This window comes from Stenotrophomonas sp. T8 (genome assembly GCF_051853085.1).
Lineage (GTDB): Bacteria > Pseudomonadota > Gammaproteobacteria > Xanthomonadales > Xanthomonadaceae > Stenotrophomonas > Stenotrophomonas sepilia.
Genome location: NZ_CP195329.1, coordinates 3790880 through 3906222 on the forward strand (window position 1 = coordinate 3790880; position 115343 = coordinate 3906222).

General features: G+C 66.6%; 92 protein-coding genes, 1 tRNA gene and 2 pseudogenes (2 of these 95 running past the window's edge). 37 read left to right on the top strand and 58 right to left on the bottom strand.

Annotation, left to right across the window (positions count from 1 at the left end):
* A protein-coding gene (locus ACSDHM_RS17640; protein ID WP_188240544.1) for a YifB family Mg chelatase-like AAA ATPase crosses the window boundary here: on the top strand, nucleotides 1-1218 show its 3' portion. The gene continues 282 nt to the left of window position 1, outside the view; 1218 of the gene's 1500 nt are visible here — the last part of the coding sequence; its start codon lies off the left edge, out of view; it ends in the stop codon at nucleotides 1216-1218.
* A 124-nt stretch (nucleotides 1219-1342) separates the two neighbouring features.
* On the opposite strand, the gene ACSDHM_RS17645 is transcribed toward ACSDHM_RS17640, so the two are convergent.
* From ACSDHM_RS17645 to yidA, 4 genes are all read right to left on the bottom strand, one after another.
* Nucleotides 1343-1729, bottom strand: a complete 387-nt coding sequence (locus tag ACSDHM_RS17645; protein ID WP_088497376.1) for a hypothetical protein — start codon at nucleotides 1727-1729, stop codon at nucleotides 1343-1345.
* Nucleotides 1730-1802: 73 nt separating this feature from the next.
* Nucleotides 1803-4121 (bottom strand): TonB-dependent receptor, encoded by a 2319-nt coding sequence (locus tag ACSDHM_RS17650; RefSeq protein WP_088497377.1) that lies wholly within the window; start codon nucleotides 4119-4121, stop codon nucleotides 1803-1805.
* Nucleotides 4122-4402: 281 nt separating this feature from the next.
* Nucleotides 4403-4690, bottom strand: coding sequence for a colicin immunity domain-containing protein (locus tag ACSDHM_RS17655; protein ID WP_065197195.1), 288 nt, complete (start codon nucleotides 4688-4690; stop codon nucleotides 4403-4405).
* A 13-nt stretch (nucleotides 4691-4703) separates the two neighbouring features.
* Nucleotides 4704-5537 (bottom strand): sugar-phosphatase, encoded by an 834-nt coding sequence (yidA, locus tag ACSDHM_RS17660; RefSeq protein ID WP_088497378.1) that lies wholly within the window; start codon nucleotides 5535-5537, stop codon nucleotides 4704-4706.
* Between the two features lie 149 nt (nucleotides 5538-5686).
* Between yidA and ACSDHM_RS17665 the strand changes: the two genes are divergently transcribed.
* Nucleotides 5687-6349, top strand: coding sequence for an exopolysaccharide biosynthesis protein (locus tag ACSDHM_RS17665; protein WP_439426456.1), 663 nt, complete (start codon nucleotides 5687-5689; stop codon nucleotides 6347-6349).
* A gap of 89 nt (nucleotides 6350-6438) precedes the next feature.
* Here the strand turns inward: ACSDHM_RS17665 and ACSDHM_RS17670 are convergent, their stop codons facing one another.
* The 3 genes from ACSDHM_RS17670 to ACSDHM_RS17680 form a co-directional block, all read right to left on the bottom strand.
* Entirely contained in the window at nucleotides 6439-7749 is a 1311-nt protein-coding gene (locus ACSDHM_RS17670; RefSeq protein WP_439426457.1) for a PQQ-dependent sugar dehydrogenase, read from the bottom strand.
* Nucleotides 7742-8182, bottom strand: a complete 441-nt coding sequence (locus ACSDHM_RS17675) for a DUF2231 domain-containing protein (RefSeq protein ID WP_439426458.1) — start codon at nucleotides 8180-8182, stop codon at nucleotides 7742-7744. Before ACSDHM_RS17675 ends, ACSDHM_RS17670 begins: the two co-directional genes overlap by 8 nt.
* Before the next feature lie 108 nt (nucleotides 8183-8290).
* Entirely contained in the window at nucleotides 8291-8701 is a 411-nt protein-coding gene (locus ACSDHM_RS17680) for a hypothetical protein (protein ID WP_227836799.1), read from the bottom strand.
* Nucleotides 8702-8952: 251 nt separating this feature from the next.
* Here ACSDHM_RS17680 and ACSDHM_RS17685 point away from each other — a divergent pair, with 251 nt between their 5' ends.
* Both ACSDHM_RS17685 and ACSDHM_RS17690 read left to right on the top strand, forming a co-directional pair.
* The gene (locus tag ACSDHM_RS17685; RefSeq protein ID WP_088497381.1) at nucleotides 8953-10719 is read left to right on the top strand and encodes a S8 family serine peptidase; all 1767 of its coding nucleotides are present in this window, start codon (nucleotides 8953-8955) and stop codon (nucleotides 10717-10719) included.
* The gene (locus ACSDHM_RS17690; RefSeq protein WP_439426985.1) at nucleotides 10716-11294 is read left to right on the top strand and encodes a DNA breaking-rejoining protein; all 579 of its coding nucleotides are present in this window, start codon (nucleotides 10716-10718) and stop codon (nucleotides 11292-11294) included. Before ACSDHM_RS17685 ends, ACSDHM_RS17690 begins: the two co-directional genes overlap by 4 nt.
* Before the next feature lie 351 nt (nucleotides 11295-11645).
* On the opposite strand, the gene ACSDHM_RS17695 is transcribed toward ACSDHM_RS17690, so the two are convergent.
* The 3 genes from ACSDHM_RS17695 to ACSDHM_RS17705 all read right to left on the bottom strand — a co-directional run bounded on the left by ACSDHM_RS17695 (nucleotide 11646) and on the right by ACSDHM_RS17705 (nucleotide 15967).
* On the bottom strand, nucleotides 11646-12947 hold the full coding sequence (locus ACSDHM_RS17695; protein WP_151354625.1) for an aminotransferase class V-fold PLP-dependent enzyme: 1302 nt from the start codon (nucleotides 12945-12947) through the stop codon (nucleotides 11646-11648).
* A complete protein-coding gene (locus ACSDHM_RS17700) occupies nucleotides 12947-15349 on the bottom strand; it encodes a TonB-dependent receptor plug domain-containing protein (protein WP_151354626.1) in 2403 nt (800 codons plus the stop codon). Before ACSDHM_RS17700 ends, ACSDHM_RS17695 begins: the two co-directional genes overlap by 1 nt.
* A gap of 216 nt (nucleotides 15350-15565) precedes the next feature.
* Complete coding sequence (locus ACSDHM_RS17705) at nucleotides 15566-15967, bottom strand: hypothetical protein (protein WP_014648738.1); 402 nt, start codon at nucleotides 15965-15967, stop codon at nucleotides 15566-15568.
* A gap of 186 nt (nucleotides 15968-16153) precedes the next feature.
* Between ACSDHM_RS17705 and ACSDHM_RS17710 the strand changes: the two genes are divergently transcribed.
* The 3 genes from ACSDHM_RS17710 to ACSDHM_RS17720 are packed head-to-tail and all read left to right on the top strand — an operon-like array spanning nucleotide 16154 to nucleotide 18800.
* Nucleotides 16154-16981, top strand: coding sequence for an AraC family transcriptional regulator (locus tag ACSDHM_RS17710; RefSeq protein WP_072167982.1), 828 nt, complete (start codon nucleotides 16154-16156; stop codon nucleotides 16979-16981).
* 13 nt (nucleotides 16982-16994) lie between these two features.
* Nucleotides 16995-18074, top strand: coding sequence for an alpha/beta hydrolase family protein (locus ACSDHM_RS17715; RefSeq protein ID WP_088497385.1), 1080 nt, complete (start codon nucleotides 16995-16997; stop codon nucleotides 18072-18074).
* 54 nt (nucleotides 18075-18128) lie between these two features.
* Nucleotides 18129-18800, top strand: a complete 672-nt coding sequence (locus ACSDHM_RS17720; protein ID WP_088497386.1) for a VOC family protein — start codon at nucleotides 18129-18131, stop codon at nucleotides 18798-18800.
* Nucleotide 18801: 1 nt separating this feature from the next.
* On the opposite strand, the gene ACSDHM_RS17725 is transcribed toward ACSDHM_RS17720, so the two are convergent.
* The 4 genes from ACSDHM_RS17725 to ACSDHM_RS17740 form a co-directional block, all read right to left on the bottom strand.
* Entirely contained in the window at nucleotides 18802-20214 is a 1413-nt protein-coding gene (locus ACSDHM_RS17725) for a TPM domain-containing protein (protein WP_088497390.1), read from the bottom strand.
* A 139-nt stretch (nucleotides 20215-20353) separates the two neighbouring features.
* Nucleotides 20354-22078 (bottom strand): peptidoglycan-binding protein, encoded by a 1725-nt coding sequence (locus tag ACSDHM_RS17730; protein ID WP_252744827.1) that lies wholly within the window; start codon nucleotides 22076-22078, stop codon nucleotides 20354-20356.
* A 122-nt stretch (nucleotides 22079-22200) separates the two neighbouring features.
* Nucleotides 22201-22773, bottom strand: a complete 573-nt coding sequence (locus ACSDHM_RS17735; RefSeq protein WP_253247552.1) for a hypothetical protein — start codon at nucleotides 22771-22773, stop codon at nucleotides 22201-22203.
* 52 nt (nucleotides 22774-22825) lie between these two features.
* The gene (locus ACSDHM_RS17740; protein ID WP_072167986.1) at nucleotides 22826-23350 is read right to left on the bottom strand and encodes a hypothetical protein; all 525 of its coding nucleotides are present in this window, start codon (nucleotides 23348-23350) and stop codon (nucleotides 22826-22828) included.
* A 205-nt stretch (nucleotides 23351-23555) separates the two neighbouring features.
* Here ACSDHM_RS17740 and ACSDHM_RS17745 point away from each other — a divergent pair, with 205 nt between their 5' ends.
* A complete protein-coding gene (locus ACSDHM_RS17745) occupies nucleotides 23556-24182 on the top strand; it encodes a YiiX/YebB-like N1pC/P60 family cysteine hydrolase (protein WP_088497389.1) in 627 nt (208 codons plus the stop codon).
* A 54-nt stretch (nucleotides 24183-24236) separates the two neighbouring features.
* On the opposite strand, the gene ACSDHM_RS17750 is transcribed toward ACSDHM_RS17745, so the two are convergent.
* The 3 genes from ACSDHM_RS17750 to ubiA form a co-directional block, all read right to left on the bottom strand.
* Nucleotides 24237-24401 (bottom strand): hypothetical protein, encoded by a 165-nt coding sequence (locus ACSDHM_RS17750; protein WP_188240534.1) that lies wholly within the window; start codon nucleotides 24399-24401, stop codon nucleotides 24237-24239.
* Between the two features lie 272 nt (nucleotides 24402-24673).
* Entirely contained in the window at nucleotides 24674-26098 is a 1425-nt protein-coding gene (locus ACSDHM_RS17755; RefSeq protein WP_170944951.1) for a short-chain fatty acid transporter, read from the bottom strand.
* A gap of 176 nt (nucleotides 26099-26274) precedes the next feature.
* Complete coding sequence (gene ubiA / locus ACSDHM_RS17760; protein ID WP_005411493.1) at nucleotides 26275-27168, bottom strand: 4-hydroxybenzoate octaprenyltransferase; 894 nt, start codon at nucleotides 27166-27168, stop codon at nucleotides 26275-26277.
* Nucleotides 27169-27317: 149 nt separating this feature from the next.
* Between ubiA and ACSDHM_RS17765 the strand changes: the two genes are divergently transcribed.
* Nucleotides 27318-27394, top strand: a tRNA-Arg gene (locus ACSDHM_RS17765).
* A 39-nt stretch (nucleotides 27395-27433) separates the two neighbouring features.
* Here the strand turns inward: ACSDHM_RS17765 and ACSDHM_RS17770 are convergent.
* From ACSDHM_RS17770 to ACSDHM_RS17800, 7 genes are all read right to left on the bottom strand, one after another.
* Entirely contained in the window at nucleotides 27434-27883 is a 450-nt protein-coding gene (locus ACSDHM_RS17770) for an adhesin (protein WP_188238981.1), read from the bottom strand.
* Nucleotides 27880-28314, bottom strand: a complete 435-nt coding sequence (locus ACSDHM_RS17775) for a hypothetical protein (RefSeq protein ID WP_438914890.1) — start codon at nucleotides 28312-28314, stop codon at nucleotides 27880-27882. The genes ACSDHM_RS17770 and ACSDHM_RS17775 overlap by 4 nt, the downstream gene beginning before the upstream one ends.
* A gap of 302 nt (nucleotides 28315-28616) precedes the next feature.
* Entirely contained in the window at nucleotides 28617-29036 is a 420-nt protein-coding gene (locus ACSDHM_RS17780) for a hypothetical protein (RefSeq protein WP_134955282.1), read from the bottom strand.
* A gap of 3 nt (nucleotides 29037-29039) precedes the next feature.
* On the bottom strand, nucleotides 29040-33749 hold the full coding sequence (locus ACSDHM_RS17785; RefSeq protein WP_438914889.1) for an RHS repeat-associated core domain-containing protein: 4710 nt from the start codon (nucleotides 33747-33749) through the stop codon (nucleotides 29040-29042).
* 318 nt (nucleotides 33750-34067) lie between these two features.
* The gene (locus ACSDHM_RS17790; RefSeq protein ID WP_438914888.1) at nucleotides 34068-35423 is read right to left on the bottom strand and encodes a Gfo/Idh/MocA family protein; all 1356 of its coding nucleotides are present in this window, start codon (nucleotides 35421-35423) and stop codon (nucleotides 34068-34070) included.
* Between the two features lie 65 nt (nucleotides 35424-35488).
* Nucleotides 35489-38464 carry a TonB-dependent receptor gene (locus ACSDHM_RS17795; RefSeq protein WP_439426459.1) on the bottom strand — a complete coding sequence of 992 codons (2976 nt, stop codon included), beginning with the start codon at nucleotides 38462-38464 and terminating at the stop codon, nucleotides 35489-35491.
* Nucleotides 38465-38598: 134 nt separating this feature from the next.
* Nucleotides 38599-41958, bottom strand: coding sequence for a TIM-barrel domain-containing protein (locus ACSDHM_RS17800; RefSeq protein ID WP_439426986.1), 3360 nt, complete (start codon nucleotides 41956-41958; stop codon nucleotides 38599-38601).
* A gap of 322 nt (nucleotides 41959-42280) precedes the next feature.
* On the opposite strand from ACSDHM_RS17800, the gene ACSDHM_RS17805 reads away from it, so the two are divergent.
* The 6 genes and pseudogenes from ACSDHM_RS17805 to ACSDHM_RS17830 all read left to right on the top strand — a co-directional run bounded on the left by ACSDHM_RS17805 (nucleotide 42281) and on the right by ACSDHM_RS17830 (nucleotide 49623).
* Nucleotides 42281-43435, top strand: coding sequence for an SIS domain-containing protein (locus tag ACSDHM_RS17805; protein WP_439426460.1), 1155 nt, complete (start codon nucleotides 42281-42283; stop codon nucleotides 43433-43435).
* Nucleotides 43428-44363 (top strand): annotated as a pseudogene (locus ACSDHM_RS17810) (ROK family protein); the annotation flags it as partial. The gene ACSDHM_RS17805 and the pseudogene ACSDHM_RS17810, both read left to right, overlap by 8 nt.
* Before the next feature lie 19 nt (nucleotides 44364-44382).
* Complete coding sequence (locus ACSDHM_RS17815) at nucleotides 44383-45717, top strand: D-tagatose-bisphosphate aldolase, class II, non-catalytic subunit (protein WP_439426461.1); 1335 nt, start codon at nucleotides 44383-44385, stop codon at nucleotides 45715-45717.
* Nucleotides 45718-45750: 33 nt separating this feature from the next.
* Nucleotides 45751-46527, top strand: a complete 777-nt coding sequence (locus ACSDHM_RS17820; protein WP_049417055.1) for a DeoR family transcriptional regulator — start codon at nucleotides 45751-45753, stop codon at nucleotides 46525-46527.
* Nucleotides 46524-47651 (top strand): N-acetylglucosamine-6-phosphate deacetylase, encoded by a 1128-nt coding sequence (nagA, locus tag ACSDHM_RS17825; protein WP_439426462.1) that lies wholly within the window; start codon nucleotides 46524-46526, stop codon nucleotides 47649-47651. The genes ACSDHM_RS17820 and nagA overlap by 4 nt, the downstream gene beginning before the upstream one ends.
* A 169-nt stretch (nucleotides 47652-47820) precedes the next feature.
* The gene (locus ACSDHM_RS17830; protein WP_439426463.1) at nucleotides 47821-49623 is read left to right on the top strand and encodes an MFS transporter; all 1803 of its coding nucleotides are present in this window, start codon (nucleotides 47821-47823) and stop codon (nucleotides 49621-49623) included.
* A 52-nt stretch (nucleotides 49624-49675) separates the two neighbouring features.
* Here ACSDHM_RS17830 and ACSDHM_RS17835 read toward each other — a convergent pair whose 3' ends face one another.
* From ACSDHM_RS17835 to ACSDHM_RS17910, 16 genes and pseudogenes are all read right to left on the bottom strand, one after another.
* Nucleotides 49676-50146, bottom strand: a complete 471-nt coding sequence (locus ACSDHM_RS17835; RefSeq protein ID WP_227837143.1) for a SecDF P1 head subdomain-containing protein — start codon at nucleotides 50144-50146, stop codon at nucleotides 49676-49678.
* Entirely contained in the window at nucleotides 50143-50694 is a 552-nt protein-coding gene (locus ACSDHM_RS17840) for an HdeD family acid-resistance protein (protein ID WP_049431885.1), read from the bottom strand. The genes ACSDHM_RS17835 and ACSDHM_RS17840 overlap by 4 nt, the downstream gene beginning before the upstream one ends.
* Nucleotides 50695-50948: 254 nt before the next feature.
* Complete coding sequence (locus ACSDHM_RS17845) at nucleotides 50949-51146, bottom strand: DUF4926 domain-containing protein (protein WP_081280504.1); 198 nt, start codon at nucleotides 51144-51146, stop codon at nucleotides 50949-50951.
* A gap of 142 nt (nucleotides 51147-51288) precedes the next feature.
* Nucleotides 51289-51630 carry a hypothetical protein gene (locus ACSDHM_RS17850; protein ID WP_143592513.1) on the bottom strand — a complete coding sequence of 114 codons (342 nt, stop codon included), beginning with the start codon at nucleotides 51628-51630 and terminating at the stop codon, nucleotides 51289-51291.
* A 256-nt stretch (nucleotides 51631-51886) separates the two neighbouring features.
* The gene (locus ACSDHM_RS17855; protein WP_227837140.1) at nucleotides 51887-52585 is read right to left on the bottom strand and encodes a hypothetical protein; all 699 of its coding nucleotides are present in this window, start codon (nucleotides 52583-52585) and stop codon (nucleotides 51887-51889) included.
* Nucleotides 52503-53174 (bottom strand): hypothetical protein, encoded by a 672-nt coding sequence (locus ACSDHM_RS17860; protein WP_227837138.1) that lies wholly within the window; start codon nucleotides 53172-53174, stop codon nucleotides 52503-52505. The genes ACSDHM_RS17855 and ACSDHM_RS17860 overlap by 83 nt, the downstream gene beginning before the upstream one ends.
* An 86-nt stretch (nucleotides 53175-53260) precedes the next feature.
* Entirely contained in the window at nucleotides 53261-53503 is a 243-nt protein-coding gene (locus tag ACSDHM_RS17865) for a DUF4926 domain-containing protein (protein WP_198422618.1), read from the bottom strand.
* A 298-nt stretch (nucleotides 53504-53801) separates the two neighbouring features.
* Complete coding sequence (locus ACSDHM_RS17870; RefSeq protein ID WP_439426464.1) at nucleotides 53802-54098, bottom strand: hypothetical protein; 297 nt, start codon at nucleotides 54096-54098, stop codon at nucleotides 53802-53804.
* Between the two features lie 717 nt (nucleotides 54099-54815).
* Nucleotides 54816-56627: a hypothetical protein gene (locus ACSDHM_RS17875; RefSeq protein WP_439426465.1), complete on the bottom strand. Its 1812-nt coding sequence runs from the start codon at nucleotides 56625-56627 to the stop codon at nucleotides 54816-54818.
* 217 nt (nucleotides 56628-56844) lie between these two features.
* The gene (locus tag ACSDHM_RS17880; protein ID WP_143592555.1) at nucleotides 56845-57237 is read right to left on the bottom strand and encodes a hypothetical protein; all 393 of its coding nucleotides are present in this window, start codon (nucleotides 57235-57237) and stop codon (nucleotides 56845-56847) included.
* Nucleotides 57238-57240: 3 nt separating this feature from the next.
* Nucleotides 57241-63699 carry a hemagglutinin repeat-containing protein gene (locus tag ACSDHM_RS17885; RefSeq protein ID WP_439426466.1) on the bottom strand — a complete coding sequence of 2153 codons (6459 nt, stop codon included), beginning with the start codon at nucleotides 63697-63699 and terminating at the stop codon, nucleotides 57241-57243.
* A 127-nt stretch (nucleotides 63700-63826) separates the two neighbouring features.
* Nucleotides 63827-67546, bottom strand: a pseudogene (locus ACSDHM_RS17890) (two-partner secretion domain-containing protein); the annotation flags it as partial.
* A 71-nt stretch (nucleotides 67547-67617) separates the two neighbouring features.
* The gene (locus ACSDHM_RS17895; RefSeq protein ID WP_253247544.1) at nucleotides 67618-69300 is read right to left on the bottom strand and encodes a ShlB/FhaC/HecB family hemolysin secretion/activation protein; all 1683 of its coding nucleotides are present in this window, start codon (nucleotides 69298-69300) and stop codon (nucleotides 67618-67620) included.
* 256 nt (nucleotides 69301-69556) lie between these two features.
* Nucleotides 69557-70246, bottom strand: coding sequence for a ComF family protein (locus ACSDHM_RS17900; protein WP_088497034.1), 690 nt, complete (start codon nucleotides 70244-70246; stop codon nucleotides 69557-69559).
* Between the two features lie 88 nt (nucleotides 70247-70334).
* On the bottom strand, nucleotides 70335-71504 hold the full coding sequence (locus ACSDHM_RS17905) for an L-dopachrome tautomerase-related protein (RefSeq protein ID WP_439426467.1): 1170 nt from the start codon (nucleotides 71502-71504) through the stop codon (nucleotides 70335-70337).
* 146 nt (nucleotides 71505-71650) lie between these two features.
* Complete coding sequence (locus ACSDHM_RS17910) at nucleotides 71651-72976, bottom strand: chloride channel protein (RefSeq protein ID WP_438914879.1); 1326 nt, start codon at nucleotides 72974-72976, stop codon at nucleotides 71651-71653.
* Between ACSDHM_RS17910 and ACSDHM_RS17915 the strand changes: the two genes are divergently transcribed.
* Nucleotides 72962-73330 carry a hypothetical protein gene (locus ACSDHM_RS17915; protein WP_146260264.1) on the top strand — a complete coding sequence of 123 codons (369 nt, stop codon included), beginning with the start codon at nucleotides 72962-72964 and terminating at the stop codon, nucleotides 73328-73330. The two genes, ACSDHM_RS17910 and ACSDHM_RS17915, sit on opposite strands and share 15 nt — an antisense overlap.
* Here ACSDHM_RS17915 and ACSDHM_RS17920 read toward each other — a convergent pair.
* On the bottom strand, nucleotides 73317-73625 hold the full coding sequence (locus ACSDHM_RS17920; protein WP_072168001.1) for a hypothetical protein: 309 nt from the start codon (nucleotides 73623-73625) through the stop codon (nucleotides 73317-73319). The two genes, ACSDHM_RS17915 and ACSDHM_RS17920, sit on opposite strands and share 14 nt — an antisense overlap.
* A 159-nt stretch (nucleotides 73626-73784) precedes the next feature.
* On the opposite strand from ACSDHM_RS17920, the gene bioB reads away from it, so the two are divergent.
* From bioB to bioC, 5 genes are all read left to right on the top strand, one after another.
* Complete coding sequence (bioB, locus tag ACSDHM_RS17925; RefSeq protein ID WP_072168002.1) at nucleotides 73785-74828, top strand: biotin synthase BioB; 1044 nt, start codon at nucleotides 73785-73787, stop codon at nucleotides 74826-74828.
* A gap of 67 nt (nucleotides 74829-74895) precedes the next feature.
* Nucleotides 74896-76119: an 8-amino-7-oxononanoate synthase gene (bioF, locus tag ACSDHM_RS17930; protein WP_088497033.1), complete on the top strand. Its 1224-nt coding sequence runs from the start codon at nucleotides 74896-74898 to the stop codon at nucleotides 76117-76119.
* Between the two features lie 18 nt (nucleotides 76120-76137).
* On the top strand, nucleotides 76138-76917 hold the full coding sequence (gene bioH, locus ACSDHM_RS17935) for a pimeloyl-ACP methyl ester esterase BioH (RefSeq protein ID WP_072168004.1): 780 nt from the start codon (nucleotides 76138-76140) through the stop codon (nucleotides 76915-76917).
* 30 nt (nucleotides 76918-76947) lie between these two features.
* Nucleotides 76948-77727 (top strand): SDR family oxidoreductase, encoded by a 780-nt coding sequence (locus ACSDHM_RS17940; RefSeq protein ID WP_088497031.1) that lies wholly within the window; start codon nucleotides 76948-76950, stop codon nucleotides 77725-77727.
* A 12-nt stretch (nucleotides 77728-77739) separates the two neighbouring features.
* A complete protein-coding gene (bioC, locus tag ACSDHM_RS17945; RefSeq protein WP_088497030.1) occupies nucleotides 77740-78624 on the top strand; it encodes a malonyl-ACP O-methyltransferase BioC in 885 nt (294 codons plus the stop codon).
* 110 nt (nucleotides 78625-78734) lie between these two features.
* On the opposite strand, the gene ACSDHM_RS17950 is transcribed toward bioC, so the two are convergent.
* Together ACSDHM_RS17950 and ACSDHM_RS17955 are read right to left on the bottom strand one after the other, a co-directional pair.
* Nucleotides 78735-79379 (bottom strand): YdcF family protein, encoded by a 645-nt coding sequence (locus tag ACSDHM_RS17950; RefSeq protein WP_072168071.1) that lies wholly within the window; start codon nucleotides 79377-79379, stop codon nucleotides 78735-78737.
* Nucleotides 79364-80326 carry a pyridoxal-phosphate dependent enzyme gene (locus tag ACSDHM_RS17955; protein WP_088497029.1) on the bottom strand — a complete coding sequence of 321 codons (963 nt, stop codon included), beginning with the start codon at nucleotides 80324-80326 and terminating at the stop codon, nucleotides 79364-79366. Before ACSDHM_RS17955 ends, ACSDHM_RS17950 begins: the two co-directional genes overlap by 16 nt.
* A gap of 161 nt (nucleotides 80327-80487) precedes the next feature.
* Between ACSDHM_RS17955 and ACSDHM_RS17960 the strand changes: the two genes are divergently transcribed.
* Both ACSDHM_RS17960 and mnmG read left to right on the top strand, forming a co-directional pair.
* Nucleotides 80488-80982, top strand: a complete 495-nt coding sequence (locus ACSDHM_RS17960; RefSeq protein ID WP_151355206.1) for a hypothetical protein — start codon at nucleotides 80488-80490, stop codon at nucleotides 80980-80982.
* Nucleotides 80983-81567: 585 nt separating this feature from the next.
* The gene (mnmG, locus tag ACSDHM_RS17965; protein ID WP_049439460.1) at nucleotides 81568-83457 is read left to right on the top strand and encodes a tRNA uridine-5-carboxymethylaminomethyl(34) synthesis enzyme MnmG; all 1890 of its coding nucleotides are present in this window, start codon (nucleotides 81568-81570) and stop codon (nucleotides 83455-83457) included.
* Between the two features lie 133 nt (nucleotides 83458-83590).
* On the opposite strand, the gene smeC is transcribed toward mnmG, so the two are convergent.
* The 3 genes from smeC to smeA are packed head-to-tail and all read right to left on the bottom strand — an operon-like array spanning nucleotide 83591 to nucleotide 89361.
* Complete coding sequence (gene smeC, locus ACSDHM_RS17970; protein ID WP_334271115.1) at nucleotides 83591-85006, bottom strand: multidrug efflux transporter outer membrane subunit SmeC; 1416 nt, start codon at nucleotides 85004-85006, stop codon at nucleotides 83591-83593.
* On the bottom strand, nucleotides 85003-88152 hold the full coding sequence (smeB, locus tag ACSDHM_RS17975; RefSeq protein ID WP_439426468.1) for a multidrug efflux RND transporter permease subunit SmeB: 3150 nt from the start codon (nucleotides 88150-88152) through the stop codon (nucleotides 85003-85005). The genes smeC and smeB overlap by 4 nt, the downstream gene beginning before the upstream one ends.
* 12 nt (nucleotides 88153-88164) lie before the next feature.
* Complete coding sequence (gene smeA, locus ACSDHM_RS17980) at nucleotides 88165-89361, bottom strand: multidrug efflux RND transporter periplasmic adaptor subunit SmeA (protein ID WP_439426469.1); 1197 nt, start codon at nucleotides 89359-89361, stop codon at nucleotides 88165-88167.
* A gap of 128 nt (nucleotides 89362-89489) precedes the next feature.
* Here smeA and baeS point away from each other — a divergent pair, with 128 nt between their 5' ends.
* The 10 genes from baeS to ACSDHM_RS18030 all read left to right on the top strand — a co-directional run bounded on the left by baeS (nucleotide 89490) and on the right by ACSDHM_RS18030 (nucleotide 100058).
* Nucleotides 89490-90881 carry a sensor histidine kinase efflux regulator BaeS gene (gene baeS, locus ACSDHM_RS17985; protein ID WP_438914872.1) on the top strand — a complete coding sequence of 464 codons (1392 nt, stop codon included), beginning with the start codon at nucleotides 89490-89492 and terminating at the stop codon, nucleotides 90879-90881.
* Nucleotides 90878-91567 (top strand): response regulator, encoded by a 690-nt coding sequence (locus ACSDHM_RS17990; protein ID WP_072168014.1) that lies wholly within the window; start codon nucleotides 90878-90880, stop codon nucleotides 91565-91567. Before baeS ends, ACSDHM_RS17990 begins: the two co-directional genes overlap by 4 nt.
* Before the next feature lie 131 nt (nucleotides 91568-91698).
* Entirely contained in the window at nucleotides 91699-92520 is an 822-nt protein-coding gene (locus ACSDHM_RS17995) for a nucleotidyltransferase domain-containing protein (RefSeq protein WP_072168015.1), read from the top strand.
* Nucleotides 92521-92660: 140 nt separating this feature from the next.
* The gene (locus ACSDHM_RS18000; RefSeq protein WP_061479018.1) at nucleotides 92661-93191 is read left to right on the top strand and encodes a gamma carbonic anhydrase family protein; all 531 of its coding nucleotides are present in this window, start codon (nucleotides 92661-92663) and stop codon (nucleotides 93189-93191) included.
* A 123-nt stretch (nucleotides 93192-93314) separates the two neighbouring features.
* The gene (locus ACSDHM_RS18005) at nucleotides 93315-94004 is read left to right on the top strand and encodes an RDD family protein (protein ID WP_072168016.1); all 690 of its coding nucleotides are present in this window, start codon (nucleotides 93315-93317) and stop codon (nucleotides 94002-94004) included.
* Nucleotides 94001-94993 carry a stage II sporulation protein M gene (locus ACSDHM_RS18010; RefSeq protein WP_439426470.1) on the top strand — a complete coding sequence of 331 codons (993 nt, stop codon included), beginning with the start codon at nucleotides 94001-94003 and terminating at the stop codon, nucleotides 94991-94993. The genes ACSDHM_RS18005 and ACSDHM_RS18010 overlap by 4 nt, the downstream gene beginning before the upstream one ends.
* On the top strand, nucleotides 94983-96599 hold the full coding sequence (locus ACSDHM_RS18015; RefSeq protein WP_439426471.1) for a DUF4129 domain-containing protein: 1617 nt from the start codon (nucleotides 94983-94985) through the stop codon (nucleotides 96597-96599). The genes ACSDHM_RS18010 and ACSDHM_RS18015 overlap by 11 nt, the downstream gene beginning before the upstream one ends.
* The gene (locus ACSDHM_RS18020) at nucleotides 96596-97780 is read left to right on the top strand and encodes a DUF4350 domain-containing protein (protein WP_072168019.1); all 1185 of its coding nucleotides are present in this window, start codon (nucleotides 96596-96598) and stop codon (nucleotides 97778-97780) included. Before ACSDHM_RS18015 ends, ACSDHM_RS18020 begins: the two co-directional genes overlap by 4 nt.
* Nucleotides 97777-98763 carry an AAA family ATPase gene (locus ACSDHM_RS18025; RefSeq protein ID WP_072168020.1) on the top strand — a complete coding sequence of 329 codons (987 nt, stop codon included), beginning with the start codon at nucleotides 97777-97779 and terminating at the stop codon, nucleotides 98761-98763. Before ACSDHM_RS18020 ends, ACSDHM_RS18025 begins: the two co-directional genes overlap by 4 nt.
* A complete protein-coding gene (locus tag ACSDHM_RS18030; RefSeq protein ID WP_072168021.1) occupies nucleotides 98760-100058 on the top strand; it encodes a DUF58 domain-containing protein in 1299 nt (432 codons plus the stop codon). The genes ACSDHM_RS18025 and ACSDHM_RS18030 overlap by 4 nt, the downstream gene beginning before the upstream one ends.
* Nucleotides 100059-100143: 85 nt before the next feature.
* Here the strand turns inward: ACSDHM_RS18030 and ACSDHM_RS18035 are convergent, their stop codons facing one another.
* Genes ACSDHM_RS18035 through ACSDHM_RS18045 form a run of 3 tightly spaced genes read right to left on the bottom strand, consistent with a single transcriptional unit; the run spans nucleotide 100144 to nucleotide 102549 of the window.
* Nucleotides 100144-100791, bottom strand: a complete 648-nt coding sequence (locus ACSDHM_RS18035) for a hypothetical protein (protein ID WP_111201605.1) — start codon at nucleotides 100789-100791, stop codon at nucleotides 100144-100146.
* Complete coding sequence (locus ACSDHM_RS18040; protein WP_439426472.1) at nucleotides 100791-101969, bottom strand: glutathionylspermidine synthase family protein; 1179 nt, start codon at nucleotides 101967-101969, stop codon at nucleotides 100791-100793. Before ACSDHM_RS18040 ends, ACSDHM_RS18035 begins: the two co-directional genes overlap by 1 nt.
* 7 nt (nucleotides 101970-101976) lie before the next feature.
* Entirely contained in the window at nucleotides 101977-102549 is a 573-nt protein-coding gene (locus ACSDHM_RS18045) for a DUF1190 domain-containing protein (protein WP_005420172.1), read from the bottom strand.
* 462 nt (nucleotides 102550-103011) lie between these two features.
* On the opposite strand from ACSDHM_RS18045, the gene ilvD reads away from it, so the two are divergent.
* On the top strand, nucleotides 103012-104850 hold the full coding sequence (ilvD, locus tag ACSDHM_RS18050; protein WP_188241441.1) for a dihydroxy-acid dehydratase: 1839 nt from the start codon (nucleotides 103012-103014) through the stop codon (nucleotides 104848-104850).
* A 139-nt stretch (nucleotides 104851-104989) separates the two neighbouring features.
* Entirely contained in the window at nucleotides 104990-105598 is a 609-nt protein-coding gene (locus ACSDHM_RS18055; RefSeq protein ID WP_058979311.1) for a hypothetical protein, read from the top strand.
* A 57-nt stretch (nucleotides 105599-105655) separates the two neighbouring features.
* Here the strand turns inward: ACSDHM_RS18055 and dinG are convergent, their stop codons facing one another.
* The 3 genes from dinG to aroE all read right to left on the bottom strand — a co-directional run bounded on the left by dinG (nucleotide 105656) and on the right by aroE (nucleotide 109116).
* The gene (dinG, locus tag ACSDHM_RS18060; RefSeq protein WP_353080473.1) at nucleotides 105656-107758 is read right to left on the bottom strand and encodes an ATP-dependent DNA helicase DinG; all 2103 of its coding nucleotides are present in this window, start codon (nucleotides 107756-107758) and stop codon (nucleotides 105656-105658) included.
* Nucleotides 107759-107913: 155 nt separating this feature from the next.
* Nucleotides 107914-108267, bottom strand: a complete 354-nt coding sequence (locus tag ACSDHM_RS18065; RefSeq protein WP_049439388.1) for a hypothetical protein — start codon at nucleotides 108265-108267, stop codon at nucleotides 107914-107916.
* A 3-nt stretch (nucleotides 108268-108270) separates the two neighbouring features.
* Complete coding sequence (aroE, locus tag ACSDHM_RS18070) at nucleotides 108271-109116, bottom strand: shikimate dehydrogenase (RefSeq protein ID WP_088497020.1); 846 nt, start codon at nucleotides 109114-109116, stop codon at nucleotides 108271-108273.
* Between the two features lie 49 nt (nucleotides 109117-109165).
* Here aroE and ACSDHM_RS18075 point away from each other — a divergent pair, with 49 nt between their 5' ends.
* Nucleotides 109166-110029, top strand: a complete 864-nt coding sequence (locus ACSDHM_RS18075) for a TolB family protein (RefSeq protein WP_111008345.1) — start codon at nucleotides 109166-109168, stop codon at nucleotides 110027-110029.
* Between the two features lie 82 nt (nucleotides 110030-110111).
* Here ACSDHM_RS18075 and ACSDHM_RS18080 read toward each other — a convergent pair whose 3' ends face one another.
* The 4 genes from ACSDHM_RS18080 to ACSDHM_RS18095 form a co-directional block, all read right to left on the bottom strand.
* A complete protein-coding gene (locus tag ACSDHM_RS18080; protein ID WP_005420179.1) occupies nucleotides 110112-110381 on the bottom strand; it encodes a hypothetical protein in 270 nt (89 codons plus the stop codon).
* A 32-nt stretch (nucleotides 110382-110413) separates the two neighbouring features.
* Nucleotides 110414-111403, bottom strand: coding sequence for a porphobilinogen synthase (hemB, locus tag ACSDHM_RS18085; RefSeq protein WP_005420181.1), 990 nt, complete (start codon nucleotides 111401-111403; stop codon nucleotides 110414-110416).
* 19 nt (nucleotides 111404-111422) lie between these two features.
* Entirely contained in the window at nucleotides 111423-112340 is a 918-nt protein-coding gene (locus ACSDHM_RS18090) for a bestrophin family protein (RefSeq protein ID WP_252744798.1), read from the bottom strand.
* Between the two features lie 123 nt (nucleotides 112341-112463).
* Entirely contained in the window at nucleotides 112464-112712 is a 249-nt protein-coding gene (locus tag ACSDHM_RS18095) for a hypothetical protein (RefSeq protein ID WP_005420185.1), read from the bottom strand.
* Between the two features lie 186 nt (nucleotides 112713-112898).
* Between ACSDHM_RS18095 and ACSDHM_RS18100 the strand changes: the two genes are divergently transcribed.
* Nucleotides 112899-113363: a hypothetical protein gene (locus ACSDHM_RS18100; protein WP_049439393.1), complete on the top strand. Its 465-nt coding sequence runs from the start codon at nucleotides 112899-112901 to the stop codon at nucleotides 113361-113363.
* 104 nt (nucleotides 113364-113467) lie between these two features.
* Here ACSDHM_RS18100 and ACSDHM_RS18105 read toward each other — a convergent pair whose 3' ends face one another.
* Nucleotides 113468-115267, bottom strand: a complete 1800-nt coding sequence (locus tag ACSDHM_RS18105; protein ID WP_088497018.1) for a DUF885 domain-containing protein — start codon at nucleotides 115265-115267, stop codon at nucleotides 113468-113470.
* 67 nt (nucleotides 115268-115334) lie between these two features.
* A protein-coding gene (locus ACSDHM_RS18110; RefSeq protein WP_049414402.1) for a cytochrome c oxidase assembly factor Coa1 family protein crosses the window boundary here: on the bottom strand, nucleotides 115335-115343 show its end. The gene runs 507 nt beyond the window's last position; only the last 9 of its 516 coding nucleotides appear in the window; its start codon lies beyond the right edge, outside the window — the gene reads right to left on this strand; the stop codon is at nucleotides 115335-115337.

Here is a 115343-nt window from a genome sequence, read left to right on the forward strand (position 1 = left end):
CAGGTCGATCCGCAATCGCTGCTGCAGTACGAGTTCCTGGGCGAGCTGGGCCTGACCGGCGAGCTGAGGCCGGTGGCCGGCGCGCTGCCGGCGGCGATTGCGGCGGCTGATGCCGGGCGCATCCTGGTGGTGCCGCCGGGCAATGCCGCCGAGGCGGCCCTGGCCGAGCACGCCGATGTACGTGTGGCGCGCACGCTGCTGGAGTGCTGCGCCGGGTTGGGCAATCCGCGCCTGTTGCCGTCCGTGGAGCGCGTAAACACGACGCCGTTGCCACTGCCCGATCTGGCCGACGTGCGCGGGCAGGCGCATGCACGGCGCGCGTTGGAAGTGGCCGCTGCCGGTGGGCACCATCTGTTGTTGATCGGCAGCCCTGGCTGCGGCAAGACATTGCTGGCGTCACGCCTGCCCAGCTTGTTGCCGGACACCGAGGAAGCCGAGGCGTTGCAGCTGGCCGCGATTGCCTCGGTAAGCGGTGAGGGGCTGGACCCGCGGCGCTGGCGACAGCGTCCGTTCCGGGCGCCGCACCACAGCGCGAGTGCGGCGGCGCTGGTGGGTGGGGGCAATCCGCCCTGCCCCGGCGAGATCTCGCTGGCCCATCACGGCGTGCTGTTCCTGGATGAGCTACCAGAGTGGAACCGCAGTGCGTTGGAAACCCTGCGAGAGCCGCTGGAATCCGGCCACATCCGCATCGCCCGCGCGGCACGCAGCGTGCAGTACCCGGCGCGCTTCCAGCTGGTGGCTGCGATGAATCCTTGCCCCTGTGGCTGGGCCGGCGACCGCAGTAACCGCTGCCTGTGCAGTGATGAGCGCATCAACCGCTACCGTGCGCGGGTTTCTGGCCCGCTGCTGGACCGCATCGACCTGCATATCAGTGTGGCGCGTATGGACGCCGTGGAGTTGCGGGAGAGCACGCCACTGGGTGAGCCCAGTGCTGCGGTACGTGCACGGGTGGAAGCCGCCCATGCCCGGCAGCAGGCGCGTGGCGGGCTCAATGCGCATCTCCCGCCAGCGGCGCTGCGGGCGTGTACCCGACTGAGCGAGGGCGATCAGGACATGCTGGAGCAGGCCATCGAGCGTCTGCAGCTTTCCGCACGTGCGATGCACCGCATTCTGCGGGTGGCGCGCACGATTGCGGATCTGGCGGGTTGCGAGGTGATCCAGACGGCGCATCTGGCTGAAGCGATCGGCTATCGGCAGTTGGACCGGGGAAAGCCTTAGAAATGCCGGTCGGGTTGGCTATTGGTAGAGTCGACCGTTGGTCGACTCTCGCGCGAAGCGCGGCCTTCTGAGAGGTAGATGCGAAGAGCGGTCGACTAACAGTCGACCCCACCAAGGGCAGGCATCAGGCTGCCGAATGCACCCGTCCCCGCCTCGCCAGCGACGCCACCCGACGGCTGACCAGCGCGTGCAGCTCCGCCAGCTCCGATGCCCGGCCAGCCGTCATGTTCCCGCCGAACAACACCCGCGACAACGCCGCCTCGTCGCTGTCGTGCGGGTGCTGCCACCGGTCCCGGTACACCTTCTGGCACACAAGCCAGGCCCGGCGCAGCCCACCGCCGGGCAGCGGGCGGACCACGCGTTCGTAGACGTGCCAGAACTGGTACTCGGCCTGCAGGTCGATCACAGGTGCCACGGACGGCGCCTGCCGGGGCCGTCCTGGGCCTCGGATGCCGAACAACCGGGTTGGCGGGGTCTGCTGTGCCATGCGCACAGGATGACCCAGCAACATTGTGGGAACCTTGCGTCGCCGCCAGAAAATCCCTGTTGATTGCGCAAGGCGGGGTTTGGGCGTTTCTAGGGGGTCAGAACGCCATCGAGGTACTGAACATCAGCTGCCGTGGCGCGCTGCGCTGCAGAGTCTGGTAGTCCCCCGAGAACGACGAGCCGGCGATGGTGGCGGTGCCGATGTTGTGGCGATTGAACAGGTTGCTCACGTCCAGCCGCAGCTCCAGCCCGGGCACTGGGCTGTCCGCACCGAATCGATACGCAGCATAGGTGTTGACCTGCCAGAACGTGGGCACGCGGATGTCGTTCTCGTAGGTGAAGGGCTGGCGCAGGTACGAGGTGCTGGTGGCACCGAAACGCCAGTCACCGAAGTGGGCGGACAGGTCGCTGACCAGCGAGATCTGTGGGTAGCCCGGCTGGGCGTTGCCCTTGATCGGGTACACCGTGTCACCCACCGCGAAATCGCTGTCGTAGTACGAACGGGCCACGGCCACGCCCTGGTAGAACTGCAGGTGGTCGGTGAGGTCGGCGGTGGTGCCAAGGTCGGCACCGATCACGTGCATCTTCGGCATCAACCGCACGGTGTTGATCTGTGCGAACTGGGTGCCGATGGCGGCCGACAGCAGGCGGTTGCGGATGTCGTTGTAGAACACGTCGCCGGTGATCGTCAGCCGGTCGAAGCGATGCGATGCACCCACGGTGAGGTTCCAGTTCTTTTCCGGACGCAGGGTACCCGCTACGCGGTCGAACTCTTCCTGGTCGGTGATGGTCCACGCCGAGGCGGTGTAACCGATGTTGCCGCGCTGAGCGACGCGATAGCCGTTCATGGTATTGGCCAGGTCGATGAAGGCATCGGTGGATTCGGTCGGGCTCCAGAACAGCGAGACGTGCGGCAGGAAGTTGCTCTTCGCGCGCAGCGTGCCGTTCACCGGCCGGTCCTTGGCATCACCCAGGCCGCCACCGCGGGTGCGGAAGTCCACGGCCTTGAAGCCGACACCCAGCTTCAGCGTGTCGTTCAACACGATGTCGTCCTGCAGGTAGAACTGGCGCGAGCGGGTCACCCAGCTCGATGCGTTGTCGGTCTTGAACGCGGGACCGTACACATCGAACGGACCGGTGGCCTTCAGCGGCGGGCCCTCGCCCAGCAGTGGCTGCTGGTACCACTCGGTCTTGGCCGCAGCCTTGCTCTTCTCCTGCCAGAAGCCGGCGGTGAAGGTGTGCGCGCCGGTCTCGAACTGCAGGTTGACCATGCTGCCCAGGCGGTTGAGGCCCGGCGTCTGTACCTGTTCGGAGAACGGTGCGCCGTTGGGCGACGGTACGGTCGGGTCGGTCAGCGTGGCCTGGGTGTGGCTGTTGGCGTTGTACAGCTGCACGTTGCCACTCAGCGCCGGGGTGATCTGGAAGCGATGGTTGATCGATGACACGCGGTCGCGGGTGGTCTGGCCGGTGTCGTACGGAATCAGTTCGGACAGCTCACCGCAGGTGTAGGCGCCGCAGGATTTGTCCGCGTTTTCCGGCGAGGCCACGTACCACGCCCACGCATAATCGGGATAGAAGATGTCGGCCTTCCAGCCCAGCTTGCGGATCATGTCGAAGGAGATGTTGTTGTAGCCCCAGACCTTGGCCTTGCTGTCGGACAGGAACACGGTGACATCGCCCCAGGCGACGTCCTGCTGCAGCTTCAGGTCACCGCGCAGGAAATTCTGCGTGCCCTCGCCCTGATACTTGTCGGCGGACACGCGCTGCAGGTCGACCAGCACTTTCGGGCCCTGCTCGCCGAGCTGGCCGGTCTGCCCCGATACGGTGGTGACCAACGTGTTGTTGCTGCCCACACCCTGCTTCACGCGCAGGCTGGGCGTGTCCTGCAGGTCGCGCAGGCGGTATTCCAGGCTGCCGCCGTTGACGCTGCTGGAGAACACGCCGACCGGTGCGCCGCCAGGGCTGACCGTGATCGCGCCGATGCCATCGGGCACGCCCACGTTCACCACGCTGGTGCCGGTAAGCGAGAGGAAGCCGTTGTCGTTCAGCGGCACGCCCTCGAAGGTGATGCCCATTTCATTCATGCGGAAGCCGCGCACGAACAGGCTGGTGGCCGAGATATCCAGGCCCAGCCCGTCGGTGGCGGTGTAGCTGGCGCCCGGCACCTGCTTGAGCATGGCCAGGCCGTTGTTGCCGGTGACCATCGCGTCGAGGTCTTCGGCCTTGATGATGTAGCGGTTGGGACCAACCACCTGGGTCGGTGCCACGGCCGCACCGCGCGGTGTGGCGATGACCTGCAGGGCGTTGAGCGTGGTGGGCGTGTCGAGCGCGGCGTCGTGCGTTTCTGCGGCGTACGCAGGTGTGGTGATGGCCGCGATGATGGCCAGGGCAAGGCGCGTCGTGGGTGGGGTGTTCATGGGCAGATCCAGGTGCAGGGAGAGAGCGGCGCAGGCGCACGCCCAGCGCGTTGCAGCACCGGTGTCGGTACCCTGGCTGGCGGTGCGATTGCGTTGAGGGAGTGACGGCGCGGTGCGCGACGGTCAGCAGAGGAAGACGATCCTCTGCCTCAAAATTCGATGGAGTGATTTCGACGTGCGAAATTCTTGCATCGCACTGCCGCATCCGCCATTGCACCGTGGTACAGCGCAGATGGTGATGGGGATGTATGGGCTATACGCAGGTATACATCCAAGCCAGGCTAGCGAGCAGTCGTGGACTGCTTCCACTCATCGATCAGAGCCACAACGGCAGCATGCAGCTGGGCGGCATCAAGCTCATACGCATGGCGATCTACATCTTCGTCGCAATACATGTCAGCAGCACAGAAGATGCTGGACAGGCACGTTGAAAGCGCTACGTCATCCAAAGCCGGCAAGTCGAGATCCCGCTCGATCTTCCATAGCTCGATGTAGGACTCGGAGAAAACTTGCGCCGACAACCGCTCGTTGGCGAAGGACTGAGCAAACATCATCAAAGTCCAGCTCATGATGTGCGTCCGATCATTGCAGGACGAAGCGCTCAATGGCACGTGCCACGCCTTCGTCGGCATTGCTGGTGGTCCCGAACCGCGCCACCGCCTTCACCGCGTCGATGGCATTGCCCATCGCCACGCTGGTGCCGGCGTACTGCAGCATGGTCAGGTCGTTCTCCTGGTCGCCGATGGCCATCACGTTGGCACGGTCGATGCCCAGGTGCTCGGCCAGCTTCTGCAGGCTCGGGCCCTTGCCGGCGCGGTGGTCGAACACTTCCAGGAAGAACGGCGCGCTCTTCAGTACCGCGAAGCGCTCGGTCAGTTCGCTCGGCAGGCGCGCGATGGCGGCATCCAGCACGTCCGGCGCGTCGATCATCATCAGCTTGATGAAGGACATCGATGGATCCATGTCCTCCACGCGGCGGTACGACAGCGGCATCCGCGAGAGATGCGAGTCGGCCACGGTGTAGTAGCTGATGTCCTGGTTGGGCGTGTACATGCGCCGGCTGTCCAGCGCCTGGAAGTGCACGCCCAGGTCGCGGGCGACCTGCTCGCAGAACAGGAAGTCGTCGAAGCTGAGCGGATACTCGACCACGGTTTCGCGCGTGCCGATGCGCTGCACCAGGCCGCCATTGCAGGCGATGCAGTAGTCGTCGTTGCCGTTGATGCCGAGCTCGTGCAGGTACGGCGCCAGGCCGGGGACCGGGCGGCCACTGGTCAGCACGATGTGCACGCCCAGTGCGCGCGCCTGCGCGATGGCCTGCCGAGCGCGTGCGGTGAGCTGGTGCGACGTGTCCAGCAGCGTGCCATCCATGTCGATGGCGACCAGTTCGATGGTCGATTGCCGGCGGCCCATGTCCATTGCGTTCAACTCGTGCGGGGCACGCCAGTTTACCCCCTCATGCCCGGTTCACCTCTTTGCCCACGTTGGCCGGGATACTGCGGGAGCCTGTGCGTCCCCCACCGCAGGACGGCCCGTTGACCGCCCTTCCCTGGAGAACCTTGCGACGCATGACCTACCGTGCCCCCGAAACCAATGACAGCGCGCCCCTGGCCCAGCAGATCGAACAGATGATCGACGAGCTGCCCGGCGACCAGGTGAGCGTCGGCACCCTGCTCAGCGCGCTGGGCGATGAGGGCCTGCTGCTGATCGTGATCCTGCTCTCGGCCATCTTCATCATTCCGGTGTCGATTCCCGGGCTGAGTACGGTGTTTGGCGCCTCGATCCTGCTGATCGGCCTGAGCCGGGTGCGCAACCGCCCGCTGTGGGTGCCACAGAAGCTGGCCCGCCGCGAGATCGCCACCGACAAGCTGAAGACCAACCTCAGCCGTGCGCTGAAATGGGTGCACCGCATGGAGCGGCTGTCGCGGCCGATGCGGCTTGCGGTGATGGTGCGCTCGAAGAAGATGATGCGCCTGAACAACCTGATGCTGGTGTTCGCGACCCTGCTGTTGATGGCGCCGGCCGGGCCGATACCCTTCAGCAACACGCTGCCGGCGCTGGCGCTGATGTCCTTCGCCATCGGTTTCATCCAGCGCGATGGCGCGGCGGTGGCGGCCGGTTATGGCTTCGTGGTGGCCACAGTGGTGTATTTCGGCGTGCTGCTGGGCGGCGTGGGGTTTGCTGCGGAATCGGTGTTCAGCGGGTTCCGCAGCAGTACCGCGGAACTGTAGAGCCGAGCCCACGCTCGGCTGCTCTTCAACCTGCACGCGGAAACCCCGCGCTGCGCGCGCAAGCCGAGCATGGGCTCGGCTCTACAGAATTACTTGGCCGACACCCGCCACACCACGTCGCCCACGTCGTCGGCGACCAGCAGCGCGCCCTCGGCGTCCATGGCCATGCCCACCGGTGCGCCCATCAGGGTCTTCTCGTCCTTTGAGGCGAAGCCGCTCACCACGGTCTGCGGGCGCCCGGTCGGCTTGCCGTCCTTGAACGGTACATACACCACTTCGTAGCCGCTCAGCGGTGAACGGTCCCAGCTGCCGTGCTCGCCGATGAAGGCACCGCCGTGGTACTGCGCCGGCAGTGCCTGTCCGGTGTAGAACAACAGGCCCAGGGGTGCCACGTGCGAGCCGATGGCATAGTCCGGCACGATCGCCTTGGCCACCAGGTCCGGCCGCTGCGGCTGCACGCGTTCGTCCACGTGCTGCCCGTAGTAGCTGTAGGGCCAGCCGTAGAAGCCATCTTCCTTCACCGAGGTTAGGTAGTCCGGCACCAGGTCGGCACCGATCTCATCGCGCTCGTTTGCCACGGCCCACAGCTGGCCAGTGCTCGGCTCCCAGTCCAGCCCGGTCGGGTTGCGGATGCCCGACGCAAAGATGCGGCTGCCACGGGTGGCCACGTCCACTTCCAGTACCACCGCCCGGCGGTATTCGACGGCCAGGCCATTCTCGGTAATGTTGCTGTTGGAGCCCACGCCCACATACAGCTTGCGGCCATCGCGGCTGGCCAGCAGTTCCTTGGTCCAGTGGTGGTTGATGGTGCTGGGCAGGTCGGTGAACTCGCGGCCCTTGTCCGACATGCGGGTTTCGCCGGGCACGTAGTGGTACTGCATGATGTTGCCGGTGTTGGCCAGGTACAGCGTGTCGCCGATCAGCTGGATGCCGAACGGCGAATGCAGGCCCTCGATGTAGACATGCTGGGTCCACGTGTTCGTTCCCGGCGTGCGGCGCAGCAGGGTGACCCGGTTCCCGCCCTTGCCGGCCTTGCCCGAGCGCGCTTTGACCTTGCCGGCAATCCACTGCTTGGGCGTGGTGACCGGTTCTTCGCCGGGGCCGTTGCCTTCCACCACCAGTACATCGCCATTGGGCAGGGTCAGCAGGCGCCGCGGATGCTGCAGGTTGGCGGCGATGCGCTCGATCTTCAGGCCCTCGGCCACCGTGGGGGTCTGCCCATCAGCCCAGCCGACGCCCTTGGGCACCTGCATCGGCGGCATCAGGAAGTTGGCCGGCTTGGGCAGCGGCGGCTGCGGGCCCGACTGATCGGCGGGATGGTATTCAGCCTTGCCGGCGCAGGCCGACAGCATCACGGCCAGCGCCAGGGCGCCCACGGTGGGCAGGATGTGCTTAGCCATGACGACCTCCCTGCAGCACCGGCGGCTGCAGTGACAGCAGGATCAGGCCCAGGGCGATCAGGGCCACGGTCAACGCCGACAGGATCGTGCCCGGCACCGCAACGGCGTACGCATCGCGGCTGTGCACGAAGGCGTTCCAGATGGCCAGCACCACCGCGACCAGGTTGAGGAAGAAGTCGATGCGGTCCATGCGGGTGGCGGTACCGTTGCGGCGCCAGACCGCGAAGAGGTTGATCAGGCGCGGCACGATGGCGATCAGCAGGCCGAAGGTGATCAGCCAGGCAGCGGCCTTGCCCCACATCACCTCGGCGCTGTTGAGATAGATCGCGTCGAAGATCAGTGCGCCGACGAAGAAGCCGAAAGGTATCGGGTTCAATAGGCTGAACAGCGTGGTGCCGAAGCCGCGATGGGCCTGGGCGAGCGGATTGACCATCGTCGTGCTCCGTGCGGAAGGGTGCACGGGCTGTAGTAGCACAGCCGGGTGTGAGGGGGCGCGATGATGCCCCGGCAGGACTGCCGCACCCGCCGGGCAGGCACCTCACTACGCGGGCTCGTCCTCGCGCACCTCGTGGAAGGGCAGCATCGTCTCGAATCCGAATTCGTGTTCCATGCTGGTGCGGACCAGGCCGCCGATGGCGTAGCGGCTGGTGTTGGCATGCACGTCTATGCCACCAGGCCGCCACTCGGTGCGCAGATGCAGCGTCTCTGCGCGTCGCATGACGATCCGTTCCTCCTGCAGCAGTGCGCGACGGTATTTCTTCATCAGCAGGCGCAGCGGTTTCACCGTGGTGATGCCGAATGCTGCCAGTTCGGGCAGCAACTCGGCGATATCGGCATCGTCGCCATAGTCGTGGCTGCGCGTATGCACGGACAGCACCACCTTGCGGATGACGGCAACCGAGAGCGGAGTCTGGTCCGCGCGTGCACGGGCACGCTGGCGTGCCTTCTTCATGTGTGACTTCACCTGCATGCGATTACCCAGGTTTCCCGTACCTCGAAGCAAGCACGCGATGATGGCGTGAAGGCATTCGAGTGCCCCGTCATAACTTGACGTACTAAGCGTTTGTGACGCAATTGGCACATTCGCACATTGCGGGTGTGAAGAGGTAGGGGGTTGTTCGTTGTGTCGCGTTTGGCTCGTTGCGATGGGGCAGTTCCGCCCCGCCGTCCTGCCATGCCGATTCACAACAGAAGGATTCGTGTATGAAGCGACACACGCAACGCTCCGCGCCACCGCGCTCTGCGCGCCTGGCCCTCGCCACTGCCCTGGTACTGGGCAGCCTGGCCGTCACCGCCCAGGCCCAACAGGCCGATCCACTGGCGGGGATACAGTGGCACCTGCTCAACACCGGGCAGACGGTCCCGGCTGACACACTGCCGGTGGCAGGCAACGACCTGAACGTGGATGGCCTGTTCCGCAATGGCATCCGTGGCCAGGGCGTCACCATCGCCATCGTCGACGACGGCCTGCAGATCGCGCATCCGGACCTGGCGGCCAACGTGGCCGCTGTAGCCGGCAAGAACTTCACCAATGGCTCGAACAACCCCACCCCGACCAATCCCGATGTCGACAACCACGGCACCATGGTCGGTGGCATCGCCGGTGCGGTGGGCGCCAACAACCTGGGCGTGCGCGGTGTAGCCCCGGCGGCGACGTTGAAGGGCTTCAACCCGATTTCGCGCTCGGCCCTGGGCAACCAGCAGAGCAACATCGAGTACGCCTGGTGGGACGGCGCGGAATCGGCCGACGTGCAGGTGTTCAACAACAGCTGGGGCGCCGGCCCGGGCAATCCGAACCTGCCGCTGGCGTACAGCGAAAACACGATACGGTCGTACGAGCAGGCACTGTCGGGTACGCGCGGTGGCCGCGGCGGCATCTACGTGAAGTCGGCCGGCAACAACTTCAACAATGCCTCCATCAGCCAGACCCAGGATGTCTGCACCACCGACACCAAGAACCGCAACACCGGCTGCGTGCCGGCCGGCCGTGATCCGCGCAACAACCTGTTCAACGTGATCACGGTAGGCGCGGTGCGCGCCGATGGCGTGCGCTCGTCTTACTCCTCCACCGGCTCGGCCTTGTGGGTGTCGGCCTTTGGTGGTGAGTACGGCCTGCAGGCACAGTTTGCGCCCGGCCTGGTGGCGCGCGCGTACGACCCGGCGATCGTCACCACCGACGTGACCGGGTGCGCGCAGGGCAGCAACAAGAACACCAACCGCCAGAACACCCTGGACAGCAACCTGTCGGCCATCGACAGCACCTGCAACTACACCGCCAAGATGAACGGCACCTCGGCGTCGGCGCCGATGGTATCGGGCGTGGCGGCACTGGTGCTGGAAGCCAATCCGAACCTGTCCTATCGCGATGTGAAGTACATCCTGGCCACCACCGCCACCCGCAACCACCCGAACCAGCCGGCGGTGACGCTGGCCGACGGGCGCACGCTGGTGCCGGGCTGGACGGTGAATGCTGCCGGCCGTGCCTACAGCAACTGGTATGGCTTCGGCGTGGTCAACGCTGCGCGTGCAGTGCAGGTGGCCGAGAACTTCCAGTCGCTGGGCCCGCTGGTCGACAGCGGCTGGCGCAACACGACGCGTACCGTGGCCATCGGCAACACCTCGGCTGCCGCCGCACGCCTGACCTTCCAGTTGGCCAACGGCGCGCGCAACATCGAAAGCGTGCAGCTGGGCTTCCGGGTCAACCACCGCAACACGCGCCAGCTGCAGTTCGTGCTGGTGTCGCCCAGCGGCACCCGCAGCGTGGTGCAACCGGCGTTCACCGCGATCGGTTCGGGCACGGGTGGCGCGCAGAGCAACTTCACCAGCTGGGACCTGCTGTCCAGCAATGCCTTCCTGGATGAGAATGCCAGCGGCACCTGGACGCTGGAAGTCACCGACATGGGGCAGGCCGCGACCGCAGCATCGCGCGGCAACCTCGAATTCTTCAAGATCCGCGTTCTGGGGCACTGATGATGAAGACCATTCTGTTGAGCACGCTCGCCTTCGCGGCGATGACCTCCCCTGCCTGGGCGCAGAGCTCGGGGCAGACCCCTCCAGCCAGGACCCTGTCGACCGTGGATGCGCAGGAACTGAAGGCGTCCGCTACCGGCCGCACGTTCGATGTGGGCGGCACGCGATTCCAACTGTCCCCCTCGGCCACCGTGAAGCAGGCCAGCGGCGGCCAGTTCACGATCACCCCGCAGGCGGCGGCGACCACCAGTTCGCGCACCAAGCGCTCGCTGGATGGCGCAACGGCGGCACCTGCCGATGCCGGCGCCGGCAAGTTCGCCGCAGCGGTCTCCCGTGACGGCGCGCCGGTAGTGGCGACGTCGCGGGTCAAGGTGTTCTTCACCGATGCAGCCTCGGCCCAGCGCGCGGCTACGGCCACCGGTGGCACCGTGGTGAAGGTGTCGAAGGCTTCGGGCCAGGCCATCGTGGAGTACCCGTCGGTAAACGCTGCGCTGGATGCGACCACCAGGCTGCTGTCCACCGCCGGTATCCGCGCCACCGAGCCGGACGTGGTGCAGTGGGAAGAGACCAAGTAAGGCGTTGAGTGGTGCCCCTGGCCGGTTGGCTCTCCTGGCCGGCCGGGGGATTGGTGTGCGTTGCGACTGTAGAGCTCAGACGATGTTCGGCACTACAGTTCTGCATCAACGGAAGGATTGACCGGTTGCTGTCGAACGCGCTGCCGGCGATCGAGCGGTAACCGCTGCCCGGCGGACGATTCCCCGGTGCGGTTGGAATGTGCCAACCAAGGTTGGCACCTACCAAAGCAGGGTGATGTGCCGTCCCACGGTCGGCCCCTACCCGGTCGGTAGTGCCGGCCGCTGGCCGGCGGAAGGTTTCACCGCACAGTGGGAATGTGCCAACCAAGGTTGGCACCTACCAAAGCAGGGTCAGACCAGGGCCGCGAGAGCCTGCACCAGCGCATCCATCTGCGCCGGCCGGGTGAACACCGACGGTGTCACCCGCACGCAGGCGCCCGACTCCAGGCCATCGCGATGGGTGGTGAAGATCCGATGCTCATCCAGCAAGCGCTTCTGCAGTGCCTGATTCTGTTCTACCGAGGTGTGGCCGCGCAGGCGGAAGCTGGCCAATGCGCTGGCCAGCGCCGGATCAGGCGACGACAGCACTTCGATATGCGCCATCTGCCGCGCAGGCACGGTCCAGCGCTCGCGCAGGTAGCGCAGGCGCGCCTGCTTGTTGGCCGCGCCGATGCGCTGGTGCAGCGCGATCGCTTCCGGCAGCGCCAGGTAAGCGGCGAAGTTGACCGTACCGGTGTGCACACGGCTGCCCACGCGGCCATCGTCGGTCTCGCCCATGTACGGCTCCAGGTCCGCAACGCGGCCCTTGCGCACATACATCGCGCCGACGCCGACCGGTGCACCGATCCACTTGTGCAGGTTGATGCCAACGAAGTCGGCCTTGAGCTGCGGCACCGCGTAGTCGATCTGGCCAAACCCGTGTGCTGCATCAACGATCACGTCGATGCCGCGTGCGCGCGCACGTTCGGCGATTTCGGCCACCGGCAGCACCAGTCCATGGCGATGGCTGACCTGGGTCAGCAGCATCAGTTTCAGGCGTGGCAGCCGCGCGAACGCGGCCTCGTAGGCCTGCAGGATCTGCGCATGGTCGGGCACGGCCGGCAGCGCGATGCGCTCGACCTGCACGCCGCGGCGCTGCTGCAGCCAGCGCATCGCGCCGATCATGCTGTCGTAGTCGATGTCGGCGTACAGCACCTGGTCGCCAGGCTGCAGGCGGTTGTAGCCGCCGATCAGCGCCAGCATCGCCTCGGTGGCACCGCGGGTGAGTGCGATCTCGTCGGCGCCCACGCCCAGCAGTTCGGCCACCTGCCGCTGCGCCGCCATGTACTGCGCCGGGAACTCACGGCGGCCATACCAGGCATTGCCTCGGTTCACTTCCGCGGTGTGGCGCTGGTAGCTGGCCAGCGTCTCGCGGCCCATCGCGCCCCAGTAGCCGTTCTCCAGATGGTTCACTTCGTCGGTGACATCGAAGTGGCTGGCCACGGCGGCCCAGTAGTTTTCATCGCGGGCCAGCACGTCCGGCGCCGCGGTCGTTGCGGGAATCTGCATGGACGCAGCGTAACGCGTGGCAGCCATGGCCGGCAGTGAAGAAAGTGCGGCTGCGGCCGGCAGCAAGGTGCCGGCACGCAACAGGGAGCGGCGGGCCGGGTCCATCAGAAGCTCAGCCGGTACTGTGCGTACAGGTTGGCACCGTCGGTGTCGTATGGCGCGTTGCGCGAGTAGACCAGGCCGCGACTGGCCTGGAAGGTGGCTTCGTCCGGATAGCGGTCGAATACGTTGTCGGCACCGACGCGCAGGCTGTGATGTTCGTTGATGCGATAGCCGACGGCCAGGTCGAGGAAGCTCATCGCGCCGAAGCGCTGGTAGATATCGCCCACTGCATTGCCGCTGGAATCGGTCCAGGCGCCGTAGTAGCGCATGCGTGCCATCAGCGACCAGGCGCCGATGTCCCAGCTGCCGGTCAGGCTGCCCTTGTGCTCGGGCAGGCGATCCTCGAACAGCACGCGCTGGGTCTCGTTGGTGGCCACCGAGGTGCTGCCGTTGTCCACGCGGGTGCGGTTGTAGTTGTAGGCCAGGGTCAGCGTCATGCGGCCGGCGCCGAGGTCGCGCAGGTAGTTGCCGACCACGTCCACGCCGGTGGTGGTGGTATCGAAGTCGTTGGTGAAATAGTTCACCGAGGTATAGCCCAGCGGATTGGCAGTACCGGCCGGAATGGCGAAACTGGCCGACTGGCTGAAGCGGTCGCTGAGCTTGATCTGGTAGACATCCACCGAGCCGGACAGGCCCAGGTCGGTGCGCCAGGTCAGGCCCAGCGACGCGGTACGCGACTCTTCCGGCTTCAGCGGCCTGGCGCCGAGCAGCTGCGCCAGCGGATCGTTCGGCGACAGACGGCCACTGGTGAAGATCTGCAGCGTGCGCGTATCCAACCCCTGGGTGGTGCTGGTGGTGTTGAGCTGCGCCGGCGTCGGCGCGCGGAAGCCGGTGGACACGGTGCCGCGCAGGGCGACGTCCGGGGTGATCGCGAAGCGCGCCGACAGTTTGCCGTCCAGTGTGCTGCCGAAGCTGGAGAAGTCCTCGTAGCGGCTGGCTGCACCGATGCTCCAGCGCTCGCCCAGCGGCACTTCCATGTCCACGTAGGCGGCCTTGCTGCGCTGGCTCCACTGCCCGGCCTGGCTGGCCGAGAAGCCCGGCGCGCCATTGGAGTTGGCCTCCAGGCCCGCGGCCGCGCCCGGACCCACCGCGTACGAGGCCGGATCACCGGCGCGCACCTGGTAGGTCTCCTGGCGGAACTCGCCACCGAAGGCGACGTTGATCGGCTGGGACAGCGCGGCCACGTCCCACTCGTAGTTGAAGTCGGCGTTGGCGTTCTTCTCGGTCTGGGTCAGGCGGCCGAGATCGAAGTCGGTCGGGCTGGCCGGGCCGAGCGAGGCATTGATCGAGTTCTTCAGGCGATAGTCGATGGCGTTGCGGCCATACGAGGCGCTGACATCCCAGCGCAGCTTCGGCGTGATCTCGCCGCGCAGGCCACCGACCAGCTGCAGGTCGTTCTGCACGTTGCCGTACTGCGGGCTGAAGCCGACTGGATACAGCGAGCGCAGGTTCCAGCCCGGGAAGATGGCGGTGGTGCGATAGGCGCCGGTGGTGGTGTCCGGGTTGCGCCAGTTGAAATCGCTGACGCCATCGCTGTGGCTGTACAGGCCGAACGCATACAGCTCCAGCGTGTCGTTGGCATGGGCCTTCACGTTGAAGCCGACGCGGTGGCTTTCCAGTTCCGGCTGGCCCCAGCGCTGTACCGGATTGGGCACGTCCAGCTCCGGATGTGCAGCCTGGAAGGCGATCGCGTCCGGGCGCTGGCGCGTGCGCGAGGTAGCGTCGGAGTTGGACGATTCGGCGAACAGCACCAGGCTGCCATAGTCGCCTAGCGACCAACCGGTGCGCGCACTGAAATCGCGCGAGGCACCGTCGCCCTGCGCGTACTGCGAATAGCCGGCGGTGATCTCGCTACCCGGGCCATCCTCGAGGATGACGTTGATGACACCGGCGATGGCGTCCGAGCCGTACTGCGCCGACGCGCCATCACGCAGCACCTCGATGCGCTTGATCGCGCTGGTGGGAATCTGTGCCAGATCAGCGGCCTGCGCACCGCGGTTGCCGAGCAGCGCGCTGCGATGGAAGCGGCGACCGTTGACCAGCACCAGGGTCTGATCCGGCGACAGGCCACGCAGCGTCGCCGGGCGCACGAACACCTGGCCGTCCGCCATCGGCAGGCGCTGCACCACGAACGATGGCACCAGCTGCGCCAGCACGTCCTTCAGGTCGGTGGATTCAACGGACCTGATGTCTTCCTTGGTGAACACGTCCACCGGCGCCAGCGTTTCGAACTGGGTGCGGTTGGACGCGCGGGTACCGGTGACCAGCATCGCATCGAGCTGGGTGGGCACGGCGCGGCTGCCGCCGGCGGCATCGACCGCATCGGCCTCCGCTGCAATCGCGCCTCCTGCGCTGGCCATGCAAAGGGCAAGGAGGATGGAACGCGAAAGCTTCGAACGATGCACGGCAGGGCTCCGGGAGGGCGCGACAGGGCCAGCACCTGTGCGCACACAACAGGCCTGGACAAGGCGCGCAGTCTCGGCGCGATGTGTGAAGGAGGCATGACGTCAGTACGACAGCTTGATGCGCCAACCAAGGTTGGCCCCTGCCAGGACTCATCCGTAGATCCACGCCATGCATGGGTGGCAATGCAGACCCACGCCCCACCCCGCACACAGCGGCTAGCCGTTGGCGTCGTCGCCAAAGCCGAATCGGGCCGGCCGTGCCGTTCGCAGCGGAACGAACATCATGGCGGCGAACACCACCAAGGCGGGGGTGGACATGATCCAGATGCCCCTGTTGCGAATCCCGATCCCCATGAAGTCGACCTGCAGATCGCCGATCCATTGCAGCTGCGTCAGTATCATCACCAGCCCGCCGATAGTCGCGCACGGCAACCCACCGTGACCGGCCCCCAACAACGTCGGTGTCAGAAACCCACCCAGCAACGCGAAGCCGACACGGTACACCCAGGGGTTGCCGCGCCACCGTGGCGCGCCGAACAACATCAGCAGCATCAGCGCCAGGGTCAACAGACTGGGAAGTACCCAGAGGGCAAGCAGCATTTCGATCATCTCGATCATCGGCCGGGCTCCGCTGGCCTGGCATCCCCCGTCGTCGATCGCATCTCCCTGCCCCCCATCACGTCCATGAAGCACGCATTGTTGCCGGTACGCAGGCAGACGCAAAGCCCCGGCAGCGCAAGAACTGCTAAACGCCGCGCCTGCCGATCCGCTACTGTGCCGGCATTGGATGCGGGGAACGGCAGGATGAGCGCGGCAGGCAAGGCGTTGTGGTACATCGAAACCCATGCGGACCAGCCATTGGCGCTGGCCGACATCGCCGCTGCGGCCGGCCTGTCGCCGTTTCATCTGTCACGCCTGTTCCAGGCCCGCACCGGCACCTCGGTGGTGCGCTACCTTCGCGGGCGCCGCCTGACCGCTGCCGCGCAGCGGTTGGCCAACGGCGCGGGCGACATCCTGCAGGTGGCGCTGGGGGCCGGCTACACCACCCATGCTGCCTTCACCCGTGCCTTCAGCGAACAGTTCGGGCAGACACCGGAACGGGTACGCGAACAGGGCACCGATGGGCTGACGCTGGTGCAGGCGATCCGCCTGGACGAGGCCCCGTCAGCCTGCATTGAAGCCCCCCGGCTGCTCGATACGCCCGCGTTCCAGCTGGCAGGCGTCGGCATGCGGCATACCCGCGACAGCAGCGGCGCGATTCCGGGCCAATGGGCCCAGCTCAACCGCGAGTGGCCGACGCCGGCACCGGTCAGCTTCGGCGTGTGCTGCAACAGTGATGACGATGGTGGCTTCGACTACATTGCGGCACTACCGGCAAGCACGGTGCCGAGCGTGCCTGCGCACTGGCGACGCGTGGACATCCCGGCGCGCCGCTACCTGGTGGCTTGGCACGGCGGACACATCTCGGCCATCCGCTCGACCTGGTTCTGGTTGCTGGATCATTATCTCCCTGCGTCCAACCTGAGCCTTGCCGATGCGCCGGACCTGGAGCGCTACGACGCCCGGTTCGACGAGCACAGCGGCAACGGCGGCGTGGAGATCTGGCTGCCGGTGGAAGAACGTCACCACTGACAAGGAGTTGAAGATGCGCATGACCGCTGCTGTGCTGGGAGCGATGCTGATGGCGTTTACAATCACCGGCGCCGCCCGCGAAAGCGGCGTCGCCGGCGAGCGCCACGGCACGACGACGCTGGCCAGCGCCGCCGTGCGCGACGCAGGGCACCGCGACGCGCTGCGCTACACGGTCTGGTATCCGGCACAGGCCGGCAGCCGCGAAAGCGCGCTGACCATCGGTCCACCCGACGCGCCGCTGTTCCACGTCGGCCGGTCGGCCAAGGATGCGCCGGTCGCGGGAGATCGCCTGCCGACCCTGCTGCTCTCCCATGGCAACGGCGGCAGCGCGCGCATGATGGGCTGGCTGGGCACCGCGCTGGCGCGGGCCGGATATCTGGTGATTGCGGTGGATCATCCAGGCAACAACGGCGTTGACACCATGACCCTGCCCGGCAGCCTTCTGACCTGGTTGCGCGCCGATGACCTGCGTGCCGCACTGGCGGCCGTGCAAGCTGATCCGGTGCTGGGCCCGCATGTCGATCCTGAGCGCCTGGGGGTCGCCGGCTTCTCGGCCGGTGGCTACACCGCGCTGCTGGCAGCCGGTGCGCGACCGGACCTGCAGCGATTGCGGGACTTCTGTACCGCACATCCGGATGACGGCGTCTGCCGGCCCCAACAGGAGGCGGCAACGCACACGATGGAGGCGCGCGTTGCCGCTGCGGCGTCGCCCGAGCTATCGCCATGGATGTCCCACGCCAACGACGCACGCGCCATTCCCGGCGTGCGCGCGGTGTTCCTGCTGGCGCCGGCAATCGTGCAGGCCTTTGCGCCCGAGCAGCTCTCCTCGCTGAAACAGCCGGTGTCGGTCGTGCTGGGCCAAGCGGACACGGTCGCGCCACCACAGACCAATGGCGAGGCTGCGCGTGCGGCGATTGCGGGCGCTGCACTGCAGGTGCTGCCCGGTGTCGGCCATTACGATTTCCTCGCCGCATGCACCCCGACCGGACAACAGCGGCTGCAGGACCTGTGCAGCACATCGGTGCCGAAGGCGCAGACCCACGCGCAGGCAGTGGACGCCGCAATACGATTCTTCAACCAGTCACTGCGCTAGTGGCCGCCGGGCAGGCCCCAGCGCTACAGTGAGCGCGTCCATGGAGAATCGGTCATGCGCCTGCTTCACCTCACCCTGCCGGTGTCCGACGTCGCCACCGTCGCCGCGTATTTCCACGATGTGCTGCAGCAGCGCGTGGTCGGCAACCATGTGCACATCGGCTGGAGCACGATCGAACTGCAGGCGGCGGGTGATCACCCCGTCGGTGGCGTGCACCTGGCCTTCAACGTACCGGACAACCGCTTCGGCGAGGCGATGGCCTGGTTGCGCGAACGTACCCCGCTGCAACGTAATCCTGAGGGCCTGGATTACTTCGCGCTGGAGAGCAGCTGGCAGTCGCAGTCGGTGTACTTCACCGGCCCGGACGGCCTGATCCTTGAACTGATCGGCCGCCGTCGCTTGCCGGCCAGCGCGCGCGAAGGCGTGTTCCATGGCAGCGAGCTGACCTGCCTGAGCGAGGTTGGCCTGCCCAGCCACGATGTCGATGCGGTGCGCGAACAGTCCAGCCAGCGCTTCGGCCTGCAGCCGATCAGCCCGCCGTCGCCGCAGTTCGCGCCGATGGGCGACGACGAGGGCCTGCTGATCATCGTCGCCGCCGACCGTCGTTGGTTCCCCGAGCAGAAGGACCTGCCCAGTGCGCAGGGCGTGCAGCTGCAGGTGGGTGATGTGAGCGGCAGCGGCGAACTGCGCGATGCCGCGCTGGGCTGGCGGGTGTGGGCGGCCTGAGCTACCAGCTGCCCGAAGCGCCGCCGCCGCCGCTGCGGCCACCGCCACCGGACCAGCCGCCGGAACTGCTTGAGGACGAACTCGACGACGAGGTGCTGGACGAGGAACGGTAGCCTTGGGACGACCTTCGTCCGCTGCGTGCTTTTTCGCCGGGCAGCAGGGTGAACACCCAGATGAAGTACAGGAACAGCGAGCCTACGCTGGACACGATCGTCGCCAACACGCGTGCGTTCTCATCGTTGGCCCGGTCGATGGCCAGCAGCGCGCCCAGCGCATAGCCGCCGGTCAACAGCACCAGCACCACCAGGCGCACGGCGAAGCTGTTGCGGTTCTTCCGCCAGCGCGCGCGGCCGGCCTGCACCAGGAAGAACACCAGCATGGCGGCAATGGCGACCGCCAGGTTCAGCAACGTGTGCAGGGCAAGGCTGGGCGGCAACTGACCACGGACCAGCATCACCACAAAGAATCCGATACTGACGGCCAACATGCCGCACAGCACGATGCGCACACCACGGCTGCGACGCCAGCACCACCCCAGCAGCGCCGCCACCGGTACGGCGGGTAACAGCACGAAGAACAGCGCAGGCAGCACATGCCGCGGCAGCAGCAGCGTCGCCGAAACCAACCCAGCGACCATCACCGCCGTTACCAGCAACGGCCTGACCCAGGCAGGCAATGTCGGCCGTTTCGGCCTGGGCATTGCCGCATTGGCTGCCAGTGCCTTGCGCCGCCGCTCACGGCGTTTACCGCTGGACTCGGCCTCGGTCCTGGTGGCCAGCAGGCGCGGCGGTGATCGCCACAGACCGGCCAGGAACCCCACCAGCAACGTCAGGGCAACGACCGAATCCCCTGTGCGCCAATCCGCTGGCAACAGGTTGCGTGCGGATGAATCCTCCTGGGCCGGCAGCGGCTCGCCATCGATCAGCGCCACCAGCACCTTGCTGCCATCCAGCATGCCCTGGTCCAGGTCTCCTTCGCGCAGGCGCGGCACGATCGCTTTGTCGATGATGCGCGCGGCATAGGCATCGGGAATGGTGCCTTCCAGGCCATAGCCGGTCTGGATGCGTACGCGCCTGTCCTGCACCGCCACCAGCAGCAACACCCCGTCATCGACACCGGCGCGGCCCAGCTGCCACTGGTCGAAGACACGCTGTGCAAAGGCTTCGATGCCGTCATCGCCAACACTGGGCACCACCAGCACCTGCAGTTGCGCGCCTTTGCGTGCCTGCAGCTGCAATGCCTGCTCGCGCAGCGTTGCGCGGGTGCTGGCGGACAGCGCGTTGGCGGTGTCCACCACCGGGTCGTCCAGTGCCGGAATCGGGACCGCCGCCAGCACTGGCAGTGGCAACAGCCAGAGCAGCAGTGCCAGCCCTCCCCACTGCCATGCGTTGCGCCACCGCAACACCCGGCTCATGTGGACGCCGTGCCTTGCAATGGCGGTGCTGTGCATCATGCGAAACGGCATCCGTGTATGTCCTTGCCCCATGAACGGAAAAGCCGGCCGGATTACTCCGGCCGGCCTCCTTTACCACACACTTCTTCACACGCAGTGGTCAACGGCCCATGGCCACCCGCTGCTGCTCGTCCTGCACGTGTTGCTGCGAAGGCTCGTGCTTGGCCAGCATTGCAGCGCTGGTCTCCTGCAGGCTCGGTGCCGTCTGGGTCATGTCCACCGCAGTACGGAAGCCGGGAACGGTGCCCACGACGAAGGCCTTGCCATCCTGCACGGTGACGCCCTGCAGCTTTTCCGGCGAATCGATGCCGGCGGCCTTGGCCTGGGCGGTCACATGCGCGCTCATCTCGTTGCAGATCATGCCCGGCATGTGGCCGCGGATCGCATTGTGCAGCGGCGTATCCGGATGCGCCTTGTCGCCCAGTTGCGGCCCCTTCGGCGCCGCCTCGGCATGGCTGCGGCCTTCGGCCAGCTTGCCCAGCGTCGCCGGACCCGCCACGCCATCGGCGGAGAGCCCGTGCTGCTTCTGGTAGGCGATCAGTGCGTCCCTGGTATTGGCACCGAACTTGCCGTCCTCGCTCAGCGGGTTGCCTTGGCCGTCGCGCACGCCCAGGCGGTTGAGTTCCTTCTGCAGCGCAGTCACTTCCTCGCCCTTGGCCCCCTGGCGCAGCACACCGTTGTGGTCGGCGTCATGCGAATGGCCACCCTTGCCGGTTTCCTTCAGCTTGCCGTGGTCCCAGAAGTCCTGCGGGCTGATCAGCTTGCCGTGCGGATCCTTCAACTGGTAATGCACGTGCTGGGCATACTGACCCGCACCGCCCGGGCCACGGCCGCCCATGGTACCGATCGGCTCACCCGCCTTGATCGGCTGGCCTTCCTTCACCTGGGTCGACTGCAGGTGCAGGATCTCGTGCGAGTTGCCCTGTGCATCCCTGATCTTCACCGTACCGTAGTCGCCACCGACGAACGTCACCGTTCCGGAGATCGGCGCGTTGACGGTCGGGTGCTGCAGATTACGGCCGTGCTGGCCGCCGACATAGTTGAAGTCGGTGCCACCGTGCGGCTTGTGCGCGCGGTGTTCGCCGAACTCACCGGTAATGTGCGGCTTGACCCCGTTTTGCGGGGGCAGCATCACCTGCATCGTCTGCTCGAAGGTGCGGGTCTGGCCTTCGGCATGCACCGCTGCCGGCTTGGCCTGCGCGTGCGTGGCCGCAGCTACGGCGGGGGCCGCGTGGCTGCCCTGGGACTGGCCGTGGGTCAGTCCCAGGCGCTGCTCCACGAACCGCTCGTACTTGTCCACGTACGGCATCACTTTCTTTTCAGACAGGGCGAGGCCGCCGTAATCACGGGTCGGGCCGTCGTGATGGTACTTGTAGATGTACTCCTCACCCTGGCCGCGCTTGTGCGCCAGCGTGCGGTTATCGATGTAATGGTCAACCAGTGCATCGGACTGTGCGCCGACGTCGAAGCGGTTGCGGTTGTTGAGGTGGTAGTGGTTGCCGGTCTTGTCAATGAACTGGCCCAGGCCCGAGGCCGAGGTGGTGCCAGCGGCGGCATCGGGGTTGAAGCCCGATTCAACGCGGGCGATGGCCAGTACGTGCGCCGTTTCGCGCGGGGTCAGGCCCTTCTCGCGCGCCGACTCGATGATCGTGTCGATCACCCGTGACTGTACTTCCGGGGTCGCATCGCCCCACCGGCGGGAGTTGCCATGCAGGCGGCCGTCGCTCTGGTCGATCGGCTCGCGGTAGTGGCTCCACGGTTTGATGCGGTCACTGCTGTAGGCCGCCCCGCGGGGCTGGACCATGTCCTGGTAGATATCTGCCATGTCTGTGCTATCCATTCTATGAAAAGGGGGATTTCCTTAAGGGGTACTGCTCCTGGTACTTCTGGTACTGCGGTACTGCGGTGCTGCGTTCACAGCGCGCGTGCGACGTCCTGCCGCTGCGCTCAGTCTTCGATGTAGCTCACCTCCGGGTGCGTGATGCCGAGCGAGTCGATCAACTTCTCGTACTCGTCGTTGTTGGGCTCCTGCTCCTCGCCTTCCGCGCCGCGCAGCGGCGGTGTGCTGTGGGTCAACTGGCGGCCACTGGCGTCGTACAGGTAGTACCACTCGCAGAAGCTGCAGCCGAACGGCAGTTCACCGTACTGCACGACGAAGTACGGCGTACCGCTGCGGTCCTGCACGCAGGCCAGGCCAACGGCGGTATAGCCGTCCATCTCCTTGGGCGCAGCAATGGCCTGGCGTGCGCCGTCCTTTTCAATTTCCAGCGTGGTCAGCCGGGAAGCGTCCGTGTCTTGGGTGGGCTGGGCCGCCAGGTGCAGGCGGGTGCCTTGGCAATCGATATGCATGCCGGTCTCGTCGCGCGTAAGAGAGGTGGAATGGTCCGCAACGGCAGCCGCAGGTGCGGCCGGCGTCGCTGCCGGGTCAGTGGAAGCAGGGGCCGCCGGTGCAGCCGCCTCAGGGCCGCTGCAGGCAGCAAGCATCAGGGCCAGTACGGGGGCAACGGGAGACAGACGCATGCGGGGCTCCTTGGGTAAATCACACGACCGCCCGCAGGCGGTTGCTCAGGGGTCAGATCGATTCGTCCTCACGCTTGACCAGTTGCCAGCACGGCTTCTGGGCAAAGGTGTAGATCTGCTGGTCGCTGGTATCGGGAGTGCGCATCTGCACCTGTACCTGGCCATCGGGCAGGCGGGTGACCTGCATCTCGCGGCCCTGGCGCTGCAGCGTGGCCGGGTCCGGCATCACCGGCCATTCGACCTTGGCAAGCGGCACCTTCTCCTCCACCTTGCGTGGCTCCGGCTCGGCTTCGCTGTCGATGTGGCTGTCCAGCAGCGGATCGGCAGTGGACGTTTCCTGCAGCGCGATCTCGTTGCCGAAATGCTTGAGGAAGTCGTCGAAGACCGGATGGGGGCAACTGGCAGACGCGTCTGCCGGGACTGCGGCAACCGGCGTGGCCGGCGCCGTGGCGGCGGCTGTGCTGGTCGGAGCCGGTACGGCGGCGTCAGCGGGGGCTGCCTGGGGCGCAGGCTTGCAGCCGGACAGCGCAAGCCCCAGGGCAAGCGCAAGCAGGGCAACGGGGCGGAGCTGGTTCACGGGATCCTCCTGATTCCGGGCGGTCGCGCGCGGTTCCGGCGCGGTAGGGAGGCAAGGATAGCCATGCCTCGGTCAATTCAGTTTCAACATCCGCTGTCAGGAATATCCCGACATGCTGAATTGAGACTAATATCACACTAATACTGAAATCAACGTCATCGCAGCAGCCGTTAGACTACGCCGCACACGCTTCGACCCTGGCCCCATGCGCGCATTCCTGCTTGCCCTCTCCCTGCTGCTGCCAACGCTGTGGCCTGGTGGTGCGGCCGCGCTGGAGGTCCGGGAAGGCGATCTGCTGTTCGTCACCGCCGGCCATGCCGGCCTGAGCGCGGCCATCGACGATGCCACCGGCAAGCAGGGCGCACCCAGCTTCGATCACGTGGCCCTGGTCGCTGCGGCGCCAGACGGCTGGGAGGTACTGCATGCGGACGAGAAAGGCTCGCGCCGGCAGGCGCTGGATCAGTTCCGCGAGGACGCCCGAGGCAAGCAGCGGCAGATCGTGGTCTATCGCCTGCACGCATCGCAGCAGGCTGCCATCAAGGATGCGGTCGCGACCGCACGCACGATGCTGGGCAAACCCTACAACACGTCATACGTGTTGAACGAGGACAGCTACTACTGCTCGGACTTCATCGAGCGCGCGTTCCGTGCGCACCATGTGTTCGCACTGCAGCCGATGAACTTCCGCAACCCGAAGACCGGGCAGATCGCACAGCACTGGGTCGATCTCTACCGCGGCATGGGCATGGAGGTGCCGCAGGATCAGCCGGGCACCAATCCGAACGACATGTCAGCAGCGCCGGTGCTGCAACGCATTGGCGTGCTGGAATAAGCGAAGCCCCGCACGGGGCGGGGCTTCGCGCATCACAGGAAGTGGGTACCGAAGTCACTCCTCCTCGTCCTGCCCACCCTGTTGCTGGTTGCGCTGGCTGCGCTGCTGCTGTTCCTGCTGCTGTTGCTGCTGCTGGTCGCGGCCACGCCCCTGCTGCTGATCCTGCTGGTTCTGCTGGCCCTGCTGCTTCTGGTTCGGGTTCTGGTTCTGCTGTGCCATGTCCGATCTCCAAAGCCACACGCGGAATGCGGTGGACGGGACCATCGTCTGCAGCGAAGAGTTAATCGCGCGTTGGTGGGCGGCTACATTGGTGTGTACGCGCGTGAATGAACGGGCAAAGCCCCTTGCGGCACAAGCCGATGAAGGATTCATATGGGTTCGGCATGTGCTCATGCCGTCAGCCCGACTGCGCGCATTCATGGCGTGCTCTGCTGGAAACACGCGCTGAACGGAGCTGGCGTCCTGCTCGCGCACGGACGCCAGCCCTGCACTCACGGCATCACCGGCGGCACATACGCCAGGGTCATGCCCAGCAGCCACAACAGGCCCAGCACCAGCGGGATGTGCACCAGCAACTGGATGAAGGTGAAGCCCACGATGTCGCGTGCCTTCAGCCCCAGCACGCCCAGCAATGGCAGCATCCAGAACGGGTTGATCAGGTTCGGCAGCGCTTCGGCCGCGTTGTAGACCTGCACTGCCCAGCCCAGGTGCGCCTTCAGCTCGTTGGCGGCCTGCATCACGTACGGCGCCTCGATGATCCACTTGCCGCCACCGGACGGCACGAAGAAGCCCAGCACCGCCGAGTAGATGCCCATCACCAGCGCGAAGCTATCGGTGCTGGCCACGTGCACGAACAGGCTCGACAGCCGGTGCGCCAGGGTCTGCCCGTCACCACCGGCGGCGTGGGTGAGGATCATCGCGATACCGCCGTACAGCGGGAACTGGATCAGCACGCCGGTGGTGCTCGGCACCGCCTTGGCCACAGCGTTGAGGAAGCTGCGCGGGCGCCAGTGCAGCAGCAGGCCCAGCGAAATGAAAAGGAAGTTGTAGGTGTTGAGGTTGGCGATGGCAGTGACCACCGGCTTGTTGGCGAACTCGTTGAACAGCCAGCCGAACGCCAGCAGCGAGAGCAGCACGGTCAGCAACGGGCTGTATTCCAGCCATTCGCCCGGGCGCGTGCGTCGCTGCAGCGGTTCCGGCTCGGCCTGCGCAGCGCCGGGAAATTCCTCGGCAGTACGCGCACTGCCGGCCGCAGGCGCGGTCAGCCAGGCGATCAGCAGCGAGACCAGGATCAGCACCGCGGTCAGGGCGATCGACTGCCACAGAAAGATGGTTTCGGTGAACGGCAATACGCCGGTGATCTCCACCAGGCCCGGCGGCATGCTGGCCGGGTTGGCCTGCAACTGTGCGGCCGACGAGCTCAGCCCCATCGCCCACACTGCGCCCAGGCCGAGATAGGCCGACGCACCGGCGGCGCGGTAGTCCATGCGCAGTTCGGTGCGACGGGCCAGCGCGCGGACCAGCAGGCCACCGAACACCAGCGAGAAGCCCCAGCTGAGCAGCGAGGCGAGCATGCTGACCAGGCCCACGTACACCACCGCACCGCGACCGGTGCGCGGCACCCGGGCCAGGAAGTCGATGAAGCGTGCGACCACCGGCGCGGTCGCCACGGCGTAGCCACCGATGACCACGAAGGCCATCTGCATGGTGAAGGGGATCAGGCTCCAGAAGCCGTCACCAAAGGCGCTGGCGGTGGCCTGAGGGGTCGAACCGAAGCCCATCGCGGCCAGCGCGACAATGACCACGCCCAGCACCGCGAACACATACGCATCGGGGAACCACTTTTCCGCCCAGGCGGCCGAGCGCAGCGCTGCGCGCGCCATCCAGCCGTCCTGTACTGCTGCCGTCGAGGCCATCGCCTACCCTCCCAGGTTCGATGGACCGATTCTGGGCGGTGGGGTGTGGGCTGTCTGCCACCTATTGGTCGTAGGTGGCGGAAGGCCCGGCGCTGTGCGCCGCCGCCCGAGCATGGGCTCGGGCGCTACAGAAGCACTGTCAGCTGTAGAGCCGAGCCCACGCTCGGCTGCGCTTCTCAACGCAGCGCCAGGTCCACGGCGATACCGGCAAACAGCGCGGCGCCGACCCAGTTGTTGTGCAGGAACGCCTTGAAACACGGGCCGCGCTCGCGGTTGCGGCAGATCCAGAATTCGTACACCACCAGCGCGGTGGCCACGGCCACGCCGGCCAGGTAGTAGCCACCCAGCCCGCCGCGCACGCCAACCAGCGCCATGGTGGCCAGGAACAGCGCGTACAGCACGCCCTGGATGACCAGATCGAGATCACCGAACAGGATCGCGGTGGAGTGCGAGCCCATCTTCAGGTCGTCCTCGCGGTCGACCATGGCATACCAGGTGTCGTAGGCGGTGGACCACAGGATGTTGCCGGCATACAGCAGCCAGCCCAGCATCGGCACCTCGCCCTGCACGGCGGCGAACGCCATCGGGATGCCCCAGCCGAACGACATGCCCAGGTAGACCTGCGGCAGATGGGTGTAGCGCTTCAGGTACGGATAGCTGGCGGCCAGGAACACGCCGATGAAGCTCAGGCCGATGGTCAGCCCGTTCAGGGTCAGCACCAGGCCGAACGCCACCAGCATCAGCACGGCGAACAACGCCAGCGCGGCACGGCCGCTGATCGCGCCGGTGGCCAGCGGCCGCGCCTTGGTGCGCTCCACATGCGGGTCGAGCCAGCGGTCAGCGTAGTCGTTGATGACGCAACCGGCCGAGCGGGTCAGCCACACGCCGGCGGTGAACACGAACAGCGTCCACAGCGGCGGCAGGCCACCGGCAGCCAGCCATAACGCCCACCACGTGGGCCACAGCAGCAGCAACGTGCCGATCGGGCGATCAGCGCGCATCAGACTCCAGTAATGCCGCCAACGCGGCGTCGCCGGCGACTGCGGCGAAGTGAGGGGGGTATCAGCCATGGCGATAGGATACTCCTGCCCTTCTGGCAGGGCTTTGCCGGTGGGGGGAGATTTGTTCGGCGAAACTGGATAGAATGCCCGTCCCGCACCGCTTCATGGCGGTGCGATGCCCGCCCCGGCACTGGCCGACGGCGCGGCGGTTCTACAACGCGCCCGTAGCTCAGCCGGATAGAGTAGTGGCTTCCGAAGCCATTGGTCGGGGGTTCGAATCCCTCCGGGCGCGCCATTTTTCCTTCGTTGCCTGGCCGGCGCGCCGCCAGAAATGTCAGGGAATGAACGTTGCCGAGCGATGCTCGCAACCGGCAGCGTCCTGTACCACGATGGAGTAATTCGCGCCCGCGCTGGATGCGCCGGGCAGGAACAGGCCATCACCATCGAACAGAACGCTCTGCTGTTCATCCTGCCCGATCGACAGCCCGATCGCTCCCGGTGTGATTTCCTCAAGGATCACGTTGTAAGGCCGCCAGGCATCCTCGCCTGTGCGCCTCATCTCTGCGCGAGCGGTCCTTGGGTTCAACCTGCGTCTCTCATCCACCCACAGCTGAAGCGGCTGATCAGCATTGTGGGTGACCTGGAAGCGCCCGTAGGTCAGTCCGTCGACGCTCTCGGTGCCGACGTAGGTGAAATGGGCCGGCGGACACTTCGTGGTGCGGCTCGGATGCGCCGCACAGGATGTCAGTGCAACCACGAGGCAAAAGGCGTTCAGGTGCTTCATGGCTTCGAGGCCTGACGTGGGTGGTTGTCGCGGCGGTGTTCGGCAGTGAGGGCAACCAGCACTACGCCCCAGAGCGGCGTGAGCAGCACGACGCTCATCACCGTCAGCGAAACCAGTACCTGCCAGAGCAGCGATCGGCTGAATCCGCTGAATCTATAGGCTTCCAGTACAAGCACCACGACCTGGGCCAGAAGGCCCGCGAGCAGCCCCAAGCCAGCCCCCTGGGCAAGCCGCCTGATCGTAAGGCGGCCCGCGGCGGGAACCCGTGCGCAGATTCCCAGCAACAAAAGGCTGACGGCATACAACCAGAAGAAAACCTGATGTGAGTCGAAGGCGTAAAGCGCCCTGCCCACAAAGTGCAGGAACAGCCAGAGTGCTCCACACGACACCGCGTAGGCCAGCCCGTACCGAAGAATCTGCCTGGCTTTCATCTTGTACCTCTCCGAGGGCGTGCAGCTCGATCGCGTTCTTTTGTGGAGGAGTGCGGGAGCTCATGCACCTTGCCTCCCGCTTGGCGCCCTACTCGCGCAAGGCATCGCGCAGCGCTCGAGAGTACCTGCCTGCCTCCAGCGTTCGCAGCTGGGCCAGTGGAATCCGATACCTCCTGAACAGTGCGGCCAGTTCCAAGACCTCCCCCTCCAGAACCGCATCTGGATCCAGGGGGAGATAGATGACATCCCCTCTGCCGACCGCATTCCCGATGCAGCCGATTCGACCGCGCACCCGAGGCGCTCTACGTCTCGTCGCCCGAAGGCGGGTAAATTTCCACCGCCAAACCGAGGCCCAAAGTTGTGACTCTGGTGAGAACTGCACGATCCAGTTCAAATCCGCCAAGTCCGCCCACAAAGATGCTGATATAGAATTCTGCCCTCCCTCCCGTATCTGTGATGTGGCCAATGAACTCACGCTTGTTTATCAGAAAATCGCACCAACGGGAGATCTCCTCATCCAACTCGACATTCACCTTCCTCGCGAGAGGAATAGATAGATAGGTAAATTCATAGAGCTGCTGATCCTCACCCTGCCGAGCTGGTCTAGGCTCACCTGCACTGCGGGCAAAGCGGGACTCCAAACCAATTTCCTCCCTAATGGATTCAGCAGAAACAGAGGGATGGAAAAACCTAAGTGAAATATTCACCAAAAGACCACTCACGCATCACCTCCCAAAACCATAATCACTAATATTCCCCTCCATTCTACCTTTGCCGTCCTGCGTCCCAACCCAAATATCGCCATTTGGGGCTATACCAGTCCAGTGCGTCGGGCTAGCAGCGGAACCTTCCTTAATGGTTTCAACGGCACCATGATCAAGCCCGAAGGATTTTTTGGCCGTGTCTATAGGGAGTGTTCCTACTGGACAGTTCGTAGGCTTGGATCGCGCACCGTCCTTTTTCTTGCTGAAGTAGAGGTTGGCGAGAGCATCCACGATTACTGGCAAACTTACCGTCGCACCAATGAAAGCATCGATTGGCGAGTGGATCGGACTCATATCAATGTATGGCGCAGGAGCTTGCCCTTCCCCATAGCCCGGGAGGTCAGGATTCCACTGCTGGTAACCACTTCCAGGCCGATACGCTGGAGGTGGCAATCGCATAGCCCGAGCTGCACCGGACTGTAAGCCAAGACGATCCAAAGCAGACGCAGGGTTCCCACTCACATATGAATAAGTACTGATGCCTCCAACCAAACCAATCGGATCACTCTGCGAGTACCGCCCCACCATTGGTTCATACTCACGCTGGTAGTTGTAGAACAACCCACTCGCATCCGTGGCCTGCTGGCCCGGGAAGCGCAGTGCCAGCTCGAATGCCACACCATCGCCATCCGGGTCGGCACTCGGAATCTGGTTGCCGAACACTTCGCTCTTGTTGCTCCACTCCCAGATCGCGACATCGCGCACCGGATCGATCACCACGCGCGGCGTACCCAGATGATCCGGCTGCACGTAGGTCAGTTCAGGCACGCCGGTAGCCGGCACATTGATCAGCGCTACCGGATAGTTGTCCAGCCAGATGGCCTGCTGCTGCGCCTGCCCGGTCGCCGAGTAGTTGCCAACCCACTGCCCGGCTTCGTCATAGATCGTGACCTGCGCATCGCCACCAGCCGGGGTGCGCAGCACGCGCTCGCCGCGATGGTTGTAACCGTAGCTCTCCAGTGTGGCGTTACCCTGCTTCACCGCGTTCATGCGGTTGGCATCGTTGTAGGTGAACGCCTTGCTGCCAATGCTGGTGGTATTGCCCGCTGCGTCATGGCTGCGTGCCTCGCCATCCACAGCAGTCAGGCGATGGCTGGTTGCGGGATAAGTGTAGCTGGCAGTGCCTGCCGAGGTGGTCAGCGCGGTGCGATTGCCGGTGGCGTCATACGCATAGGTTTCAATCGGCGTGCCGGTCGCGCCGTCCTGGGTCTGGGTCAGGCGACCCAGCGCGTCGTAGGCGTACTTGGCCAGCACCGTCGAGCCTGTGCCGTTCTTCAACTCGGTGATCGAACCGACGGGATCATAGCCATAGCCCAGCGACAGGCCGCCTGCCGCCGGGTCATGCACCGCCTGCGGGCGATAGTCCAGATCCAGCGGACGCTGCAGCTGGCGGCCGTTGCCATAGGTCCAGCCGGTCGCCGGGCCGAAGGCCGCGTAGGTCACGTTGTTCACCACGATCTGGCGGGCTTGGCCGGGCCGGGTCAGGCCGATCTGGCTGATGCGCCCCTGAGTATCGCGCACGTAGTCGGCGACGCTGCCATCGGGATACGTCAATGCCGTCAGGCGACCCGACTTGCTGTACGCATAGCGCAGCGTACTGGCAACGCCGTTGACGGTCTGCACCTTGCGGGTGACCTGGCCGAAACGGTCATGGCAGTACTGGGTGCTGCCATTGGCGTGCAGCACCTGCCCCAGGCGCCCCTTGGCGAAGCGCTCGTCGGCGGCACAGGCGGCCGGCGCAACGTCATAGCTGTAGCCCACGTCCAGATTGGGGTCCGGATAGGCGATGCCGATCAGGCGGTTGAGTGCATCGTAGTGATAGGTGGCGGTGACGCCGCGTGCATCGGTGGCCGTCTTGCGATTGCCAGCCGCGTCCACGGTGTAGCTGCTGGCGCCGCTATCTGGGCTGACTTGCCCGGTCAGGTCACCGAACCCGTTGTAGGCATAGGTCGTATGCAGACCTTTCGGGTCGGTGACCTGGGTGACCTGGTCCAGTGCGTTGTACTGGCTGCGGATCTCCGCCGCCACGCCACCCACGTCCTGCAGGGTCTGGGCCAGGCGGTTCAGCGGGTCGTACTGCTGGCTGGTCACGCGCTGCAGGGCGTCGGTGACCGTCTGCGGGTTGCCGTTGGCATCGTAGGCAAAGCCGGTGGCGTGGTTGCCCGCATCCTTCAGCGCGGTCAACTGGCCGAGCGTGTTGAACGTCCGTGCCAGGGTACGGCGCAGGGTTCCGCCAGTATCCAGCGTGTCTTCCTTGAGGCGGTTGCCGGCGTTGTCCAGCGCATAGTGAATGGTGTTACCCGCACTGTCCGCGATGTCCGTCAGCCGCTGGGCGGCGTCATAGACATAGGTAACGCTGCTGCCGTCAGGCTCGGTGATCTGTTGCACCTGGCCGGTCGGCCAGTAGCTGATCTGGGTCACCCGATCCTCGGCTGTGGTGGCACCGCGCACGGTGACCGAGGTCGGCCAGCCGCGCGCATGGTAGGTGTAGTCGGTGACCACGCCGTTGGCATCCTTGACCGACAACGGCCGTCCGAACGCGTCGTAGGCCAGAGTCTCGACCGTCTGGCCCAGCGCATTGGTCACGCTGCGCAGGTCGCCCTTGCGATAACTGCAGGCACCATTGGCCGCGCATCCCGCGTCGTCCGCAGTGTAGTAGGCATAGGTGGACACATCCGCCACATCACTGCGTGGGCCATCCACGCTACGCAGCAGTCCCACCAGCGGGCACTCCGGCCCTTCGGCCTCACAGTAGGTCTGCGTGGTGATGCGGGTATCACCGGTCACCCTGTCGCGCACGGTGATGGTGGTTGGCTGGAGGCGCGCATTGCGTGCGATGCGCATCTCACGGTTACCGATGGCCTGCTGCACCAGCCGATTGCTGTCCATGGCCACGCGCGTTTCGCTGACGCGCTGATCCGGAGTACCGGCCGCTTCGGTGGTGGTGGTCACACTGACAGCACCTGCGGCAGCGTCGCTGGCCTCCGCATAGGCGTAGTTGGTAACAACGCCACGGCGATCGGTCACCGACTGCAGCCGACGCCGGAAATCGGTGCCCTCGGGCAGATAGGTGCGACTGATGCTGCCGTTGCTCTCGGTGATGCCATTGACCTTGCGCGGAAGGCCACTGGTGCCGCTGGCGGTCAATGCGTACGTACTCTGCTTGCCTAGTGCGTCGGTGACGATGGTGGTGCCTGCCGGGGTGTACTCCAGGCGCACGCCATCAATGCCCACGTCGGCTTGGCTGCAATCGCCGGAATGGCGGCTGCAGGTGACTCGCCCTTGCGTGTCATAGCCGTACCAGCTGTAGCGCTGGCTGTCTTCGGCGGTCACGCCGGTCAGGTAGCCCGGGAAGCGGGCGTCCTCATAGTGATACGTACGGCTGGCACCGTCGGCATAGGTCGCGGTGATCAGTTCCCCGGCCGGAGAATAGGCGTAGCTCACCACAGGCTGGCCGGCGATTACCAGGGCCGAGATCAGTGAATCGTCGCCCGGCGCGAGGTACTGGACATCCACGCGCCGACCGGTTGAATGGGTGATGCTGAGCAGGCGACCGCGGCTGTCGTGTGCATAGGTCAGCGAAGTACCGTCTTCGAAATCACGGCGCTGCATCAAGCCATCAGCATCAAAATAGATGCGCTCTCCGGCACGTGAAAGTTGCCAGTTGGTGCCCTGCTGGACCGCGCGATCGCCGCTTCCGTCCATGGCTTCGTAGCTTGCCCCCACTTTCTGGAATGCGGTCTGCCCGCCATCGGCGCCGATCAGCCCAACTTTCAGTTCGGAGCTGGGAGGGAAGGTGGAATCGTCTACGCCTGCGGTAAGCCGCAGATTGTGGGAATGGGTCCAGCCCGTGCCCAACGCGCCGCCCGCCGTGCTTGTCAGGGAGTGATAGTGGCGTTGGAAGCTCACCCATCCTAGATTGAAATCCGGCTCAGGCTGGGATTTATCGCCAGTGGTCGGATCACACGGGTTACCAACAGGACACTGCTGCGGCGGCAGCGGCCCGCTTGTGTAGGAGAGCATGGGCGACATGTGCGGCTCGTCCTGCTGGACCAGAGAGCACATCTGCAGGGCCTCATTCCACGTCAGGGACGGTCGATTCGGACAAAGCGCCGTTCTGGCCCGGCGCACATGCTCCCACCCCACTATCGACGAGCATTCTTGAGTGCTCTGATGATAGAAGTTCAAGGTGTAATGGAAATTCTTCTCCTCGTTGGTGACGCTACCGTCGTCGCCCCTGCCAAGTCCAAGGAGCTCCACCCAAGGATCCTCCGTGAGTGAAGTCGCCGGGCACTGCGGGTCGCTGACGCGGGTAGCGAGGATCACGCTACGAATCTGATCTTCGGATGAGTACTCCTGCCCTGAGTGGATGTAGACCCAGTCGGTAGTAACGATCTTCTCGGGTCTCACCCGGTAATCGTAGATGACCTTCTTTCCAAGGACGCGTTGGCGTTTGACATGCCAATTGAAGGGTTTGTCCTTTTCGTACTGGGAAAAGAGCGACTTGATGTCCTTCTGCACCGCCGCTTCGGTAGCTCGCGGCTGGCCCATCGACAGGTAGCTCTCCCATTTCTTCTGCACCTCCTGCGCCTGCGCAGCCCAAGGAGCCAAGCTCCCCAGCGCGATCATCGCCAGTGCGGCACACGAAATGGTCTTCAGTCGTTCCAACATCCCTGTTCTCCTTCCTGGACAAACACAGCACCGGCAGGAACGAGAACGTGGGGCGGTTGCCTCACCACGTCATGCTTCGGATCGTCCCTGGTCCGGAATGCGGTCTGACCGCATGGGGGACGTTATCTCCGATGTCGTTTACACATTCAAGTCAGAAAGTGTGGAGTGGGTCGGATTTCAGAGTTTTCTGATGCAGGGGGGGGAGCGTGTCGGAAATTCAGCCGAGCGTGGGCTCGGCTCTACAAGGCGAATGCCTCCAGAAACAGAAACACCGGGCAGTGCCCGGCGTCTCCGTCACAGCGTGGAAGGGTGTAAACCTCAATACTTACCGTCGAACGCGAAGATCGGCTTGCGCGTCTTCCACGCACCAGCAGTAAAGTCCGGGAACTCCAGCGTCTGGAAGCTGTTGGCGATCGACTGCTCGCTCAACGGGGTGATCGCACTCCAGGTCACTGCGTCGTAGATGTCGATCGGCATCGGTGCCTTGGCCTTCAGCGCTTCAACAAATGCATGGATGACGAACCAGTCCATGCCGCCGTGGCCGGCGCTGGCGGCGGTGTCGGCATTCTGCTTCCACAGCGGGTGCTCGTACTCGTCCTGGTACTTCTTGAACTCTTCCCACTGGTGCGGCGGGCTGCGGCCTTCGATGTGGATCGAATGGTTCACATCCATCCACAGGCCCTTGGTGCCCTGCACACGGAAACCCATTGAATACGGGCGCGGCAGCGAGGTGTCGTGCTGCAGCAGGATGGTCTCGCCGTTCTCGCAGGCCAGCGTGGTGGTGACGATATCGCCGAGCTTGAACTTCACCTGGGTGCTGGGGTGGGTGGTGCCACCACTCTTGGCCACGGTGTATTCGTGCAGGCCGCGTGCCTTGGTCGCGAAGGCGTTGATGTGGGTGAAGCGGTTGCCACGGTTGATGCCGGTGTACATCGCACAGGGGCCGATGCCGTGGCTGGGGTACAGCTCACCATTGCGTTCCACCGAATGCTCGGTGCGCCAGCGAGCTTCGCTCCAGCCCTTCGGACCGAACTCCACGCCGCTGTCGTAGGGCTGGTTGGGGTCGCCGGAATTGAACTTCACGCCGCGCAGGTCGTGCTGGTAGCCGGCCTGCAGATGCACCAGTTCGCCGAACAGGCCCTGGCGCACCATCTGCAGCGCGGCCATCACGTCGCGGCGGTAGCAGACGTTCTCCAGCAGCATGTACGGGGTGCCGGTGCTCAGCTGGGTCTTCAGCACGTCCCAGTGGTCCTGCAGCGTGATGCCGGCCACCACTTCACAGCCCACGGCCACGCCGGCCTGCATGGCGGCAATCGCCATCGGTGCGTGGTACTCCCACGGCGTGGCGATGATCACGCCATCGATGCCCTTCTGTTCCAGCAGGCGCTTCCACGCGTTGGTATCACGATCCTGGCCATAGGTCTTCGGCGCGGGCTTGCCGGCCTTCGCCACCATCTCTGTGGCACGGCCCAGCATGATCGGCTCGACGTCGCACAGGGCAACCACTTCGACGTCGTCGCGGCGCACCAGCTCCTTCAGCAGCACCAGCCCGCGCATGCCGGTACCGATCATGGCCAGGCGCACCTTGCGCCCGCGTGCCCATGCCGGGGTCTGCGGCAGCAGGCTGCTGGCGGCGACAGCGGCACTGGCCGCGATGAATTCCCTACGCTTCATGGCAGACATCTCTCCTCTTGGCAGCGTGCCGGCCGCAGCCGGCACGCCAGGTCACGCAAACGGAATTACTTGAACCGGTAGCCGATGGTCACACTGTAACCACGGCCGAAGATGGTGGCGTAGTCACTGGAGTCACCCAGGAAGCTGTTCGGATCGTAGAACGGCAGGCGGTTGAACAGGTTCTTGACGGTGAAGCTCAGGTTCCACGCATCGTCCGGGCGCCAGGTGACGCTCATGTTGGCGGTCCACCACGACGGTGCACCATCGCACTTGCTCTTCTGCAGGGCCAGGTAGCCGCCGGTGCAGGTTTCCTTGTTGTTGCTCTCTTCGTCGATCTGGTCGGTAGCCCACTTGGTGCCACCCACGTAGTTGACGAACATGCTGGTGGTCACCTGCTTGTAGGTCCAGTCTGCATTGAGCGTGGCACGCAGGCGCGGATTGTTGTAGTAGCCCACCACGTCGCCGTAGTACCAGCCGTTCTCGGCGTCCATGTAGAAGCGGTTGCGGTTGGCGATGGTGGCGGCCAGGCCGATGTTCAGGTTGCCCCAGTCGCCCAGCGAGAAGCGGCTGCGCGCGTCGATGTCGAAGCCGTCGATCAGCGTCTTGCCGCGGTTCTTGTACTGGCCGACCACGCTGGCCACGTTACCGGCGGAGTAGCCCGGCAGGGTGGCCGGGCAGCTCACGCCGCTGGCCGGATCGGCGCACATTGCCGCCAGCTGCGCCAGGTTGGCGCGGTCGCTGTCGGTGATCGGCGAGCGCGACATCGAGATGATGTCTTCCATGCGGCGATAGTCCGGCGCGACGATTTCGTTGTCACGGTAGATGAACCAGTAGTCGGCCGACACCGACAGCCAGGTTGCCGGCTCGTAGACGAAGCCGAGGGTAGCGATCTTGGCCTTTTCCGGCTTCAGGTCCTTGTTCGGCTGGGTCATGCGCGCCACGGTGCGGCTGCAGTCGACGTTCAGCAGGGTCTTGCCGAGGTCGACGTCACCCGGCCGCTGCGACTTCAGCAGCAGGTTGGCGATGGCGTTGGTCTCGCCGCAGCGCAGTTCGTCACGGAAGCCACCGAGCTGGGCGAACACGCCGCCGTTGCCGGACTCGGCCAGGCTCGGTGCGCGGAAGCCAGTGGAATAGGTGCCGCGCAGCATCAGCTGATCGAACGCCTGGTACTTGAAGCCGATCTTCGGCGCGATGTTGGCGCTGAAGTTCGGGTACTTGTCCACGCGCACCGCCGCATCCAGTTCCAGCTTGTCGGTGATCGGCGCCACGGTCTCGGCGAACAGCGCGTAGGTGTTGCGCTTGCCGTCGAACCACGAGCCGCCCTGCTGGGTGATCAGGCCATTGGCCGCATCGGCGTTGCCCGGGGTGTAGAAGGTCTCACGGCTGGCGTTGAAGCCGAACGCGGCGCGCATCTCGCCCGCCGGCAGCTGGAACAGCGGTCCTTCGATCTTGCCGTCCAGGGTATGCAGGCGGGTCCACGACTGGATGTCGAAGGTCGGGAACGCTTCACGGATCAACGCGGCGTTGGCTTCGCTGATCTCGCCGAACTTGTACGTCGGGTGGTCGGAGATGATCACCCGACCGGTACCAGGATCGATCGTGTACGGCCCGAACGCCTTCTCGAAGCCCTTGGTGTTGACGTTGATCGTCTGGTAGGTGGTGGAGTGGGTACCGGCGCTGGCGAATGCGGTTTCCCAGTTCCAGTCGCCCCGGTTGCCACGCGCACCGGCCAGCACGCGGTAGCTCTTGTCGGTATTGCGCTGGCCGAAGTAGTTCGGGCCGGCATCCTGCAGCAGGTAGTTCAGGCCGACCACGCCGCCCATCATGGCCTTTAACTGCGGGCTGGCGTGGTTGTACTCGTTGTTCGGGCCCAGGAACGGGTACAGGAACTGGTTGACGGTGTTGCCGGTGTTGCGCGAGAACCAGCTGGTCGGGTTGCCGGTCGTGGTGCCATAGGTGCGCGGCGTGCCGCCGTTGGCGCGCAGGTCGATGTCGGTATAGGTCGCCTCGGCGAAGATCTCGGTGTTGTCACCGACCAGGAAGGTGCCGTTGAGGTAGGCGGTGTTGCGCTCGGACTTGGCGCCGGCATCGATCTCGTTGTTCATCCAGGTTTCCCAGACGCAACGCGGGCCGGCCGCTTCACTGGTCAGCACGTTCTTGCAACCCGGCGCGGCTTCCTGCACGCGGCGGCCGGTGACCGGATCGAAGGCGAAGTAGGTGCCCGGGTTGAACTCGCCCGGCTTGCTGCCCACGCCCAGGCGCAGGTTGTTGAGGTAGTTCGGGTTGTTGACGTAGTACTGGTCCGGACGCTTGTCGTAGAAATCGCTCAGCGGAATCGCGTCGCGACGGTACATGTTGACCGCGCCATAGATATTGAAGCGGTTCTCGGCCAGGTCACCGAAGCCGGCGGTGATGCTGGCCTGGCGCTCACCGTAGGAATCGATGCGCGAGGAGGTGTCGTTGGTGAAGCTGATCTCGGCACCCTGGAAGTTGCGCTTGGTGATCACGTTGATCACGCCGGCCACCGCGTCGGTACCGTACACGGCCGACGCGCCGTCGGTCAGCACTTCCATGCGCTCGATGGCCGCCGCCGGGATCGCATCGATGTTGACGAACTGGGTCTGGAAGCCGGCCGGCGCACCGTAGTACGACAGGCGGCGACCGTTCAGCAGCACCAGCGTGCCCTGTGCGCCGAGCCCGCGCAGGTTGGCCTGCGAGGCACCATCGGAACCGGTGAACAGCGAGCGCGCATCCTGCTGCGCAGGGCGTGCGGCCGGCAGGTTGTCGAGCACCTGCAGCAGCGTGCGCGCACCCATGTTCTGGATGTCCTGCTTGCTGATCACCTGCACCGGCGAGGCGGTTTCAACGTCGGTGCGGCGGATGTTGGAGCCGGTGACCTCGATGCGGGCCAGGTCGGTGGCGTTGTCCTTGCTCTCCTGGGCGAAGGCAGGAGCGGCAAGCGAGAACAGCGCGCCGGCAATGGCCAGCGTCAGCGGAGCGATCGGGCGGCAGGGGGGGCGGTGGTGGCGGGCGGGCAACATCGGGGTTCTCTCCTGGCAAGGGTGCGGCGCAACTGAGTGAGCGCGTGGGCGTTCGGCGGGCAAAACGCTCCCGGGCCACGGCCATGAGGGCCGTAGTCGGGATGGGGCGGGGGAGGAGCGGTGTTACGTGGGGGTCATGGGGCGACGATGCTGGCGGAGTCGCCCTCCTGGCCGATCAGTACGGCGTTGGCCCAGTTGGCACAGACCTGGGCGGGTTGGCTGCCCTGCGCACCCAGCGTGCGCAGGCTCAGGGTGGAAAGGCCACGGATGTCCAGCTCCGGCTTGACCACGCCGGGCGCCTTCACCAGGCCGCTGTCGTACAGCAGGCGGTTGTCGCCCCATACCTGGAACTGCAGGCCGCCGGCGTTGCGGCAGGCGTCGTCGATGCCGAGGTCGGCACGCAGCAGGTGCCAGCCGCCCTGCAGGCGCAGATCGATGCGGCTGTTGGCGCCGACCCCCAGGCCACGGCGGAACTGCAGGCCGTTCATGCGCATGCCGGCGTCGCCACGGAAGGACTGGTCGGTACGCAGCTGGCTGGCCAGCGCGGCCGGCACCGGCAGCTCGGAGAGATAGCGCTGCCGGGCCGGTCGCTCCGGTTCCTGGTGTTCGAGAATGTGGAAGGTGGACAGTGCGATCGGGCCGACGTCGCGCGGCTGCAGCGCATCGAAGGCGCGGCCACTGCCCTGTGCGGCCGTAACCATCGGATCGGTGCTGCTGGCGCCATCGCCTTCCGGGTTCTGCACGCTCAGGACGCGGAAGCGCAGCAGGCGGCCGGCATGGGCCGGGAAGTCGATGCGTTGCACGCCTTCCTTCAGCTGCAGGCGGCCACGGGCGATCGGCTCGCCCCACTCACCATTGCTGTCGCCCAGGTACACCTCGTAATCGCGCACCTGGCCGTGCTTCCAGTTCTTGTCGTTGCGCGGCGCGATGTCGATGCCGTCGATCATCCTGCGCTCGCCGAAGCCGATCACCCACTCGTGCGCGCCGGTGCGCACGGCCTGGTTGCGCACGCTGCGGAACCAGGTGTTGGGATCGTCATCGAAGGCGTTCTCCAGCGCATGGCCGGGCTCCTCGGCCGGGCGGTTGACCACCAGCAGGCTGTCTGCAGGCAGTTCGCGGCCGAGTACCGGCGCGGCCGGATAGGCATCGTCGGCGGCCGCAGCGGCCACCGCGAAGTCCAGCTGCAGCTGCAGCGGCTGGCGGATGTCCTGAGTAGCGGTACGCACGTGCAGCGTGCCACGGCGCTCCTTGGCATCGAAGTACCAGCCTTCAGCCGCACCGTTGAACGCCGCCGCATCGGCCAGCGCCGGCAAGGCGCGGCCATCGGCCTGCACTGCACGCGGCGCCTGCCGGCTGAGCACGCGCAGGCCATAACGACGCTGCGCCAGCTGGCCGTTGTACTGGCCCTGCACCGCGTCGATCTGCACCTGCACCGGGCCACTGCCCAGTGCAGGCGCCTGCACGCGGATCTGCTGCGTGCTCGACTCGCCCTGCTGGTAACGGCGCGTGTTGCCATCGTCTTCGTACAACGTGTACTGCGAATCGCCCTGCGGGTACAGGTCGAAGGTCACTTCATCGAGCGGCTTTTCACCATCGAACAGCATCGACGGGTACATCGGCAGGATCGCACCGGCACGCACGAACACCGGCAGCGTGGCCAGGTCCACCTGGCGGTCCAGCTGGCGGCCGTCGGCACCGGCCTGCACGCGGCGGCCGTCCCAGTAGTCGATCCACCCCCCGGCCGGCAGGTGGATGTCGCGGCGCCAGCCACGGCTGGCGGCCTGGCTGCGGTACACCGGCGCCACCAGCAGATCGCGGCCAAGCAGGAACTGGTACTTGTAGGTTTCATCCTGCGCGTGCGGGTCGCGCGGGTTGTCCCACATCAGGCCACGCACCGGTGGTGCGCCGGTCTGCGCGGCCTCGTGCACCAGGCCGTACATGTACGGGGTCAGGCGCATCTTCAACTTCAGGTAATCGCGGTTGATGCTGCGGTAGGGCTCGTCGTACCACCACGGATGCTTGCGTGCGTTCGACGACCAGCCGCTCATGCCCATCAGTACCGGCGTGAACGCCTTCCACTGCAGGTCGCGGGTGAAGGTCTCGGCGCTGCCGCCGAAGATCGCATCGACGTCGCCGCTGGCATAGGCCATGCCGGACAGGCCGGAACCGACCAGGGTCGGCACGTGCCAGCGGATGTAGTCCCAGCTGCTGCTCTGGTCGCCGGTCCAGGCCACGGCATAGCGCTGGATGCCGGCCCAGCCCATCACCGTCCACAGGAACGGGCGCGAATCGGAATTGTCGAGGATGCCGTTGAACGCCTGGCGGTTGGCGTCCATCGCGAACTGGTAGCCCTTGCCGGTCCAGGCCACGTCCAGCTTCTGCACGCGGCTGCCGGCCTTGCCCACTTCCCAGGCGATCTTGTCGACGCCGTTCTCGGTCCACAGGCCGGTGCGGAAGCCGTAGCCGGCGAGCCCCTTCACCGTTTCCGGCAACTGCTTGTAGCCGCAGCCGTAGCCATCATTGGGCAGGATCCAGCCACCGGGCATGTCGTGGGCGCGGTACTGCTTGGCCACGCTGTCGATCACATCCGGCGTGGTGCCGGTCGGGCCGTCGCTCCAGCCTTCGGGCACGGTGCCGGGCTTCTTGCTGTTGTCGCTGTCGTTGTAGCAGTCGGCATCGCCGTAGGACAGCGCCCAGCGCGCCACCATGTTCGGGCGGCCGGTCAGCTGGGTGTAGCGCTCGATCAGCTTGGGCAGGTCGGCGCCGACGAAGTAGTACGCGTCGAAACGGTCTTCGCGATGCAGCAGCGTGGCCTGGTCGGGCTGGCGCAGGTCGTAGCTGCCATCGCTCCACGTATTGCGCAGCATGCCCCAGCCACGGCTGCTCAGCAGCATCGGTGCAGGACTGGGGCGGTCACCCTCTTCCCAGCCGCCGGAATAGGACACTTCCAGCTCGCGGCCCTTGAACTGGTAACGGCCATTCTGCTGGCCGCCCCCGAAATAGCCCTCATCGGCCTGCGAGGACAGCACCTGCACGCTCTGCGTGGCCTCCAGGTCCAGCGGCTGCAGTTCCTGCCACAGCGCGGTGGGTTGGCCGTTGTCCAGACGTTCCAGGCGCAGGCGCAGCGGCTGCCGCTGCACATGCAGGACCAGTGCGTCGGTACGCACGCGGATTTCCTGCGCGTCTTCTTCCAGCTGCGCCTGCACGTTCGCCTTGGGCTGCGGCAGAACGATCGGTGCGGCCTTGTCGCCGGCGCCGGTCAACGTGCCGTTGCGGCCGGCCTGCACGCGGATGATGTCGGTCGCCGGCAGTTCAATGCGGATGCGCGCGCCCATGTCGGTCTGCAGGTCCCAGCCCTGCACGCCGTCGCGGCTGGCGCTGGCGCTGACCGATCGCAGGTTGCCGACCGGCTCGGCCCGGGCCGTCATGGACGCCAGCATCAAGGCCGGCACCAGGGCCAGCATCAGCGGCGAGCGACGAACGCAGTTTTCCACGCGGACTCCCAACCCGTTCACCGGGCGTTTCGAAAGCGATTGGGCCGACTCTAGGGCAGCGATTCGAAAGATGTCAACAAATTGAAAGGAAAAAGGAAGATATATTCCATTGAAACGAAAGTTGTTGCGTCGCAATACTTTGTGTAAGCGCTTGCAGTCGCCTGTTAAGCATTGTGCGATACGGCATTTGACCCGTCCTTTCGTTTTCCTGGTTATGCCGCGACTGGGAAAGCCACTCGGCCATTTTCTTTCTTTTTACTTTCGATGTTTGACATTTCGAAAGAAAACGCAGATGGTGCGCTGGCCCAACTGGAACCTCCGAATGGACGTCACCCTGCTTTCCGATGTGTCCGCCTGGCAGCGCCTTGGCGGAGCCGACACCGCAACCGAAATCGCCCAGCAGCCTGCGCTGTGGGAAGCACTCGCACAGGACCTGTCGCGTGCCCGCGACCGCCTGCAGGCCTTCCTTGGCGACAGCCTCAACAATTCCAACCAGCGCGTGCTGTTCACCGGCGCCGGCAGTTCCGGCTTCATCGCCGAGATGGTGGCTGACGCGATCAACGCACAGTGGCCGGCCGAGGTGCACGTGGTGCACACCACCAGCCTGCTGACCCACCCGGCGCTGTACCTGCAGCGTGACCGCCCGACCCTGCTGGTGTCGTTCGGCCGCAGTGGCTCCAGCCCGGAAAGCGTGGCAGCGGTGGATCGCGTGCGCAGCGACGTGGACGACGCGCGCTTCCTCGATATCACCTGCAACGCCGATGGCGAACTGGCCCGCCGTGGCGCCGGTCGTGCCGATACCTGCACCCTGCTGATGCCGTCGGCCAGCTGCGATCGTGCCTTCGCCATGACCAGCAGCCTGACCTGCATGCTGCTGGCCGCACTGACGGTGTTCGATCGCTCGCCGTGGGATGCGCGCGTGGCGCGCCTGAAGCAGATCGCCGCGCTGGCCCGCGAAGGGCAGGCGCAGTGGGACGCACCAGTGGCAACGCTTGCGCAGCGCCCGTTCAACCGCGTGATCTACCTTGGCAGCGGCCCGCTGGAAGCGCTGGCCCGCGAGTGTGCACTGAAGGTGCTGGAGCTGACCGCTGGCCGCGTTCTGGCGCTGGCCAACACGCCGCTGGGCTTCCGTCACGGCCCCAAGTCGACGCTGGATGGCAACACCCTGGTGGTGGTGCTGCGCAGCGTGCAGCCGCTCGCGCGCCGCTACGAGCAGGACCTGCTGGAAGAACTGCGCCGCGATGGCGTGGCCGGGCAGGTGCTGGCGATCGGTCCGCATTCGGATATCGGCGCCGATGACGATTACACCCTCACCGTACCGGCGCTGGACGATCCGTGGCTGGCACCGGTGTGGCTGGGCTTCGCGCAGCTGTTCGCGCTGCAGCGCTCGGCCGCGCTGGGACTGACCCCGGACAACCCGTTCCCGGATGGCACCGTCAACCGCGTCGTCAAGGGCGTCACCATCCACCATGGCTGAGCTGATCGCCCACGCCTGCTACGGCATCGACATCGGCGGCACCAAGATCGAGCTGGTGGCGTGCGATGCGGCGATGCAGGTCACTTGGCGCCGCCGCGTGGCCACGCCGCAGGGCGACTACGATGGTTTCCTGCAGGCCGTGGTGACGCTGGTGGCCGAGGCCGACGCCGCGCTGGGCCGGAATGATGCGGCCATCGGCATTGCCCTGCCCGGCGTGCGTGACCGCCGCAGCGGCCGCCAGCTCAGCGCGAACGTGCCCGCACTGACCGGCCAATGCGTGGCGAAGGATCTGCAGGCGCGGCTGCAACGCTCGCTGCATTTCGGCAATGACCTGCAGTGCTTTGCCCTGTCGGAAGCGCACGGCGGCGCCGCCGATGGCTACCCCAGCATGTTCGGCGCCATCCTCGGCACCGGTGCCGGCGGTGGCTTCTGCCTGCAGGGCCGGCTGCTGTCCGGCTTCAACGGCCTGGCCGGCGAGTGGGGCCACTGGAGCGTGCCCGGCCATCTGCTGCAGCGCCATGGCCTGCCGCTGCTGGACTGCGGCTGCGGCCTGCAGGGCTGCGTGGAGCGCTATGTGTCCGGCAGCGGATTGGCCATGATCGAACGCCACCTCGGAGGCAGCGCCGTCGACGCCAGTGCGGTGATCACGCTGGCCGAAGCCGGCGATGCCCGCGCGCGCAAGGCGCTGGACATTCATCGTGATCTGCTCGGCCACAGCCTGGCCGCGCTGGTGCTGGCGCTGGACCCGCACGTGATCGTGCTCGGCGGTGGCCTGTCGCAGTACGCGCCGCTGTACCAGCAGCTGCCGGCCGCCATCGCCACCCATCTGTTCAATGGCGTGCAGGTCCCCCCGATCGTGCCGCCACGGTTCGGCGATGCCGGTGGCGCACGTGGTGCCGCCCTGCTCGCCTGCCAACCCTCGTTTTCCCGATCTCCGGAGCCTGACCATGTCCCCGTTGCAGACCCTGCTTGCTTCCCACCGCGCCGGCGCTAACGTCGGCCTGTACAGCGTCTGCTGCAGCAACGAGCAGGTGCTGCGCGCGGCCATGCACGTCGCCCTGGCGCATGGCACCGTGCTGCTGATCGAGGCCACCTCCAACCAGGTCGACCAGTTCGGCGGCTACACCGGCATGACCCCGCCGCAATACCGCGACTACGTGGGCACGCTGGCCGATGAAGAAGGCTTCCCGCGCGAGCGGCTGATGCTGGGCGGCGACCACCTCGGCCCGAATGCCTGGCAGAAGCGCCCGGCGGCCGAAGCGATGACCCACGCGCGCGTGCTGATCGAAGCCTACGTCGCCGCCGGTTTCCACAAGATCCATCTGGATTGCAGCATGTCCTGCGCCGATGATCCGGTGCCGCTGCCCGATGCCATCGTCGCTGCGCGCTCGGCCGAGCTGGCCGAAATCGCCGAACGCACCGCCGCCGAACATGGCCTGCCGCCGCCGGTCTACGTGATCGGTACCGAAGTGCCGATTCCCGGAGGCGAAGCCTCGCTGGCCGAGGGCCTGCAGGTGACCACGCCGGCCGCCGCCGCGCAGACCCTGGCCATCCACCGGCAGGCCTTCGATACCCCGCAGCTGCGCGATGCATGGCAGCGTGTGATCGCGATGGTGGTCCAGCCGGGCGTGGACTTCGACCACAGCAGCGTGCACGAGTACGACTCTGCCGCTGCCAGTACGCTGGCCGATTTCCTCGAACAGCAGCCACGCATCGTGTTCGAAGCGCACTCCACCGACTACCAGCGCGAGAGCGGCCTGCACGCGCTGGTGCGCGACCACTTCGCCATCCTCAAGGTCGGGCCCGCGGCCACCTTCGCCTACCGCGAAGCGCTGTTCGCGCTGGCCGCGATCGAGGCCGAACTGCTGCCGGCGGCACAGTGCTCGCGCCTGCCGCAGGTGCTGGACGAGGTGATGGTGGCGCAGCCGAAGTACTGGCAGTCCTACTACCAGGGCGATGACGCCGCGCTGCGCCTGCTGCGCAGCTACTCCTTCAGTGACCGTTGCCGCTACTACTGGGGCGAGCCCGCGCTGGTGCAGGCGGTGCAGACCCTGTTCGCCAACCTGGAACAGCACGCGCCGCCACTGGTGCTGCTCAGCCAGTACCTGCCGGAGCAGTACCGCGCCGTGCGTGAGGGCACGCTGGCCAACACCCCCACCGCGCTGGTGCAGCACCGCATCGGCCTGTGCCTGGGCGAGTACGCGCGCGCCTGCAGCGCCAACCAGGCCGGAACCCGCATACAGAACGCACGTTCGGCTGCCGCAGTTGCTGCGAACGGCTAATCTCTACCTTTCCCCGCGAAACCGAGAATGGCCATGCGCAACACCCGCTCCCGCCGGCAACAGATCCTGCAGCTGCTGATCGAGCACGGCTCGGTGCAGGTGGCCGATCTGGTCGAGCGTTTCGGCGTGTCGGCGGTAACCATCCGTGCCGACCTGACCCACTTCGAGTCGCAGGGCCTGGCCAACCGCACCCACGGCGGCGCCACCCTGGTGCGCACGCCGCCGCAGGAACAGGACATCCATGAGAAGGACGCGCTGAACCTGCCGTTGAAGGAATCGATCGGTGCGCGCGCTGCGCGCCTAGTGCAGCCAGGCGACAACATCATCATCGATTCCGGTTCGACCACGATGACGCTGGCCCGCCACCTGCGCGCGCATCGCGATGTGACGGTGATGACCAATGGCCTGAACATCGCCTGGGAACTGGCCAATGCCGCGGGCATCACCGTGCTGCTGACCGGTGGCCTGCTGCGCCAGCAGTCGCTGTCGCTGCAGGGCAGCCAGGCCGAGGCCAGCCTCAACTCGTACAGCTTCGACACCCTGTTCCTGGGCGTGGATGGCCTGGACCTGCAGTTCGGCCTGACCACCCACGACGAGGCCGAAGCCCGCCTCAACCACCGCATGGTCGAGCGCGCGCGCCGCATCGTGGTGCTGACCGACGCCTCCAAGTTCGGCCGCGTCAGCCTGCACCGCATCGCCCGCCTCGACCAGATCCACGCCATCATCACCGACGCCGGCATCGACGACGCAACCCGCGAAGGGCTGCAGCGGCTGGGTATCGAAGTGATCATTGCCGAGCCTCCCGCATGACCGACATCCGTTCCCTGCATGGCCGCATCCTCACCCCGCTGGGCTGGCGGCGTGGCCAGGTCCACTTCGATTCACACGTGCGCCAGCTGCAGGTGGATGACCACAGTGGTGCTGACGACCTGCAGCTGCCGGTCATCCTGCCCGGCTTCATCGACCTGCATGTACACGGTGCGGCCGGGGTGGACCTGATGCAGGGCGGCGACGTGGCGCGCACCATCGCGCGCACCCATCTGCGCTTCGGCACCACCACGCTGCTGGCAACCACCATGACCGCCGGCCTGGATGAGATCGAGCACGCGCTGCAGGGGGTGGCTGCGACGATGGCGGCGCCCGATGCCGACGCCGCCCGCATCGTCGGCGTGCATCTGGAAGGACCGTTCATCAGCCCGCAGCGGCTCGGTGCACAGCCCAACCGTACGATCGAGGCGACGCTGGCGCTGGTGCAGCAACTGCACGCACTGGCGCCGATCCGGGTAATGACGCTGGCACCGGAAATCGGCGAGCACACCGCACTGATTCCGGCGCTTTCGGCGATGGGCATCCGCGTGCAGCTCGGCCACAGCGCCGGCACCTACGAGGAAGGCGTAGCCGCGCTGCAGGCCGGCGCCTCCGGCTTCACCCATCTGTTCAATGGCATGACCGGTGTCGACCATTACCGACCCGGCATCGCCGCGGCGGCGCTGGCGCATGCACAGTACGCCGAGATCATTCCCGACCTGCAGCACATCCATCCCGGCGTGATCCGCCTGGCCGCGCGCGCGATCCCACGCCTTTACGCAGTGACCGACGCGACGGCCGCCACCGGCATGCCCGATGGCGAGTACGCCCTGGGCGAACAGCGCGTGCACAAGTGCGGCGGCTGCGTGCGCCTGGCGACCGGTTCGCTGGCCGGCAGCGCGCTGACCATGGACCAGGCGCTGCGCAACCTGGTGCGTGTGGGCCTGGACTTGGCCGATGCCTCGCAGCGTGTTTCCACGTTCCCGGCCGACTACCTGGGCCTGGGCGATCGCGGCCGCATCGCGCCCGACGCCCGTGCCGACCTGGTGGTGCTGGACGCCGAACTGCGCCTGCAGCAGGTGGTGGTGAGTGGGCGCGTGGTCGATTTGAACGCCGCAAACGCCTGATATCTGCGTTGTTGTGGAGCCGAGCCATGCTCGTCTGCTTTTCATACCGACATCGATGACGTCCGTGCCGCGCTTCGCGCGGCAAGCCGAGCATGGCTAGGCTCTACATGAAGCGCGCAAGCGCAATGCCTCAGCCCCGCACCATCCCCGTTATTCCAGGAATACGCCGATGACCGCAGCCGCCGCAACTGCCGTACCCGTTTCCACCGCTCCGCGCTGGCCCGTACGCTACCTGCTCTTCATCGGCGGGCTGGGTGGCCTGCTGTACGGCATCGACATCGGCATCATCGCCGGCGCCCTGCCCTATCTTGAAGCAACTGCCAGCCACGCCTGGCAGCTCAGCAGCCAGCAGCTTGGCTTCGTGGTGGCCGCGGTACTGCTGGGCAGCGTGCTGTCCTCGCTGTTCGCCGGCATGATCGCCGACCTGATCGGCCGCCGCGGCGCGATGCTGCTGGCCGGCCTGCTGTTCACCGCCTCGATTCCGATCATGGCACTGGCCTCCGGCTACACGCCGCTGCTGTTGGGGCGCCTGCTGCAGGGCATCAGTGGCGGTTTGATCGGCGTAGTGATTCCGCTGTACCTGGCCGAAGTGCTCAGCCCCGAGCGACGTGGGCGCGGCGCCGCGATGTTCCAGCTGCTGCTGACCGTTGGCCTGGTGCTGGCAGCCCTGATCGGCCTGTACCACGCCCACGCCGTGGATGCCGCCGCCGAAGCCGTGCGCTCGCTGCCGCTGGCACAGCAGGCGCAGGAGCTGTTCACGGTGAAGGACCACGCCTGGCGCACCATCTTCTGGACCTGCCTGGCGCCGGGCCTGCTGTTCTGCGCGGGCATCTTCTGGCTGTCCGAATCGCCACGCTGGCTGGTACGCCGGGGCCGCATTGATGAAGCCCGCCGCAGCCTGCAGCGCGTACTGCCCGCTGCCGATGTGGAGCCCACCCTTGCGCAGATCCAGGCGCCGGAATCGAGCAGCAACCACAGCAAGCGCGATCCACTGCTCAGCCGCCGCTACGTGGTGCCATTCCTGCTCGCCTGCGTCGTGCTGGCCTGCACCCAGGCCACCGGCATCAACTCGGTGCTGGCCTACGCGGTGAACATCCTCAACCAGGCCGGCCTGTCCGGCTCGGTCGCCAACGGCGCCGATGTGGCGATCAAGCTGCTGAATGCGGTGATGACCGTGGTCGCGTTGCTGCTGGTCGACCGCAAGGGCCGCAAGTTCCTGCTGATGCTCGGCAGTGGTGGCATCTGCGTGGCCCTACTGGCCGCGGCCACGCTGTTCTTCCAGGCCGAGCGTGGCCGCGCCGATGTGCAACCGCAGCTGCAGGCGGCGGTCAGCGGCGATGGCCTGCAGCTGGTTCTGGATGACGCGCAGTGGCAGCGCCTGAGCAATGGCATCGACAGCCAGGGCCGACCGATGCAGCTGACCGTGTCGTACGCGTATGGTGACTTTACCAACGTGCGCGCCCTGCGCAGCGACAACCTGATTGATCGCGAACTGCGAATCGAGCGCGCCGGCACCGTGCAGCCCGACAGCGTCATTGGTGCGTTCTTCCGCAAACTGCACCTGAACCCGTTCGCCGACCCGGCCAGTGCCGCGCACGCGCCGCTGCGCATCGAGCAGGCGCGCATCGGCCCGGTGCCGCCGCCGGCACACGGCTGGGCCGTGGCCGCCTGCATCCTGGTGTTCGTCGCGTTCTTCGCGGTCGGCCCCGGCGTGTGCGTGTGGCTGGCGCTGTCGGAGCTGATGCCGAACCGCATCCGTTCCAATGGCATGAGCATCGCGCTGCTGATCAACCAGTTCGTGTCGACCACCATCGCCGCCATCTTCCTGCCCACGGTGGGCCACTACGGCTACGCCAGCATGTTCGTGTTCTGGGCGGCGTGCACCTTCGTGTTCTTCCTGGTAGCCGCGTTCTGGCTGCCGGAGACCAAGGGCAAGTCGCTGGAGGAGATCGAGGCACGGTTCGCCCGGTAGCAGTCGACCTTGGTCGACCTCCGCGCGCAACGCGTTGGTGTTGGCGCGCCCGTCACTGACCGGTGATGTGCTTCGCCAACGCCTGCGCCTCGGCGATGCTCGGCAATCCGCTCAGCACCATCGATTCACCGAACGGGCCTTTCACCGTCGCCACCATCAGCACGCGGCCGTCCACGCTGAGCGCCGCGCGCTGGCCCACCAGTGCTTCCGTGCCATCGTGGATGCGCTGGTGCGCTTCGTGTCGAAAGCGGATCTGCAGGCCAGGTTGCTTGTCCTGATCCAGCACGTAGCGCACATCGGCAATGTCGGCGCTGCCGGCGATCGGCGGCTCGTGCAGGGCCAGGGTTTCGCCTTGCCATTGCGCCGGCTTGCCTTTGCCGGAGGCGTCCACCGCGCTCAGGCGCACATCCACGCCAGGGCGCGGCACGTGATCCTTCCCTGCCAAGCCACCGGGCGTGGCGCCCGGCATGCAGCCGGCCAGGGTCAAGGCCACGCCCAGCAACAGCGGAAGCGCAGCCCTCACTTCAGCTTCCGCAGCTTGAATGCCACCAGCACCTGCAGCAGGCCGTACAGCAGGCTGCCGATGCCGATCCACAGCGTAGTTACCGCCACGCCGGCATATGGATTCGCCGCAAACAGCAGGCCCAGCACCACCGCCAGCACGCCGCTGAGGATCAGCAACCATTCGCCCTGGATCTGCTTGCGCACGCGGATCGCGAACACGATGCGATAGATGCCGGCCACCAGCAGCCACGCCGCCAGGAACAGCACCAGCACGCTGGCGGTGGCCAGCGGATTGATCACCGCCAGGATGCCGAAGCCCAGCGAGGCGAGGGCGTACAGCGCCAGCCAGCCGCGGGACGCGCCGCTGCCGCCATTGATCAATGCGAACAGGCTGATGACGCCCTCGATGATGGCCATCACGCCCAGCGTCCAGGCCAATGCCATGGCCGCCGACAATGGCCAGCCGATGGCGACGATGCCGAAGCCGAGAGCGACCAGGCCATACAGCAGGAGGATCCACCAGCTACGGCCAACCGCCGACAACAGGGGAGACAAGGGGGAATTCATGGCCACTCCTTCGATCCGGAACCGGGTTCATCGTAGCCGTTCGAGATGAAGGGGGAGATGACGGTGATCGTTGGCGGGTTCGTCGTGGGCCGGCGCTGCCATGGACGAAATTGCTCCGATCTCATCAATAGACAACAGCTGTCGTTCTTCTTCGCGTCGCCCGGCGCCCCATTTCGCCAGCGACGGTGAGCCGGGTGGGGCTGATGCCACTGCCATCGATCCTGGCGCGGGATCGGTCAGCAGAACAAGGCTCATCACCTCATGACCTCAAACTGCGCTGACCTTAGTGAAATCTGCGCAATTGTTGCGCCGCCCCCATCGCAGAACTCAACCTCATAGGCTTCCTCTGGCTCGGAGAGTACGGCAACTACCACCCCGAGACTGCCACGATAAATTCCCACTGAAGGAATATCCTCCAACAAGCGTACACCTTCATTGATTCTAAAATTCATATATAAATTACTTCACAAATCCTGCTGTCAGCTCTGGAGCATCTGATCCGAGCTTATAGATCCATCCACCTCTAACGACCCCGCGCCCTTTCGGACCTAAAACAGGAATATCGACAGCATATCGACTGCAAAAGGCCCATTCCTATTCATCCATCATTCTTTTCATTTCCAGCCTGAAAATTTCTTCCGCCGCCGAATCTCCCTCATTGTAAAGATCCCAAAAGTCAGCGGTCTGCCAGGACTTCGGCGCTATGGAAACAGCTCCACTCGGATCGAAACTGATTACCCAAGCGACCGAGAGCGTACTGTCGGACACACTAAAATCTCCAATTGGAAATAGTGCCACCGACTCTTGCGCGTCGGACCACAATACCAATCTAACTTCACCAGATGGAGAAATCATGAGTGCAAGGACCGTTACTTCAGCATCTTCGCACAACCAACCGCGCGCGCTTTCAGCGCCTGGCTTGACCACAACTTTCACTTCACCCTTCCTTTGACCTTGAAATCGATATTGAAATTGAGCTTTCCGGTAACTTTATTCATGTAGTAGTGGATTTGAGATCTTTGACCACTCGGCAGAACTATGGTTTGGGTAGTAAATTTTCCCCAGTCCTCAATTCTAGACCCATCCGAGGTGAGCTCCTTGACGACGGCCGGATTGGTGAGCTTCCCGCCTGAGATTGGAATTTCTCGCGAGGACCCTACGGCCTCCTTGGTTAGCGCGTTGCCTCCTCGCGTCAGAATTCCAGCTTCTTCATAAGCAGTTGGGTTGAGAGCCTCAGAGCATCTGCCGGGCGGCCCGCAGCGCCCGCCCGAATAGCACTTTCGCCAACTTCTATTGCGTCGACACCAGCATTCTGCACCGACTTCAGGATCTCCTCAGACCGAAGCACACCTTGCTTGGTCGCAGTGCCGGCAATCTCCGCACCCACTTCACCAACGATCTTCGCTCCAGGCAACCGCACCGGGATCAGGAACGACGCTGCGCCGATGGCAGCACCATTGCCGTCGCCCTTGGCTACGCTGGCGATCACGGTACCAGCGGCGCCAATGTCGCCACTGAAGGTCCCCATCATCGTCCAGCCGTCACCTCCCCGGATCTTCGTTCCGCGCAGGTTGTTCAGATCATAGAATTTGAGCTGCACGTCGTCCTTGGATACGCCGGAGGACAGCAGGGATCCGATGACCTGCCTGTACAGTGCATCGTCGTTGAGCAGCTCGTTGCCATAGAGGTTGAAGTTTTTGTATTCCGCCTCCGTCGCGCCGAACCCGTATGCCCCGCCCATCTTGCTCAGGAAGTCAGTGGCTTCCAAATCAACGTTCTCGATGCCCACCAATCGGGCGACCTTTGCATCAACACGCGCGGCACCTTCCGTGGTCAGCCTGCGTACCGCCTCTGCTTCGCTGATACCTTCCTGGGCGGCGAACGGCAGCATTCATGTTGATCCACTTCACCTCATCCGGGTGCAGCTGCCGATTGAACCGGTCCCCGGTCACGGCAATGTTGGCGCCCGTGCTTCCACCCAGAGCCCCACCCACCATCGCGCTGCCCACTTCCATCAGCGACTGGTAGTCCTCCCAGCTCAGGCTGCCCTTGTTGCTCTCGAGGAATTCGGAGATCGCGATCTTGGCCTTCTCCGCACCGGCAGCACTCACCGCGCCCTTCAGTGCATCGGCCCCACCCAATGCGGCCATCGCCGCACCGGCCATGCCGTGCAGCAGCGCGCGGCCGTTGCCGCCGTCGGCCCAGAACGCCTTGCCTTCTTCGGTCTCCGCCTTCTGGCTCAGGTAGCCGCCCAAGTCGCCGACACCCTTGAACAGCAGCTGCCCGCCCAGCAGCATCACCTCGGCGCGCTCCTGCATCTTGCGCAGGTCAACGGCCGACAGCGCGCTGTTCAGGTCACCGGCAGTGGCGACGATGCTGAAGTAGCCCTGGCTGCGGATGGTGCGGTCCACCGCCAACTGGTCGTCGCTGGTCTGGCTGGCACTGGAGCTGGAGGAACCGATGCCGATGTGCAGGCTCACGCCGTCGGTGGCGTCGGAAGCCCCTGCTGCATGGCGTCGCCCACGCCAGCGGCGACATTGGCCGCTAAGGCGACATCGACGAGCTACTACATCACGATCTCAAACTGCGATGGCCGCAGTGCAACCTGTACAGTTGAGGCGCCATGCTCGTCGCAAAACTCAACCTCATAGGCCTCCTCTGGCTCGGAGAAGAGGGCAACCACTACCCCGGTACTGCCACGACAAATCTCCTCCGAAGGAATGTCTTCTAGCAGGCGCACGACATCATTTGTTTCCACAGGCATATAAACTACCTCGAAGGCGCACATCTGATCTAGTTCAGACATCATTCTCGCTCTCAATGCATCTCCCGCCTCGTCAAAAGTCCAATTCTGCGGAATGCCATGGCGAAGTGCATAGTCCAGATCACTGGCAGAAAAACTGAAGGATCGCAGCTACGTTTTACGCAAAGCCCATCATCGACACTTCAAATCAGGCTCAAATATAACCATGGCCTCTGAATTTTAGCCATAGATATCAAAGACAACGCGGACTCCCGCCTCTGAACCATCCCGTACGACCTCGCGAAAGGGGAAATGCGACCATCCCTTTACGGCAGCGGGATCATGGCAAGGTTCGTAACACACTCTAGTTGAGAGGTGCCGTCCGGCTGGAGACCATAAACCCATTACGCGTGAGCGCACAGCACCCACCAGCACTCCAAAAGTGAAAGCAAGGCTCAAGATCAATATTGATTTCAAACAGCGGTCCAGCAATATACCAAGCCAAACAATAATCAGCAGCCAACCCATAAAGCGCCTCAAGCAGGGCGTACATCTGATCTGAATCAGATACTTTGCTCGCCCTCAATGCATCTCCAACCTCATCAAAAATCCAGTGCTGCGGAATGTCTTGGCGAAGCGCAGAGTCCAGATCATCGGCCAAAACAAATATCACAATCGCACCAGCACAGATCTCGGAGATCTCTACATCACCGATCTCCCTTCATATTGACGCCTGCGCGCTCAGCCATTCACGCCCAAGCCGCACAATTCCATCTCTAGATGCAAATGATGCGAGCAAAAGATAAAAAGAGTCCTCGATCGCCCCGGATGAAACTACTTGCGCAGCCCTAAATGCAAGAATATGAGTAGATCTACACCGCCCCCAGAACAAGCCTATTAAAACGTTCAAGTTCCGAAGGACTTACATCCTGATACTCACAATTCAATCCCGAACCACAAACAAAGCCGATACGTTCACTATATGCGGCATATACCGAACCAGAGCTATCCACTGATGAGAACACATCCAAGGAGGGGCTACTCAGTTCCGATCCACACCAGGAAATGATTGCGCCCCCCTCAACAAACCATTCCAGTGATCGCCTAATGCATATCAACCACTCGTCCTCATCAGGCCAGGAATTTATCTTAACTTCGGCGGACAAATTGCTCATACCTTGCCCCTCCCACTCCCTGAATCTCACATCGACGCGACCACTCCATATGTCCTCAAACGAGGCGCTATTCTTGCCAAATTCGCCAATCGAACCACAACTCCAATACCCGTAGAAAATAATTCCGCACACCTCCTCCTGATAAACAACACGACCAGACTGGTCTGGAATGGCCCAATATATTCCGAGGCTGTCTTTCGTTATCATAGTCCGAAATTCTTGATCTGCTGCGGGGATGGCTTGATCGCTGTAACAATATCTCCAGCCGCTATCTTGCCGCGAGGCTCCTTCGCCACAAAGATAACAACGTCCTCTCCGTTAATTTTCCCATAAAAGCCTTTAACCGGCTGCCCGCCTTGAACCATTACGTGATCAAAAGTTTTTATTGGTTTTGTAAGAATAGCCCGCCCAATATCCTGAAATGCCTGCCGAGCGGCTTTTGACCCAGAATTCTCCGTAATTATTCCAGCTTCAATCAAATGCCTGGCAGAGTGATCAATTCGACCGATGTTGGAGAGCGGCAGATTTACGACATCATTAGCGAATGCTACATGCCCTTCTTTGGCAGCTTCGCTAGCCGCATTCTGTACCGACTTCAGGATCTCCTCAGATTTGAGCACACCCTGCTTGGTCGCGGCCCCGGCGATCTCCGCGCCCACTTCACCAACGATCTTCGCCCCAGGCAACCGCACCGGGATCAGGAACGTCGCTGCGCCGATGGCAGCACCGTTGCCGTCGCCCTTGGCTACGCTGGCGATCACGCTACCAGCGGCGCCAATGTCGCCACTGAAGGTCCCCATCATCGTCCAGCCGTCACCACCCCGGATCTTCGTTCCGCGGAGGTTGTTCAGATCATAGAATTTGAGCTGCAGGGCATCCTTGGATACGCCGGAGGACTGCAGGGATCCGATGACCTGCCCGTACAGCGCATCGTTGTTGAGAAGCTCGTTGCCATAGAGATTGAAGTTGTTGTACTCAGCTTCCGTCGCGGTGAACCCGTACGTCCCACCCATCTTGCTCAGGAACGCGGTTGCTTCGAGATCAACGTTCTCGTTGCCCACCAACCGGTTGACCTTTGCATCAACACGCGCGGCACCTTCCGTGGTCAGCCTGCGTACCGCCTCTGCTTCGCTGATACCTTCCTGGGCGGCGAACGCGGCAGCATTCATGTTGATCCACTTCACCTCGTCCGGGTGCAGCTGCCGATTGAACCGGTCCCCGGTCACCGCAATGTTGGCGCCCGTGCTTCCACCCAGAGCACCGCCCACCATCGCGCTGCCCACTTCCATCAGCGACTGGTAGTCCTCCCAGCTCAGGCTGCCCTTGTTGTTCTCGAGGAATTCCGAGATCGCGATCTTGGCCTTCTCCGCACCAGCAGCACTCACCGCGCCGTTCAGCGCATCCGCACCACCCAATGCGGCCATCGCTGCACCGGCCATGCCGTGCAGCAGCGCGCGGCCATTGCCGCCGTCGGCCCAGAACGCCTTGCCTTCCTCGGTCTCCGCCTTCTGGCTCAGGTAGCCGCCCAGGTCGCCCACGCCCTTGAACAGCAGCTGCCCACCCAGCTGCATCACCTCGGCACGCTCCTGCATCTTGCGCAGGTCAACGGCCGACAGCGCACTGTCGGTATCAAACCCGGTCGCGGTCCGATCAAGACCGGCCAAGGCACTCTCATTGCCATCGCGCACCACCACGGTGCCGGCGGCGATGTCCGAGTGGGTGGTGCTGCTGTCGTTCTTCTTCGTGCCGCCCAGCAGGCTCAGCCCCGCGCCGGCCGCGCTCCCCAGCGGGTTACTGATGCCACCGCCGCTGCTCATACCGGTGCCGATGCCACCGCCACTGGTCTTGGCGCGGGATTCGTTCTCGATGTCGACAACGGTCAGGCTGCCGGTATCCAGGCGGTTCTTCGAGGCATCGGCGGTGCTGCCGATCACGCCGCCTTCCAGGTGTGTGTTGCCGCCTACGGTGATGTTGAAGCCACCGTTGCCGGCAACGATGCCACTCTGTTCCTGCACGCTGCGCAGGTGGCTCTCGACCTTCTGCTGGCCGATGTTGACGCTGCCGCGGCCGCTAGGGATGCCCTGAACAAATCCCGAGACGGGCCATTGAAAGCTGATGGACGGGTGTCGCTGCGCTGTACGTCATTGATTTTCCGTCCCGTCAGATGCGCAGCGGGCCGCAAAAGTGATCGCGCCAGACTAGGGGCGGAATTGTTCAGAGGATCCCTAGCTTCTACATGTTTCTCACCCTTGTTATTTCCCTCTTAGCCATGACCCTATTTTTCTGTGAAACTTTTTTGTCGAAGGCAACAGAATTCAAGTCATCGATAATTAGTTCAACGTCTTGCTTAGCCAAGAATGGAACCCAAGAAAGCGCCAACCCTATCCAGTAGTCAGAGTCATGATTCAAGCCAATTTGAACCAAAAGAGGATATGGGAAATTCCGACCCAAATCCGAAATTACATTTTCAAATGGAAACTCAAGAAGAGTAATCGCACGCCTGAGCGCCTCCTTTCCCTCAAGGGAAAATGATACTGATGGCCCCTCAAGTCGCCACACCCCCATCCCGTCACTAAAAATGACGAGACCGTTACCCAGGATTTTTTTCTCCGGCGGAGTATTCATAAATTACATTCCAGCACCATGCTTAATATCAATCCCATAATTTTTCATTGCCTGTTCAAACTGAGCGCGAACCTCCGGACTCCAGTTCATCCAGTAGTGCCCGCTATGCTCATTGGTTATTATCTCGCCATTCTTGCCCCTGGAGAACATGCCCCCTACTAGCTCCTGGGGGTTCCCACCAATACTAGCGCCCAGCTGCTCATGAGGGGAGCCGCCCAGATTCGCCTTAGGCTTACCCACTGCAAATTTGTTTGTTTTCGGATCGAAAACAAACTCGATCGCCTTACTTCTTGTGCCAGGGAAATAGTTTTGGATTGCTGTAGACGATACAGAGCCCGGCTCCAAGGCTAGAACACCATCTACCGGGCCAGATCCCTTCCAGCTCGGACTACTCTTAACTGCTCGCTCAGTCGTCTCAGCCGCTGCATTCTGCACCGACTTCAGGATCTCCTCCGATCTGAGCACACCCTGCTTGGTCGCGGCCCCGGCGATCTCCGCGCCCACTTCACCAACGATCTTCGCTCCAGGCAACCGGATCGGGATCAGGAACGACGCTGCGCCGATGGCAGCACCATTGCCGTCGCCCTTGGCTACGCTGACGATCACGGTACCAGCGGCGCCAATGTCGCCACTGAAGGTCCCCATCATCGTCCAGCCGTCACCACCCCGGATCTTCGTTCCGCGGAGGTTGTTCAGATCATAGAATTTGAGCTGCAGGGCATCCTTGGATACGCCGGAGGACTGCAGGGATCCGATGACCTGCCCGTACAGCGCATCGTTGTTGAGAAGCTCGTTGCCATAGAGATTGAAGTTGTTGTACTCAGCCTCCGTCGCGGTGAACCCGTACGTCCCACCCATCTTGCTCAGGAACGCGGTTGCTTCGAGATCAACGTTCTCGTTGCCCACCAACCGGTTGACCTTTGCATCAACACGCGCGGCACCTTCCGTGGTCAGCCTGCGTACCGCCTCTGCTTCGCTGATACCTTCCTGGGCGGCGAACGCGGCAGCATTCATGTTGATCCACTTCACCTCGTCCGGGTGCAGCTGCCGATTGAACCGGTCCCCGGTCACCGCAATGTTGGCGCCCGTGCTTCCACCCAGAGCACCGCCCACCATCGCGCTGCCCACTTCCATCAGCGACTGGTAGTCCTCCCAGCTCAGGCTGCCCTTGTTGTTCTCGAGGAATTCCGAGATCGCGATCTTGGCCTTCTCCGCACCGGCAGCACTCACCGCGCCGTTCAGCGCATCCGCACCACCCAATGCGGCCATCGCTGCACCGGCCATGCCGTGCAGCAGCGCGCGGCCATTGCCGCCGTCGGCCCAGAACGCCTTGCCTTCCTCGGTCTCCGCCTTCTGGCTCAGGTAGCCGCCCAGGTCGCCCACGCCCTTGAACAGCAGCTGCCCACCCAGCTGCATCACCTCGGCACGCTCCTGCATCTTGCGCAGGTCAACGGCCGACAGCGCACTGTCGGTATCAAACCCGGTCGCGGTCCGATCAAGACCGGCCAAGGCACTCTCATTGCCATCGCGTACCACCACGGTGCCGGCGGCGATGTCCGAGCGGGTGGTGCTGCTGTCGTTCTTCTTCGTGCCGCCCAGCAGGCTCAGCCCCGCGCCGGCCGCGCTCCCCAGCGGGTTACTGATGCCACCGCCGCTGCTCATACCGGTGCCGATGCCACCGCCACTGGTCTTGGCGCGGGATTCGTTCTCGATGTCGACAACGGTCAGGCTGCCGGTATCCAGGCGGTTCTTCGAGGCATCGGCGGTGCTGCCGATCACACCGCCTTCCAGGTGCGTATTGCCGCCTACAGTGATGTTGAAGCCACCACTGCCGGCAACGATGCCGCTCTGTTCTTGCACGCTGCGCAGGTGGCTCTCGACCTTCTGCTGGCCGATGTTGACGCTGCCGCCGCTGCCATACACGAAGGTGCCGCCAGCCTGGGTCTGCTTGCTGGCGTAGTCGTCGGTGTCCTGCTCGCTGATGATGGACAGGTTGCCGCCGATGCTGGCCACCACCTTGTCACCACTCAGCTGGGCACCCTGCAGCGTGGTGTCCTTGCCACTGATGACGGTCAGGTTGCGGTCGGCGTCCACCACGGTTTCAACATGCGTGGTGCCGTTGCCGCTGCCCTTGCCCTTGGCGGTGCTGGCCGACACGTACCAACCGGTCTGCGCGCCGATGCTGAAACCGATCTCACCGCTGCCGCTCTTGTTCTTCGACGACTGCGTGTGGTCTTCCGCTTCGCTGCGCAGGGTGATGTTGTCCCGCGCGGCCAGCGCCACGTTGTCACCCTTCACCTGGCTGCCGATGATGTTCAGGTCACCGCCGGTGGCGACGATGCTGACGTCGCCCTGGCTGCGGATGGTGCTGCCCACCGCCGACTGGTCGTGGCTGGTCTGGCTGGCACTGGAGCTGGAGGCGCCGATGCCGATGCGCAGGCTCACGCCGTCGGTGGCGCCGGAAGCGCCTTGCTGCATGGCGCCGCCGACGCCAGCGGCGGCATTGGCCGCCTGCACCGCGTACAGCGCCTTCAGGCGATCATCCTGCGCATTGCCGGCCGCCTTGGCCGCACCGTAGGCGGCCAGGGCGGCATCCACCACACCGCCGGTCAAGCCGACGTTGATACCGGCACTCTTCTGCTTGGTGCTCTGGTGTACGTCAGTGGTGCCCTGTGCCGCGTCGATCACCACCTGCCCGCCCACCAGCTGCGTACCGGTCTTCGACAGCACGTCCGAACCGGTGATGTGCAGCGTGTTGCCGGCGCTCAGGTTGACCCGGCCATCGGTTGAGCCGATCAGGCTGCCCTGTGGCGCGCTCTGCTCGATCTCCAGGCCCTTTTCCAGCTTGCTCTGGCCGATGGTCAGGTTGAAGCCACCACCGCCGAACACGCCCGAGCGCTTGACGGTCTTGTCATGCTCTTCGCTGTGCGTGGAGGTGGCCGTGCCGATGGTGAGGTCGCGGGTGGCGGCCACCACCACATCACCGGTGGCAGCCACCTGCGCCGCCTGCGCGACGACGTCACGTCCGGCGCCGATGGTCACCGTCTCGCCGCTGAGCGTGGTGCCCACCACCAGACTGTCCCGGGTTGCGTCGTAAGTGGTGGTGGTCTTGCTCGACAGCAGGCCCTTCTTCCTGCGCGTGGTTTCCTGCTCCCAGCTGTGGTCCTCCTGCGCCGCCAGCAGGTTCACGTCGCGCGTAGCGGCAATGCTGATGCCGCCGTCGGTGCTGCCCACCTGCGTGGCAGTGAGGTTGGCATCGCGCCCGGCCACCAGCGCGATGTCACCGCCGGCCTGCAGCGAAGTGCCGTGCACGGTCTCGTCCATGCTCTGCGTGGTCTGCGAGAAACGCTTGCCACGGCTCTGCTGCTGGCTGGTGTTGGTGGTGGTTTCGGCCTGCAGGTTGAGATCGCGCCCGGCCACCACGGCCAGGCCGTCGCCGGCCTTCAGCTGCGCGGCCTGCAGGTTCACGTCCTGCCCGGCCTGCATGCCCAGCGAGCCAGCGGCCTCGATGCCGCTGGCGTTGAGGGTTTCGCGCGTGTAGCGGTTACCGCCCCAGCCGCCCTGTTCGGTGGTGGTCAGTGCGTTGAGGCTGATGTCGTTGCCGGCCGTGGCATGGACGCTGCCGCCGGCCTTGGCGGTCACTGCCGTCAGGTTCAGATCGTGGCCGGCGTCCAGCGACAGGCCGCCGCCCACGTCCAGCGTGGTGCGACGCAGGCTTCCATCACCCTGCATCTGCGTGGTGAGGTTGAGGTCGCGGCCGGCCTCCAGCGCCGCGTTGCCGCGGGCACGGGTCTGCGAACCGACCAGTGCCAGGTCACGTCCAGCTTCCAGCGCCAGGCTGCCGCCGCTGCGGATGCTGGCCACGTCGATGCCGCTGACACTCTTCAGGTCGCGGCCGGCCACCAGGGCCACGTTGCCGCCCTGGATCAGGCCGCTGTTGTTGAGGATGTCCTCCACTGCGGTGATGCGGGCATTGCCGCCAGCGGAAATGCCACCACGGTCGTTGAGCAGGCTGCCGGTATCGATGGTCAATCGATCATCGGCGCGGATCATGCCCTGGTTGGACACATTGCCGGCGCGGATCTCCACCGACTCGCCGGCGATGGCGGCGCCCCCCAGCTGCAGGCGGTTGGCGGTGGCCTGGGACAGGTACACCACCGGCACCAGCACCTTCTGCCCGTCCACTTCCTGGGCGACCATCCACACGATGTCTTCGTTGAGCGCGGCCACCTGTTCGGCCGACAGCGCCACGCCCACGCTCAGCTGCTGGCGCGCGGCTTCGCTCACGCCGGCATCCATCATGGCGCGGTACTGGCCCATGCCATCGCCCTGGTCGGCATCCAGGTAGCGACGCCCGGTCAGGCCGGTGATCTGTTCCATCACCAGGCGCTGCTCGTAGAAGTCGTCACCCATCCGACGCAGCTGCTTGTCGGGGTCCAGGTTCAGGCGCTGGAACATGTAGTCCGAGCCGATCCACTGCCCGAAGTTGGCGAAGCGCGGATCGGTTTCCACCAGCCAGCGCTGGTTGCCCGGATTGACCGTGTACAGGCCGCCACTGGGCAGCGACAGGCCCGGCAGCGGATTCTGCGGGCTGCCCACCACCTGCGGCGGCGGCACCGTGGTGACACGGCCAGGGCCCGGAGAGCCGGTATCACCGGCCGTGCCCGCACCCTGCGCCTGCGCGCTGGCAGGCCCGGTGGCCACGCCCTGCTGTGCACCCGGTGCGCCAGCATTGCCGCCGACCGCGCCGGCGCCCTGCTGCTGGCCCAGTTCGGGTGCGTAGGCGTTGTTGCCCTGCCAACCGGCAACGTCCAGCGGTGTGCCACCGCTGTGCGCGGTGACCACGGCGTTGTTGACCTCGCGCGCTTCGATCTGCACCTTGCGGCCGGCGGTGATGCTGGCATTGCCGCCGGCCAGCGTGACCTGCTTGGTGACCGTGCTGGTGCCCAGCGCGCGGCTGCCGCCATAGATCTCGAAGTCGCAGCGGCTGGGGCAAGGCCGGTAGGTGTAGTCGATGGTCGACGTGCGCTGGACCACCTTGTAGCCGGCCAGCGCCTCGTTGTTGACCACGCCGGCCCAGTCATTGGGGTCTTCGCTGTTGGACGAGCCGCGGCCGTTGATCGAGAGGTTGCGACCGGCGGCGATGGCCGAGTTCCGGTTGTCGACCGAGCCGCCGGACATCTGCATGTCGCGACCGGAAATCAGCTGCGATGCCGCGCTGGCGGCAATGACGGTGGTGCCTTCCAGCACCAGATCCTTGTGCTCGGTCCAGACTTCCAGCACGGCACAGTCGCCCGGGCACAGCTTGCCCGGCGGTGCGGGGCCGTCGATGCCGTCGACCCTGAACGTCCCGCTGTCCGGGTCGGCAGCGCCTTCGTTGCCGCTGTAGACCTTGTGCTGGGTGACCAGCACACGACGCTCGTTGGCCACGCCCAGTGCAGCCAGGATCAGATCGTTCTCGGCCTGGATGCGCCCGGAACGGTTGCGGATCTGCTGGGCGTTGCCGCCGTTCCAGCCCTGCAGGCGGATGTCGCCCAGGCTGAAGAGCTCGCCGTCGAGGTTGTCGATGTAGTTGGCATACAGGTTGATGCGGCCGGTGGCCGCCATCAGCCCTTCGTTGTAGTCGCGTGCGACCAGCGTGTCGCCCAGGTCGCGGCCGTTGGTGATGCGCGAGGCGCGCAGTTCCAGCGCGTTGCCCATCACGGTGCCGGTGTTGGTGATGTTGGCAGCCGACACCTCCACCGTATCGCCGTCCACGCGACCGGCATTGCTGAGATCGCCGGCCGTACTCAGCGCGACACGACCACTGCCATTGCCTGCCGTGGCGTTGAACTGCCCACCAGCGGTGTTCTCGATCCGCGCCGCCGAGACTTCAAGCGTGCCCTTGCTCTCCAGGCGCCCCTGGTTGACCAGTGCGCCAGCCACGTCCAGCTTCAGCAGCCCGTTGCTCTCCAGGCGCTGGCCGTTGCCATGCACGTAATCGCCCGCCAGCGTCAGGCGCAACTCGCTGCCGCCGAACAGGCGGCCGATGCCACTGAAGGCCTGCAGGCGTGCGCCGAGTGCTTCATAGGCGCTGATCTCGCCGCCGCCATTGGCCAGGCTGCCCAGCGTCAGCTGGCTCTGGCGACTGAGCAGCCGGCCGTTGCTGTTGTCCAGCGCGGCAAGATCCAGGCGCAGCAGGTTGCCTGCGCTGAGCTGACCACCAACGTTGAATACCTGCGCGCCTGCGCGCTCCAGGTACAGGGTATTGGCGGCGTGGACCATGCTGCCTGCGTTGTCCAGCGATGCGGTCTGCAGGCGCAGGTCGGTTCCGGCCACCAGCTTGGCCTGGCCGCCTTCGGCGCCGTTGTCCACGCTGCCTGCGGTCAGCGTCAGCGCACCACCGGTGCTGCCCAGGGTGCCGCCACGGTTGTCCAGCGCAGCGGCCGATTCCAGCGACAGCTGCCCGGTGCCGTTGGCCACGATGCGGCCGCCACGGTTGCCCACTGAGGCAGCGCGGATGTTCGCCAGGGCCCTGTGCTTCGATGTTGCCCTGGCTGTTGTCCAGTGCCTGGCGGATCTGCAGATCCAGCGAGGTGCCGCCGTGGACCAGGCCACGCTGGTTGGCCAGCGCACCGGCCACGTCGAGCGCGAGTTCCTGGCGGGCGTACAGGTTGCCATCCACGTTGCGCAGGTCGCCCGTGCGGCTGGTCACGCGCGCATTGCCCTCGGCGCCCAGCAGGCCATTGCTGTTGTCCAGCTGGGAGGCCAGCACCTGCAGCTGGCCGGCGCCACGCTGCACGATGGTGCCAGTGCGGTTGTCCAATGCCCCGGCAGCGTCCACGGTAAGGTTGCCGCCAGCATCGAGCCGGCCACCGGTGTTGACGATCTCCGTGCCGGCTACGCGTGCCCCGCTGCCTGCGGTGAGCGTACCGCCGCTGTTGTCGAGGCGACCGGCAACGGCCACGTCCGCCTCGCCGTTGCCGACGATCAGGCCTGCATTGCTGTTGTCCAGCGTGCCGGTCTCGATCTTCAGCACACCCGTGCCCGCATGCTCGATGCGGCCACCCTGGTTCAGCAGCTGCGCAGCCTTCAGGTGGACACTGCCAGCATTGGCGGCGATGCTCCCGCCGGTGTTGCGCAGGGCACCTGTCAGGCCAAGTTCAAAGGGATCGGTGCCGGTCTGCAGCAGTTCGCCGGCGCTGTTGTCCAGCGCGGCCGCCAACAGGCCGATGCGCGTGCCCTGCAGGCTGCCCGCATTGCGCAGCAGGTCGGTGGCACGCAGGTCGAGCAGACCGATGGCGGTCAGGCTGCCGCCGATATTGCGCCACTCACCGCTGCGCGCCTGCGCCAGCAGGGTGCCACCGGACCAAACCTGGCCACCCTCCAGCAGCAGGCTGTCGCCCAGCAGGTGAACCTGCTGGCCGGCGTTGATCTGGCCGGCGTTGCGCAGCTGCTGACGCGCATCAAGGGTGACGCTGCCGGTGCTGCCGACCTTGCCGTCGGCCAGCAGGCCCGCCACGATCACGCCGCTGTTGTCGATCTGCCCCGCCCGCAATTCGATGTCACCCGAGGCCAGCACGCGCCCGCGATTGCTGGCCTGGGCGGCCTGCAGCGTGACCGTGCGCGCCTGAACGTTGGCCGCAGTGCGCAGTGCCTGCGCAGCCTGCAGCGACAGCGCGCCGCTGGCGAACAACGCCGCCTGGTTGTCCAGGTCGCCGTCGCTGCGCACCTGCAGATCAGCGGCGCTGTCGATCGTTCCCTTCAGCGTCACGCCGGCATCGGCGGACAGCACGACGCCCTGCTGCGCAAAGACCTTGCCCGACTGCTCCAGGCTGCCGCCCGCGTGCGCGGTCAGTGTGCCGGCTGCCAACGTGCGCCCGCCCAGCACCAGGGCCTGGTCACTGCTGAGCTGCACGTTGCCACGCTCGCTGCCCAGTTCACCCTCGCTGCGCAGGGTCCGGCCCCGCACCTGCAACGCCTGGCCGGCCACCAGGCTGCCCTGGTTGTCCAGCGAGTCGCGCACGGTGACATCGACATCGCTGACGCCATAGAGGTCGCCACGGTTGTCGATCACATCGGCCTTGGCCGTCAGTGCTCCCTTGGCGAACACGTTACCGGCGTTGTCCAGCGTCACCGCATCCAGCTGCAGCGACTGCGCACTGGACAGGTTGCCGCCGGCGCGGTTGTGCAGCGCGTCGGTGCGCACGTCAAGCGCGCCATCGCTGGCGATCACGCCGGCATTGTCCAATGTGGTGGTGCGCAGCTGTGAGCGGTCGCGACCGTAGATCACACCACTGTTGCTCAGCTCAGTGGCGCGCAGATCCATTGCCTGCTGGCCATGCAGGCGACCGTCGTTGATGACCTTCTGCACGTCCACGGCCACCACGCGTGCCAGCGCCGTGGCGGCCGCCTGCTGCCGCAGAACGCTGCCCTGAAGGGTCAGGGTGCCGCCGGCTTCAAGCCGGTTGCGGTTGTCGAGCGTGGCAACGGACAGACGGGCATCGGCTGCGCTGCCGATGATGCCGGCGTTGTCCAGCACATCGGCGTCGACCTGCAGGCCCTTGCCCCCCTGGATGCTGCCGGTGGTGCCATTGTCGATGCGTGCGTTGGACTTCAATGCCAGCAGGTCCACCGCCTGCAGCGTGCCGCTGTTGCGCAGACGATCGACCGCCAGCGCGGCCTGGCGGGCCTCAAGGGTGCCTTGGTTGTCCACGCCGCCGGCAGACAGTTCCAGCGCCTGCTCCGAGAGGATGCGTCCGGCGTTGTCCAGCTGCTGGCGCGCCTGGATCTTCAGCAGCCCGCCCGCAGACAGCTCGGCACCCTTCAGCTGGGTGATGCGGTCGGCCGCTGCACGCAGGTTGGCACCGGCACCGATGATGCCCTCGTTGTCGATGCTGGCCGCATCGAGTTCGACGTCGGCGTCGCTGTACAGCTGGCCGGCGTTGTGCAGCTGCGCGGCCTGCATCCGTACGCCCTGGTTGCCCAGCAGCAGGCCGGCGTTGTCCACCTGGCGGGCCTGCACGTCCAGCGCCTGTGCGCCCAGGCGCGCGCCCTTGTCCTGCGCCAGCGTGTCGGCGCGCACGGCAAGCCCGGCGCCTGCGGTCACCTGTGCATGGTTCTGCACCTGTGCGGCAGCCAGCGCGATGCTGCCCGCGCTCTTCGCCGTGTCAGCCAGGGTCAGCGTGCCACTGGCGTCCAGCTGCATCTGTGCGGCCTGCGCGCTGCCGGCCAGGTCCAGATTCTGGTTGGCGCGTACGGCCAACGCAGCGCCCGCCGACGTGGAACCGGCAAGCGACGCCTGCCGGGCACGAATCTGAAGATCTCCCTGCGCGTACTGGGTACCGTCGGCCTTCAGGTCACCGTCGGTTTCGATCTGCAGGCGGCCTGCAGCCGCCGTGCGTCCGCTCAGGCGGACATCGCCGGCCTGGGTCAGGATGAAGTCGCCTGCGTCGGCCACCATCTGGCCCGTGCTGCGCACACCCACGCCGGCCTCGGTGCCGACCAGGCGGATCTTGCCTGCGTACATGCCACCGAGGGCGGCAACATCCAGGCCGAACTGCGGGCGTTCGCCTTCTCCGCTGATCGCCTGCGTCGCCAGGGTCTGGGCATCGATCTGGTTGGCGCCGGTGACCACGTTCACCTGGCGCGCCCAAAGGCCCGCGTTGAGCTGCACGGCGCGCGCCAGCAGGTCGACGCCTTCCAGGTTGCCGGCATCCAGGCCGTTGCCTTCCAGGCGGATCGTTCCGCGGGACACCCGGAACGCAGACAGGCTGCCATCGTTGCCGAACACCGGGGTGCCGGTGGTCAGCGTGCCACGGGTGGTATTGATGAAGCCGCAGCCATCGCAGGTGATGCCATTGGGGTTGGCGACGATCACCGCCGCCGAGCGCCCCGCCACCTCGATGTGGCCCTGCAGGCGCGATGCGTTGGTGGATGTCACCTCGTTGAGGATCAATCGTGCCGACTGGCCCGGCTGCAGATTGCCGTTGCCCTGGATGTAGCCACCCAGCTGGGTCTGCACGGTGCTCGCGCTGTTGTTGAGGATCTGCCCCTCGCGCCCGACGTTGTAGTCCTGGAAGCGGTTGTGCGATACGCCGCCCGCGTTGGGCTGGTTGATCTGGATGACCGGCACGCCGTTCGCCGCCTGGTCGGCCCGCGCCTGCTCGCCGGCCTGTACCTGCACCTGGGCAAACGAGCTGCCCGGGGCCAGGAACGCCAGTGCCAGGGTGGCGCTCGCCATCGCGGTGCGCAGGCGCGTGGCCCAACCGGCGCCCGAAGTGGACAGGGACAGACTGCGGAATACGTTCTTCATGCCAGGTGCTTCCATCAACCCAGGGGGGAACTGCACACACAACAACCCGATCACGTCGCCACGTGGCGACGGTGCTTCCAGTCGAATCAGAACTGCCAGGACGCGCGGAATCCGATCACGTGACCGCGTGCCTCATGCTTGAGCCAAGCCGGGCGGCTCATCGGTACGCCGACGAAGCCATCCCACGCCAGTCCGCCCAGCTCGCCACGTGCACCCAGGTGGGCGCCGCTGAGGGTTCCGCCGCCGATACCCTGGCGGTCGTCGCGCTCGATGTGGCCGATATCGATGCCCGCATAGGGCGCGATGGCGCGCTGTGCCATCCAGCTGATGCTGTTGCGCCAGTAGCCGCCACGGCTGCCGCCGAGTGGCACCTCGCCATCGAAGCCGTTGACGGTATAGCGGCCACCGACGCTGATGAACTCCGAGCCGTACAGCGTGTCCTTGCTCCACTGGTAGCGGAGCGCGGTGTTCCATGCCAGCGGACGCGGCCCGGATGTCAGGGCGCCACCGGCGCCGATATCCAGCGTGGTCAGCCCATAGCGGAACGTCGGCGCCAGGTCATCACGGCCCACGGCGTCATCATCGCCTCCCAGCCACGGCACGCCGCGGCGGTGCGCCAGGCGGATATCGGCCTGGACCCGCCCCAGGTACTGGCGGTGCAGCAGCGCCAGCTCGACCGAGGTGGTACGCCGGCGCTGGCCTTCGATCTCCACGCCTTCCACGTAGCTGTGCGACGACCGTTGCGCCACGCGCAGCTCGATGCCGCTGCGATAGCTCTGACCACGCACCAGCAGCCGTTCCACGGCCAGGTCGACGTTGCTGGAGGTGCCGGTGCTGGCGAACGTGTCGGCGTTGCTGGCGATGGTCTGCTTGTAGCGCGAGCTGTAGGTACTGGTGCTGAAACGCCAGTTGCCCACCGGAACCGACCACGACGCATTGAAGCCGTGGGTACCCCGGCCCTTGTCGGCACTGCCGTCGCTGCTGACGCCAACGCTGAGCAGGTCGTTGACGCGAGCCAGGTTGTCTACCCACGCGGTCGCGCCGACCTGCTGCTTTCCGGTCGCACGGCTGCCGGCATCATCCAGCGACACCGAGGCACGCCATCGCTTGCCGTGGCGGATGCTGATGACCACGTCCGACTCGCCGGGCCCTTCGCCCGGCACCAGCTCCATGTTCACGTCCTGCGACGGAACGCGCTTGAGCTGCTCCAGGCCCTGTTCCAACGCGCGCAAATTAAGCACGTCCCCCGGCCGCGCGGGAAACGCACTCTTCCACATCGAATCGGGAACCTCTTCCGCGTTGAAGCGGATCTGCCGGATCACGCCCGGCACCAGCTGCAGGCGCAGGGTTCCGCTGCCCAGGCTCTGCTCGGGCAGGCCGATGCGCGTGGTCACGTAGCCCTTGGCCAGCGCCAGATCCGAGGCACGCCGCACGATCAGCGCGATGCCCTGCTGGCCCACGCAGCGGCCACGGTAGCGGTCGAGATAGCGCTGCAGGAACGCGAACTGCGCCAGATGCGCACCGTCGAGCTGCAGCTGCTGCAGGGTGAAGCACGGTTCTTCGTCCGGCAGTGCCAGCGAATGCAGATCGGTGGCAGCGGCCGGCTGTTCGCGTGATACATCCGGCAATGCCTGCCGCTGCTCACGCTCGCGTGCCTCGCGCTCGGCGCGTTCGCGCAGTTCCTGCTGCTCGGCGAACGAGGGACTGGCCGACTGCGCATGCACGACGCCGATCAACAACAGCCCCGCAGTGCCCAGAACGGCACGCATGCTGAATCCTGCTTTTCTGTTACCCATCAACGACTTCCTTGTCCAGCATTGGTACAGACCTGAAGCTGTGAACAGACATCGTGCAGAGAGAACGTGCGGCCAGCACCGAGTCGACCGCCAACCGCTATCGGCGGGAGTGCGCGGAACTTTAGGGTCTTTGCATCCGTGCACCCATTGCGGCGATGCAGCCGAGCACCGCGCGCTGAAGGATGGGCATCCTTCAGCTGCCGTCATGCGATGTCAATCGCTCCCGTCGTCACGGCACCCGTGCGCACACCCATGCCCGCACGTCCCTGGCACCCGCCAGCCGCAACGTCTCGGCGATTTCCATCACGGTGCTGCCGGTGGTCATCACATCGTCCACGACGGTCAGCCGTGTCGGTGGCGACAAGCGCGTGCCGAATGCGTCAAAGAGATTGTCCCGGCGCTGCTCTGCGCTGCGCTCGGACTGCGGCGCGGTGTGGCGTCGTCGGTACACCCCCTGCCAGACCGGCATCGGCAGCAACCGGCACAGCTCGCCGGCCTGGTTGTAGCCGCGCTGGCGCAGGCGCCGCCCATGCAGCGGCACCGGCACCAGCGGCGCGCACGACCAGGGCGGTGGTGCGCGCTGCATCAGCTGGGCAAGCAAGCGCCCGGCCGCCAAGTCCTGGTGGAACTTGTAACGCACCAGCAGCTGATCGACGGGTGGAAGGTACAGGAGGCTGGCATGTGTGGCGGCCTGCGGCGGCGCCTCCTCGCGGCAGCTGCCGCAGACGATCAGGGCGGCGTCCGGCAACGGCAGCGCGCAACGCAGGCAGGCGCGGCCGGCCCAGGGTAGTTCGGCGAGGCAGGCGCAGCACAGGTCGAGATCATCATGGCCCGGATCGCCGCATACCAGGCAGCGCAGTGGCAGCAGCACGCGAAGCGCCGCCTGCAGGAGGCGAGTGGACTTGAACAGGACCGGCATGCACTACAGCGTGATCGCACCCCGGCCCTGGGGCCATCAGACGCTCGCCCTTCAACCCGTAGGCATCCTTACCCGTTTACGGATCACTTCACCTCGTGGGCGCCGGCGCGGCATCCACCCGCGTGCGGTACACCATGTACGGCGCCTGCCGCCGATCAACGCCGCCATTGAATCCGGCCTGCCGGTGCAGCTGGTTGGCGGTGAAGTACAGATAGCCGCCCGGCCCCATCGACAACGTATCCGGCCACAGGATGCGCGGGTCGTGCACCACGGTCGTCCAGCGTCCGTCCGCATCACGGGCATGGATGGCGTTGTGCTCGTAGTCGCTGGCATACAGCCGGCCGTTGGCGTCCATTTCCATGCCATCGGAGGCGCCCTTGTCGCAGAGGTCGACCACGGCTGCCGCCAGTGCCGCTTCACTCACCTTGGGGTCGCGCAGCAAGGCAGTGGGTACGCTGTACAGATGACGGCTGGACAACGGGGTGTAGAACAGCGTGCTGCCATCAGGCGACAACGCAATGCCATCGGCGGCTACGGTGAACGGCTGCGTCGAACCATCCGCATTGCGCAGCCGCATCTGCTGTCCTTCCACGATCGGCACGAAGGCCGGATCGGCCGAGGTGGACACATGCCCGACCAGGCGCTTGGATGCAGCCCCCGTGGCGAGATCGATCACGATGATGCCGCCGATACCGCTCAGCGACGAGTCGGTCACGTAGGCCACGCCCTCGCGGCCAACACGGAAATCGAAGCGCACATCGTTGACATAGGTGCGCGCGTCGATGACGTTGGCCGGGAACACCAGCGTCTTGGCCACGGTGTTGGTGGCAAGGTCGATCGCCACCAGTTTGGCACCGCCGGCCTGTGGCGTAGAGAACGCGGGCGCGGCGGTATCCAGCACCCACAACCGGCCCTGACCATCGGCCACCACGCTCTGCACGCTGATGAAGTGTGCAGCCGGGTCGGCTCCGTCCGCGCTGTTGATGCGCGCATCCGGATAGGGAACGGCGCGGCCGTCGCGCCATTCGGCCACGCTGTAGCTCACGTCATCGCCCCAGCGCGGGAAGTTGACGAAGATGCGCCCGGTTTCTGATACCGCCACGCTGGTGGGCATGGCACCTTCGAAACGCGCCACCGGTTCGAGGGTACCGATGCTGCGCTCGCTGGGCAGCAGGGGCGCGCCGGACATCGCCAGCGCGGGGGAACTGGTCAAAGCCAGGAGGGCAGCCGCCAGGCTGCGGATACGGCAGTTGATCATGGTGCTCTCGATGCGGGTCCGGGTGCAGCCCCGGTGTCGATGCATCTTCTGCGTCGCGCGTGGCATCGGGTAGACGGTGCAGCGCGGAATCAGCTTCACTGCAAAAGTGAAGATTGCGGCCTAATTGATCCTGTCGATCAAGGTAATCAGCGATGCCTATCAGCTGATTCTGCTTGCGGCGCCATCAACAACTCCGCCAGCCCGCGATAGATTGGTACCCTGCACACCAGCCCGGACACACCACGCGCGATAAGCACCGTGGCCAGGATCGGCAACAGCAGATCACCGCTGTCGGTCAGCTCCAGCGAGATCACCGCCGAGGTCAGCGGGGCCTGGGTGACGCCGGTCAGGTAGGCGCACATGCCCAGCAGCACGAACGCGCGCGGGTCCACGCCCGGCATCAGTACGGCCAGGTTGTGGCCAAGGCCGGCACCGACCGCCAGCGCCGGCGAGAACAGGCCGCCGGGAATACCGGCTACGTACGATGCGAGGTTCGCCAGCAGCTTCATCAGACCGAACTCGTGGCCCACCATCGCCTGCCCCTGCACCAGGCTGCGCGCCTGTTCGTAGCCGGTGCCGAATGCGCCTTCTCCGAACGCCAGGGCCAGCAGCACCACCACCAGCCCGCAGCCTGCGGCCAGCAACACGGGATGCCGCTGCCGTAGTTGCCCGAGCCAACGGGGGCGCCCCGCCGCACTGGCCAGCACCGCGCGCGCGAACAATCCGCCCAGCAACCCGGCCACTACGCCGCACAGCAGGATCGCCAGCCAGCCCTGGCCGAGCGGCAGGCGCGCGCTCACATGGCCGAAATAGGTGTAGTTGCCCAGCAGGCCCAGCGACACCACGCCACCGACGATCACTGCGGTCAACAGGGTGCCGGAGAAGCGATGTTCGAAACGGCCACTGAGCTCCTCGATGGCGAACACGATGCCCGCCAGCGGCGTGTTGAATGCCGCGGCGATGCCCGCTGCACCACCCGCCAGCAGGAAGTGCGAGAGTTCGCGTGGATCCTTGAAGCCGAACCAGCGGCCGAACAGATACATCAGGCTCGCGCCCACATGCACCGTGGGACCTTCGCGCCCAACCGACGCGCCGCCGAGCAGCGACAGCGAGGTCAGCAACAGCTTGCCGGCCGAAACCGCTGGGGAAAGGTTGGTTTTCCGGAACGGCTCATCGGGCTTGTCCAACGCAGCGATGACCTGCGGAATGCCGCTGCCCCGCGTGGGCTTCAGCACGCCACTGGTCAGCCAGGCCAGCAACGCGAAGATGCCGGGCGTGAGCAGCAGGGCCCACCACGGCGAGCGCGCGGTGATGCGCTGGAACAGATGGAAGGCCGCGTCGCTGGCCTTGGCGAACAGGATGGCCACCAGCGCTACGGCCACAGCCCCGCCCCAGAGCGCGGCACGGCGGCGCCAGGCCTCACTGAGAACCAGCGCGGTGATGCGGCCGCGGAGGCGATGGAGATCGGTCATGCGGGCAGTTTGGACGCTGCGGAGGAAGGCGGACAGCGGCTACTGTGGCTGAAGGCCTTGCAGGATGCGGTGAAATGCCCCGACGTACATCGCTGGACGCGCAGGCGCTCCCGCCACCGGCGCTTTTGCACCCCGCACTTCCAGTACGCCGCGCGCGACCCGTTCGCGCACACGCTGGGCGTAGAAGACATCAGCAATGCCGGGGTGGCGCTGCGGGTCCAGCGACATCGCCATCCCCTCGATGCAGGCGATGTTTCGGAACTGTCCATCGCAGTGGGAACGCAGTTGCGCATCGATCCGGGCGATTGCCTTCGTCGGTCAGCGCGGCGGTGCTTTGCCGCTACTGGTCGGTGAGAGGGACATCGCTGTCAGGGCCTTCGTCCGTATCACGCAGGCAACCGTTTATCGCCAACAAGCGAACCAAGACATAGTGACCGAATGCTTCAAGCTCCTCCTTCGGCAGCATCGCCGGATCGAGCTCCCCCGCCGGGTAGTCCTTGAAGGTCACGAAGGTGTGATTCTTCCACTGCCCCGGCGCATCGGCCTGACGCAGATCATCCAGCACCACGCGCAGGCCGCCGTCAGGTAGTTCGGCCAGGCTGCACAGCACCGCGTCGCGGCGGATCGAATAGGACTGGTAGCTGTTCATGGCATGTGTTCGCGCGTCCGTATGCAGCAATGAACTTACACCGTAACGCCCGTTCATGGCGGCCGTTCAATGTAAACCTTTACCTATAAAATTAAGTTGACAGCGCTCACCAGCCCACCCACACTGCCGCCCTCGCTCCACTCGTACCCAAGGTCCGCCATGGCTGCTGCCATCCGCCACGACTGGCAACACGACGAACTGCAGGCGCTGTTCGATCTGCCGTTCCCCGAGCTGCTGTTCCGCGCCGCTGCGGTCCACCGTGAGCACTTCGACCCGGCCCAGGTACAGGTCTCCACGCTGCTGTCGGTAAAGACCGGCGGCTGCCCTGAAGACTGCGCGTACTGCCCGCAGGCACAGCGCTACACCACCGGGGTGGACGCGCAGAAGCTGATGGACACCGACGCGGTGCTGGCCAAGGCGCGCCAGGCCAAGGCCGCCGGTGCGTCGCGCTTCTGCATGGGCGCGGCGTGGCGTTCGCCGAAGGACCGCGACATTCCGAAGGTGGCGGCGATGATCGCCGGGGTGAAGGCGCTGGGCCTGGAAACCTGCGCCACGCTGGGCATGCTCAGCGGCGAGCAGGCACGTGCGCTGAAGGACGCCGGCCTGGACTACTACAACCACAACCTCGACACCGCGCCGGACTACTACGATTCGATCATCCACACGCGCCAGTACCAGGACCGCCTGGACACGCTGGAGCACGTGCGCGAGGCCGGCCTGAAGACCTGCTGCGGCGGCATTGTCGGCATGGGCGAGACGCGCGCGCAGCGCGTCGGCCTGCTGCTGGCGCTGGCCACGCTGCCGGCGCATCCCGATTCGGTGCCGATCAACAGGCTGGTGCAGGTGGCGGGTACCCCGCTGCATGGCAGTGCCGAGCTGGACCCGTTCGAGTTCGTGCGCATGATCGCGGTGGCACGCATCGCCATGCCGCGTTCGATGGTGCGGCTGTCGGCCGGGCGCGAAGCCATGAGTGACGAACTGCAGGCGCTGTGCTTCGTGGCCGGTGCCAACTCGATCTTCTACGGCGACAAGCTGCTGACCACCGGTAACCCGGAGAGCGAGCGCGACCTGGCCCTGTTCGCGCGGTTGGGCCTGCAACCGATGGCGATGCAGGTGGACGCCGAGGGCCACGACCACGGTGGCACCGTGCACGCCGATATCAGCGCCGAAGCGCCCGGCTGTGGCTGTGCTCACGCGGCCTGAGACAGGCCGCAAGCAGGCGTCGCGGCAACGCGCTACCCTAGCCGCCCCGTCGCCGCATTCAGCCGCCATGGCCCGCCCCGACCTGACCGCCCGCCTCCACGCCCAGCGCGCCCTGCGCGATGCCCAGGGCCGTCGCCGCACGCGGCGCACGGTCAACCGCCGTGATGGCGTGCGCCTGGAAGTGGACGGCCAGTGGCTGACCGGCTTCTGCAGCAATGATTATCTGGGCCTGGCCCAGCAGTTCAGCGTGGTCAACGCGCTGCAGGATGCCGCCGCACGCGAAGGCACCGGCGCGGGTGCATCGCACCTGGTCTGCGGCCACCACGCCCTGCATGACGCGCTGGAGCGCGAAGTGGCGGAGTGGCTGGGCTACCCGCGCGCGCTGCTGTTTAGTAGTGGCTTCGCCGCCAACCTGGCCGTGCAGCAGGCACTGCTGAGCGAAGAGAACGACGTCTGCGTGCAGGACAAGCTCAACCACGCCAGCCTGCTCGATGCGACGCGCCTGGCCGGTGCGCGCCTGCGCCGTTATCCGCACCTTGATGCCGAAGGCGCGATGCGCCAGCTCAAGCACGCGCCCGACGGCGCGGCGATGCTGGCCACCGATGGTGTCTTCAGCATGGATGGCGACATCGCACCGCTGCGTGCATTGTCGCTTGTGGCACGCCTGCAGCAGGCGCTGTTCTATGTGGACGATGCGCACGGCGTAGGCGTGGTCGGTGACGGCCGTGGTGCCGTGGCCGCCGCCGGGCTGGGCGTGGACGATGTGCCGCTGCAGCTGGTCACGCTGGGCAAGGCACTGGGCGGTTCCGGCGCGCTGGTGCTGGGCCGCGACGATCTGGTCGAGCACCTGGCCGAAACCGCACGCCCCTACATCTACACCACGGCGATGCCGCCACCGCTGGCCGCCGCTGCACTGGAAGCGGTGCGCCTGGCACGCCGTGACAACTGGCGCCGCTCGAAACTGACCGACCTGATCGCGCTGTTCCGCAGCGAGGCACGCCGCCATGGCCTGGACCTGATGGCTTCGGAAACGCCGATCCAGCCGCTGCTGTGTGGTGACGATCACCGCGCTGTGGCGATGTCCAAGGCACTGGAACAGGCCGGTTGGCTGGTCGGCGCGATCCGTCCGCCCACGGTGCCCGAAGGCAAGGCGCGCCTGCGTGTCACCCTGTCCGCCCTGCACACGCCGGAACAGGTGCGTGGCCTGGTGGACGCGGTCGCCAGCGCGCGCGATCGCGTGGATCTGGCGGTGCGTGACGCCGCGCCACCGCCGTTGCCTGTCTTTGCCTGAGCCAGCTGTCGTTTTCCCATGCATATCGACGTCACCGGCCAGGGGCCGGACCTGGTACTGATTCATGGCTGGGCCCTGCAGGGCGGTGTGTTCGCACCGTTGGTGCAGCGCCTGGCCGAGCGGTTCACCCTGCATCTGGTTGATCTGCCGGGCCATGGCCACAGCCGCGAAGACACCACACCGTTGCGCCTGCCATTTGTGGTCAACGCCATTGCCGCGGCCACGCCGCCGGCGGTGTGGTGCGGCTGGTCACTGGGCGGGCTGTTCGCACTGCACGCCGCCGCGACGCTGCCGAAGGTGCGCGGGCTGGCGATGATCGCGGCCACGCCGCGCTTCGTGCGTGGCGACGACTGGCCGCATGCGGTGGAGCCGGCGGTGTTCGAGCAGTTCGGGCGCGCGCTGGCGACCGATTTCGGTGGCACCCTGGAGCGTTTCCTGGCGCTGGACGTGATGGGCTCGGCGCACGCCCGCGAGGAGCTGCGCACGCTGCGTCAGCGCCTGGTCGAGCGCGGCGCGCCCACCGAACGCGCTCTGCTGGAAGGCCTGCGCCTGCTGGAAAGCACCGACCTGCGCGGCGCACTGCCGACGCTGGCCAGGCCCAGCCTGTGGATCGCCGGCCAGCGCGACCGGCTGGTGTCTCCGGCGGCGATGCAGGCCGCTGCGGCATTGGCCCCGGGTGCGCAGGCGCTGACCATCGCCCATGGCGGCCACGCGCCCTTCCTCGGCCATGCCGACGAGGTGGCCAGCGCCCTGCAACACTTCGTTGCCGGCCTGTCACCGGCCGATGGCGGACAATGAGCGCCTTCCTCCATTCCACGGGATTGACGCATGGATCTGGGTATCAACGGCCGCTGGGCACTGGTCTGCGGCGCAAGCAAGGGCTTGGGCCTGGGCTGCGCGCGTGCGCTGGTGCGCGAGGGCGTCAACGTGGTGATCGTGGCCCGTGGCGAGGAGGCACTGCAGGTTGCCGCCGCAGAGCTGAGCGCCCTGCCCGGTGCCGCTGAGGTGCGCGCGGTCGCCGCCGACGTCACCACCGACGCCGGTCGTGCCGCGGCGCTGGCCGCGTGCCCGCAGGTGGACATCCTGGTCACCAATGCCGGTGGCCCGCCGCCAGGCGACTTCCGCACTTTCGAGCGCGACGACTGGATCGCCGCGCTGGACGCCAACATGCTGGCGCCGATCGCGCTGATCCGCGCCACCGTGGACGCGATGATTGCGCGTGGCTTCGGCCGCATCGTCAACATCACCTCGTCGGCGGTGAAAGCGCCGATCGACATCCTGGCGCTGTCCAACGGTGCACGCAGCGGCCTGACCGGTTTCGTCGCCGGCCTGTCGCGCCGCACCGTCGCGCACAACGTCACGATCAACAACCTGCTGCCCGGCCAGTTCGACACCGACCGCCTGCGCGCCAACTTCGCCCACGCTGCGGGCAAGGACGGCGATGCCGGCGCAGTGGCCGAACGCCGCCGCCAGCAGATTCCCGCCGGCCGCTTCGGCACGGCGGACGAATTCGGCGCCGCCTGCGCCTTCCTGTGCAGCGCACACGCCGGTTACCTCACCGGGCAGAACCTGCTGATCGACGGCGGCGCCTACCCCGGTACGTTCTAAGAGACTTTCGCAATGCCGTCCCACTTCGATGCCCGCCATGTCCGCCGCGCGTTCGCCCGCGCCGCCGCCAGCTACGACGCCGCCGCCGCCCTGCAGCGCGAGGTGCAGGCGCGGCTGGTGGAATCGCTGGACTACCTGGAAGCACGCAAGCCCGAGGTGGTGCTGGACATTGGCGCCGGAACCGGCCACGCCAGTGCGCTGATGAAGAAGCGCTGGCCGAAGGCGCAGGTGATCGCGCTGGACGTGGCACTGCCGATGCTGGACCAGGCCAAGCGGCAGGCCGGTTGGTGGAAGCCGTTCCAGCGCCTGTGCGGCGACGCCGCCGCGCTGCCGCTGGCCGACAACAGCGTGGACGTGATCTTCAGCAACCTGTGCCTGCAGTGGGTGGACGATCTGCCGGCGGTGTTCGCTGGCTTCCGTCGCGTGCTCAAGCCCGGTGGCCTGCTGCTGTGTTCCACCTTCGGCCCGGAAACCCTGATCGAACTCAACGAGGCCTTCGCGGCCGCCGATGACCGCCCGCATGTGAGCCGCTTCGCGCAGATCGCCCAGTTCGGCGATGCGTTGATGATGGCGGGCTTCCGCGACCCGGTGCTGGACCGCGATCTGTTCACCCTGACCTACGACGACCTGCCCTCGTTGATGCGCGAGCTGCGCGCGATGGGCGCGACCAATGCGCGGGTGGATCGCCGCCACACGCTGACCGGGCGTGGCCGTTTCGCTGCGGCGGCAGCGGCGTATGAACCGATGCGCCGCGCCGACGGCAAGCTGCCCAGCAGCTGGGAAGTGATCTATGCCCATGCCTGGGCACCGGACCCGGGCGCACCGATCCGCGAAGGCGGGCATGACGTGGCCTCAGTGCCGGTTTCGGCGATTCCGATCCGGCGCAAGCAGACCTGATCGCCTGGTAGTGCCGGCCGCTGGCCGGCAACCTCACGTTTCCATGATGGGCATCTGCCGGCCAGCGGCCGGCACTACCGAATGGTAGCCGCCCAAATCAGGCTCCCGCCTCAGGTATTGGCCGGCGAACTCAGCGGCGGCCGCACCAGGTCGCGGTGGAAGAAGTAGATTTCCTGCACCAGGAAGCGCCAGCTGGTGTGGAAGCTGCGGAAGCGCGTGCTGGGCGTGGACGAGGCCAGTGCATCGATGCCCAGCGCCTTGCTCAGGCGCAGCGCGCGCGCCATGTGCAGCGGGTCGCTGACGATGATCACGCGGTGCAGGTTGCGCTGGTCCATCAGCCGCTTGGCTTCCACCAGGTTCTGCACGGTGTTGCGCGAGGCAGTCTCGATCAGGATCGCATCGTCCGGCACGCCGTGCTTGAGCGCATAGCGCCGCGCCACCTGTGACTCGGAAAAGCGCGCGCCGGTACCACCATAGCCTCCGGTGAAGATCAGCAGTGGCGCGAACCGGGCCTCATAGAGATCCAGCCCATGACGGATGCGTTCTTCGAATACCGGCGACGGCTTGGCGTCATAGGCCGCCGCACCGAGCACGATGATGGCGTCGGCCTTGGCCGCCTGGTCACGCTCGCCGACCCAGACGATCCAGGCAGTCACGCCCAGCAGCCAGATCACCAGCAGGACAAACAACCGCCACAGCCAGCCCAGCAGGCCAGTGCGATGCCGGTGCCGGTCGCGGCTCACGGCGCGCCCCAGCGCAGTGCGGGAAGGTCGACGTTGCCGCCGGACAGCACCAGGCCCACGCGCAGGCCGGCAAAACGCTGCGGCTGCGCCAGCACCGCGGCGAGCACGGTCGCCGATGACGGCTCGACCACCTGCTTGAGGACCTCCCACAGCAAGCGCATCGCCGCCACCGTCGCCGCGTCATCGACCACGATCACCTCGGCGTTGGCCGCGCGCAGCAGCTCGAAGTTGGGCGCGCCGATCAGGGTGCGCAGACCGTCGCAGATCGTGTCCGGGGTGAACGGCCCCTGGCGCTCGCCAGCGGCCAACGAGCGCGCGGTGTCGTCCGCGCCGGCCGGCTCGGCCAGCACCAGCCGGGTCTGCGGGCTGGCGAGCTGCAGGGCCCGGGCGGTACCGCTGGCCAGGCCACCGCCGCCCACCGGTACCACCAGCACGTCGAACGGGCCGTCGCTATGCAGCAGCTCCAGTGCTGCGGTGCCCTGCCCGGCCATCACCGCCGGGTCCGCATAAGGATGGACCAGGGTCGCGCCGGTATCAGCCTGTACTTTGGCGCAACTGGCCTCGCGGTCAGCGACGGTCGGCGGGCAGCGCCAGAGCGTGGCGCCATGGCGGGCGATGTTGGCCAGCTTGGCCGCCACTGCACCTTCGGGCACCACCACGTGGCAGGGAATGCCACGGGTGCGCGCGGCCAGGGCCAGGGCGGCGCCGTGGTTGCCGGAGGAATGGGTGACCACGCCGGCGCCGGCGCGATCGGCATCCAGCGACCACACCGCATTGCAGGCGCCGCGGAACTTGAATGCGCCACCGCGCTGCAGATGCTCGGCCTTGAACGCCAGCTGCGCGCCGGCCAGCGCATCCAGCGTGCGCGAGCGCAGCACCGGGGTCACGCTGGCGTGCGGCGCGATCCGCGCAGCGGCAGCCAGGACATCATCGGCACGGGGCAACAGTGAATCGCTCATGACGCAAGATTAACGTATGGCTCCCTGCTGGCGACCCCGGCACAGGTCATGCCAGCATGGCAGCCTTCACCTCCATTCATCCTGGACAGTGAAGTTAAGGGCCGATTCAACGCCTGCGCATGAAGCTCACTGTACAAACCCGTCCTCTGGGGGGACCCACCATGAAAACGCGCCTGATGCTTGCCGGTGGCCTGATGCTGGCCCTGACCGGCTGCACCACCTACGACTATGTCGGCGGTGGCCGCAGCGGCAGCTACTACCACGGTGCGCCGTCGGTGGAGTACCGCTACCCCGCCGGCTATCCCTACAACTACGGCTACCCGTACTACGGCGGCTATGGCGGCTACTACGGCGGCTATGGCAATCCGTACTACTCGCGCCCGATCTACCGCCCGCCGCACAACCACCGCCCGCCACCGCGCCCACCCGGCAACGGCGGCGAGAACCGCCCGCCGCCGCCGCCGTCGCGGCCGTCGTACAACGGCGGTTCGCCGTGGCGGAACATGGACTCGATGCGCCGCCCGCCGCAATCGAACAGCCAGCCCTCTGCGCCCCCGCCGCCGGCCCGTCCGGCTCCGGCGCCGAGTGCGCCAAGAATGAACGGTTCCCCCTGGCGCAACATGGATCGTGGGACGCAGCGCACAGTTGAGCGCTGAACCGTATTGCATTTCACACGGTCCAAGCCGCACTCTACGGGGCCAGTGACGGCCCGCGTCACAAAGTGACAAAAACGACACGGGCCGCCGCAAAAAGCTCTACGTCGATATCCGACAGGAACATCTGGATCCCCCCTGTTCCGGCCCTGTCGGATGTCGGCACCTCTGAAGGCAGACGGCCCCGCAGTGCGGGGCCGTTTGTTTTTGGGGCACGTTGTTCTGGTGCCGCCGCCACGGCATCCACGCATGCGTGGATCTACCCAAGGCCCGTCATCAGTAGATCCACGCCATGCGTGGATGGAGCTCTCCCGATAGCCTCCAGAAAAAAACAGGGCCGCGCAGTCCCCCGACTGCCGGCCCCTGCTCCCCCACCGTGCGCCTGTACCGGCCCCTGTTCCAATTCCGGTCACGGGCGCCTGCGGCGCCAGCCACGGTGGGTGCTATTGGGTTATCTGCAAAAATCCTGCCAACTTTAGGGCTGATTTCGACGGGAGCCGGCTGGCGCCGACGTCCCAGCCCCGAATGGCGCTAAAATCGCCACCCCGGTGCCGCCCCGGCCGCGCCCGCCCCCAGCTGAACAGCCCCATGAACCCGTCCTTCCATCGTTACGACGTCATCGTCATCGGCGGTGGCCACGCCGGCACCGAAGCCGCGCTGGCCGCGGCCCGTACCGGCGTGCGCACCCTGCTGCTGACCCACAACATCGAAACAGTGGGCGCGATGAGCTGCAACCCGGCCATCGGCGGCATCGGCAAGGGCCATCTGGTCAAGGAAATCGACGCCCTGGGCGGTGCGATGGCGCATGCCGCCGACCGCGCCGGCATCCAGTGGCGCACGCTCAACGCCTCCAAGGGCCCAGCCGTGCGCGCCACCCGCTGCCAGGCCGACCGCAACCTGTATCGCATGGCGATCCGCGCCATCGTCGAAGGCCAGGCCAACCTGACCGTGTTCCAGGCCGCCGTCGATGACCTGGTCATTGAAGGCGACGCCGTGCGCGGGGTCATTACCCAGACCGGCCTGCGCTTCGACGCCGGGGCCGTGGTGCTGACCGCCGGCACCTTCCTGGCCGGCAAGATCCATGTCGGCCCGACCCAGTACGCCGCCGGCCGCATGGGCGACCCGCCGGCCACCACGCTGGCGGCGCGCCTGCGCGAGCGTCCTTTCCAGGTGGACCGCCTGAAGACCGGCACGCCGCCGCGCATCGATGGCCGCTCGCTGGACTACAGCGTGATGGACGAGCAGCCGGGCGATTCGCCGCGGCCGGTGATGTCCTTCCTCGGCTCGGTGGACGAGCATCCGCAGCAGGTCAGCTGCTGGATCACCCACACCACCGAGCAGACCCACCAGATCATCCGCGACGCGCTGCACCGATCGCCGCTGTACAGCGGCCAGATCGAAGGCATCGGCCCGCGCTACTGCCCGTCCATCGAGGACAAGGTGGTGCGCTTCGCCGAAAAGGCCAGCCACCAGATCTTCGTCGAACCCGAAGGCTTGGGCATCGTCGAGATCTACCCCAACGGCATTTCCACCTCGCTGCCGTTCGACGTGCAGCTGGAGATGGTGCGCAGCATCCGTGGCTTCGAGAACGCGCACATCACCCGCCCAGGCTACGCCATCGAGTACGACTTCTTCGATCCGCGCGGGCTGAAGGCGTCTCTGGAGACCAAGCTGGTCAACGGCCTGTTCTTCGCTGGCCAGATCAACGGCACCACCGGCTATGAAGAAGCCGCCGCGCAGGGCCTGCTGGCCGGCCTCAACGCCGCACGCCAGGTGCGTGGGCTGGACGGCTGGTGCCCGCGCCGCGACGAGGCCTACCTGGGCGTGCTCGTGGATGACCTGATCACCCACGGCACCAACGAGCCGTACCGCATGTTCACCAGCCGCGCCGAGTACCGCCTGCAGCTGCGCGAGGACAATGCGGACCAGCGCCTGACCCCGACCGGCCGCGAGATGGGCCTGGTGGATGACCGTCGCTGGGGTGCATTCGAGACCAAGCAGGCCGCTGTTGCTGCCGAGCGCGCACGCCTGGGCGCGCTGTGGGCGACCCCGGCCAATGCGCTGGGCCGCGAAGTGCAGGACACGCTGGGCGTGGCGGTCAGCCGCGAGACCAACGTGCTGGACCTGATCAAGCGCCCCGAGCTGGATTACGCGCAGCTGATGCAGGTGCCATCGCTGGGGCCGGCCGTGGCCGACGCCAAGGTGGCCGAGCAGGTGGAGATCGGCGTGAAGTACGCCGGCTACCTGGACCGCCAGCGCGAGGAGATCGAGCGCCAGCAGCGGCATGAGGCCACGCCGATCGCCGAGGCGTTCGACTATGCGACCGTGCGCGGGCTGTCGGCCGAAGCACTGCAGAAACTGGAGCGGGTGCGCCCGCAGACCATCGGCCAGGCGCAGCGTATTCCGGGCATGACCCCGGCAGCGATCTCACTGCTGCTGGTGCACCTGGAGCGCGCGCGCCGCGGCCGCGTGGCGTAACGCGGGACCGTCCGCTTCTGGTGGGTGCCGGCCTCGGCCGGCACGAATCATCCGATAGCGATACTCCGTGCATGTGTGCCGACCAAGGTCGGCACCCACCGGAGCGGAACACGCACCCACCTTGGCGAACGCGCTACCGTGCGTCGGCACCGCCGCCCAGCACCTTGAACAACGTCACCCGGTTGCCCGCTTCCTGCTGCTGCAGCGCGATCAGGTCCTGCTGTGCGGCAAACAGGCTGCGCTGCGCATCCAGTGCCTGCAGATAGCCGTCCAGCCCGGTGCGGTAACGCGCATCGGCCAGCGTGTAGCTGCGCTGGCTGGCGGCCACCAGCGCGCGCTGTGCGTCCATCTGCACGGTCAGGTGATCGCGCGTGGCCAGCGCATCGGCTACTTCACTGAAGGCCTGCTGGATCGCTTTCTCGTACTGCGCAATGCCGATGTCCTTGCCGATCTTCGAGGCATCCTGCGAGGCCTTCAGCGCACCGGCGTGGAAGATCGGCGCGGTGATGCTGGGCGCGAACGACCAGCCACGGGTGCCGGCCGAGAACAGCGTCGACAACGCGGTGGAGCTGTGGCCGTAGTTGGCGGTCAAGGTCAACGTCGGGAAGAATGCGGCGCGCGCGGCACCGATATCGGCATTGGCCGCCTGTAGTGCGTGTTCGGCGGACAACACGTCCGGGCGCTGCAGCAGCACGCTGGACGGCAGGTTGGCCGGCAGCGGCGCCAGTGCCACGCTGCCATCCAGCGCCTGCGCGGTTGGCAGCAGGGCCGCATCCAGCGGCGCCCCCACCAGCAACTGCAATGCATCGCGATCCTGCGCCTGCTGCGTGTGCAGCTTGGCCAGCGCACCGCGCGCGGCTTCGACGCTGGTCTGTACCTGCGAGACATCCAGCCCCGAGGCCAGCCCCTGTGCATGACGGGCCTCGGTGCGCTGCAGGGTCTGCTGCTGGCTGTCCAGGGTCTGCCGGGTGAACGCCAGTGACTGCTCGTCCGCTGCCAGCGCCAGCCACGCCGCGGCCACTTCGGCCACCAGGCTGGTGCGCGCGGCGCGCTGGTTCTCGGCGCTGGCCAGCCAGTTCTGCAGGGTCTCGTTCTTCAGGCTGCGGATGCGTCCAAACAGATCCAGTTCCCAACTGCTGATACCCACCTGCACGGCATCGGATTCAGTCACCTGGGTGGCACCGGTCTCGCTGTTGGCATCGCTTACCCGCGAGCGGGTGACACTGCCGCTGGCATCCACCGACGGCAGCAGCGCCGCGCGCTGGATGCGGTACTGCGCCCGCTCCTTCTCCACCTGCAGCACGGCCACGCGCAGGTCGCGGTTGTTCTGCAGCGCCAGCGCGATCACCTGCTGCAGGCGTGGCTCAAGGAAGACTTCGCGCCAGGCTGGCACCGCCAGTGCTGGCTCGGCCTCGCCCGTGGCGGCATTGCCGAATTGTGCCGGCACCGGTGCCTCGGGCCGCTGGTAATGCGGCGCCATGCTCACGCAACCACCCAGCACCGTGGTGATCATTGCGGCCGCCAGGGCGCGCAGCAGCATCGGCTTCATGGGCTTGCCTCCGGGGCAGCGGCGTGGGCCGGCGCGCGGCCCGGGAACAGGCGGCGCACGAGCAGGTAGAACAACGGCACGAAGAACATGCCCAGCACCATCGAGGCGACCGTGCCGCCGGCCACGCCGGTACCCAGCGAGCGGCGCGCGGCCGAGCCGGCGCCGGTGGCGAACACCAGCGGCAGCACGCCCATCAGGAACGCCAGCGAGGTCATCACGATCGGCCGCAGGCGCAGATAGACGGCCTGCAGGATCGCCTCGCGGGTGCTCCTGCCCTGCTGTTCAAGGATGCGCGCGAACTCGACGATCAGGATGCCGTTCTTGGCCGCCAGGCCAATCGTGGTCAGCAGGCCGACCTGGAAGTACACGTCGTTGTTGAGGCCACGCAGATTCATCATGAGCACCGCACCAAACACGCCCACCGGCACCGCCAGCATCACCGCGAACGGCACCGCCCAGCTTTCATACAACGCGGCCAGGCACAGGAACACGAACAGCAGCGAGATGGCGTACAGCATTGGCGCCTGATTGCCCGACAGCTGTTCCTGGTAGGCCATGTCCGACCAGGCATGGCTGAAGCCTTCCGGCAGTTTGTCGGCCAGGCGCGCGATCTCGGCCATCGCCTCGCCGGAACTGACGCCGGGCGCGGGCTGGCCGGTGATCTCCATCGCCGAGATGCCGTTGTAGCGTTGCAGCGCGGCCGGCGCGCTGGACCAGTGCGCGCTGACCAGCGACGACAGCGGCACCATCTGCCCTGCCTGGTTGCGCACGCTCCAGCGCTCGATGTCCTGCGGCTGCATGCGCGCTTCGGCCGTGCCCTGGATGAACACCTTCTTGATGCGGCCCTTGTGGATGAAGTTGTTGACGAAGTCGCCACCCAGCGCCGCGTTCAAGGTGTCATTGATGTCCTGCGGATTCACGCCCATCGCCTGCGCCTTGGCGTCGTCCACCTTCACTGCATACACCGGCGCGTCTTCCAGGCTGGCGTAGCGCACGTTGACCAGCTTCGGATCCCTGGCGGCCTCCTTCAACAGCGTGTTGCGCGCGGCCACGGCGGCGGCATGGCCGGCGCCGCCTTCGTCCTGCAGTTCCAGGGTGAAGCCGCCCGCGTCACCCAGGCCAAGGATGGCCGGTGGCGAGGTGATGAACACCTGCGCATCGGGCACGCTGGCCGTGGCCGCGGTCAACCGCGCGGCAATGGTGTCGGCGTCATCCTTGCGGTCATCCCAGTCCTTCAGGCGGATGAAGGCCTGGCCGACGTTCTGGCCGCTGCCGGTGACACTGAAACCAGCGGTGGCCTGGATCGACAGCACGCCGTCGTCCTTCACCGCGGCGGCACTCAGGCGATCCATCACCGCGCGGGTCTGCTCCAGGGTGGCACCGGCCGGCAGCTTCACCAGCGCGTTGAGCATGCCCTGGTCCTCGTCGGGCAGGAACGCGCCGGGCAGGTGCCACAGCAGCAGGCCGGTGGCCACGCTCAGCGCCAGGTAGAACAGTACGCCCAGCGTGCGCCGGCCAAGGAAGCCATCCACCCGGCGACGCAGGCCGTTGGACGTGCGCTCGAAACGGTGGTTGAACCAGATGAAGCACTTGCCCAGCAGGCTCGGCTCGCCGCCGTGGTCGCCATGCGGATGGCCGCCCTTGGGAATCTGGTGCAGGATGCTGCCGCACAGCGCCGGGGTGATGGTCATCGCCACCAGCACCGACAGGACCATCGCGGCGGCAATCGTCACCGAGAACTGGCGATAGATCACGCCGGTGACACCGCTGAAGAACGCCATCGGCAGGAACACCGCGGTCAGCACCAGCACGATGCCCACCAGCGCGCCGGTGATCTGGCCCATCGCCTTCAACGTGGCCGGCTTCGGCGCCAGCCCTTCGAAGGTCATCACCCGCTCCACGTTCTCCACCACCACGATGGCATCGTCCACCAGCAGGCCGATGGCCAATACCAGCGCGAACATGGTCAGCGTGTTGATCGAATAACCGAACGCGGCCAGCACGCCGAAGGTGCCCAGCAGCACCACCGGCACTGCGATGGTCGGGATCAGGGTGGCGCGCCAGTTCTGCAGGAACAGGTACATCACCAGCACCACCAGGATGACCGCCTCGATCAGGGTGATCACCACTTCCTTCAGCGAGATCGTCACGAACGGCGTGGTGGTGAACGCCACGTGGTAGGTGTAGCCGTGCGGCCAGTGCTTCTGCAACTGCTGCAGGCGGGTCTCGATGGCCTTGGACACGGCGATGGCATTGGCACCCGCATTCAGCTCGATGCCCAGCGACGCCGACGGCTTGCCGTTGAAGGTGCTGATGCTGTCGTAGCTCTCCGGGCCCAGGCCGATCGTCGCCACGTCACCCAGGTGCACCACGCTGCCGCTGGCATCGGCTTTCAGCACCACCCGCGCGAACTGTTCGGGCGTGTGCAGGCGGCTGCGCGCGGTGACCGTGGCGTCCAGCTGCTGGCCCTTCAGCGCCGGCTGGCCACCCAGCTCACCGGCCGAAACGTCGGTGTTCTGCGCCTGCAGTGCGGTCTCGATGTCCGATGGCATCAGTGCGTACTGGCGCATCTTCTCCGGGTCCAGCCAGATGCGCATGGCGTATTCCTGGCCGATCGGCTGGATGTTGCCGACACCACTGACGCGGCTGATCTGGTCGTCGATGCGCGCTTCCATGAAGTTGGCGACATCGAAGTTGTCCATGCTGCCGTCCTCGCTGGTGAACGACAGCACCTCGAAGATCGAACCACTGGACTTGGTGATGGTCAGGCCGTTCTGCTGCACCGCCTGCGGCAGCGTCGCCATCGCCGCCTGCAGTTGGTTCTGCACCTGCACCTGCGCGGTGTCCGGATTGGTGCCGGTGGCAAACACCAGGTTGACCTGCGCCGAACCATCGGAGGCGCTGGTGGAGGTCATGTACATCAGGTGGTCCAGGCTCTGCTGGGACTGCTCGATGACCTGGGTCACCGCGTTTTCCACGGTCTGCGACGAGGCACCGGTGTAGGTGGCGCGGATGGTGATGGTGGGTGGGGCGATCTGCGGGTAGCGGTCCACCGGCAGGATCAGGATCGCGAGCAGGCCGAGCAGGCTGACCGCGATGGCGATCACCCAGGCGAAGATCGGCCGGTCGATGAAGAAACGAACCATGCGCGGCAGGCCTCAGTGCGACGTTTCGTCGGTGTTGCCGGTCGGGTCGATCGCCGGCATTGCGGCCAGCTGCGCGGTGGTGGCCGCCACCGCCTGCACCTGCTGGCCAAGCGCTACCGCGCTGCCGTTGCTGACGATCACCCGTTCGCCAGCCTTCAGCCCCTGCGTGATCTGCCACTGGTTGCCCACTACCTGGCCGGTGCTGACCCGGCGCTCGACCACGCGATCCTTTGCGTCGAGCAGGCGCAGCAACGGCTCGCCACGTTCATTGCGCAGCACCGCCTTCTGCGGCACCAGCAGGGCGCGCGCATCGGTGGCCATCGGCAGCACCGCCTTCAGGTACATGCCCGGCAGCAGCAGGCCCTCCGGGTTCGGAATGACCGCGCGCAGCACCACGTTGCCGGTGCCCGGGTCGACTGCGCTGCCGACGAACTCCAGGGTGCCTTCATGCGCATACGTGCTGCCGTCCTCCAGCAGCACCTTCACCTGTGCCTTGCCGTCGATGGCTTTCACCAGGCCGGCATCGAGCTGCCTGCGCAGCGCCAGCATCTGCGTGCTGGACTGGGTGACATCCAGGTACACCGGGTCCAACCGCTGGATGGTTGCCAGCGCCGCGTCCTGGCCGGCGGTAACCAGCGCGCCGGCGGTAACGCTGGAGGTGCCGATGCGGCCCGCGATCGGTGCAGTCACCCGGGTGTAGTCAAGGTTGATGCGCGCGGCCTGCAATGCGGCGCGCGCGGCGATCACATTGGCCTGGGCCTGCTTCAGCGCCGAGGTAGCGTCGTCGGCGTCCTGCTTGCTCGCCGCATCCATGCCCAGCAGCGTGCGGGTGCGCTCGGCCTTCGGCTGCGCCGACAACACAGTGGCCTCGGCCTGCGCCAGCTGGCCACGCGCGGTATCGAAGGCGGCCTGGTAGGGCGCCGGATCGATCTGGTAAAGCAGCTGGCCGGCCTTGACCTGCTGGCCTTCGGTGAACAACCGCTGGCGGATCAACCCACCGACCTGCGGGCGCACCTCGGACACCTCGAACGGTACGGCGCGACCGGGCAGGGTCTGCTGCAGGGCCAGCGGCTGTGCGCTGGCAGTGATGACGCCCACTTCAGGGGTGGCCGGGGCCTCGGCCCTGCCCGCCGAGCAGGCCGCCAGGGCCAGCAGCAGGGGCAGCAACAGCGGACGGGGAGAACGGGACAGCGGGCGCAGGAGTGACATGGGAGGTGTGGGGGCCTTGCGTTGACCCGTGCACGCTGCCGTGGAACTGTGCAGAGAATATGGAGATTGTGCGACCGGCTCAGCGGGCGCTTGCTTTCGGCGCCGCATGCGCCGCTAATGGCCACGCGATGGCGAAGATTCGACTCAAATTCGGCCTGACCGCGAAGACCTTCCTCGCGATCTTCACCGCCTGCCTGCTGGTGCTGGCAGTGAACGGCATTGCCAGCCGAGTGGCGTTCCAGACCGGCTTCCTGGACTACCTCAATGACCAGGGCGATCTGCGCATGCAGCGCGTGATGCCGCACCTGCAGCGCGAGTACAGCGCACACGGCGGCTGGGAGCATCTGCGCGGCGACAGTGACCGCTGGGCGCGGCTGCTGCGCCCGGATCTGGCCCATGGGCACGAGGGGCCCGTGCCACCGCTGTCCGACCAGACCGGCGTTCCCTCCCGCCTGGGCCTGTTCGATGCACAGCATCGGTTCGTGGCCGGCAACCCGGACGCCACCAGCGACGACGAGCCGCACGCCGTGCAGGTGGACGGGCACACGGTCGGCTGGCTGGGCATGGTGCCGTTCCAGACCGTCATCGCCACCAACGACCTGAACTTCTACAACACCCAGATGCGCGCGTGGTGGGTGATCGGCATCGCGCTGCTGCTGGTGACGGTACTGCTGGCCTGGCTGGTATCGCGCGCGCTGCGCCAGCGCCTGGCCAAACTGGCGGCGGCCACCCACCGGCTCGCCGCCGGTGACTACGCCACCCGCATCGAGCGCACCAGCGATGACGAGCTGGATGCACTGGTCAACGACTTCAACCGGATGGCGCAGGCGCTGGACGACACCGAGCGCAACCGCCGTGCCTTCATCGCCGACATCTCGCACGAACTGCGCACGCCGCTGGCGGTGGTTCGTGCCGAACTGGAAGCCATCGAGGACGGCATCCGCCCGCTGGACCGCGCCAACCTCGGTGCCCTGCAGGGCGAGATCCGCCAACTGGGCAAGTTGATCGACGACCTGCACGACCTGTCGATGACCCAGTCCGGCGGCCTGGCCTACCGCTTCGCGCCGCTGGACCTGGCGGCGCTGCTGCGCAGCGAGCTCAATGGCATGCGCGTGCGCTTCTCCACGGCGGGGCTGGCACTGGAGGAGGACCTGCCCGCCACACCGCTGCAGGTATCCGGTGACGAACGGCGCCTGCAGCAGGTGCTGGCCAATCTGCTGGAGAACGCATTGCGCTACACCCACGCCGGGGGCCGCGTACGCGTGCAGGCAGCGCGCGCGCCTGCCGGTGTGCAGCTGATCGTGGAAGACACCGCGCCAGGCGTGCCGGCCGACAAGTGCGCGCTGCTGTTCGAGCGCTTCTACCGGGTGGAGAGCTCGCGCAACCGGGCCAGCGGCGGCAGCGGGCTGGGCCTGGCCATCAGCCACAACATCATCCTCGCCCACCACGGCCTCATCCACGCCGAGCCCTCGTCGCTGGGCGGGCTGCGCGTGGTCATCACCCTGCCGGAGCCTGCATGAGCCCGTCCCCCGCCGCGTCCGCGAAGATCCTGATCGTCGAGGATGAGCCACGCCTGGCCTCGGTGCTGCGCGACTACCTGGCCGCCGCCGGGATGACCAGCGAATGGGTGGACGATGGCGGCCAGGTGATCGACGCATTCGCGCGCTACCAGCCCGACCTGGTGCTGCTGGACCTGATGCTGCCGCAGCGCGATGGCGTGGACCTGTGCCGCGAACTGCGCGCCAGCAGCGATGTGCCGGTGATCATGGTCACCGCACGGGTGGAAGAGATCGACCGCCTGCTGGGCCTGGAAGTCGGTGCCGACGACTACATCTGCAAGCCGTTCAGTCCTCGCGAAGTGGTCGCACGGGTGATGGCGGTGCTGCGTCGCTACCGCCCGGACCCCGCTGCGCGGGCCAACAGCGGGCTGCATATCGACGAACCGGCAGCCCGCGCCACCTGGAACGGCAAGGGCCTGGACCTGACCCCGGTCGAATACCGCCTGCTGCGCACGCTGCTGGCCACGCCGGGCCGGATCTGGGCGCGCGACGAGCTGCTCGACCGCCTCTATCTGGACCATCGCGTGGTGGTCGACCGCACCGTCGACAGCCACGTGCGCAACCTGCGCCGCAAGCTGGCCGACGCCGGCATGGAAGGCGAACCGATCCGTTCGGTGTATGGCATGGGCTACAGCTACGAACCCTAGCCGGTAGTGCCGGCCGCTGGCCGGCAGCCTCGTGGCACGCCTGGATTTCCGTGGTTGCCAGGCAGCGGCCGGCACTACCCGTGCGCACCTGCGTTACAGTCGAGCACGCTCGACATTACGAACACGACTGCATGGACGACATTCATCCGATCGCGCCGGACAAGCGCGCCGCCATCCTTTCCACCCTGGCCGACATCGAACAGCGCTACGACGTACGCGTGCTGCTGGCCTGCGAGTCGGGTAGCCGTGGCTGGGGCTTTTCCTCCCCGGACAGCGACTACGACGCACGCTTCATCTACGTGCATCGCCAGCCGTGGTATCTCAGCGTCAACGAGAGCACCGGTCCCGGCGAAGCGCAGCGCGATGTGATCGAACTGCCGATCGACGATGAGCTCGACGTCAGCGGCTGGGACCTGCGCAAGGCACTGCGGCTGGTCTCAAAATCCAATCCGACACTGATCGAATGGCTGCGTTCGCCGATCGTGTACCGGCAGGACGACGCCGCCGTGGCGCAGCTGTGGGAGGCCGCAAAGTCCTTCTATTCGCCGCTGGGCACGTGGTGGCACTACTTCAGCATGGCACGCTCGAACCATCGCGGGTACCTGCGTGGCGAGATGGTACGCACCAAGAAGTACCTGTACGTGCTGCGCCCACTGCTGGCCTGCCAGTGGATCGAGCACGAGCAGACACCTCCGCCGATGGCCTTCGAGGATCTGCTGGATCGACTGCTGCCGCATGGCCCGGTGCGTGACGCCATCGATGCCCTGCTGGTAGTGAAACGCGCCAGTGCCGAGGTCAATGCCGGACCACGCATCGCGGCGATCAGCGATTTCATCGATCGTGAGCTGGCCACCCGGACTGCGCAGGCGCCACAGCTGCCCGTTGGACGCGGTGATGCGGCGTGGCTGGATGAGCTGTTCCGGCAGGTGCTGGCCAGGCACGCGCCGGCATGAAGAGCCGCAGCTGCTTCCGGTCGTGCCGGCCGCTGGCCGGCAACCGCGCGGCACGCCTGGATTTCCGTGGTTGCCGGCCAGCGGCCGGCACTACCACACGGGTATCATCGTCGCGAACGCCCTGATTTCCGGAGACACCGATGAACCCGCTGCGCCCCTTCCGCGACAAGATGCCCGTCCTCGGCGAGCGCGTGTACATCGATCCTGCCTGCACCGTCATCGGTGACGTGGAGCTGGCCGAGGACGTATCGGTGTGGCCGGGCACGGTCATCCGCGGTGATGTCAATCACGTGCGCATCGGCGCGCGCACCAACGTGCAGGATGGCACCATCATCCACGTCAGCCACCACAGCCCCTACAACAAGGCCGGCTACCCGACCCTGATCGGCGAAGGCGTGACCGTCGGCCACGGCTGCATCATCCATGCCTGCACGATCGGCGACTACAGCCTGATCGGCATGGGCGCCTGCATCCTCGACGGTGCGCGCGTCGAGCGCCATGGCTTCGTCGGCGCCGGTGCGGTGGTCGGCCCGGGCAAGGTGGTCGGCGAAGGCGAGCTGTGGGTGGGCAATCCGGCCCGCCCGGCGCGCACGCTGAGCGACAAGGAGATCGAGTCGCTGCACTACTCGGCCGACCACTACGTGCGGCTGAAGGACGAATACCTGGGCTGAGCAGCCAACGCCGCCATGCGGCTCTGCTAAAGTCTGGGCCCGACCAGGACCTGTCGAGACCCCCATGCCTGTGGCTGCCTGCCGGAGAGGACTCCGGCGCCCACAACGAAGGCTATCGCACTGATGGCCGCACCGATGCTCGATACCTACCGCGAGGTGGTGACGCCGGAGGGTGTGCCGCTGCAGCTGCCGGCAGCCGGCCCGGTGCCACGGGCGATGGCGTGGCTGGTGGATCTGGGCGTGCGCATCGCGGTGCTGGTGGTGATGTCGATTCCACTGGCACTGCTGGATTCGTTCGGCTCCGGGCTCGGCCTGGTGCTGATGTTCCTGGTGTACTGGGCCTACCCGATCGTCTGCGAAGCGCTGTGGGGCCGTACCCTCGGCAAGCGCGCGCTGGGCCTGCGCGTGCTTGCGCGCGATGGCGCGCCGGTAGGCTGGATGGCTGCCATCACCCGCAACCTGCTGCGCACCGTGGACATGCTGCCGTTCGGCTATGCACTGGGCCTGATCAGCAGCCTGTTCGATCCCCATGGCCGTCGCCTGGGCGATCTGGTGGCCGGCACCGTGGTGGTGCATGCGCCCGCGCTGTACCTGCCGCCTCCGCCCACCATCGACAGCGTGCTGGCCCCGCCGCAGCCGCTGCGACCGGAAGAGCAGGCCGCGCTGATGGCCTTCGCCGAGCGCGCGCCACGGCTGTCGGCGGCCCGCCAGCAGGAACTGGCCGGCATCGCCGAACCGCTGACCGGCACCCACGGCCAGGTCGGCGTACTGCGCCTGTATGCCATGGCCAACTGGCTGTTGGGGCGGCGATGAAGCAGGAACAGTTCGTCGCCCGCTACCAGCAGGAATGGCAGGACCTGGAACACTGGCTGCTGCTGCGTGCTGGTGCTGCGCGCCGCACGCGGCGCAAGGCCAGTGCGCTGGCAGTGGACGACGCCGCCTTCCCGCAGCGCTACCGGCGCCTATGCCAGCAGCTGGCACTGGCCCGCGAGCGCGGCTACAGCCCGCAGCTGGTGCAGCGCCTGCAGCAGTTGATGCAGCAGGGCCACAGTGTGCTGTACCGCACGCCGCCGACGCGCTGGCGCGGTGCACTGGAATTCCTGGTGGCCGACTTCCCGCTGCTGGTGCGCAGCCAGGCGCGCAGCATGTGGGTGGCACTGGCGATGTTCGCGCTGCCGGCGGTGGCATGCTTCGTGCTGGCGCAGCTCTACCCGGACCTGATCCACATGGTGATGGACAACCGCCAGATCGCCGAGATGGAGCGCATGTACGATCCAGCGGCCGAACGCCTCGGGCGTGACAGCGGCACGGACTGGATGATGTTCGGCCACTACATCCTGAACAACATCAGCATCGCCCTGCGTACCTTCGCCAGTGGCCTGCTGGCCGGCCTGGGCACGCTGCTGGTGCTGCTGTTCAACGGCGTGATCATCGGTTCAGTGGCCGGCCACCTGCAGCACATCGGCCATGGCGATCCGTTCTGGCGCTTCGTCGCAGGCCATGGTGCGTTCGAGCTGACCGCGATCGTGATCGCCGGCGGTGCCGGCCTGCAGCTGGGCATGAAACTGCTGGCCCCCGGCCGGCGCTGCCGCCTGGATGCCCTGGTCGAAGGCGGCCGCATCGGGGCCCGGCTGTGCCTGGGCGTGGCGTTCATGCTGCTGGTGGCCGCGTTCATCGAAGCGTTCTGGTCGTCGATTGCCGAAGTGCCGGCGTGGGGCAAGTTCAGCGTGGCCGGCGTGCTGTGGGCCGGCGTGCTGCTGTGGCTGTGGCGCGGCGGGCGCGGAGGCGGCAATGCGCATTGACCGCCTGGACGTGGCGCTGCGCGCGCGCAGTGGCTGGGAAGCAATGGAGCTGGGCAGCGCCCTGTCGCGCCGCCACGCACGTGCGGTATGGGGCAGCTGGCTGCTGGCCAGTGCGCCGCTGTTCGTGATCTTCAACGCGTTGGGCTGGTGGCTGGATGCGTTCGGCTGGGCCTGGCTGGCGATGTGGTGGTGCAAGCCGCTGTTCGAGCGCGCACCGCTGTACGTGCTGTCGCGCGGCATCTTCGGTGAGCCGGTGGGCGCGCTGGCAGCGCTGCGCGCGCAGCGCAGCTGGGGCAATGCAGGCTTCTGGGGCTACCTGGGCTGGCGCCGCTTCAGCGTGCTGCGCAGCCTGTGCCTGCCGGTGAACCTGCTGGAAGGCAACGCGCCGGCCCAGCGCGGTGCACGCCGCCGCGCCGTGGCGGCCGGTGCCGCGGGCGCCGCCGTCGTGCTGACCGTGACCTGCATGGCCTTTGAAGGCGTGCTGGTGTCCGGCGCGATCGGCGCGGTGTTCATGTTCATGCCACTGGAGCTGATGTCCGAATCATGGCGTGCCGCATGGGACATGATCGGCCAGGACACGCCTGCCTGGGCGCAGCTGGGCTTCAACCTGGCGTGCTGGCTGGCATCGGTGCTGATCGGACCGTTCTATGTCGGCGCCGGCTTCGGCCTGTACTTGAACCGGCGTACGCAGATGGAAGCGTGGGATGTGGAGATCGCCCTGCGCCGCCTGCGCGAGCGGCTGCTGCCGGCAGCATCGACGCTGGCGCTGCTGCTGTGCCTTGCCCTGCCGCTGGCCTCCGCGCCAGTGCATGCGCAGGACGCGCAGACAGTCGCTGAGCAGGCCGACGGTGCCGAAGAGGACGAGGACCGTGCGGAAGAACCCGCCACTGCGGCCAACGATCCGGCCAATACGCCGACGATGATCTTCGGTGCGGCGCCGGTGGACACCGCCGGTTTCCGCCAGGCGGTGAACCGCGCCTATGAGGATCCGCTGCAGCGCCCGACCCGCCAGGTCACGCGCTGGAAGCCGATCGAACAGGCCGAGGAAAAAAAGAAGGAAGACAAGACGCTGCAGAGCGACGGCAGCAGCAAGGGCGAGCGCAGCAACCGCAAGGCCGGCATTGCCTGGCTGGCGCGCCTGGCCGAGTGGGGCCTGTGGGGCCTGCTGGGCGTCCTGCTGCTGGTGCTGTTGTTGACCGCCCGTCTGTGGCTGCCGTGGCTGCGCGGCAGTGGCCGGCGCAAGGCCGAGGCTGCACCACAGGTAGTGGTGGAACAGGTGGAGTTGCCGGTCGTGCTGCCGCCGGACGTGGCCACCCAGGCCGGCCTGCTGTGGGACCAGGGCCGGCCACGTCAGGCGCTGGCCCTGCTGTACCGCGCCAGCGTACGCACCGTGGGCGAGCGCAGCGGCATCGCGCTTCCGCCCGGTGCCACCGAAGCGCAATGCCTGCGCGCGTCGCGGCGCATGCCCGATGCCACCGACCGTGACCTGTTCGCGCGCATCGTGCGCATGTGGCAGTACGCCGCCTACGGTGGCCGCCTGCCCAGCCGCGCCGATTTCGATGCACTGGCCGACACGCTGCGCCAGCAATACCGGTGGCTGGCATGAGCCCGCGCCTGTTCTGGTCGCTGTTGCTGGGCGGGCTGGTGCTGCTCGGCGTACCGCTGACGATCCTCTTTCTGCGCACGCATGAGCGGGTGACCGAGACCGTGCAGCTGCCGCCGCAGGGCGAAGCTGGCTACAACCCGCTGTACGTGCTTGGCCAGGCACTGCGCGCCGATGGCATCGACGTGCACTCGCGGCCGCGGCTGGACCTGCAGCAGATGGCGCTGGGTCCGCGCGATACGGTGGTGCTGCTGCAGGACAGCAGCGAACTGCCGGCACCGGCGGCCAGGGCCCTGCTGGCCTGGGTCGATGGTGGTGGCCATCTGCTGGTTCGTACGCCGCCACCCGCAGAGGACGACGCCAGCAGTACGCAGGGACCGCTGCTGGACCAGCTCGGCGTGGACAGCCTGTACCAGCAGAGCGACTGCCAGCCGTTCCACGTCATCGACGATCCCAGCCATGTGGAGTTCTGCGGTGGTCGCCGCTTCACGCTGGGCTTTGCCGCCCGTACACAAGCCGAACGGCGTTGGGGCAACGAGCGCAACCTGGTGTTCGCGCGACTGCGCCACGGGCAGGGCAAGGTGAGCGTGCTGGCCGACATGGAGTTCATGCGCGGCGAGGTGGATTCGCCGGCAGCACGCCTGGCGTCGGCTGCGGGCAAGGCCAGCGACGGCCTGCACGATCTCTCGCACCGCGACCTGACCCGTTATCTGCTCGATCCGAACTACGGCAAGGGTACTTTCTGGCTGGTCTACGCCAGCCGCCCGCCGTCGCTGTGGGCGCGCCTGTTCTACCAGGGCTGGCCGGTGTGGGCGCCGCTGCTGCTGGCCCTGCTGGGCTGGCTGTGGGGCCGTTCGCAACGCTTCGGCAGCCGCCTGCCGTCGCCGGTGCTGGAACGCCGCTCGCTGCTGGAACACGTGCGGGCCAGCGGCGAGCTGCTGCTGCGCTTCGGCCACGGCGCGCGCCTGTACCACGCCGTGCTCGCCCTGTTCCTGCATCGCCTGCGCCTGCGCGCACCGGTGGCTGCAGCACTGGAGGGCGCCCCCCGCGAACAGGCCATCGCCGAACTGCTGAAGTGGCCGCAAGACCGCGTTGCCAGCGCGCTCACGCCCCCTCCGCCGCACGATTCCTCCGCCCTGCGCGAGCGCATCCGCTTGCTGCTCCAGATGAGATCCCTGCTATGACCGAAGTCCCCGAGCTGCCGGCGGCCGCCAACGCCCGCCTGATCGAACGCGTCGATGCCATCCGCGATGCCGTCGGCCACGCCTTCATTGGCCAGGCCGATGTACTGGACCAGATCCTGGTGGCGCTGCTGGCCGGTGGCCACGTGCTGATCGAGGGCGTGCCCGGGCTGGGCAAGACCCTGCTGGTGCGGGCACTCGCGCAGGCGCTGGAGCTGGATTATGGCCGCGTGCAGTTCACCCCCGACCTGATGCCCAGCGACGTCAGTGGCCATGCGGTGTACGACCCGAAGAGCGAGAGCTTCAGGATCCGCCGTGGCCCGGTGTTCACCAACCTGCTGTTGGCCGACGAGATCAACCGTGCGCCGGCCAAGACCCAGTCGGCACTGCTGGAAGTGATGCAGGAAGGCCAGGTGACCATCGAAGGCAAGGCGTTCACCCTGGCGCCGCCGTTCATGGCGCTGGCCACGCAGAACCCGCTGGAGCAGGAAGGCACCTACCCGCTGCCAGAGGCACAGCTGGACCGCTTCCTGCTGAAGGTGCTGATCGACTACCCGCAACTGGAGGACGAGAAGCGCATGGTGACCGCGATCACCAGTGGCCGTGCCGCCAGCGACTTCGACCTGAGCCAGGTGCCGCGTGTACTGGGGGCTGGCGAGCTGCTGGAACTGCAACGTGCGACCGCGGCGATCACCGTCGATGACGAAGTGATCGACTACGCGGTGCGGATTGTGGCGGCGACCCGGCAGTGGCCGGGCGTCGCGGTCGGCGCCGGCCCACGCGGCAGCATCGCGCTGGTGCGTGCCTCGCGTGCGCAGGCGGTGCTGGCCGGCCGTGACTTCGTCACGCCCGACGACGTGCGCGACATCGCACGCCCGGCGCTGCGCCACCGCATTGCACTGGCCCCGGAGCTGCAGATCGAAGGCCAGGACGCCGACGACGTGCTGGGCGCACTGTTGGCCAAGGTGGAAGCACCGCGCCGATGAGGCCTGCCCCGCTGCTGCTGGCGCTGCTGCTGGCCTGGGCCGCCCTGGGCGGCCTGGTGCTGGGCGGGTTGCTTCCGCGCTGGAGCTGGGCGCTGGCCGCGGCGGCCATCGCGTTGCCTGCGCTGTTCGACCTGTGGCGGCAATCGCGGCGTCCGTCGCCTCAGGTACAGCGCGAACTGCCCGAAGCGCTGGCGCTGGGCGTGCGCCGCGAGGCGGCGCTGCGGCTGCAGGCCGAGCAAGCGATGACGGTGCAGGTGTTCGACCTGGTCCCCGGCGGCTGGCCGCTGGAATCGCTGCCACAGCGCGTGCGCCTGCGGGCCGGTAGCGCCTCCACGCTGCACTATCACCTGCAGCCGCTGCAGCGCGGGCACTTCCGCTTCGAAGGCGTGCACCTGCGCATGCGCTCGCCGTGGCGCCTGTGGTGGCAGCAACGCACGCTGCCGCCCGTACTGGACGTGCGGGTCTATCCGAACTTCGTCCCGCTCACGCGCTTTGCGTTGTTCAGTGCCGACCAGGCCTCGCGGCTGGTCGGTGCACACGTGAAGCGCCGCCGTGGTGAAGGCACCGACTTCCACCAGATGCGCGAGTATCGCGTCGGCGACAGCCTGCGCCAGCTGGACTGGAAGGCCACCGCGCGTGCGCGCAAGCTGATCTCGCGCGAGTACCAGGACGAGAAGAACCAGCAGTTGCTGCTGATGCTCGACAGTGGCCGGCGCATGCTGGCCAGCGAAGGCGGGCTCTCGCATTTCGACCATGCCTTGAATGCCTCGCTGGTTGTGGCCTACCTGGCGCTGCGCCAGGGCGATGCCGCCGGCCTGTTCGCTGCCGGTGGCGAACGCCGCTGGGTCGCGCCGCAGCGCGGCATGGGCACGGTCGAGCACCTGCTGCGCGCAAGCTACGACCTGCAGCCACGCGCGGTGGCCACCGATTACCTGGCCGCTGCCACCGAGGTGTCGCTGCGCCAGCGCCGGCGAGCACTGGTGATGCTGGTCAGCAACGTGCGCGACGAGGACATCGAAGACCTGCTGGCGGCGGTGCGCCTGCTGCAGCGGCGCCACCTGGTGTGCGTGGCCAGCCTGCGCGAGCGCGAGCTGGACGGCGTGCTGGAGGGCGAAGTGCAGACACTGGAAGACGCCACCCAGGCCGGTGCCGCCGCGCTGTACCTGCAGCAGCGCGCGAAGGCGCACGAAGCGCTGCGCAGCGAGAAGGTGATGGTGCTGGACGTCACCGCCGACGCCCTGCCCGGCGCGCTGGTGGAGCGCTACCTGGCGGTGAAGCGCGAAGGGCGGCTCTGAGCCGAGCGCGGGCTCGGCTCTACAAGAATCGGGTTGTCTGTAGCGCCGAGCCCATGCTCGGCTGCCGGCCAGCGGCCGGCACTACCTACCCCTGCAGCAAGCGCCGCTGCAACCGCTCCACCGCACGCTGCAGCAGCACCCGGTTGCGGGCCAGCTTCATCCACTGCGGCAGGCGCGAGAACATGGATCGATGATGGCCGCGGCCCTCGCGCAGCGTCGCGCCCGCGTATTCGTGCAGTGCCTGCAGATGTTCGGCGTTGTAGGCCCACAGCAGGCCCGCGCGGGTCGATTCGACCAGGCGCAGCGGCAGACCGAAATGCGGATCGGCAGGCTCGGCGTCACGCAGGGGACGCGTCAACACCGTGACCTCGGTGCTGCGATCGCACTGTGCGCATCGGGCGGGGAAGGATGCAGGCGCGGGGATGCCGGCGGGAATCGGCCGACACACATGCAGCCACTGATGCCCGCAGAATCCACAGGGCTGGCGGCCCAGAATGCGGACTGCACCCACCCAGTCGCCGCTGTCCAATGCAGCGCTGCAAGCGGTGCAGCGGAAACGCGCGGTCCATCGATAGGGTTCCCAGCGGGCGATCACCCAACCGGGGGCATCGCAGCGGTGGCAACGCACCGCGACGCGGTCCGCGACGGCCTGCAGGCTGCGCCCGTCATCGAAATGCCGGCCCGGCGCGGGCGTGGCACGTCCATGCCGGCCAGGCCAACGCCGCACCGTCATCAGACGTAGATCCGCGTCGGCGCCTCGTCGACGATCGCGTGCGGCACGAAGCGCGCACTGTCGCGGGTGATCGCGCTGTCGTCCTCGCGGATGCCGATGCCGCAGGCGTGGTCACCCACCACCCAGCTGCCGATCAGCGGGTAGCCACCTTCGAAGCGGGTCAGCGGATGGGCGCGCTGGATGATCGCCGGGCCGTCATAGGGACCGTCGCTGCGCTGGGTGCTGCCATCGGCCAGGTGCATCTCGATGTTGGCACCTTCGCGCGACAACAGCGGCTTGCGCACCCAGCCCGGGGCCAGCGTGCTGCCGTCATCGAAGTGCGCCTCCAGCAGGTTCGGATGGCCCACGTTGCGCTGCCACAGCAACGGCAGGATGCCCTTGTTGCTCAGCACTGCCTTCCACGCCGGTTCCAGCAACTGCACGCCCGAACCGGGCAGCGCGCGGCCGAACTCTTCGGCCATCAGGTCTTCCAGCGGGTACAGCTTGAACAGCGTGCCGATCACCGAATCATCCAGCGCGGTGAAGCGGCCGTCCTCGGACAGGCCGATGTCCTCGATCGCGATGGCCTGGCCATGCAGGCCGGCCTGCGACGCGCAGTCGCGCAGGTACTCGACCGTGCCACGGTCTTCTTCCGAGCTTCCCACCGCGCTGAAGTACAGCGGCGGCGGCAGCTGCGTGGCCAGTTCGCCGAAGCGCTCGACCAGTGCCTCATGGATCGCATTGAACTGGTCGGCATGCTGCGGCAGGCGGCCGGCGTTGCGCTGGTCTTCCAGCCACTGCCACTGGAAGAAGCTGGCCTCGAACAGCGAGGTCGGCGTGTCGTAGTTCAGCTCGTACAGCTTGGCCGGACCGGTGCCGTCGTAGGCCAGGTCCAGGCGGCCGTAAAGGTGCGGCTGGCGCTGGCGCCAGCTGTCGGCGATCCAGTCGCGGTAATGCGACGGAATCGCCAGCTGGTCCATCAACCGCTCGCTGCCGATGACATCACCGACCAGATCCAGCGCCATCTGGTGCAGCTCGGCACTGGGGTCTTCGATGTCCTGTTCGATCTGGCGCAGGGTGAACGCGTAGTACGCGCTTTCATCCCAGTAGGGCTGGCCATCGATGGTATGGAAACGGAAACCCGCTTCCTCCGCGCGTGCCCGCCACTGGGCACGCTCGGCAATCCGGATGCGCTGCATGGGTCGATCAGCCGCCGTAGCTGCCGCTGGTGCTGCGGCGTGCGCTGGTGTTGCCGAAGCCACCACGGCTGGCAGTGACCGCACGGTTCGGCTCGCTGGTGACCGGCGCCAGGCCGGCCTTGCCGGCACCGATGCCGCTGGCGGTGTTCAGGCCACCGGTGCCGCCCGGTGCCGGGCGCGCCCAGCCAGCGTTCTTGTCCTGGTATGCCGGTGCCGACGCCGGCGCCTGCGGGGCGAGGCCGCCGCGGTTGCTCAGCATCTGCGACATGAAGAAGCCCATCATCATCGGGCCGATGAACGAGGTGCCGGCCGAGGTGTGCTGCTGCACGCACTGCTCCGGCTTGTAATCCTTCTCGCAGGCTTCCTTGCTGGCGTACTTCGGCGCCGCATCGGCGGCCTGCTTCTGCGCTTCGGCAAAGGCATTGCGGCACGACGACGGATCACCGGTGGCCTCGGTGCAGGCCTCGACCGAGGTGTACAGGCCTTCCTGCACCTTCACCTCCGGCTCCTTCTGGCAGGCGGTGAACAGCAGCGGCGCAGCGCTCATCAGCAGCAGCGCGGTGGTGCGGGAACGTTTCATGGCCTTCTGCCCTGTCGACGGATCAATGCCCCAATGATGCCAAATCCTCACCAACAACCGGAATCGGCAAAGTGGGAAAGATGAACGGAATTTCATTCTCGTCGTTCCGCATCAGCCACGCATGACGTGGATCCATCGTGTCGACCAAGGTCGACACCTACCAAGGGCAGAGCGCCGGCCCCAACAGATCGCAGCAAACTGTCGAAGGCGGGGTGGGTCCGGTTGCGGGGGCGTGAGCGCCATGGATGGCGCGACCGAGGCTACATGGATGTACTTGCGCCGTCCCCCGCAACCGGACCCACCCCGCTGTCCCACGGAATGCCCGCCTTTGACGTTGACGTTGCCTCTGCGGGTGCCGGGCGCAGCCCGGCCGGACCATCTCCGGTGGTTGCAGCAGCAACCGAAAAAATTGGCCATGATCGGCTGACCCCCACGTCGTACGGCCCGCCCGTTCCGCCCGCCATGCCCGAATACCGTTCCCGCACCTCCACCGCCGGCCGCAACATGGCCGGCGCCCGCGCCCTGTGGCGTGCCACCGGCATGAAGGACGGCGACTTCCACAAGCCGATCATTGCCATCGCCAACTCCTTCACCCAGTTCGTGCCCGGCCACGTGCACCTGAAGGACCTCGGCCAGCTGGTCGCGCGCGAAATCGAACAGGTCGGTGGCGTCGCCAAGGAATTCAACACCATCGCCGTGGACGACGGCATCGCGATGGGCCACGACGGCATGCTGTATTCGCTGCCCAGCCGCGAGATCATCGCCGACGCCGTGGAGTACATGGTCAACGCGCACTGCGCCGACGCGCTGGTGTGCATCAGCAACTGCGACAAGATCACCCCCGGCATGCTGATGGCTGCGCTGCGCCTGGACATCCCGGTGGTGTTCGTCTCCGGCGGGCCGATGGAAGCGGGCAAGACAAAGCTGTCCGAGCACAAGCTGGACCTGGTCGATGCGATGGTGGTGGCCGCCGATGACAGCGCCTCCGACGAGAAAGTCGCCGCGTTCGAGCGCAGCGCCTGCCCCACCTGCGGCTCCTGCTCGGGCATGTTCACCGCCAACTCGATGAACTGCCTGACCGAAGCGCTGGGCCTGTCGCTGCCCGGCAACGGCACTACGCTGGCCACCCATGCCGACCGCGAGGCGCTGTTCCGCCGCGCCGGCCGCCTGATCGTCGAGCTCTGCCATCGCTGGTACGGCGGCGAAGACCCGAGCGCGCTGCCGCGCGGGATCGCCACCCAGGCCGCGTTCGCCAACGCGATGACCCTGGACATCGCCATGGGCGGCTCCACCAACACCATCCTGCATCTGCTGGCCGCAGCGCAGGAAGCGGAGGTCGACTTCGACCTGACCCACATCGACGCGCTGTCGCGACGCGTCCCGCAGCTGTGCAAGGTGGCGCCGAACACACCGAAGTACCACATCGAGGACGTGCACCGCGCCGGCGGCGTGTTCGGCATCCTCGGTGAACTGGATCGCGCCGGCCTGCTCGATACCACAGTGCCGACCGTGCACAGCGCCAGCCTGGCCGAAGCGCTGGAACGCTGGGACGTGGTGCGCAGTGACAACGACACCCTGCATACCTTCTTCAAGGCCGGCCCGGCCGGCATCCCCACGCAGGAGGCCTTCAGCCAGGCCACGCGCTGGCCCGCGCTGGACCTGGACCGCGCCGAGGGCTGTATCCGCTCGCTGCAGCATGCGTATTCGCTGGAAGGTGGCCTGGCTGTGCTGCGCGGCAATCTGGCCGTCGATGGCTGCGTGGTGAAAACCGCCGGCGTGGACGAATCGATCCATGTGTTCGAAGGCCCCGCGCGCGTCTATGAAAGCCAGGACGCCGCCGTCGCCGGCATCCTCGCCGACGAGGTACAACCGGGCGACGTCGTGGTGATCCGTTACGAGGGCCCGAAGGGCGGCCCTGGCATGCAGGAGATGCTGTACCCGACCAGCTACCTGAAGTCGAAAGGACTGGGTAAGCAATGCGCGCTGCTCACCGACGGCCGCTTCTCCGGTGGCACCTCGGGACTGTCGATCGGCCACGTTTCGCCGGAAGCGGCCAGTGGCGGCGCGATCGGGCTTGTGGAAGACGGTGACCGCATCCGCATCGACATCCCGGCCCGCCGCATCGACCTGTTGCTGGATGAGACCACGCTGGTCCAGCGCCGCAGCGAGGCCGATGCACGCGGCTGGAAACCGCGTGCGCCGCGCCCGCGCAAGGTCACCAGCGCGTTGAAGGCCTACGCCCTGCTCGCCACCAGTGCCGACAAGGGCGCCGTACGCAACACCGCCCTGCTCGGCGATTGATCCCGATCCGGTAGTGCCGGCCGCTGGCCGGCATCTGCACGCCGCGTCCCACATCATTGAGGTTGCCGGCCAGCGGCCGGCACTACCCGTCGTGATCCGTTATGGTGGCCAGGAGGTCATCAACACGGAGGTTGAGAGGATGTTGCTTTTCTTTGCACTGGCCGCTGCCATGGGCACGTCAGCAGAACCACCCAAAGCACCCGACTGCAGCTACGACCGCGCAGCGATGCTGGCGATGGAACCGGATGCGTTCGATCAGGACCTGGAAGGTGGCTGGCGAACGCTGGCCGACCGTGGCTGCCACCGTGAAGCCGCTGATCTGCTCGCCGCCTATGCTGTGCTGCCCAAGGCTGCGGGCAACACCATGATTCTGTGGCATGAAAGCCAGATGCGTGCGGAGGCGGGCCAGTACCCGGAGGCGGTGGCGCTGATGCAGCGCACCTACAAGCCCACCGCCACCGACCCCGGTTACTGGAACGCCTACGTGGACGGCACGATCGCCTTCCTGCAGCGTGATCGTGCGGCGCTGGAGAAAGCGCGAGCAAGGTTGATTGCGATTCCTGCGCCGGAGCAGATTGCCAAGGCGCTGAAGGATGGGCGTTATCATTTCACGACCGCCGGCGGGCAGAAGGTGGATGTGCCGTGGCCGCCCAACCTGGACGTGCTCGATGGCTTCCTGCGCTGCTTTGATCGCGATTACCACAATGCGATGGGCAACCAGGCCTGCCGGAATCCGGAGGGCGATTGAGCGACAGAGGGCGTGGTCGGGTCAGAGCCCTTCCTTCGGAAGGGATCCGACCCCGTCTCAGCCGATCACGCGCTTGAACGGCGGCAGCGCGTCGATGATGCGCTTGCCGTAGCGGCGGGTCAGCAGCCGCGAATCGAGGATGATCACGCGGCCGGTGTCGGTGGAGGTGCGGATCAGGCGGCCGGCGAACTGGGTCAGCGTGCGCAGCGCGTGCGGAATGGCGATCAGGTTGAACGCATTGAGCCCGCGGCCTTCGAACCATTCGCTGAGCGTGGCGGTCTGCGGGTCGGTCGGCACCGCGAACGGCACCTGGGTGATCACCACCGTGGTGCAGGCTTCGCCGGGCAGGTCGAGGCCTTCGCCGAACGAGTTCAGGCCGAACAGTACCGAGCCTTCGCCGGCAGCGACGCGGCGCAGGTGCTCTTCGATCAGGCGGGTCTTGGACATCTCGCCCTGCACCAGCACCTGCTTGCGCCGCGCGGCCGGCATCAGGCCGGCCACCTTTTCCATCTTCCAGCGTGAGGTGAACAGCACCATCGAGCCCTTGGCCCAGTCCAGCTCGGTGTCCAGGTAGCGCGCCACTTCGCGGGGATGGCCTTCGCGATCGTCGGGGGTGACCGGAAACTTCGGCACGATCAGCTCGGCCTGGTTGGGCAGGTCGAACGGCGACGACAGCGAGACCATCTCGGCCTCTTCGGGGATGCCGTTGTCGATCGCCAGCGACTGGAAATCGCCGCCGCCGGTCAGCGTCGCCGAGGTCATCACCACCGAATCTACTTCATCCCACAGCAGCTTGCGCAGCACGTGCGCGGCCGACACCGGCGAGCCGTGCAGCACCAGGTCGCCGTCGCGGGTGGCGGTGACCCAGCGCGCCATCGGCGGCGCACCGTCCTTGTCTTCGCGACGCCAGGCCTGCCACAGGTTGTACTGCTGCTCGATCATCTCCAGCGCCATGCCCAGGTTGCGCTGCAGGCGCTCGCGCGCGGCATCGTCCGGCTTGCCCTTGGCCACCTGCGCGGTAGCGGCATGCGCCCAGTTGTAGAGGCTGCGGGTATCGTCAGCCAACGCCTCGATCGGCTCGCGCCAGGCCTCGGGCAGGCGTCCATTGGCGGCGCGCCACATCGGTTCCTCATCGGCTGGCGCCGGCATCCACACGCGCTCGATGTGGTCACGGAACGCGCGCAGCTGCTTGGCCACGTTGCTGGCCACCTCGATCGCTTCGTTCGGCAGCAGGTTGCCGAGGCGATCCTTGTCGACCGCGCGGTAGGCGCCGGCGATCAGGATCTGCAGGCGACCGGTGCGCTTGGCCATCTCGTCCAGCGCCAGGCTGGCCGCGCCCTGGTCGATCGCCACGTTGCCGATGTGATGGCCTTCGTCCAGCACCAGCAGCATGTCCGACGGCGGTGCGATCAACGGCTGGCCATTGTCGCTGTCGCCGATCGACAGCGCCGACAGCAGCAGCGCGTGGTTGGTGACCACGATCTGCGCATCGCGCACGGTGTTGCGCGAACGCAGTACCGCGCACTGCGCCGAATACGCACAACGGCGCCCGGCGCAGCCCGAAGCCGGCGTGGTGATGCGGCTGCGCAGGCCGGGGCTGATGGTCTCCGGCGCATTGTCGATATCGCCGTCCCAGCTGCCGCCGGTAAAGGCATCGGTCAGGCGCTTGGCGATGTCCATCTCGATCGGCGCCAGCGGCCGGTCGAACAGTGGTGCATCCTCCTCGAACATGCCGCCCTGCGAGCCCTCGCCCTGTGCTTCGGCCGCGTTGCGCGTGCACAGGTAGCGGGTACGGCCCTTGGCCAGCGCCACGGTTGCTTCCAGGCCGGTGGCCTTGAGGAAATTCGGGATATCCCGCTCGACCAGCTGCGACTGCAGCGCCACGGTGCCGGTGCTGATCACCAGCTTCTTCCTGGTGGCCAGCGCAATCGGTACGCCCGCGGTGAGGTAACCCAGGCTCTTGCCGACGCCGGTCGGCGCCTCGACCACGCCAACGCCGCCGCTCTTCGACAGCGCGCGCGACACCACGCCGATCATCTGGCTCTGCGAGCGGCGGGTGGAGAAGCCGGGAGTATTGGCCTGCAGCGTCGTGTACGCCTTGCGGATCGCGTCCTTCAAGGTGTCATCGAGCGTGCGCGGAGCGGCGACGGTTTCGGTCACGCCGGGAATTACCGTGGCTGGATCGGGCCGGTCATTGTCGCATGGCCGGCCATGTCCGCCGCCGCTGGCTGCCTGAACGGGGCAGCGGCGACGCCCGGCTGCTGGATGAACACACCGTACGCTGCTGGCGACGGCCCTGGGCCGTCACCGGGGTGTCACTGCACCGCGTTGCCGCGCAGCCGCAGCAGGCGCACCAGCGCCCACACCAGCAGCACCACGCCGATGGCCTCGACCATCGCCAGCGCGAAGTGCAGCACGCCGAAGATGGCGCTCATGCCCGAGATGGCGCTGAAGTTGCCACTGCTGACCAGCCACATCGGCAGGAGGCCCGCGGCCAGGCCGCCCAGGCTGGACAACAGCAACAGCAGCAGGCCGACCAGCGCGCCGGTGCGGGTGGCATCGCGCGGCGCACCGACCACCCAGACCAGGCCGACGCACAGCGCGATCAGCACCGGCAGGCGCACACCGACCATGCTCAGCACGGTCACCATCAGGGTCGTGCCGTCCATCGATCAGTCCTCGCCGGCCAACACAGCCGGGCCCTGGCGCAGCGCCTGGTAGACCTCGTCGGTCTGCGGGCGTACGCCGTGCCACTGCAGGAAGCTCTCGGCAGCCTGCTCGACCAGCATGCCCAAGCCGTCGACGGTGTTACGGCACTGCGCCGCACGGGCCCAGGCCAGGAAGGCGATGGCGGCCTCGCCGTAGTTCAGGTCGACGGCAGTGGTCATCGAATTGACCAGCGACAGCGGCAGCTTGAACTCGACGTCGCGGTCGCGGCCGGCCGAGGTGGCATTGACGATCAGTTCGAAGTCGCCCAGCTCGCGCAGGTCTTCCCAGTAGCGGCTGATCGCGCGGCCCGGCTCGCCCATCGCGTCGATCAGTTCATCGGCGCGCTCCGGTGTGCGGTTCACCACCACCAGTTCGGTGATGCCGGCATCCAGCAGCGCCGGGGCGACGCTGCGCGCCGAGCCACCGGCGCCGATCATCAGCACGCGGCGGCCACGCAGGTCCAGGCCGTGGCGGTCGGTCAGGTCGCGCACCAGGCCGATGCCATCGGTGGTGTCGCCGTGCCAGCGGTCGCCCTTGCGCAGCAGCGTGTTGACCGAGCCGGCGCGGCGCGCCCGTGCGGTCAGCGTGGTGCATGCCGAGAACGCGGCTTCCTTGTGTGGCAGGGTGACGTTGGCGCCGACACCGCCCTCGGCAGCGAAGGCCTCCAGGCCGGCCAGGAACGCCTCCGGGGCCAGGTCGATCGCGCGATAGTCGATGGCGATGCCTTCCTGGCGACCGAACGTCGCATGGATCTGCGGCGACTTCGAATGGGCGACGGGGTGTCCGAAGACGGCGTAACGGTCGGTCATGGAATCCTCAAGCTGGCTAGACTGATGCTCTGTTCGTGCATGGAACCGGATGATGCGCATCACCCCGCCCCTGCTGGTGCTTGCCGCCAGTCTACTCTCTGCCCCCGTGGCGATGGCGTTGAACGAGTACGGCATCGAAGGCATGGGCGTGGTCTCGACCCGCGCCGACGAGGGCCGCGCCGCGATCAGCGCCGATGGCCAGCGCATCGTGTTCGCCCGCCGCGGCGAAGCCGGCTGGAGCCTGTGGGAGGCACGCGTGGTCGACGGTCGTTGGCAGCAGGCACAGGCACTGCCGGTCGGCGTGGCCGGTGAAGCCCGCGATCCCTACTTCAGCCGTGACGGCCGCTGGCTGCTGTTCGCGGCCGGTCGCGAGGGCGCGCTGGCGCTGTACCGCGCTGCGCTGGCCTCCGATGGCCGGCTGGGCCCGGCGCAGCCGCTGGCCGGTGACGGCGGGCGCCGGGAAGAGCGCGGACCGGCCCTGAGCGCGGATGGCAAGCAGCTGTTGTTTGCCCGCCAGCAGGGCCATGGCGCCGGCTGGGACCTGTTCGTGGCGACGCTGGATGCGCAGGGCGTGCGTGGCCCGGCCACCGCACTGAGCGCGCTGAACAGCGCCGACGACGAGACCGACGGCGACTGGCTGGGCCATGACGGCGCCGTGGTGTTCAGCCGCGGCCACGGCAGTACCGCGCAGGTCTGGAGCAGCGGCTGTGCGTGGAGCGGTGTGGCGCTGCAGCCGCTGGGACTATCGTTCAACCAGGCCGGCGGCTGGACCGGCGCGCCGGTGATCGACAACGCCAGGCCCGGCGAGATGATGGTGGCCAGCAGCGCGGCAAAGGCGCCGCGCGCCGGTGGCGTGGACGTGTACCGGTTGGCGGTGCCGAAGGTGGCGGCGGTGGCCGGGTGCGTGCGGTAGATCCACGCCATGCGTGGATGGCGCCCGCGAAGGGGTCAGAGCCCTTTCCTGCGGAAAGGGATCCGACCCCGGGGATTGCCCGTCAGCGCGACAGCACCTTGGCGCGCAACTGCTCGTACTCCATCTCGCTCAGCTGGCCGTTGTCCTTGCGCTGGTTCAACGCAGCCAGCTCGGCCTGCACGCTGTCCGGCAGGGCCTGCTCACGGGCCACGTGGCGAGCGGCGGAAAGCTGCTCCGGCGGGCGCTTGCCCGCCCGCCAGGCAGCGATGAAGACACCGACGATGATGGCACCGAACACCAGGACACCGGTACCCCAGATCAGCCATTGCATCCATCCCAGTTCGGGTCCCATCGCGCAGTCCTCCGTCTATCGTGGCGCTATTGTCAGCGCTCGCGCAGCCATCGCGCCACCTGCGGCGCGAAATAGGTCAGCACGCCATCGGCACCGGCCCGCTTGAAGCCCAGCAGCGACTCCAGCACGCAGGCGCGCTCGTCCAGCCAGCCGTTGGCGAAGGCGGCCTTCATCATCGCGTACTCGCCACTGACCTGGTAGGCGAAGGTCGGCACGCCGAACGTGTCCTTCACCCGGCGCACCAGGTCCAGGTACGGCATGCCCGGCTTGACCATCACCATGTCGGCGCCCTCTTCCAGGTCCAGCGCGATCTCGCGCAGAGCCTCGTCGCCGTTGGCCGGGTCCATCTGGTAGGTCTTCTTGTCGGCCTTGCCGAGGCTGGCCGCGCTGCCCACCGCATCACGGAACGGGCCGTAGAACGCCGAGGCGTACTTGGCCGAGTAGGCCATGATGCGCACGTTGATGTGGTTGTCGGCATCCAGCGCACGGCGGATCGCGCCGATGCGGCCGTCCATCATGTCCGACGGCGAGACGATGTCCACACCGGCCTCGGCGTGCGACACCGACTGCTTGACCAGCGCTTCGACCGTGATGTCGTTCAGCACATAGCCCTTGTCGTCGATGATGCCGTCCTGGCCGTGGGTGGTGTACGGGTCCAGCGCCACGTCGGTCATCACGCCCAGTTCCGGGAAGCGCGACTTCAGCGCGCGGATCGCACGCTGCGCCAGGCCGTCCTCGGCCCACGCCGCCGACGCGTCCAGCGACTTCAGCGACGGGTCGATCACCGGGAACAGGTCGATCACCGGAATGCCCAGTTCCAGCGCTTCTTCGGCCACCTTCAGCAGCTCTTCGATCGACAGCCGCTCCACGCCCGGCATCGACGGCACTGCGGTGCGGCCCGCCAGTTCGTGCACGAACACCGGGTAGATCAGGTCGTCGGTGGTCAGCGTGTTCTCGCGCATCAGGCGGCGCGAGAACTCGTCGTGGCGCATGCGGCGCGGGCGGTAAAGCGGATGGGACATGGCAGGCTCCGAGGAGTGGCTATTGCAACAGGTAACCCTGCGGCAGCAGGGGTTCGGGCAAGGGGCGTTCGCCGAGCGCGTCGAGCTGGTCGATCTCGATCGTGCGCACCAGCGCGTCCAGCGGCAGGTCGTTCGGCTCCAGGCCGAACGGGTCTTCCATTTCTTCGCCCAGCTGGTCCAGGCCGAAGAAGGCATAGGCCAGCACCGCCGACAGCACCGGCGTGCCCCAGCCCAGCGAACTGGCCAGGCCGAACGGCAGCAGCACGCAGAACATCCACGCGCAGCGATGCAGCAGTAGGGTGTAGGCGAACGGCAGCGGCGTGGTGAGGATGCGCTCGCAGCCGGCCTGGATCGACGACATCGCGTGCAGGCGCTCCTCCAGCTGGGTGTAGAGAATCGGATCGAGCTCGCCGGCGCGCAGCGCCTGGGCCAGCTCGGCAGCGATCATCGACAGCAATGCATCCGGCACGTTCTCGCGCTGGCCCAGCTGCTCGCGTTGCGGATTGTCCAGCCATGGCAAGGCGGCCAGGGCCACGATGCGTCCACGCAGGCGCGCGGCCAGCGCATGGGCGAACGCGGTGGTGAGGTACGCGATGCGGCGACGGCGGCCGCCGTCATCGGCCAGCAGCAGGTGCACCTGGCGGGCCAGCGAACGTGATTCGTAGACCAGCTGGCCCCACAGCTTGCGGCCTTCCCACCAGCGGTCATAGCAGGCGCTGTTGCGGAAGCTGAGGAAGATCGACAGGACCAGGCCGAGCAGGGTGAACGGCGTGACCGACACGCGTTCGATGCCGGTCGGCGGGGCCAGTTCCACCACGGCCGCCACGGCAATGGACAGGATCAGGATGGCCAGCACCTTCGGCGCGATCGCTTTGACGATCGAGCCGCGCAGGATGTACAGCAGTTGCCAGCCGTGGGGACGGGGTCGGATGATCATCGGGCAGCCGCGCCAGGCGCGGAATCACAGGCACGCGGGGGGCTCGCGCAGCCGCTCATTGTACGCCCCTGCCCGGCCACCGGCCGTGCGCCTGCGACGCCCTGTCGCACCCGGCGCCGGGATTCAGATCACGCCGCCGCCCAGGCCCAGGCGCAGGATGCCGACCACCACCACGATGCCGTTCAGCACCAGCCCGGCCCAGGCCCGACCGCGCTTGGTCGGGTGGGTAAACAGGATGCCCAGCGCGGCGATCACCGCGCCGACGGCGGCGAACGGGATCAGGAACCAGTTGCCCCAGCCAAGCAGCGGAATCAGCGCCAGGATCATCCACAACAGCGCCAGTACGCCCCACAAAAGACTGATCACGCCCATTCCGCTCTCCCGCAGTTGGTTCCTGTCTGTCCACCATAGTCGTTCACGCGGTCGCCGCCTACTGCCGTTGGCGGGGCTGTCACCCGACGCGTGCTAGCGTGCTGCCGTGGGTGCCCGGGCCCGGGTGTTGGCGCCGATTCAGAGTGGCCCACCGAAGATCGCAACCAGTCCTACAGGGGTCGTGCCATGAACATCCGTTGGGCCGCGCTGGCGGCCATCCTGCTGGTCGCCGCCGGTTGTGCCAGCACCTCCAAGGTCATGCTGGGGCGCGCCCGCGCGCCGATCGATCCGGCACTGGTGCAGATCTATTCCACGCCACCGGCCGGCTCGCAGGAAATCGCGCAGCTGGAATCGGCATCTGCCGTGGGCTTCGGCACGCAGGGCCAGACCGATGCCGCGGTGGCACGCCTGAAGCGTGAAGCGGCGGCACTGGGCGCCAATGGCGTGGTGCTGATGGGCGTGGGCAGCAGCGGCTCGCCGGTCGGCATGTCGGTGGGTGCCGGCACCTTTGGCTCGCATGTGGGGGGTGGCGTCGGCATCGGTATTCCGACCACGCAGAAGCGCGCCGCCGGCGTGGCGATCTGGGTACCCAATCCGGAACCGCCGGCACGGTTGCCGACCCAGGTGATCACGCCGCAACCGCAGCGGTGACGCGGCAGCCTCACCGCGGGTAGTGCCGGCCGCTGGCCGGCAACCTCAGGAATCCTCTCTACGCCAGGGGAATGCCGGCCAGCGGCCGGCACTACCGGAGGGGTTCAGCGCTTGTACTTCGGCACGAACACCTTGTTCACCGCATCGGCCAGCTGGTCCGGCGGCAGCAGGCCCTGGTCGAGCAGGAAGTTGTTGAACGCCAGGCGGTCGAACTTCGCGCCCAGTGCCAGCTCGGTCTGCATGCGCAGTTCCAGGATACGGGTGTAGCCATAGAAGTAGCTGCCCGCCTGGCCCGGCATGCGCACCATGTAGCGGTCCAGTTCCTGGGTGGCCATCGCCTTGGACAGGCCGACCTGCTCCATCAGCACGCGCTCGCCGTTGGCGCGGTCGGTCAGGCCGAGATTGAGCATCGGGTCAAGCATTGCGCGTGCGGCCCGCAGCAGGCGGAACTGCAGGGCGATCATCTGCCCGTCCAGCGGCTCGTACGGCACCATCTCGGCCTCGGCATACAGCGCCCAGCCTTCAACGTTCACCGAATTGAACGCGAACATGGTGCGCGCCAGCGAGACACCACGCTCGACCATCGCGGTGAACTGCAGCTCGTGGCCGGGGCGGCCTTCATGCGCGCTCAGCGTCCACGCCGCCGCACCGAAGTTGAAATCGTCGTATTGTGCGCCCGGGCCCGCCGCCGGGTTGCCCAGCGGCAGCACGAAGGTGCCCTGCTGCCCGGTGTTGTTGACCAGCGGCGCCGGCAGGAAATGCGGGGCCGGGCTGGCCGCGCTCTCGGCGGCCGAACCCAGGCGCATCTGCATGGCGCGCTTGGGTACATCGACGATGGCATGCTCGCGGATCAGCGGATCGATCGCATCGATCACCTTGCGGTAGTGGCCTTCCAGCTGGTCGTCGGCGATCTTGTCGGCCTTCAGCGCGCGGATCACCGCCACCGGGTCGCTCGGATCGGCCACCTTCAGGCCCTTGTCCTTCACCACCAGCGGCGCCAGCTGCTGCATCGCCGAGCGGGTTTCCATGAACTCCAGCTGCGCGCGCTGCATCAGCAGCTTCGGGTCGATATCGATGCCGACCTGCTTGAGCTGGTAGGCGTACAGCGGCGCCGGCAGGCGCGCGTCGGTGCGTGCCTTTGGCAGCACGGTCGTGCGCGTCCAGCTGGCGTAATCCTTCATCTGCCCGGCCAGGGCCTTCATTGCCTCATCGGCGCCGGCGATCTGGTACTTCTTCAGCAGCGACTCGATGCCGGTGATGTACGTCTCGACGTTGTCCAGCGATTGCTGCACTTCGATCTTCGTCGGCTGCAGCAGGCTGCCGTCCTTCAAGCGCTCTTCGTAACGCTGGCGGGCCAGCGTGGTGAACGCGGTGCCACCCGGCTGCAGCCCGGCGTAGGCCTTGAGGCGGTCGATCGCCTTGGCCCGGCGCTCGGCCGGCACCTGGTCGGACAGCAGCAGGTTGAGGCCGCTGAAGATGGTCTGCGGCGCGTCACTCCATGGCAGCAGGTACTTCTCGTTGAGCTCACTGCCTTCGATGTTCTGGTTGGCGGCGTGGATCATGATCTCCAGGTCCTGTCGGACGTTGGGATCCTGCTCGGTGGCCAGCTTCGCCTTCAGTTCGTCGCGCGCCTTGGCCATCGCCGCGCGGTAGCGCTTGCCGTTGTCCGCACCGAGGTCGGCCACCTTGTCGTCATAGCCGGGCACGCCGAAGAAGCCGGTTTCTTCCGGCTGGAACGGGCCCTGCGCATCGAGCAGGATCTGCGCCAATGCGTTGCTGCGGGCCACCCAGGCCGGGCTGGCCGGAGTAGCGGCCTTGGTGGCGGGTGCCGCCAGCGCCGGCGGTGCGGACATCAGCGGGGCGGCAGTCAGGGCCAGGGCAACGGCCAACGCGATCGGCTTCATGGTGCACTCCAGGACAGGGTTGCCCGCACCCTACGCGCTCAGCGCTGTGGCGACAATCGGCCGGAGGTCACAACGC

Bases quoted from the DNA above. Each gene is read 5' to 3' on its own strand.
- ACSDHM_RS17645 (WP_088497376.1), bottom strand. From the start codon at position 1,729: ATGTTGCTGGGTCATCCTGTGCGCATGGCACAGCAGACCCCGCCAACC.
- ACSDHM_RS17650 (WP_088497377.1), bottom strand. From the start codon at position 4,121: ATGAACACCCCACCCACGACGCGCCTTGCCCTGGCCATCATCGCGGCC.
- ACSDHM_RS17655 (WP_065197195.1), bottom strand. From the start codon at position 4,690: ATGAGCTGGACTTTGATGATGTTTGCTCAGTCCTTCGCCAACGAGCGG.
- yidA (WP_088497378.1), bottom strand. From the start codon at position 5,537: ATGGACATGGGCCGCCGGCAATCGACCATCGAACTGGTCGCCATCGAC.
- ACSDHM_RS17665 (WP_439426456.1), top strand. From the start codon at position 5,687: ATGACCTACCGTGCCCCCGAAACCAATGACAGCGCGCCCCTGGCCCAG.
- ACSDHM_RS17670 (WP_439426457.1), bottom strand. From the start codon at position 7,749: ATGGCTAAGCACATCCTGCCCACCGTGGGCGCCCTGGCGCTGGCCGTG.
- ACSDHM_RS17675 (WP_439426458.1), bottom strand. From the start codon at position 8,182: ATGGTCAATCCGCTCGCCCAGGCCCATCGCGGCTTCGGCACCACGCTG.
- ACSDHM_RS17680 (WP_227836799.1), bottom strand. From the start codon at position 8,701: ATGAAGAAGGCACGCCAGCGTGCCCGTGCACGCGCGGACCAGACTCCG.
- ACSDHM_RS17685 (WP_088497381.1), top strand. From the start codon at position 8,953: ATGAAGCGACACACGCAACGCTCCGCGCCACCGCGCTCTGCGCGCCTG.
- ACSDHM_RS17695 (WP_151354625.1), bottom strand. From the start codon at position 12,947: ATGGACCCGGCCCGCCGCTCCCTGTTGCGTGCCGGCACCTTGCTGCCG.
- ACSDHM_RS17705 (WP_014648738.1), bottom strand. From the start codon at position 15,967: ATGATCGAGATGATCGAAATGCTGCTTGCCCTCTGGGTACTTCCCAGT.
- ACSDHM_RS17710 (WP_072167982.1), top strand. From the start codon at position 16,154: ATGAGCGCGGCAGGCAAGGCGTTGTGGTACATCGAAACCCATGCGGAC.
- ACSDHM_RS17715 (WP_088497385.1), top strand. From the start codon at position 16,995: ATGCGCATGACCGCTGCTGTGCTGGGAGCGATGCTGATGGCGTTTACA.
- ACSDHM_RS17720 (WP_088497386.1), top strand. From the start codon at position 18,129: ATGCGCCTGCTTCACCTCACCCTGCCGGTGTCCGACGTCGCCACCGTC.
- ACSDHM_RS17725 (WP_088497390.1), bottom strand. From the start codon at position 20,214: ATGAGCCGGGTGTTGCGGTGGCGCAACGCATGGCAGTGGGGAGGGCTG.
- ACSDHM_RS17730 (WP_252744827.1), bottom strand. From the start codon at position 22,078: ATGGCAGATATCTACCAGGACATGGTCCAGCCCCGCGGGGCGGCCTAC.
- ACSDHM_RS17735 (WP_253247552.1), bottom strand. From the start codon at position 22,773: ATGCGTCTGTCTCCCGTTGCCCCCGTACTGGCCCTGATGCTTGCTGCC.
- ACSDHM_RS17745 (WP_088497389.1), top strand. From the start codon at position 23,556: ATGCGCGCATTCCTGCTTGCCCTCTCCCTGCTGCTGCCAACGCTGTGG.
- ACSDHM_RS17750 (WP_188240534.1), bottom strand. From the start codon at position 24,401: ATGGCACAGCAGAACCAGAACCCGAACCAGAAGCAGCAGGGCCAGCAG.
- ACSDHM_RS17755 (WP_170944951.1), bottom strand. From the start codon at position 26,098: ATGGCCTCGACGGCAGCAGTACAGGACGGCTGGATGGCGCGCGCAGCG.
- ubiA (WP_005411493.1), bottom strand. From the start codon at position 27,168: ATGGCTGATACCCCCCTCACTTCGCCGCAGTCGCCGGCGACGCCGCGT.
- ACSDHM_RS17770 (WP_188238981.1), bottom strand. From the start codon at position 27,883: ATGAAGCACCTGAACGCCTTTTGCCTCGTGGTTGCACTGACATCCTGT.
- ACSDHM_RS17775 (WP_438914890.1), bottom strand. From the start codon at position 28,314: ATGAAAGCCAGGCAGATTCTTCGGTACGGGCTGGCCTACGCGGTGTCG.
- ACSDHM_RS17785 (WP_438914889.1), bottom strand. From the start codon at position 33,749: ATGTTGGAACGACTGAAGACCATTTCGTGTGCCGCACTGGCGATGATC.
- ACSDHM_RS17790 (WP_438914888.1), bottom strand. From the start codon at position 35,423: ATGAAGCGTAGGGAATTCATCGCGGCCAGTGCCGCTGTCGCCGCCAGC.
- ACSDHM_RS17795 (WP_439426459.1), bottom strand. From the start codon at position 38,464: ATGTTGCCCGCCCGCCACCACCGCCCCCCCTGCCGCCCGATCGCTCCG.
- ACSDHM_RS17805 (WP_439426460.1), top strand. From the start codon at position 42,281: ATGGACGTCACCCTGCTTTCCGATGTGTCCGCCTGGCAGCGCCTTGGC.
- ACSDHM_RS17815 (WP_439426461.1), top strand. From the start codon at position 44,383: ATGTCCCCGTTGCAGACCCTGCTTGCTTCCCACCGCGCCGGCGCTAAC.
- ACSDHM_RS17820 (WP_049417055.1), top strand. From the start codon at position 45,751: ATGCGCAACACCCGCTCCCGCCGGCAACAGATCCTGCAGCTGCTGATC.
- nagA (WP_439426462.1), top strand. From the start codon at position 46,524: ATGACCGACATCCGTTCCCTGCATGGCCGCATCCTCACCCCGCTGGGC.
- ACSDHM_RS17830 (WP_439426463.1), top strand. From the start codon at position 47,821: ATGACCGCAGCCGCCGCAACTGCCGTACCCGTTTCCACCGCTCCGCGC.
- ACSDHM_RS17840 (WP_049431885.1), bottom strand. From the start codon at position 50,694: ATGAATTCCCCCTTGTCTCCCCTGTTGTCGGCGGTTGGCCGTAGCTGG.
- ACSDHM_RS17845 (WP_081280504.1), bottom strand. From the start codon at position 51,146: ATGAATTTTAGAATCAATGAAGGTGTACGCTTGTTGGAGGATATTCCT.
- ACSDHM_RS17855 (WP_227837140.1), bottom strand. From the start codon at position 52,585: ATGCTGCCGTTCGCCGCCCAGGAAGGTATCAGCGAAGCAGAGGCGGTA.
- ACSDHM_RS17865 (WP_198422618.1), bottom strand. From the start codon at position 53,503: ATGATGTCTGAACTAGATCAGATGTGCGCCTTCGAGGTAGTTTATATG.
- ACSDHM_RS17880 (WP_143592555.1), bottom strand. From the start codon at position 57,237: ATGAATACTCCGCCGGAGAAAAAAATCCTGGGTAACGGTCTCGTCATT.
- ACSDHM_RS17895 (WP_253247544.1), bottom strand. From the start codon at position 69,300: ATGCGTGCCGTTCTGGGCACTGCGGGGCTGTTGTTGATCGGCGTCGTG.
- ACSDHM_RS17900 (WP_088497034.1), bottom strand. From the start codon at position 70,246: ATGCCGGTCCTGTTCAAGTCCACTCGCCTCCTGCAGGCGGCGCTTCGC.
- ACSDHM_RS17905 (WP_439426467.1), bottom strand. From the start codon at position 71,504: ATGATCAACTGCCGTATCCGCAGCCTGGCGGCTGCCCTCCTGGCTTTG.
- ACSDHM_RS17915 (WP_146260264.1), top strand. From the start codon at position 72,962: ATGGAGATCGGTCATGCGGGCAGTTTGGACGCTGCGGAGGAAGGCGGA.
- ACSDHM_RS17910 (WP_438914879.1), bottom strand. From the start codon at position 72,976: ATGACCGATCTCCATCGCCTCCGCGGCCGCATCACCGCGCTGGTTCTC.
- ACSDHM_RS17920 (WP_072168001.1), bottom strand. From the start codon at position 73,625: ATGAACAGCTACCAGTCCTATTCGATCCGCCGCGACGCGGTGCTGTGC.
- bioB (WP_072168002.1), top strand. From the start codon at position 73,785: ATGGCTGCTGCCATCCGCCACGACTGGCAACACGACGAACTGCAGGCG.
- bioF (WP_088497033.1), top strand. From the start codon at position 74,896: ATGGCCCGCCCCGACCTGACCGCCCGCCTCCACGCCCAGCGCGCCCTG.
- bioH (WP_072168004.1), top strand. From the start codon at position 76,138: ATGCATATCGACGTCACCGGCCAGGGGCCGGACCTGGTACTGATTCAT.
- ACSDHM_RS17940 (WP_088497031.1), top strand. From the start codon at position 76,948: ATGGATCTGGGTATCAACGGCCGCTGGGCACTGGTCTGCGGCGCAAGC.
- bioC (WP_088497030.1), top strand. From the start codon at position 77,740: ATGCCGTCCCACTTCGATGCCCGCCATGTCCGCCGCGCGTTCGCCCGC.
- ACSDHM_RS17955 (WP_088497029.1), bottom strand. From the start codon at position 80,326: ATGAGCGATTCACTGTTGCCCCGTGCCGATGATGTCCTGGCTGCCGCT.
- ACSDHM_RS17960 (WP_151355206.1), top strand. From the start codon at position 80,488: ATGAAAACGCGCCTGATGCTTGCCGGTGGCCTGATGCTGGCCCTGACC.
- mnmG (WP_049439460.1), top strand. From the start codon at position 81,568: ATGAACCCGTCCTTCCATCGTTACGACGTCATCGTCATCGGCGGTGGC.
- smeC (WP_334271115.1), bottom strand. From the start codon at position 85,006: ATGAAGCCGATGCTGCTGCGCGCCCTGGCGGCCGCAATGATCACCACG.
- smeB (WP_439426468.1), bottom strand. From the start codon at position 88,152: ATGGTTCGTTTCTTCATCGACCGGCCGATCTTCGCCTGGGTGATCGCC.
- smeA (WP_439426469.1), bottom strand. From the start codon at position 89,361: ATGTCACTCCTGCGCCCGCTGTCCCGTTCTCCCCGTCCGCTGTTGCTG.
- baeS (WP_438914872.1), top strand. From the start codon at position 89,490: ATGGCGAAGATTCGACTCAAATTCGGCCTGACCGCGAAGACCTTCCTC.
- ACSDHM_RS17990 (WP_072168014.1), top strand. From the start codon at position 90,878: ATGAGCCCGTCCCCCGCCGCGTCCGCGAAGATCCTGATCGTCGAGGAT.
- ACSDHM_RS17995 (WP_072168015.1), top strand. From the start codon at position 91,699: ATGGACGACATTCATCCGATCGCGCCGGACAAGCGCGCCGCCATCCTT.
- ACSDHM_RS18000 (WP_061479018.1), top strand. From the start codon at position 92,661: ATGAACCCGCTGCGCCCCTTCCGCGACAAGATGCCCGTCCTCGGCGAG.
- ACSDHM_RS18005 (WP_072168016.1), top strand. From the start codon at position 93,315: ATGGCCGCACCGATGCTCGATACCTACCGCGAGGTGGTGACGCCGGAG.
- ACSDHM_RS18010 (WP_439426470.1), top strand. From the start codon at position 94,001: ATGAAGCAGGAACAGTTCGTCGCCCGCTACCAGCAGGAATGGCAGGAC.
- ACSDHM_RS18015 (WP_439426471.1), top strand. From the start codon at position 94,983: ATGCGCATTGACCGCCTGGACGTGGCGCTGCGCGCGCGCAGTGGCTGG.
- ACSDHM_RS18020 (WP_072168019.1), top strand. From the start codon at position 96,596: ATGAGCCCGCGCCTGTTCTGGTCGCTGTTGCTGGGCGGGCTGGTGCTG.
- ACSDHM_RS18025 (WP_072168020.1), top strand. From the start codon at position 97,777: ATGACCGAAGTCCCCGAGCTGCCGGCGGCCGCCAACGCCCGCCTGATC.
- ACSDHM_RS18030 (WP_072168021.1), top strand. From the start codon at position 98,760: ATGAGGCCTGCCCCGCTGCTGCTGGCGCTGCTGCTGGCCTGGGCCGCC.
- ACSDHM_RS18035 (WP_111201605.1), bottom strand. From the start codon at position 100,791: ATGACGGTGCGGCGTTGGCCTGGCCGGCATGGACGTGCCACGCCCGCG.
- ACSDHM_RS18040 (WP_439426472.1), bottom strand. From the start codon at position 101,969: ATGCAGCGCATCCGGATTGCCGAGCGTGCCCAGTGGCGGGCACGCGCG.
- ACSDHM_RS18045 (WP_005420172.1), bottom strand. From the start codon at position 102,549: ATGAAACGTTCCCGCACCACCGCGCTGCTGCTGATGAGCGCTGCGCCG.
- ilvD (WP_188241441.1), top strand. From the start codon at position 103,012: ATGCCCGAATACCGTTCCCGCACCTCCACCGCCGGCCGCAACATGGCC.
- ACSDHM_RS18055 (WP_058979311.1), top strand. From the start codon at position 104,990: ATGTTGCTTTTCTTTGCACTGGCCGCTGCCATGGGCACGTCAGCAGAA.
- ACSDHM_RS18065 (WP_049439388.1), bottom strand. From the start codon at position 108,267: ATGGACGGCACGACCCTGATGGTGACCGTGCTGAGCATGGTCGGTGTG.
- aroE (WP_088497020.1), bottom strand. From the start codon at position 109,116: ATGACCGACCGTTACGCCGTCTTCGGACACCCCGTCGCCCATTCGAAG.
- ACSDHM_RS18075 (WP_111008345.1), top strand. From the start codon at position 109,166: ATGATGCGCATCACCCCGCCCCTGCTGGTGCTTGCCGCCAGTCTACTC.
- ACSDHM_RS18080 (WP_005420179.1), bottom strand. From the start codon at position 110,381: ATGGGACCCGAACTGGGATGGATGCAATGGCTGATCTGGGGTACCGGT.
- hemB (WP_005420181.1), bottom strand. From the start codon at position 111,403: ATGTCCCATCCGCTTTACCGCCCGCGCCGCATGCGCCACGACGAGTTC.
- ACSDHM_RS18090 (WP_252744798.1), bottom strand. From the start codon at position 112,340: ATGATCATCCGACCCCGTCCCCACGGCTGGCAACTGCTGTACATCCTG.
- ACSDHM_RS18095 (WP_005420185.1), bottom strand. From the start codon at position 112,712: ATGGGCGTGATCAGTCTTTTGTGGGGCGTACTGGCGCTGTTGTGGATG.
- ACSDHM_RS18100 (WP_049439393.1), top strand. From the start codon at position 112,899: ATGAACATCCGTTGGGCCGCGCTGGCGGCCATCCTGCTGGTCGCCGCC.
- ACSDHM_RS18105 (WP_088497018.1), bottom strand. From the start codon at position 115,267: ATGAAGCCGATCGCGTTGGCCGTTGCCCTGGCCCTGACTGCCGCCCCG.